Genomic DNA, 107,595 nt, shown 5'->3' on the forward strand with positions numbered 1-107,595 from the left:
AAAGTTTGTCTAACTTTATTGGGTCAGATCATATGTCAGCTGCTTTTTGTTAATTCTTCATTCGAGGGTCCAGTGCGTCTCTAAGACCATCCCCCATTAAGTTAAACCCTAGAACCGTCAACATGATCGCAAGTCCAGGGAAAATCATTGTCCATGGAGCTTGAATCAGGAAGGTTCTAGCATCCGCTAGCATTTTTCCCCATTCAGGGTTTGGTGCCTCTGCTCCAAGTCCTAGGAAACCTAATGCTGCTGCCTCAATTATAGCCGTCGCTATTGCTAATGTTCCTTGGACAATTATAGGAGCCATACTATTTGGCAACACATGATGAAATAATATTCGAGAGTCCTTCATTCCCACTGCTTTTGCTGCCATAATATATTCCTCCTGCTTAACCGTTAATACTCTTGAACGTATTAACCGACCAAAGTTTGGAATATTGATAATAGCAATGGCAATCAATGCATTGCGTAAAGAAGGACCAAGTACAGCAACGATGGCAATTGCTAGTAAAATACTTGGGAAAGCAAGCATAATATCAAATGTTCTTGAGATAATTGTATCGACCCATTTGCCATAATACCCCGCTATAATTCCCAGTAGACAGCCTACTACTATAGAGCCTAAAACCGCTAAAAAACCGACCCATAATGAAATTCTTGCCCCATATACGACTCTTGAAAATATATCGCGACCAAAGTCATCTGTTCCAAACCAATGATCACTAGATGGAGGTAACAGGCGGTTAGACAGCATTTGCTCCTTAAACGTATAAGGTGCAATTAGAGGTGCAAATATCGCAATAAAAATAAAAAATATAACAATTAACGCCCCAATAACGGCAAGCTTATTCTTTTTAAAGCTGTTCCATGCTTCTAGCCAGGGGGAGACAACCTTCTCGTCTGTCTCAATTATAGGCTGGTCATTTTTTTGTGTAGAAAGTTCCATTGGTATATCCCTCCCTTCAATTAATGGTACTTAATTCGAGGATCAATCGCTGCATATAATAAGTCAATGATTAAATTAATCATGACAAATATAAAAGCAATAACTAGCACTCCAGACTGCACAACTGGATAGTCACGATAACCAATCGCCTCGTATATATAGCGGCCAATACCCGGCCAACTAAATATCGTTTCAGTAAGGATCGCTCCACCTAATAATAAACCCGTTTGTAAACCTATAATGGTTAAGACTGGAATAATGGCATTCTTTAGCGAATGCTTGTACACAACCCAAAACATCTTTAATCCTTTTGCACGTGCTGTACGGATAAAGTCTGAACGCATGACCTCAAGCATGGTAGAACGAGTAATTCTTGCGATGATTGCCATCGGAATTGTTGCTAAAGCCAAACTAGGGAGTACAAGGTGTTTAATGACCTCAACAAGCTGGTCAGTTCTTCCTTGGATGATGGTATCGATGATATAAATATTAGTAATCGCTGTAACCGGATTCCTAACTTCCTCCCTGCCAGAGGTTGGTAGCCAATCAAGATTAATAGCAAACACCCATTGTTCCATTAGTCCAAGCCAAAAAATCGGCATCGAAACACCAATTAAAGCCAATACCATGGCAACATAATCAAACCATGAATTTTGGAACCATGCACTGATGATTCCAGCATTAACGCCAATCACTACTGCCACGAACATCGCGCAGAACGAGAGCTCGATGGTTGCCATTAAATAAGGGACCATTTCTTCTGAAATAGGCGCTTTTGTTCTAAGTGATTCACCAAGATCCCCTGTTAACAAATTTCCTACATAATGAAAATATTGAACGAACCATGGCTGATCGAGTCCTAACTGTTTTGTTAAGGCCTCAACAGCCTCTTTTGTTGCAAGCTGACCTAGAATTAACTGAGCAGGATCACCTGGGATTGCTCGAATCATAAAAAAGACCACTAATGATAACCCAAGTAGAACTGGAATTAAGGAAAATATCCGTTTAACTGTATAAGTAAGCATAGTCCACCTCGCTTCAATTTAGGGTGAGTAGAGTGAAAAAAGGGAGCGAAACTCCACTCCCTTTTCCTCATTCTTATTTGAATTCAACCGTTGAAAGGACATCAGAACCAGTTGGATGCGGAAGGAAGCCAGTAATATTCGCTTTTCCTGCTAAAGCTGGTTGTGAGTGTACAAGTGGAATCCATGGAGCATCTTCTTTAATTAATACTTGTGCTTCTTTATAAAGCTTTTCACGTTCGGCTTGGTCAGCAGTAGTTTGCGCTGCTACTAACAGGTCGTGAACCTCTTGGTTTTGGTAGTATGAGTAGTTATTGCTTCCAATGCTGTCTTGGTCAAGTAACACATATAAGAAGTTATCTGCATCACCATTATCACCTGTCCAGCCAAGTAGGAAGGTATCTGCTTCTCCAAGGCGTGCCTTGTCTAAGTAAGTACCCCACTCATAAGTTACGATTTTTGCCTTTACACCGATAGCTTCAAAGTTTGCTTGTAATGCTTCTGCAACTTTTTGACCATCTGGCATATATGGTCTTGCTACAGGCATTGCCCATAGTTCCATTTCAAAGCCGTTTTCATAGCCAGCTTCTTTTAAAAGTTCCTTCGCTTTTTCAGGATCATACTCATAATCAACTACATCATCATTGTATCCAGCAACAACTGGAGGCATTGGATTCTTCGCTGGCTCAGCAGCTCCAGCATAGAATGCATCGATAAGAGCTTCTTTGTCTACTGCATAGTTAAGCGCTTGACGAACTAATTTTTCCTTCAATGGACCACGTGTACTTGTAAGTCCAAGATAAGCAACGTTTAAAGAAGGACGGTAGAATGTTTGTAAATCTGCATTCGCTTCAACCGTTCCAACATCAGAGAAGTTTACACCATCAATAAGATCTACTTCACCTGAAGATAAAGCATTTAAACGTGCAGAGTTATCAGGAATCGCACGGAAAATAACTTGGTTAAGCTTTGGTAATCCTTCTTGCCAGTATTCTTCGTTCTTAACAATTGTAATTCTGTCGTTACGCTTCCATTCCTTGAATACGAATGGACCCGTACCCACTGGATTTTCTAAAAACTTGTCACCATGCTCTTCAATTGCAGCAGGGCTCGCAATTGCAAATGGGCTCATCGCTAAGTTTTTATAGAATGGTGCTAGTGGGGAATTTAGAACAAATTCAACCGTGTAGTCATCTACCACTTTCACTTCTTTAATTCGATCACCGAATTGAGAGTTATAGTAGTAGTATTGTTCTTTGTCACCACTTGCCCAGCGGTCGAAGTTAAACTTAACAGCTTCCGCGTTAAAGTCTGTTCCATCATGGAACTTAATACCTTCACGTAGCTTTAATGTATAAGTTAAGCCGTCTTCACTATTCGTCCACTCCGTTGCTAATCCTGGAGCAAGTTCTGTATCTTGTTCTCCAAATTCAATCAACGTTTCAAAAATGTTCTTTGTTACTTTAAATGATTCACCGTCAGTAGCAGTAGCTGGGTCTAGTGAGACCGAGTCTCCACCACGTCCAAAAACTAATGTATCAACCGAAGCTTCCTCGCTTCCAGAACCTTCTCCTTCTGAAGAAGACTCATTAGCTGTGTTCTTGCTACATCCGACCAATGCTAATGAAAGCATGAGGATAAAAGCAAGAAACATAAGACTAGTACGCTTTTTCAATGTTTTTCCCCCTCTTAATTTGAGAGTTTACTACTCTCTTTTTGTCATTTATCATCCATGCTCATGCCACTTAATAAAGGTGACATGCAGCAAAGTGACCAGGTTCGATTTCTTTCATTTCAGGTCTTGTTGTTTTACAAATATCCATGCAATCCCTACAGCGTGTATGAAACGCACATCCCAGAGGCGGATTAGATGGGCTTGGAAGATCTCCACTTAAGAGCTCTCGATCCTTTTTCACATCAGGGTCAGGAATGGGAATGGAATCAAGTAAAGCCTTCGTGTAAGGGTGGAGAGGGTTTTCGTAAAGCTTTTCTGATTCAGTAATCTCTACTAATCTACCTAAATACATAACTCCCACTCGATCACTAATATGCTTGACTACTCCAAGATCATGAGCAATAAAGATATATGTTAAACCAAATTCCTTTTGCAAGTCTTCCAGTAGGTTCAACACCTGCGACTGAATGGAAACATCAAGAGCTGAAACAGGTTCATCTGCTATAATAAGCTTTGGTTTAGTCATTAATGCTCGAGCAATCCCTATCCGTTGCCTTTGCCCACCGCTAAATTGGTGGGGATATCGCTTTGCATGATAGCTGCTCAAACCAACAACCTCTAGCATTTCTCTTACTCTTCTTTTTCGCTCCTCCTTATCGCCAATTCCATGGACAATAAGCGGCTCTTCTAGAATCTTTTCAACCGTATGTCGTGGATTTAAAGAAGCAAAAGGATCTTGAAAAACCATTTGAATTTCTTTTCTCATTTTTCTCATGGCATTTGAATTCAGACTAGTTAATTCCTGATCCTCAAAAACGACCTTTCCTTCTGTTGCCTCTAGCAAACGCATTAAAACACGGCCAGTCGTTGATTTTCCACAACCCGATTCACCAACAAGACCTAGCGTTTCTCCCTTTCGAACATAAAAACTAACATCATCGACTGCTTTAACATGGCCAACTGTTTTTCCAAACAAACCACCTGTGATAGGAAAATATTTTTTTAGATTATCAACTTTCAATAAAACTTCAGTCATGAGCAACATCTCCTTCATGGAGGAAGCATCTTACACTTTGACCATTTTCCAATTGATAGAGTTTCGGATCCTCTATATAACAACGATCAAGCACCTTATCACAGCGAGCAGAAAATCGACAGCCCTTTTGAATGGATCCAGGCTTCGGAACGTTTCCAGGAATTGAATAAAGCCGCTCCTTTTTCTCTCTAACATCTGGCACCGATTGTAAAAGTCCCACAGTGTATGGATGCTTTGGATTTTTAAAAATATCTCGTACTTCTGCTTCCTCAACAATTTTCCCCGCATACATAACGATGACTCGTTGACAAAGGTCTGCGACCACTCCAAGATCATGGGTAATCATAACGATTGCTGTATCTAGTTTTTCATTCAAGTCTTTCATTAACGCTAAAATTTGAGCCTGTATCGTTACATCTAATGCAGTTGTCGGCTCGTCGGCGATTAATAATCGTGGATGACAAGAAAGGGCCATCGCAATCATGACACGCTGTCTCATGCCACCCGATAGCTGATGAGGGTATTCATCGATTATTTGTTCTGCGCGAGGAAGTCCAACAAGCTTTAACATCTCGATCGCTTCAACTCGTGCTTCTCTTTTACTTATTTTCTTATGTATTCGAATTCCTTCTATCAATTGATTGCCTATTGTAAAAAGTGGATTAAGTGAAGTCATTGGTTCTTGGAAAATCATGGCGACTTCATTGCCTCTTATCTGACGCATTCTTTTTTCTGAAGCTTGAACTAGATTTTCACCATTTAACCAGATTTCACCATTTGTTATTTTTCCAGGTGGCTGGGGAATAAGCTTCATAATTGATAAGGATGTTACACTTTTTCCGCATCCTGATTCACCAACAATCCCAAGAATCTCTCCCTTATTTACAGAGAAGCTGATTTGGTCAACCGCAGGAATTTCTCCATCTCCTGAAAAAAAGGTCGTCTGAAGCTGTTTTACATCTAATACTGGAGTTTGACTCACAAAGTTACTCCTCTCTTACTGAATATTCAATTCATTCTTTTTTTTCATTTTATTCTATAAATACTGGTAAGTCTACAACTATTTCTCAACACTGTTAATTTTTAGAATAGTATAATAAGATAACTTTTATATACCCTATCTTCTTATCTTATGAGTTAGTCCTAACAGAAATGACAAAAAGCCCCCGAAGGTTTATTCCTCGGGGGTGTTGTTAATGCTCCAATTGTTGAATTTGAAATAATTTATAGTAATTTCCTTGTCTCTTCATAAGTTCTTCATGCTTCCCAATTTCAGAAATCTCACCATTCTCTATCAAGACTATTCGGTCTGCATGAGTAATAGTAGATAGTCGATGAGCAACGATAAAGGTCGTTCGATCCTTTGCTAGCTTTTCAAAGGCCTCTTGAATGAGTGCTTCACTCTCAAGATCAAGAGCGGAAGTGGCCTCATCCATCACTAGAATTGGTGGGTTTTTAATAAATACTCTTGCAATCGCGATCCGCTGCTTTTGTCCACCTGAAAGCTTGACGCCTCTTTCTCCAACCTTTGTTTCGTATCCTTCTGGTAGGTTCATGATAAATTCGTGAGCATTGGCTGCCTTAGCAGCTGCAATTACCTCTTCGTCTGAAGCTCCAGGTTTGGCTAGCAATATATTCTCTTTTACCGAATCACTAAATAAAATACTGTCTTGTAAAACCATTCCAATTTTATCTCTTAGTGATCGAACCTGGAACGAACGGATATCTTTTCCATCTAAATAAATGGCGCCGCCTGTGACATCATAAAACCTTGGAATTAAGCTAATTAACGAAGATTTTCCTCCACCACTCATACCAACAAGTGCAATGGTTTCTCCTTGGGTCACTTCAAGATTGACGTTTTTTAATATATCTTGTTCATCCTCATTATATCTAAAATACACATTCTGAAAATGAATGTTCCCAACGACATTTGTACATTCAACTGCATCAGAAGAATCGTCAATATCGTATTTTTCATCCACAAATTCAAACACGCGGTCCATGGAAGCAATAGATTGTGTCAATGTCGTAGAAGAATTAACCAATCTTCTAAGAGGATTATAAAGTCGATCAATATATGCGATAAAGGCAACCATTTCTCCGATTGATAGGTCCCCTTGAATTACTTGGTAACCCGAGAAGCCGATCACAATGAGCGGGGCGATGTCTGTAATCGTGTTGACAACCGCGAATGCTTTGGCATTCCATTTCGTATGGTCTAATGCTTTTGTTAGAAAATTTTTATTTTGCTTGTCAAAGCGTTCCTGCTCATAGTCTTCCACTGCAAAGCTCTTAATGACAGACATTCCTTGGACACGCTCAGTGAGAAAGCTTTGTACCTCAGCAAGAGCCTGAGACCTTCTTCTAGTTAGTCCACGTAAATTGCCGAAAAAATACTTTACTGAAAAGGCGTAAAAGGGAAACAACACGAGTGAAACAAGTGTTAACTTAACATCCATCGTCATCATCAAAATAATCGCTATTGCTATCGTAGCAACATCCAGCCATAAATTCATTAATCCCGTAATCACAAATGTTTTGGTTTGCTCCACGTCATTAATAACACGGGAGATTACTTCCCCTGCCTTTGTATTTGAATAATACTTAAAACTTAGCTTTTGAATATGAGTGTATAGCTCGTCTCTTATATCATACAATATTTTACTTGCAACCCATTGTGCATAGTATTGGCGATAGTACTCAATTGGTGGTCTAGCAACAACAAATATAACCATCATAATGGCCATAATCATAAATAGCTTGCTCGTTTTTTCTTCAACAGATAATGTATTATTACCAACGATATCATCTAGGACATATTTGATTAGTATCGGAATTAATAGTGGTATCACAAATTTAATAATTCCAATCACAATTGTCCCAATAATTTGTAGTCGATACGGTTTTACAAAGTGTAAATACCTTCGAATGCTACTCATCCTGCCTATCCTCCATTTCACTCTTACTCACATAAAGAAAAACCTGTTGCAACTAGTGACAACAGGCGTTTTTTTCCGTAAATTGATTACCGTCTGTATGTTAAATATCTTTCGTACCACGTATCAATGAAATCTGGTGCGAAAGGTCCTTTTCTTTGACGAATCCACCCAATAAGGTTGTCCACATTTGCACGAAGGATTTTATCAATGACCTCAGGGTAGTTCATCTCTATACGATGACGCTCGTACTCATCCTCGTCTAGTAAGTTAAATGTCATATCAGGAAACACTTTAATATCAAGGTCATAGTCAATGTATTTTAAAGCTTCCCCATCAAAAATAAAGGGTGAGCTTATGTTGCAATAATAATACACTCCATCTTCACGTATCATTCCGATTACATTAAACCAATATTGAGAGTGAAAATAACAAATGGCTGGCTCTCTAGTAATCCAGGTTCTTCCATCAGATTCTGTTACGATGGTACGGTCATTTCCACCAATGACTAATCCTTGCGTTCCCTTTAATACGGTAGTCTCTTCCCATACTCGATGGATGTGACCATTATGTTTGTAACTATGTATTTGGACCGGTTCACCTTCCATGGGTACGCCCATTTTTCTCCCTACTTTCATTATCCGAACGCTCCCGAAACCTAAAAATTTCTAAAATTATATATGTTTTCCTCAAAAGGTTACAAAGAACATTTCCTGTTTTCTACTATTATAACGGTAAAACATCGAATTTAAAACAAAGAGCCCTTGAAATTTCTCAAAGGCCTCTTAATTTACGTATAAAATTAGTTAAATTGTGATATTTTTTCCTCATCTATCTTCTTAATACTGTTTCTGCTTCCTGATAGGAGCGAATAAGCTCCTCCGTCTGCCTTTCGAAGATTTGATGAATCTCACGCAAATCCTGCTTCATTTGCTGGATTTCATCCTGAATGCTATCCAAATTTGCATGCTTTTGTAGCAGTCTCAGTTCTTCCTCAATTTCCTGACAGCGTTCAAGCTCTGTTTGTATGTATAGTAGCTTTTCCATTGTAGCCATTTGTTCACCAACTAATCGTGAAAAATCACTCACTTTGTCCACCGCCTTCTTTTTCGATATATATACTATTCGGTAATGGCGGAAACTTTCCTTTGACTAGTTATGTAGACGTATTAGAAGTTTTGTCGAATACGAGGTTTATCAAAGTTGGTCAAAATGCAACTTGTTTTAGCAGCAGTAGCCAAATGAGGACTTTTTCTCTTGCTGTTGAACATGTACTTTCTTCCCTAGGGACACTGTGGGCGTTCTCTCTTACCATTGTACCCGCGTTTACCCTCCAATGGGCACTGAGCGATGCTCTCTCTTACCATCGAACTTCCTTTTACTCTCCAACGGGCACTGACGGCCGTTCTCTCTTACCATTGTACCCGCGTTTACCCTCCAATGGGCACTGAGCTACGCTCTCTCTTACCAACGAACTTCCTTTTACTCTCCAGCGGGCACTGACGGCCGTTCTCTCTTACCATTGTACCCGCGTATACTCTCCAACGGGCACTGAGCTACGCTCTCTCTTACCATCGTACCCGTGTTTACTCTCCAACGGGCACTGAGCTACGCTCTCTCTTACCATCGAACTTCCTTTTACTCTCCAACGGGCACTGACGGCCATTCTCTCTTACCATTGTACCTCCGTTTACTCTCCAACGGGCACTGAGCTACGCTCTCTCTTACCATCGTACCTCTACTTTCTCTCCAACGGGCACTGACGGGTGTTCTCTCTTACCATTGTACCCGCGTTTACTCTCCAACGGGCACTGAGCGACGTTCTCTCTTACCTTCGTACCTCCGTTTACTTTACAACGGTCATTGAGACCTAAAAATAGTTGCAATGCACATAAAAAAATAAGGTGCTCTTTCCGAAGAAAAAGAGCACCTTATTGTGGTTATTATTAAGAGTTTTGGCCTTTACGAGACTCAGCTTGAGCGTTTTGTTGACGTACTTCTTGTACGTTTGTTTCACTAGCAAACTCAGTGCCGAATTGACCTTGTCCAGCTGATTGAGAACCTTGTCTAGCTGATTGTGCGTTTTGTTGACGTACTTCTTGTACGTTCGTTTCGCTTGCGAACTCAGTACCGAATTGACCTTGTCCAGCTGAAGCAGCGTTTTGTTGTCTCACTTCTTGAACGTTAGTTCCAGATTGAGTTCTGTTTGGTTGCTTTGCCATTGTAATCACCTCCACAGAAATTAATTTATCCAAGAGGTGACGAGTCTATCCTAAAGAATTTTTTTCCAATTTCATTAAACTAAGAGAGAAATTCCTCCGTCAACAATAATCGTTTGCCCGCGAATCATATCTGATCCATCGCTTAACAAGAACATGATCGTGTTAACCATATCATCGATTTCAACCATTCTCCCCGCAGGTGTTTTTTGTCTTGCTTCCTCCAGCATTTCCTCACGATTAGGAAAATGAAGGAGTGCCTCTGTATCAATCGCTCCACCTGAAACGGCATTTACTCGAATGTTTTTTGGTGCTAATTCTACAGCCAAATAACGTGTCAGTGCCTCCAAAGCTGCCTTTGATACACCAACGGTTGTGTAATTTTCCAAATAACGAATGGAACCTAGTGAACTAATGCTTACAATTTTCCCGCCACCATTCTTTTCCATCAGCTTTGCTGCTTCCTGTGCACAAAATAAAAGCGCCTTGCTATTGATATTCATCGTCCATTCCCAGTGAGATTCTTCTAACTCCATTGCGGGACGGAGAACACCAGAAGCAGCATTGCTTACAAATACATCAAGCCTTCCAAAATGCGCTTCAATTTCTTCAAACATGGTTCTAATTTTACTAACATCACCCACATTTGCTTTCACAACAAGTGCTTTTCTACCGAGAGCCTCAATTTCCCCCGCAGTGTCTAGCGCCGCTTTTTTGCTACGAGCGTAGTTAATGACAATATCGTATCCTTCTTTTGCTAATCGTAGGGCCGTTGCTTTTCCAATCCCTCTGCTACTTCCAGTTATTAGTGCTACTTTATTTGTCATATGTACATATCCCTTCACTTTCTGATAATTTAACTTTTATATGAATAGTTCACAAATAAGATTACCACAATACATCTATAAGAAAAATAGAGGATGTGTGAGACAATGTATGTAGGTCGAGATATGACTGAGCTCTCTATGATACCAAAAACGGAGTGGAAAAAAGAGGAGCTAGCTTTTTTCCATCACTCTCTTCAACAAATTATGCCTTATTTAAATTCAGAAGGTGTAACCATCCACCGAGAAATTATTAAGGAAATTGAAGAGCGTGGTGGGCTTCATCGAAACGAAGCAGATTGGACTCATGGGACAAGAGTTTCTTATGACTAATAGAAAAGCGGAAGAAGCTTGCTCAGGGGCGACAAGCATAAGGCGAAGTACGCAGGAAGGCCTGTCTTCTGGAGTACTTTGACTTATGACCAAGGAATAATGGCTCTAGATTATTCCATCGAGCCACTAGCTTCTGAAGCTGGACAAAGAAAAACGCCACAAACTTGTGGCGTTTACTCCTTTTTATAAAATTGACGCAGCATTTTCTGATGAGAAACTGGAAAGGCAAAGCTTTCTATTTCTTCTTTGGTTACAAGCTTTAAATGATCAGATGTTGTGATTGGTGCTAATAGAGTTCCTTCGTACACATTTACATTCCATACTAGATGAGAGAAGACATGTTCGATATGACCAACGAGCTCTCCGATACTACATTTGATCTCCAACTCTTTATCCAAATTCGATACTAACTGCTCTCTATCACCTAGAACGGGAAGATGGATTTCTACATTTGGAAACTGCCACAAATTTGCAAGCAATCCTGTTGATGGACGTTTTTGTATAACCGTTCGTCCATCCTCATCTTTCAGGATAACCGCTGCAAGTTGTACCTTCCGTTGTTTTTTCGCCTTCGTTTTAACGGGCAATTCATTTTGAGTCCCTTCCTCGAAGGCATGACAGTGGTCCCTAACCGGGCAAAGCAAACAGGATGGTGAAGTTGGTGTACATATCAATGCACCTAGCTCCATTAGGGCCTGGTTAAAATAAGATGGGTTATCGTGGGAAATAAAGGTACGAACAGCTTCTTCAAACACTTTTCTACTGGATGCTTTTGCAATATCTTCCCAAATAGATAGAATCCTTGAAAATACACGCATGACGTTCCCATCCACTGCTGGTTCAGGTACTCCATAGGCTATGGAAAGAATGGCTCCAGCCGTATAGGGACCAACACCTTTTAAGCTTGAGATTTCCTTTGGCGTATTAGGTACTTTTCCTCCATACTGCTCATGAACTTCCCGAACAGCTGATTGCAGATTACGAACCCGTGAGTAGTAACCTAACCCTTCCCAAGCCTTCAGTACTTTTTCTTCATCAGCATTAGATAGAGCCTCAATTGTCGGGAACTCTGTAATAAAACGGTTGAAATAGGGAATTACGGTTTCTACCCTAGTCTGTTGAAGCATAATTTCTGATACCCAGACTTTATAAGGATCTTGATCCTTCCGCCATGGCAAATCTCTCTGCTCTCTTTCAAACCAGCCTATCAAATCATTTTGAAATTCGTTTTTATTTATATTTGTTACATTTTTTAAAGAATTGGACATTTTTTTGCCTCCAAAAAGTTAAACAAGTACATACTAAGGGAATATAATGTTAGATAGCTTTTCCCATTAATTTTTTTCCCGAAATCTTTAAATTGGACAGTGAATACACTTAAATTATTACAACTACTTTAAAGTAACGATTTATCACTACTTTTACAAGATAATTATTGATAAAATTAAGATTAGAGTAGGATCAATTATTTCCTAAAAAGGAGGGAGATTCCTTTGGATACCGGTACACACGTAGTGATGGGATTAGCTTTAGGAGGACTTGCAACACTCGATCCCGTTGTAGCAGGCAGCTCCACAACAGCAACTAGTGTCATGATTGCTACTCTTGTTGGCTCACAAGCCCCTGATATTGACACAGTATTAAAGCTTAGAAACAATGCCGTTTATATTCGTAACCACCGTGGAATCACACACTCCATCCCAGCTGTATTGCTTTGGCCTTTAGCCATCACAGCTGTAATCTATCCGATTTTTCCAGATGCTAATTTACTCCATTTATGGCTTTGGACTTTTTTTGCTGTGTTCCTCCATGTATTCGTAGATATTTTCAATGCGTATGGAACACAAGCATTACGACCCTTTTCTTCTAAATGGGTGGCCCTAGGGGTTATCAATACATTTGATCCATTTATTTTTGCGATGCATATCGTCGGAATCCTTGCTTGGGCGTTTGGGGCACACCCTGGCTATACGTTTATTGGTGTATATGCCGTCTTAGTCGCCTACTATATTCTTCGATTTATTACACGACGCAAGGTTTACCATGAAGTAAAAAAGCTGGTCCCGGATGCAACAGACATCATTATCGCTCCAACAATGAAGTTTCATCAGTGGCGAATCGCTGTCATGAATAATAACCAATTCTTCGTTGGACGTGCCCATGATAACAAGGTGCGAATCCTGGACCAATTTAAACGAGTAGCTGTTCCTGAAACCCCGGTTCTTGAAGCAGCAAAGCTAGATAAAAACCTTTCAGCTTTCCTCTCCTTTTCACCTGTTTATCGATGGGAAGTGGATGAGTATGATACGTATTACGAAGTGCGCTTTATTGATTTGCGGTACCGAAGCAATGGTCATTATCCATTTGTGGCCGTTGTTCAGTTAGATCTTGATCTTAAAATCCTGTCCTCTTATACTGGTTGGATTTTTAGTGAGGAAAAGCTTCGTAAAAAGCTGGATATTATTCCTGGATAGCAAAAAGCGATGTCTCCCATGGACATCGCTTTTTTAATGTAAGTCATTCGGGTCTTGTTCTAGTAAATGCTTATATTTAGGGTTAGAAGCAACAAAGTCATGAAGCTTATCACCATAATAATCAATCCATTGCCGAACAATTCTTTCAGTCATTTCACTCCCACGGTAGGTGTAACCAGCCTTGGCTCTTGTCGTCTCAAAATCATCCCACAATAACTCGACCCAGGTTCGAGCCTGTCCAAATGAAAGTTTATCATTTTTCTCCAGCAATAATTCAATTAGTTTTTGTTGATAATGTTCCATTGATTTCACCTCTTTTCCAGTTATCGATACCATCCGATTAAAGCATACTAATAGTGCTTGATTATTTCATCACTCATTTTTGAGGAGGTAAAAGCGATGCGAAATAAAGCCAAGGATTTCCCTAACCAAAATGGAAATAAATTCCAAGGAGAACCACGGGCGAGACCTGAATTTGCTTCAAAAAGAGCGGATGGAACGATAAACACTCATCCACAAGAACGGATGAAAAATTCAAGTACTCGATGATAACAAATACTGGGAATCAGCCTGTCTGGTTCCCGCTATTCTTGAGCATCGAGATCGGTAATGCTTCTTCCTTTTGGCTCCCCGCTAATCGATACCCCCACGCAAACACTCCGTTTAAGTAATCAATTTTAAAATAGGCGCCTGGATCTCCTTCAATTTCATATATATCACCAGGCTTAAAATCAGTTGGATTTAATAAATAGGCTTTAGCCATTATCGCTTTTCTCTCTAATACAGCATATTCATTTACCATGCCTAACTGCTCTGCTTTCCTTGCCTTCTCATTAAGCTTAGTTATTTCTTGATGTAATTCAAACTCAGATAGTTCACTGTAACGTTTTTCTTTTTCCATCCCAACCACCTGCCTCTTAGGCTGTATTTTCGTATAGGTAATGGTACCATAATATTATTCCGGACGAAAGGAAGATACATATTGAAATCAGTTATTATTACGGGAGCAGGATCGGGTCTAGGTCGAGAGCTCGCCCTACAGTATGCAAATGAGGGTTACCACCTCATATTAGTTGGTAGAACAACAGAAACCTTAGAAGAAGTAAAAAAGTTGATTACGAATGCACATGTAATTGTTATGGATATCCGAAACAAACAGGAAGTTAACGAGAAAATGAAATCCATTTTCAAGGACTATGAAGTCATTGGACTTATTAACAATGCCGGGATTGGATACTTCGGTCCTTTTGAGCAAGTAAAGGAGTACGAGATAGAGGGGATGCTACATACGAATGTCCTCGGTACCATGTATATGACTCAAGCGGTTCTTCCAAGTATTTATGAATTAGAGGGAAGCTTTGTTATGAATATTATTTCGACCGCAGGGCTTCGCGGAAAAGTTCATGAGGCAGTCTATGTCGCAAGTAAGTTTGCCGTTCGGGGCTTGACCGAAAGCTTACAAAAGGAATACGAAGCAACACCCGTTCATATATCAGCAGTGTATATGGGTGGCATGAACACACCCTTTTGGAATCGTTCGCACCATGTGAAGGACCCCTCACGGTTCCGTTCGCCAAAAGAAGTGGCGAAGATTATTTTTTCACAAAGAGAAAAGGATTGTCTAGTAATCGAGTCCAAATAAGCTATTATTTGGACTCTAAATACCTGTTTATGGCTTCAATGGAAAAACCTTTCCGGTAAAGCGCCTGCTTCATTTTTTGCTGATATTCGTAGCCAGTAAACTTACTGTACTTTCGCTCTAACTTTTCTGCTTGATACCTTAATGACTCTAACTCCTCATCATCGCTAGTTGTTTCCATTTGTTCAAAAGCAATTTGGAAGACTTGTGAGCTAAAGCCTTTTCTAAAATGAAGCTGTTCCATCTTTTGTTTCATGATTTTCTGTGATTCTTGTTTGTTTTTCTTCATATATTTCTCACATAAAGCAATTGCCTTTTCAACCTGGAGTTCAAAGGGGAACTCTTCAATCGCCTCGGTAATATACTCTTCAGGAATTCCCTTTTCCTTAAGCTCACGTTTAATTAAGGATGGTCCTTTGTCAGTCGTATTCATTTGTGTTCTTACGTAAGCAAAAGCTAGCTGTTCATCATTTAAGAATTGGTATTCATTCAGCTTATGAATAACCTCCTGAATGATCACCTCATCCACTTCTTTTTCGGCTAAATGCTTTCTTACCTCAGTTTCCGTTCTCATCATTCGTGCTAAATAATTCACTGCTGTATTGTAAGCTTTTCGAATATCATCTGAAAACGATATTTCTGAAAAGAGTAGGTCATCAAGCACCATGCCTTTTTTTAGTCCGTGTTTAATTAATACATCTTCATCGACACTAAAACCATATTCTTCTCCTTTTCCGTTATCAAGGAAAATATTATAACGATCTGTCCGTTTTTTTTGAACGGTTATTTTTGTGATGGTTGGCATCTTTTATCACCTCTTTTAGTAATGTAGCACATTGTAAACGTAGGAATTGAAGGAAACCGTGTAGAATATACAATAAAGGATCCTTATAGGAGGAAAACTAATGCGAATTGCTATTTCAGGCGGAACTGGATTTGTCGGAAAAGCTCTTTGTGACTCGTTAAGAGCGGATGGACATGACCTTTTTATTTTAACGCGAAAGCCGCAAAATGGATATCAAAAGGGTGTAACTTATGTGGAGTGGCTTACGGAAGGTTCAGATGCTGCAAAAGAGCTTAAAGCAATTGATGTATTTATTAATCTTGCTGGTGAATCCATTAACAGTGGACGATGGACAGAAAGTAGAAAAGCCCGAATTTTAAATAGCCGAGTTACTGCAACTCACGAGGTTGTGGCCATTCTCAAGCGGTTAACTCAAAAACCAAAACTCCTTATCAACGCAAGCGCAATTGGGTTTTACGGTACCTCCACAAATGCAACCTTTACGGAAGCAAACGAGAAGGCTGGTGACGATTTTCTTGCCCAAACGGTGCAAAAATGGGAGGCTTCAACCTTAGAGGCTATCGAACTTGGTGTACGGACTGTGTTTGCGCGCTTCGGAGTGATTTTAGACAAAAATGAGGGTGCATTGCCAAGAATTGCTCTTCCCTATCGCTTCTTTGCTGGAGGTTCAGTCGGTTCCGGCGAACAATGGATTTCTTGGATACATATCACAGATGTCGTTAATGGAATTCGTCATGTCATTGATTCAACCGACCTGGTTGGCCCTGTAAATTTTTGTGCCCCAGAAGCAGTAAAGATGAGTACCTTTGGAAAGACACTTGGATCTGTATTAAAACGTCCGCATTGGATGCCAGCCCCTTCTTTTGCCCTTCGTCTATTGCTTGGTGAAATGAGCATGCTGTTGTTAGAAGGACAAAAGGTGGTACCAGAAAAGTTAGTAAAAAGTGGATTTAGGTTCACATATCCGACACTTAGAGACGCTCTTCATAATATTTACTCATAAAAGAAGTATGTAAATGGATCGTTAAGGTAAAAATTAGTAACGTGAAAATACCTTTGAGAGGATGTTTTTGAATGAGTGATAAGAAGAAAAAGGATAAGTCAAAAAGTACATTGTCAAGCATGCAAGAGGTTACTTACTCACGTGAATTCAAGCTTGCTGACCAAGCAGGAGGATTCTCAGGTAAAAAGTCGAGACATTAAACTTTTTCCATTCATAACAATGTCCGAGAAAGTAAAGGATAAAAGTACGGGAATTTGTTACATTTCCGTACTTTTTTCTATGAAAGGGGTAGATCGCATTGAGTAAAAAACAATCACTTCCACAAACACCGAAAAATATGAAATCAGACGGGTTAGATGTAGAATTTGACCGTGACCTTGCCGACCACGACGACTTAGAAGCAATGGCTCGTTCAAAAGCAGCTGATGAGCGTGCAAAAAGTGGAAAAAACCAAAAGGCATAATCATTAACAGTTGTGCACAACATTATCCACATTATTGTGGATAATGTTAATAACCATCCAGAGGTATGAATACAAAGAGGTTCCACTACCATTACTTATACACAACCATCCACAATACCTGTGCAAAACCGGGTGACAGACACCCTTCGTGGACAGATCCGGTTGTTTTGTCCACCGACGGTGTCTGTCACCGCTCGTGGACACTTTATGCATTTTTGTCCATTTCAGGTGGACACCCCTCTTTCCTCTCCGTTAAGAAAATCATACATGACACTCGATTTCCCCTATGATAATATGATTCTTGTAGTTGAATAAATTTAGTCACCCTAATTATTAGTCAAAAGGAGCTGAATTGCGCTTTGAAAATCGAGTTGATTGATCGTTTTATTTCTTACGTTGTTATTGATACGCAATCAAATGATGAAAGTAACACCTGTCCTTCCACACCCGGTCAGCTTACACTTGCTAAAAAGCTTGTAGATGAGTTAATGTCAATTGGCCTAGAAGAAGTAAGTATAGATGATAATGGTTATGTTATGGCAACCCTTCCTGCAAATACAGATAAAGAGGTTCCAACGATTGGCTTCTTAGCCCATCTTGATACTGCAACAGACTTTACCGGTAACGGAGTAAATCCATTACTTCACGAAAATTATGATGGCAACGATATTGTTCTCAACGAAGACCTACATATTGTTCTTTCACCAAACGACTTTCCTAATCTAAAAAATTACATCGGACATCATTTAATTACAACTGATGGAACTACCTTGCTTGGTGCTGATAACAAAGCTGGAATAGCTGAAATTATGACAGCTATGGCCTATTTAGTTCAACATCCAGAAATTAAGCATGGAAGAATTCGTGTGGCATTTACACCTGATGAAGAAATTGGACGTGGGCCACATAAATTTGATGTGGATAAATTTGCTGCCACGTATGCCTACACAGTTGATGGTGGTCCTATTGGAGAGCTTCAATACGAAAGCTTTAGTGCAGCTGCTGCAAAGATAACAATCAAAGGAAATAATATTCATCCAGGTACCGCTAAAGGAAAAATGGTTAATTCAGCTAAGATTGCAATGGAATTAAACAGCCTCCTTCCACATGAAGAAGCACCGGAATATACAGAGGGCTATGAAGGCTTCTACCATCTTATATCCTTCCACGGAGATGTTGAGAAGACGGTCCTAAGTTACATTATTCGTGATTTTGATCGCACAAGCTTTAATAATAGAAAATCTGCAGTAGAAAAAATTGTTGCTAACTTAAATGAGAAGTACGGTCAAGGAACGATTGAACTTGAGCTTCATGATCAATACTTTAACATGAGAGAAAAGATTGAACCTGTCAAAGAGATTGTCGATATTGCTCACGAGGCGATGACTAAGCTCGGCATTGAGCCAATTATTGAGCCCATTCGTGGAGGAACAGATGGTTCTCAACTCTCTTATATGGGTCTCCCAACGCCAAATATTTTCACCGGTGGAGAAAACTTCCACGGAAAATTTGAATTTATCTCCATTGATAATATGCTGAAAGCAACTAGTGTTATCGTAGAAATCGCTCGATTATTTGAAGAAAAAGCAAAGTAAAAGGTGACTGTCCTCCCCACGTGGACAAATCAACATGATTTGTCCACGAAGGGTGTCTGTCACCTTAATTTGTTTGCGAAGTGGGTTATCTTGGTTTCGTCGAGCTTAAACTGGCTTTCTTTTACTTTGTGAACCTTTTTAATGATGAATCTTTCTAGCATGTTCATTTTGGCGAAATCAAGTTCATACCCAAATACTTCTTTAGCAACTGCATGGTCTATTAAACGTTTGGGAAATGACTGATTAAACTCCTCCTCTATTATGGATTTGTCCGGGTGTCCTGCGCATAAGAATAATCCAACCTTTTTTGTAAGTAAGGTTTCTAGATGGATTTCCATATAGGATGTGAGTTCTTTTTGAGCTCTACCCATATATATGGATCCCCCCATAATCACTGTCGAATAGTCAGAAAGGCCTGGAACCTTTTCCTTTAAAAGGTTCACTGTTTCTACCTCTTTAAATCTTTCTCTTAACTGGTTCACCGACTTTTCCACCGTTCCATGCTTGGTTGTATAGATGATTAAAATACTCAAATTACCTCCTCCTTTCTCCCGTTTTGACTAAACCCTAACTGTTAGTTGAAATATTGACCACATGTAAATTCCTTCTCTTTTTTTATATTACCAACCCCATCCCTTAAATATATTTTCATAGTGCAATATTCACAAAAAATTCAGATATACATACAAGAATAATCAGTCACTTTTCCCTATAAACAAATTCGAATTATTCTGATATATTTGAATCAATCGTGTTCCTAAATAATTGATATTCTACATACTTTTTCAACTTAGGTAACATAGAACAATGGATGGAGGGAAAAATTTGAAAATCTCAAAAGTCATATCCTCAGCCGCCGCTTTAGCACTAAGTGTAGGGATGCTATCTACGACTCTACCAATTAGCTCAAAGCTTGCTGCAGAATCAACAAGTGATTCACACGCATCTCACTCACACGCAAGTGGTTCCCCATTTGACCTCGGAATTGCTAATGATGAGCGATTAATTAAAATGCTAAAGGCTTCAGGGAAAATCTCAAAGAACGCAAGCCCAGCAGAGGCAGAAAAAGCCCTAAACAAGTTCCTACAAAATAAAGCAGCATCAGCAGAAAAAGAAGCTGGTGAGCTCCACGAAAAAGTAGAAGATGTTCGTACTGCTCTCCAAAAGGAAATGCAAACTACTAGTTTAACAAACGGAAACGGAAACAAGCTTGGACAGACAAAGAAGCAAGCCGTTGACTCAGTCCAAGAAGAAGCTTGGGACGGCGGTATGCGAACGGATAAAGTTCTAGTTGTGTTGATGGAATACCCTGACCTCCCTCACAATACCCTTACTCCGGAAGAAACAGATATGTATTACGAAGGCGAAGAAGCATATTCCCAGGAACACTATCAAGACATGCTATTTGGAACAGGTGGCTGGAAAGGTCCAGATGGTAAAACCTATGTATCTATGAAGCAATATTACGAACAACAATCTGGTGGTAGCTACTCCGTAGAAGGTACGGTTGCTGGCTGGTATAAAGCAAGTCAACCTGCTGCTTATTACGGTGGAAATGTTCCAACTCCAGATGGTAGCGATGCACGACCTCGTACGTTAATAGCTGAAGCACTAAACGCCGCAGCGGCGGATCCATCTGTTAATCTAGAAGAATATGATGAGTGGGATCGCTACGACCTTGATGGTGATGGAGACTTCCTTGAGCCAGACGGACTTGTGGATCATTTAATGGTTATCCACTCTGGTGTTGGTGAAGAGGCTGGCGGTGGAAAAATCGGTGGAGACGCGATTTGGTCACATCGTTGGAACCTTGGTGGTGTTTATCCAATTGCCGGAACGGAAGCTACTGTCCCTTACTGGGGCGGAACAATGGCAGCTTACGACTACACAGTTGAACCTGAGGACGGTGCAGTTGGGGTAATGGCTCATGAATTTGGTCATGATTTAGGTCTTCCAGATGAGTATGACACTCAGTACACTGGTCAAGGTGAACCAGTTGGGTACTGGTCTATTATGTCAAGCGGGAGTTGGGCAGGTGCTCTTCCAGGTTCAATGCCAACAGGCTTTAGCCCATACATGAAAGAAATGCTACAAGCCTCTGCAGGTGGCAATTGGCTGTCCGGTTCTGAAATCAATATAACAGACGTACCTGAGGCAGGCCTAGAAGTTCTCCTCGATGAAGCTGCTACAAAAGGAACAAATAATGATGTATTAAAAGTTAAGCTTCCTGACAAAGAAACAGTGATCACCTCTCCATACAGTGGTGAATCAATGTACTTCTCAGGTAGTGCCAATGATTTAGATAACTCTTTATCAACTACTCTAGATTTAACAAATGCAACATCTGCTAAATTAACATTCAAGACATGGTATGACATTGAAGTTGATTGGGATTACGCTTCCGTTCAGGTTAACGGTGAGACAATTCCAGGAAATCTTACAACAACAACTAACCCACATGACCAAAACCCTGGGCATGGAATTACAGGCTCTTCAAATGGTGAATGGGTCGATGCCGAATTTGACCTATCAGGTTACGCTGGAGAAAAAGTAGAGCTATCTATTAACTACTGGACAGACGTAGCTGCTGTACATCCAGGATTTTATGTAGACGATGTTGCAGTAAGTGTTAACGGAGAACAAGTTGTATTTGATGATGCTGAGGGTGAAACATCTTTCGTATCTGACGGCTTCTCAAAATCAAATGGAGTTGTGACTTCCGAGCACTATTACTTGCTTGAATGGCGTAGCCACAACGGCGTTGACGAAGGATTAGCAAATATTCGTCGTGGAGCAAGCTTGATGAGCTATGATCAAGGATTAGTTGTTTGGTATGTTGATAAGCAATTTGATTCTAACTGGACTGGTATTCACCCTGGTGACGGTTTCGTTGGTGTTGTTGATGCGGACCAGCATACGAACTACTGGAGTGATGGTGCAGTAGGTTCTACTCGCTACCAAATTCACGATGCTGCCTTTAATGTAAACAAAACGGATAAAATGTTCTTAGATTACACTAGCACATTAGGTATTACATTGCAGGATAACCATACTAAACGTACTCCTCTATTTGATGACAGTGCGGATTATTCAAACAAAGGATTGGTGGATGCAGGACGTAATGTTCCAGAATACGGCTTGAAAGTTCGCGTTATTGGCCAAAGCTCTGATGGAACAGTTGGAAAAATCCTTCTATTTAAATAAGAACTAGGTGGACGATGGAGATTGCTCCATCGTCTTTTTTATAGTCCTTCCATTTTTTTCTGAAAATTTAAATCCTTTTTGTTATGATGAAAGTAGCGATTTAAATTATATAACGGAGGGCATCTATGGGACCTTTGACTGATCATTTAATTGTTATTTCCTTCGACTGCTTGTCAGGATTAGATTTTCCAACACTAGAAACACTTCCGAATTTTCGAAAACTATTAATAAATAGCTCGTACTGTAAAAATGTAAAGACGATTTATCCCTCTGTTACCTATCCCTGTCACGCTACGATCGTAACGGGAAAACTACCAAAAAATCATGGAATTATTAATAACACCTTGTTGCAGCCTGGCAAAGTCTCTCCAGATTGGTACTGGTATAGAAGAGATATTCAAGGAACGACCTTGTATGACGAAGCAAAGCAACAAGGGATGAGCACCGCTGCTCTCCTATGGCCTGTTACAGCAAAAGCAAATATTGATTACAATATGCCAGAGATCTTTGCCAATCGTCGGTGGCATCACCAAATCCCTGTATCTTTAGTGAATGGAAGCTCACTATACCAGCTTGAGATGAACAAGAAATTCGGTCATATCAGAAAGGGGCTTTCTCAGCCTGAGCTTGATGACTTTGTTCTTGAAGCCGCTGTTGAAACCATTCGTATGAAAAAGCCTAACTTATTACTCGTTCACTTTACTGATCTTGATACAAAGCGGCATGAAACTGGGTTTTCCTCACAGGAAGCAATTGCTGCAATAAAACGTCATGACAATCGACTTGGACGAATAATGGATGCCGTTAAGTTAGCAGGCATTGAACAAAAATCTACTATTATTGCAATAGGGGACCACAGTGCCATAGATGAGTCGAAGGTGTTAAAGCCTAACGTGCTTTTTCATGAACACGGCCTTCTTAACGTTGGAAAAAATAATAAAGTAATCGACTGGAAGGCATACTGCAAAAGCTGTGATGGTTCTGCATATATTTATATTAAGAATCATGATCCTAGGACGATAAAAATGGTTCGTCAATTACTTACTCGTTCTGAAATAGAAGCCATATGGTCTTCAGAAGAAGCTTCACGATTCGGAGCAGATCCGAATTGCAGTCTAATGATAGAAGCAGCAAGAGATTATTACTTCCATGAATCAGTTGAAGGTACTTTTATCGATGAAATTACTCAAAAAGATGTTGCATCGAAAAAGTATACTAAAGCTTGCCATGGGTATTCACCAGAAAAGAAAGACTACGATACGCTCTTCATTGCGAGTGGGAAAGGAATCCAATCAGGTCACGTCCTCCCGTCTATGCACCTAATTGATGAAGGTCCAACTCTTGCTCGTCTTCTCGGCCTCGACCTAGGGAAAGTTGATGGTAGAGTGGTAGAGGAAATATTAATTCTGTAAATTAACTGTTAAAAAAGAGATAAACCCAATCTACAAAGTGATTTATATGTAAAAATGAATGTACCATTATTAGGGGGGATCTTATGAAGCGCTTTAAGAAAGAAGAGAAAAGCTGGATCATGTATGATTGGGCAAGCTCTGCTTATTCAATCATTATTTCTACCGCTGTCTTTCCACTGTTTTATAAGGCAGCAGCGACCAACTCTGGAGTTGATGCAGCCGACTCGACTGCCTATTTAGGCTATACAATTGCAATTGCTACATCCATTCTTGCTCTACTAGCTCCCATATTAGGTACTATCGCTGATTATCAAGGCTTTAAGAAAAAGTTCTTTTCCTTCTTTGTTGCATTAGGGATTTCAATGACTGCAGCATTAGCCTTTGTGCCGAGTGATCAATGGCTATGGCTCTTAATCTTTTACACTATAGCCGTAATCGGTTCATCGGGATCCAATGTATTTTATGATGCCTTTTTAGTAGATGTTTCCACAGAGGACCGCATGAGTCGTGTGTCCGCACGTGGGTTTAGTCTCGGTTATATCGGAAGTACGATTCCTTTTATTATCAGTATTGCTGTTATCATGCTGGCACAATCAAAAATCATTCCCATCTCAACTACTTCCGCTAGTCAAATATCATTTATCATAACTGCACTTTGGTGGGGATTATTTTCTATACCAATTTTTAAAAATGTACATCAAATCTATTACATCCCACGGGACCCTAAGCCAGTCACAAGCAGCTTCAAAAGGCTAGCTGAAACCTTTAAGGAAATTAAAAAATATCGGGCATTATTTTTATTTTTACTAGCATATTTCTTTTACATTGATGGTGTAGGGACCATTATTACGATGTCAACAGCATATGGAACCGATCTAGGGATTGGTTCTACAACACTATTAATTGTATTATTTGTTACCCAAGTTGTCGCTGCTCCCTTTGCGATTTTGTACGGAAAGCTTGCTGAAAAATTCACGGAGAAAAAAATGCTCTACGTTGGAATTTTTGTTTATATTATTGTTTGTATTTATGCGTTCTTTCTTGAGACAGCCACTGATTTTTGGATTCTTGCCATGCTTGTTGCCTCGTCTCAAGGAGGTATCCAAGCCTTAAGTCGATCCTACTTTGCAAAGCTTGTACCAAAGGAACGCTCTAATGAATTCTTTGGATTTTACAATATCTTTGGTAAATTCGCATCCATTATGGGTCCTCTGCTTGTGGCGGCAACGGCTCAAGTAACAGGACATACTAGTAGCGGAGTATTCAGTCTCGTTATCCTATTTATTATCGGTCTCGTAATATTAACAAAAGTTCCGGAACCAAAGACTTCTTAAACCAACAAAACCCACCATATCGGTGGGTTTTGTCATATGATTAAATCTTGAAACCTGCAGTTAATTCACGTAGGTTTTTTGCCATTTTAGACAACTGTTCCGTTGTTCCTTCAATATTGGTCATCGTGGCAAGTTGTTCTGAGATACTTGTCCGAATTTGGTCTGTACCAGCCGCCGTTTCCCCTGCTGTCTGAGCCAAATTGCTCATTGCTACTTCCATTTCATTGGTTGATAACGCTTGTTTTTCGGCTGCCTCATCAATTTGGTTAATTTCACTTAATATCTCTTGAATATGAGAAATGATATGTTGGATGGCCTCCGATACTTCATTCGATTTCTCTACCCCAGCTGTTACCAACTCTTCTACTTCTAAAACAGACGTAACCGCAGATGAGGTTTTCACTTGATTTTCCTGGACTAAATCTGAGATTTGCAGGGCTGCACGATTGCTTTTATCGGCAAGCTTACGAATCTCATCAGCAACAACACTGAAACCTTTTCCCGCCTCTCCTGCACGCGCAGCTTCAATCGCAGCATTCAATGCCAGTAAATTAGTTTGAGCAGAAATCCCTGTAATAATTTGGATAAAATCACCAATCTTATTCGATGATGTATTCAACTCACTAATTACTCCAGTTACGTCCTTGGAGGATGCAGCGATATCCGAAATAGAAGCTACGACTTCCGTTATCTTTTTTGAGCCATTTAAAGCCGCCTCATGTACCAACTTAGTATTATCTGCAGTTTGTTTCGTAGCCTTTGAAGTGCGACTAGAGAAGTTTGCCATTTCAATCAAGGTACCCGTCGTTTCCTCCATTACTGCCGCACTTTGTGAAGTTCCAGATGCAATTTCTGAAACGGTAAAAGAGATTTGCTCAAATGACTTTGTCGTTTCACTTGTTGCATCAGTTAATTGATCACTTGATTCTGAAATAGTTTCAGCCGATCCAGCTACTTCTTTTATGATATTTTGAAGTTTTTCTACAAAGGTATCAAAACTGTTGCTTAACTCACCAATTTCATCTTTACTTTCGTAACCGATTCTTGCGGTAAGATCCCCATTACTTTCAGAAATTTCCTTGAGTTTAGATGTTACTCTTCTTGCAGGAATACTAATCGATCTAGCAATAAAAATAGAAAGCAACAAGGTTGTAGCAATCGCTATCACGATTACAGAAATCGTAATTACTAGGGTGGTCTTGTATACTGTCTCACTCTCGTTAAACGTACTTTCAGCTTGTTTTATTTGTATATCAATAATCTTATCAAGTGCACTGACTGCTTCCGCTTTTGTTGAATCTAGCAACAACATTTCCTGAGGAGGTCCCTCATTTATCTCCGTTTCCATCTGCAGGCTACCTACCCCATTACTCTCGAGGAAAGCTGTCATGGCCTCTATATACTCAGTGTAGCTAGATATAAATTCATTATATTTACTATTATTCTCATACTCCTTTATGTTTTCATTTGTACTGGAAATTTGTTCGGTGGCCTCATCTTGAATGGATTGTACCTCTTCCTCATCTTCTCCAGCATCCTTAAGTGAATTTGCTAGAGTTCGTATGTATTCAATATCCGATTTGATGGACTCAAGCTTGACGATGGGGACTAGATTTTCATTATTTAGCTTTTGAATATTCGAGTTCACTTCTGAGATTTGAACAAGGGATGTTACTCCACTTATAATAAGAAAAATAAAAAAGCTAACTGTAAGAACAGCAATTTTCCGTCCAAATTTCAGATTTTTCAATAGTTTCATTGGTCTTTCTTCCTTCCGCAACTTTTTTTCATATAGGTCATTCTAACTAAAGGATGTTTCCATATTAAAAAGGAAGTATGAAAAAAGTATGAACAAAAAGAAAAGCGGGGTATTTCTCCCCACTTTTTAGAAGACACTATTCAAATAGATATATTCTTGAATTTTTCCTTGCTACCCAGTGCTTATTGTCATTCTTAGAACATACTTAGCTCATAATTTTTTGATAACAATTCCAATAATTTAATTCCAGCAATGCTATTCCCTTTATCGTCTAGAGCCGGTCCAAAAATACCAATGCCGAATCGTTCTGGAACAGCCCCCATAATCCCACCAGAAACTCCACTTTTAGCAGGAATTCCTATCTTTATCGCAAATTCACCCGATGCATTATACATTCCACATGTCACCATAAAGGTCTTACAAATTCTTGCTACTTCTTTAGGCATGAGTTGTTGCCCGCTTGTGGGGTCTTTACCATCCATAGCAAACACTACTCCCATTCTGGCTAAATCCAAGGCATTCATTTCGATTGCGCATTGCTTTGTATACAAGTTCATTAATTGTTCCACATCTTCATTGATAATTCCATGCTGTTTTATAAAAAAGCTAAGTGCGCGGTTTAAATCAGCGGTCTTAAACTCTGAACTAGCTACGTCTTCACAATAGCTTACTTCCGTGTCATTAGTTAATTGTTGAACAAATGCTAGCAAACGACCAAATCGTTCATCAATGGAATCACCCTTAATCATATGGGTGACAACAAGGGCTCCTGCGTTAATCATTGGATTCAGTGGCTTTGCTACTGCCATCGTTTCTAGCTTTGCAATAGAATTAAAAGGGTCTCCCGTTGGCTCCATACCCACTCGTTCAAAAACATAATCAGACCCATGATCCATTAAAACAAGTGCTAGACTAATTACCTTTGAAATACTTTGTAGACTAATTTTCTTTTCAATATTTCCTGCCGATATACAGCTGCCATCTGGAAAATGAATGGCAACTGATAGATCATCACGATTGGCTTTGCCTAAAGCAGGAATATAATCCGCGACCTTCCCATAATGAGTACATTTTCTAGCTTCTTCGACCAATGCTTTTAGTTCTTCACTCGATTGACATAACACTTTTATCACCACTATTTTTAGATTATCCGCACTCTATTGTTTGTTATCAAGTAGCCGCTTATGTAAACTTTGGAATCACACGCAAAAAAAAGCTTGAAGATCCCGCTCCAAGCTTTAACATACTTATCATTTAAGCGACAACACTTCATCTAGCCTTTTCCCATCAATAAATACTGATACCCTTTTGACACTATCAAACTGAAGGGCCGTTTCTTCAATTTGTGCCTTTACCCGAGGGTTATCAAGTACCCCTCCAAGCTTGAGATCACCTGTCAGTTCAATAACCGCTTCACCATTGTCAATCACGACACTTTTAATTTCTAAATTTGATTGATAAAGAGAATGATAAAACCCTGATTGGCCGTACATTTGCTCATTTAAGGATAAAAGCTTTGTAAGTGCTGCCTTTAATGGTGCCTTTGTAGGTTCAATATCAACTAGTACAGGTATAGCACTGTCGTTTCCACCGATTTTTTTTCCGCTAGCTCCATTGTCGTCAATTCCAATCAGGAATATTTTCACCTTTGTCACACCTGAACTTCCTTGATCGGTGGTACCTGGATTGTCCTCTGGCTTCTCGTCATCCTGATCTTGGCCCGGATTCTCTGCTGGCTTTTCCCCAGAAGATTGATCGTTCCCATCATTGCTAGTTGGCTTCTCTCCCACTGATGGTTGTGACACAGGCTTTTCTTCAACATCGTTCTTCGTACATCCAATGAGTAGAACAAATGAAATGAGCAATAGTCCTAAAAGTTTCCTCACCCTTTCCCCCTCCAACTAATTGTCTTACTTTATTATATTACGGTAAAAAAGAAGGTTACCTATAGATGATAGAAATTTTCCCTTTTCATTATGCATATTTACAGGGAGGGTTTATATTCCAAAGGTTTATTAAATATTTCCAGAAGACAATCTTCCGTTTTAAAATAGCTGAATATGTTGTAGAGGATTATGCCCTGAGGAGGAGAACTAAATTGGAAGAGAGACAACAACCTAGGCATTTGGCCTGGCATGAAACTTTGGAGATTCACGAACTGGTCGCTTTTCAATCTATTGGACTTATGAAGTTAAAAAAAGCTTTCCCTGAAGTCACTGACCCTGCTCTAAAGAATTTGTATAATGAAGCAATAAAAGGATTGAGTAAAAATATTCAAGATCTACTTAAGTTTTATCCGATGGCACCAAAAGCAAATCGTGAGGACGAAGAGATTCGTGAGGATTTAATGCCTTTTTACGCGGGAGACTTACTAGCATTATTTAAGACCGGCGTAAGAAATTATTCGATTGCCATTACAGAAACCGCAACACCAGCACTTCGTAACGTTCTAAAACAGCATCTAAACGCTGCAATTGACACACATGCAAAAGTATATTCATTTATGTATAGCAAAGGATTATATCCTTCTTACCAATTTGATAAGCTTTTACAAAATGATGTGAATCTAGCCAATAAAGCCTTAAGAAAGTCTTTCTAATCATGGAAAGGCGAAGCCACCCTACTCAGGGTGGCTTTACTTTCTTTCATAGATTCATACACTTAGCTAAGCACTGAATTAATTTTTCGTAATACATTCTTTCGCGATTAACTTATAGGACTGCTCTCGATCCTCGTACGAAGGAGTAATTGTTACAATCATTATTTCATCTGCATGATACAGAGCCTGTAGTTTTTGAAGCTCCTCACTCACCTTAACTGGATTTCCAAGAATAATTTTCTTCTTCATATCATCAATCATTAACATTTCTTCTTCTGTGTATCGATAGCTTTTTGCCTCTTCTAGAGAGGGAACTCCTTCTTTTCCTTCCCCTTTTAAATGTTTTATTCTCCAAAGATATCCTGATAGAGCCAGGTCCTCAGCCATTTCAGTAGTATCTGCACAAATTACTGAGACAGCAACGATTGTTTCAGATGTTGGTTGTTTAACTGGCACAAAGCTTTCTAGATAAGACTTCATGATATCAGGGCCTGGTTTTTCACTCATAAAATGTCCAAATGCATAAGAAGTTCCCATTTCCGCTGCTAGCTTTGCACTCTTACCACTTGTGCCAAGTAACCAGGTCTGTGGAGGAACAATAGGTCGTGGTGAAGCAGTTACACCTGAATATAAGTGTTCCTGTGGGAAATCATGATGCAAAAAATGTAATAGCTCTTCAAAGCTTTCTGGCATTCTCCATACCTGTTGTAGAAATTGACCTGATAACGCCTCTGTTACTTCAGCCGATCCTCCTGGAGCTCTTCCAATTCCTAGGTCAATCCTACCTGGAAATAGAGTGGCTAATAAATTAAAACTTTCAGCAACTTTATAGGGTTTATAATAAGGAAGTAGAATCGCTCCCGCACCAATCCGAATTGTGGAGGTGTTTGCTCCAATATATGGGAGCATCACTTCTGGTGCAGGGCACGTAAGACCTGGAAAATCATGATGCTCTGCAATCCAATATCTTGTGTACCCTAGCTCTTCTCCCCATCTTGCTAACTGCATAGAAGCTTGTAATGCTTGCTGTGGAGATTTCCCCGAAATCAAAGGGGATTGATCCAATATACTTAATTTCACGACTTACACCCCTTTTCTGTACGAAAAAGAGCAGGGATGGCCCCTGCTCGAGTACGGTCCTACTAAATTTTATTAATTAACTAATAAAAAAACAAACCATATTACTTGATCGTCTGTGGTGGTTCTTCCAGCCACCCGTTCTGAATCATGATCTTTGCTCCCTCATGAGCATATTCAAATATATCTTTCATAAAAGCAGCTAACTTTGTAGGCAAATCGTTCCTTAGGCTAAAGGCGGTTCCAATTGAGTTCCCACCTAAGGAAAAGCTACAAAAAAGGCTGATACAGTACATCATCAGTTTATCCGAAAACGGTGGCACAGTTGAATCTGTAGTATTTCCTCCCGCTGTAGTAGGGACTTGTAAATTATTTTGGAGGAGAACCTCAGTAAAGTCCTTAATCATTGCTTTTGCTAATTCTCCCCCTTTATTAAAATACTTCCTCACCTCTTGCTCTTTTGCCACCTGAGCAAAGCCAAAAATCATTTTCATTCCTAACACATTGGTTTCAACACCACGATATAGATGAGCAATTTCCACTGTATTAAGTGGTCTTTTTTCACTAAAAAATTTCGCCCCATCGAGATAATTATTAGATTTAACAAATTCAATTGATTTTTCAATGGAAACGTACGGTGCTCTTGGTAAAAGTCCTTTATGTAATAAATACTTTGTACAATAGTCATAATACTTCTGTGTCATCTTCGTTAGCTCTCTAAAGAACAAAACGATATCTTCCCTATAGACCATGGTTAAGTTTATCGTGTGCATCCCAGAACTGATTTCCTTTACTAAACGGACAAACATGATATCAAAACCATTCTCATATAGCTTTGGTGCGTCTTTAGTTACATCTTGGGCAACAAACCCAATTGGGATTGGAATTCCCTCCGCATGAAACATTGATTTCATCTGTTCTACATTCAGTTGTATTTCTTCTTTTAAAGAGCTCATGATTTCTTTCGCTTCATGATCATCAGCTTTTTCGATAAAATACTCTAGCATTTGAAAAAGCATAGTCTTTTGTTGATATGTAATCCATAGTGCACCAATCTCAGAAGATGTCATAGCTGGTGTTTCAGGCATTTTCCTTTTCCTCCACACGTAATAATAATTTTTCTTCCATTATTTTGCACGTAGAAGAGAGGAAAATTCCTATTTATTTTAAAAATATATCCTTCTAATAATTATAATATCTCTTTGACTCTTCCAACTACCCCGTTTTCTAGCATTACCTTGATCCCATGTGGATGAGTAGGGCTATTTGTAAGTATTTTTGAAACTACACCCTCCGTTAACTTACCTGATCGCTGATCTGCTTTTTGTACCACCTTTACTAGACTTCCTATAGTAATGTTTACTCGTTTCTGTGAATTCATTTATTTCCGCTCCCTTCCAAGATATAAAATTAATTATCGTCTATTTTTACCACTTTTCCAAATCTAAAAAAGGATATAGACCAATGCAGTCTATATCCTCTCTACTATATATGAAAGATTTTTTGTTCGAGCGTCACTTGATTAATCTTCTTTAGATTTGGTTCAAACCCAATTCCAGGTTCGTCTGGTACTCGAATAAAGCCGCCACTCATTTCTACTTCCGGTGAAATAATATCTTCCTTCCAGTAATGCGAGGAAGGGGCTGTGTCACCTGGAAGCGTAAAGTTGGCTAGTGATGTAATTGCAATATTATGTGCTCTCCCAATTCCTGCTTCTAGCATTCCACCACACCACATGGGGATCTCATTTTTCACACATAAATCGTGTATTTTCCTTGACTCTGTGAGCCCGCCCACACGGCCAATTTTTAAATTAATAATTTTACAACTTCCAAGCTGAATCGCTTTTCTGGCATCTTCAGCGGAGTGGATACTTTCGTCTAAACAGATGGGAGTGGAAAGCTTCGCTTGTAGCGATGCGTGATCAATGATGTCGTCACAGGCAAGCGGCTGTTCGATCATCATTAAATTGAATTCATCTAATGCTTGAAGGTGATTGATATCCTTTAATGTATAGGCACAATTGGCATCAGCCATTAAAGGAATACTTGGAAATTCACGGCGAATAGATTTTAATATATGAATATCCCAAGCAGGCTTTATTTTTACTTTAATACGCTTATACCCTTCTTTTACGTACTCTTCAATTTGCTTAAGCATCGCCGCTTCTGACTTTTGTATCCCTACACTTACACCCACTTCAATCCGATCCTTCACTCCACCAAGCGCTTTTGATAAGGAAAGATTATTCTCTCTAGCGTATAAATCCCAGACGGCACACTCTAATGCTGCCTTCGCATTATTATTGCCACGGATAAATTGAAATCGCTCAGACACTTCATCTGGATGCGAAATGGGTTCTTTTAATAATAAGGGGATGAGAAAATCACTCATGATATGCCAATTGGTTTTTACCGTTTCTTCGTTATAGATCGGCTCAATAATTGAAACAGACTCTGCCCATCCTGATAAACCACTTTTCGACTGTACTTCCACGATAATGAAATCCTTATCCACTTCCGTACCAACACTCGTAGTAAACGGAGTCAACAGATTCATTTTTACATGCCTCAAAATGATGCTCTTTACTTCCATTTCACATTCCCCTTGCTATAGCTTTTGTAAGACGTAGTAGTAGTGATTTTCTTTTTCCTTCCGTAAATCAGTCGCAGTGTATCCTTTATTAAAATAGTGCATAAACGCCTTCCGAGTGGTCTCTCTCCACTTTTTAGCAAGTGCAAAGTCTTCTATTTTAATCGTCTGAAAATTCCCAGGTACGGATACATAAAGTACGTCCTGAGATAAGCTCAAGTTGCTTTCCATTGGAGCTAAGTTTCCATTGAATTGATCTGTTCTAATTACGTGCTGGGCGTCCCGGACGAATTCCGTTTTCACACTCTCGGACTTTAGTCGCCACTCTATTAGAAAACGGTCCGTTGCAAGGCCTGTGTTCAGCCCATCATTCATCTCCCCGTATACATCTTTCTTATACGTAGAACATACGCCACCAAGCTTATGTAAATTTAAATTCGCATTCACTGTTTCAAGGGGGTCATAGGTCCATGTGATTAAATCATAGCCTTTCAGAAGCGCCGTTTCCTTCTGAGCCCATTTCAATTTCTCCCCAACTCCGAATGTTCGATAATCAGGATGAATCCCTAGGCTGTGAGAGCATAGATACCCTTTCGCACCATCAAACCCTGGGAAGCTATACTGGAAACCAATTAGCTTCTCATCGAGAAAAGCACCAAGAACGAAGCCGCCATTTTTCACAGCGGCCACGGTTTGGTTTACCGGTATTGAATCTTCTAAGCTCCAAATAAGCGCCTCTAATTCACGTACCTTTTCTAGCTCTATGACACTTTGAAGATCTCGAATGTTCACTTCGTCTTTCAAATGTATTCTCCTCCTTCATCGGAGAGGTTACCAAGTCTGTTTATCTGCTTCCAATAAAAGCCTTGTTAATATTTTTGTGCCATATAATAATGCCGTATTGTCAAATTTCATCTTTGGATGATGTAAGCCTGGTTCCAAACCGCATCCTAATCCAATCATAGTCGCAACCATTTCGGGTTGTTTTAACGTGTAGAAGTGAAAGTCTTCTGCTCCAGGAGAGTCGCACATTGGTACGAGACATTCCTCTCCCAGAACAGATTTAATTGCTTCTTCCGCAAGCTTTACAGCAGATTCGTTCCTCACTGCAGCTGGAGAATAACTATCCTGCTGGAACTCAATCTTCGTATTTGTCCCTTCCTCAATAGATTGAATGGTTTGTTGTGCCTCTTCTATAAGCAACATCATGGCTTCATTCGACTTTGCGCGAAGATCAACGGTAAATCGGGCTGTTTCTGGGATGAGGTTCGATGCCTCACCACAATGAAGCTCAGTCATTTTAATCGAGTATGGTACGTCGGTTTCTAAACGAATCTTTTGAAAAGCTTGGACCAAAAGGGCCGCAGCCTCAATCGGATTATTGCCTTCCTCTGGTCTCGCAGCATGTGCAGGTGTCCCTTTAATCGTGCCTCTAATACAGCTTGATGCACCGTGCAGGATTACTGGAGCTGCCATGCCATTAGCAACCTCGAATGCAGGGCGTAAATGGATTCCACAAAGAAATTTCACATTGCTTAGAGCGCCCTCTTCAATCATTTTTAAAGCACCCTCTGCCTTTTCCTCTGCGGGCTGAAAGATAAAGCGAATGGTATGCCGATGCTTTATTTTAGCAAGTGCGAGTGCCGCATATAACACCATCGTACTATGGCCATCATGGCCGCATGAGTGATTTGCTTGTACGACACCATCAATCTCCTGTAAGAGCGCATCCATGTCAGCACGGATCGCAATTACCTCATTACTTTCTCCCTTAATTTCAGCAATCAACCCATAATGACCATGAAAAGTTTGGACATCAAATCCTGCTACTTCTAGCTTTCTCCTTACATACAGAGAGGTTTTTTCTTCCTTCCAGCTCGGCTCAGCAAGCTCGTGAAGGTCTTTATACGTATCTAAGATTTGTTTTCGCTCTGTATCTATATAGTTTTCTAAAAGAACCATTTGTTGTCAAAACCCTTCTTGTTAAAAAATAATATGTGCTGCAATGGCAACAATCGGTAAAGTAATGGACGTACGAATTAAGAAGATTAGTACTAAATCTTTAAAGCTAACAGGTAGCTTGGATCCTAGCAATAAACCGCCCATTTCAGATAGGTAAATTAACTGTGTAACGGAGACACATGCAATGACAAAACGTGTTAATTCACTTTCAATTCCACTTCCGATAATTGCTGGTAAAAACATATCTGCAAATCCAACAACCATCGTTTGAGCTGCCTGGTCAGCTTCTGGAATTTGCATTAAAGCTAAGATTGGCTCAAATGGTTTTCCTAAAATGGTGAATACCGGAGTGAATTCGGCGATTACTAAAGCGGTAACTCCAATAGCCATTACTATTGGTAGTACACCCATCCACATATCTAATACATTTTGAAGTCCCTCTTTAAATGTTGCTTTTACACTTGTATTTGTCTTCGCTTTACTTACCGCTTGTACTAATCCCCATTTAGCGTATGATGTCCCGGCTGGAATACTCGTTTCCTTCACTAACTTGGCATGCTCATAGCCTGTGTCTGATTTTCTAGACAGTGGAGGAATTCGCGGCATGATTATCGCTGCTGCTAAACCAGCAATAACGATCGTTGCGTAGTAATGAAGAAAGTATTTATCTAGATTTAAGTACTGAATCACAACAATTGTAAAAGTAATCGATACAACTGAGAAAGTTGTAGCTATAACCGCTGCTTCTCTTTTTGTATAATAGCCTTCTTCATATTGCTTTGTTGTTAGAAGGACGCCGATTGTCCCATCCCCTACCCATGATGCTAAGCAGTCAAGAGATGATCGTCCAGGTAGCTTGAAAATCGGACGCATAATCTTCATTGTCAATGCTCCAAAGAACTCTAGCAAACCAAAGTTTAAAAGAAGCGGCAATAAGAATCCTGCTAGTAAAAATGTGGTTAGTAGAATCGGAAGCAGGCTATATAGCAGCATTCCTCCTGTATTCTCAGAGAAAATAAATTCTGGTCCTACTTTCGTTAGTGCGATCACTGTAAAAATTGACCCTAAAACACGTGCAATTAACCATAATTTGCTTACATTTAATAATTTATTTAGAAATTCATTTTCGATAATAAATCGCGGCTTGGCAATTACAGCAATAAGTGAACCTAAGACAGATAGGATAATGACACCGGTTGCAAAAGCTGGGATTTGATCAACAAAAAGGTTATTTAATTGGCTGGCTAGGAATGCAACTGGAATCGTTATTCCTTCACCATTTGAAATAGGAATAATAAAGAGCAAAATACCAATCAGGGATGGTAAGATAAATTTCAAATAATCTTGAAGAGAGAAGGATTTCGGAGAAGCTTCCTCTCTTGCTGTTCTAACATTTGAAGCATTAGTCATAAAGGGTAAACCTCCTCTTAAATAATGATTTTTTCATTCTAAAAAAATATTTTGTTCGGAATATAACTGCTCTAATTTCTTCTGACGGTGACTAGTATTTTCTGTATTCTTCTTGTTCATTCCAGAGATAATCACCTCAAGCAAACCTATTACCGAAGCAATTGAATGATGACTCGATTCTAAATGCTCCTCTGTCGTTAATGTCAATTGTGCGAGCTGGCCAATAGGTGAAAGCTGCCGATCTGTAACTGCGACTAAGGTTGCTTTTTGATTGTTTGCATAGTTTGCTAGCTTAAGTGATTCTCTTCGGTAACGAGGATAAGAAAAAATAAGAACGGTCGACTGCTCATCAAGTTCACATATTTCTTCAGGCAAATAGCCACTTGGGCTAGAGAGAAACACATTTCCTCTCTGTTGCTTTAGTGCGTAATACAACCAGTAGGCAGCAGCATGTGAGCTACCAAATCCAGCGATAAAAATTCGCTTTGCTTGATGAAGCACATCCACCACACGCCATATTTGTTCTATTTCCAACTGGTTCAGTAATTGTTTAAGAACTTGGCTCTCCTTCTCAATGATTTGATGAAACATTTGATTTTCTTCTAATTCATCTGCACTTGAAGGCCTTCCTTCGCTTTTTCCTGGCTGAACATGTGTTAGCCATTCTCTCCGAATGGTTTCTTGCATCTCAGAATATCCACTAAATCCTAACGCATACGCTAGACGAATGACGGTTGTTTCACTAACGCCAACCTTTCGTCCAATTTGGAAAGCGGTAAGTAACGATCCTTCATCCAAGTGCTCTAACAAGAATTCGGCTACTTTCTTTTGACCTGAAGATAATGCTGAGAAGCTTCCTTTAATGATTTGTGTTACCGTCTTTTGTTCCATACTCGTCTCGTCACCTTCTTAGATTTGGTGAAGGAAAAACTTCCTTTTATAATTTTAAAGCAGAAAATACTTCATGTTCAAGTATAATTTTCCGAATTTTTAAAATAACACGAACTTTTGATGCATATTTCTTACTACCCACTGAATTATAATGCATAAATTGATTATTTTTCAAGATAAATTTGTGTATTTATTTATATATCCTAATAAATATTCAAACAAAAAGAAAAGGAATCCTCCGTTACCCTTAGAGCAACATCGAGAACCCCTTTCTTTGTATGCATATGATTCCTATTCAATAAGAAGAAACACGTCTTCTCCTTCAACTACCGTAGAATAAGTTTTAACGCAGCCTGTATCCGGAGCCTGAACCAAGCCATCCTCTAAGCATATCTTCCAATCATGCATTGGACAGAAGACTGAATCACCACTGACAATTCCTTCGCTTAATACGCCACCCTTATGAGGACAACGATTTTCTATTGCTCGAACCGTTCCGTTGGAAAGCTTAAATACTGCAACCTCCATGTTTCCTACGTGAAATGTTTTCCCTAAGCGCTCTGGCAGCTCTTGAAGGGAGCTAATTAATACCTTACTGATGTTTTTATTAACCATTGGGAAGATCTCCTCCTTTGATCGTTGTATTACGACGTGACCACTGTTTCAAACAATTCCTTTTTCAGCTTTTTGTTCTCGATAATGGCCTTCCAAGGATCCTCGATTACGGATAAGGCTTTATCCATGCGAGCACTTAGTTCCTTACGCTTTTCTTTATCATCTAATACCTCACGGACATGTTCTAAACCAACCCGTTCCACCCAAGCAGATGTTCTTTCTAAATAATTCGCTGTTTCTCGGTAATATTGAAGGTAAGCGGATGTAATTTCGATGACCTCTTCCTCTGTCTTTACCTTGTAAAGAAGATCTCCACCACGCACATGGGTGCCACCATTTCCTCCAATATAAAGTTCCCAGCCCCCGTCAATGCCGATGTATCCAATATCCTTAAACCCTGATTCAGCACAGCTTCTTGGGCAAGCAGAAACAGCCATTTTCACCTTATGTGGTGTTTGAAGACCTTCATATTTCTTTTCCAATTGAATTCCAAGCCCCATGGAATCTTGTGTACCGAAGCGACAGAATTGTTCTCCTACGCATGTTTTAACGGTACGAAGTGATTTTCCGTAAGCGAAGCCTGATGGCATATCAAGATCCTCCCACACCTTTGGAAGATCATCCTTCTTTACCCCGAATAAGTCGATTCGTTGTCCTCCTGTCACCTTTACTAGTGGGATCTCATACTTATCGACCACATCTGCAATCCGTCTTAAGTCATTCGCATTGGTCACTCCACCATACATTCTAGGAACGACCGAATACGTCCCATCCTTTTGAATGTTTGCATGCATCCGCTCATTAACGAACCTTGATTCCTTCTCATCCTCATAGCCGGTTGGGTTGACCATCCCTAGATAGTAGTTAAGAGCTGGACGACATTTCGAGCAACCCTCTTCGGTTTTCCAATCTAGAACAAACATGACTTCTTTCACATGAGTCAAACCTTTTGCTCTTATTTCTTCTACCACTTCATCACGAGAAAGAGTGGTACATCCGCAAATCGCTTCCTTTTGCTGCTTAGTATCAAAGGAGGAACCTAATGTAAGCTGAAGAACCTCTGCAACAAGTGGTTTACACCCACCACAAGAACGGGATGCACTCGTACAGGCTTTAATTTCATCAACAGATGAGCAGCCTTGTGTTTGTATGGCAGAGACGATGGCTCCTTTTGAGACTCCATTACATCCGCAAATGATCTCATCATCCGTCATTGTTGCTACAAGACTGGCACCTGCTTCTTGACCGGTTGGCTGCAGCAGGGAAACCTTCATTGTGTCTGATATGTCAGCCTGCTTTTGGATCATAGAAACTAATCGATTTCCATCACTGCTATCTCCGAATAGAACGGCACCAACAATTTGATTTCCACGTAGGACGAGCTTTTTATAATAGCTGTCTTGCTCGTCAAAAACCTTAACAGCCTTTTTATCGTCGCCTTCCATGAAATCGCCTGCAGAGAATACCTCCACCCCAGATACCTTCAACTGAGTATAAAGTACCGAACCTTTATATGGATCAGTCTTAGCTCCGCAAATCGTCTTTGCTAACACCTTCCCTTGCTCATATAGAGGAGCTACTAGTCCGTATGGAATTCCGTTATGTTCTGCACATTCCCCAACAGCATAGACGCTAGGAATATTTGTTTGCATATAATCGTTAACGACAATTCCTCGATTAACCTCTATCCCACTTTCCACAGCAAGTGAAATATTTGGTTTGATACCAACCGCCATAACAACAAGATCCGCTTCGATCTCGGTACCGTCACTAAAACGCAATCCTTCGACACGCTCTTCTCCATAAATCTCCTGCGTTTGTTTTTCTAATAAAAACGTCATTCCCTGCTTTTCTAATTCTGTTTGCAGCATTTTTCCTGCCATTGGATCGAGCTGACGCTCCATTAAATACGGAGCAAGATGGATAACACTAACCTCCATCCCTAAGTTTAGAAGCCCTCTTGCCGCTTCGAGTCCTAACAACCCTCCACCAATTACAGCCGCTTTTTTATATTTCTTGGAGGCCTTTAGCATGATTTCTGTGTCCTTAATATCTCGGAAGGCTGTAACTCCATCCTTGTCTGCACCTGGAATAGGAAGAATGAATGGAACAGAACCGGTGGCAACAATCACCTCATCGTAGGGTTCTACTCTCCCAGCATCTGTTACGACTACTTTTCGGTCGGAATCAACCTTAACTACTGTTTCATCTGTATAAAGCTGAATGTCATTGTCTTCATACCAGCTCCAATCATTGAGCGTAATATCAGCGACCTCTGTGTCTCCTTGTAAAACCTTTGAAAGTAGGATTCTATTATAATTCGGATGCGGCTCACTACCGAAAATCGTAATTTCAAATTGGTCCTTTGTAAGCTTTAAAATTTCTTCTATGGTTCTGACTCCTGCCATTCCGTTACCAACAAGAACGAGTTTTTTCTTTGCCAAATTAACGCGCCTCCCCAAGAAAGTTTCTTAAACTGTAACACATGACTCTTGTAAAATTGTTTAACATGTTAGATTACCTCACACGCTTTTTACTTCGTATACCGAATTTTCCGAATATTGAACAGTTATATTTCCTGTAATTTTCGTCATACAACATCCATGGCTGTGCTTATTTTTACTGCACTTAATTTAAATCCAGGCATTCGACACGTTGGATCCAATTCGCTTCCAACAAGGAAATTAACATTTTGTGAATTGGCCCAATGAAAAGGGACAAACAGAGTGTCTTGACGAATGCTTTCCGACCACTTACTCCTTACAACAATACTTCCTCTTCTAGACGAAATCTTAACGAGAGTTTCATCTTGGATTCCATATTTCAAAGCTGTGATAGGATGGATTTCTACATGCGATTCAACATTTCTTGCTGCTAATGCAGCACTTTTACGTGTTTGAACGCCCGTTAAATAATGAGACACCACCCGTCCTGTTGTTAAATATAGCGGAAACTCCTCACTTACCTTATCCTTTGAAACGAGTGGTACATTGGAAACAGAGACCATTTTCGCCCTTCCATCAGAATGAGCAAACGAATTTTCAAATAGCCGGACCGTTCCTTTATGTTCCAAAGTTGGGCATGGCCATAACAGTCCCTTTTCCGCTCTTAATCTCTCATAGGTCACGCCATAATAATCGGCAAGACCACCTTTACTAGCTACCCTTAGTTCGTTAAAAATGTCCTCAGCTGATTTAAATGGAAAATACTTTCCTTTCCCAAGTACATGTGCAATTTCACAAAGTATTTGCCAATCGTGCTTTACTTCTTCTGGACATGGATAACTAGCCTCCCTTAACGTTACTCTCCCCTCTACATTGGTCATTGTCCCTTCATCCTCTAAGTAAGAAGAAGCCGGTAGAATCACATCTGCTAATTGGGCAGTTTCCGATACAAATAAATCAACCACAACGAGAAAGGAAAGTTTTTTCAATGCCTCCTCAACAAACTTTGCATTTGGATTAGACACAATTGGGTTAGAACACATTAAAAGCATCCCTGATATATCACCGTCATGAATTTTTTCAAACATCTCATAAGCAGAAACACCTTTTCTCGGCAGCTCCTCTTTGTTCACTCCCCACACTTTCGCAATATAGGCTCGATGCTCTTCATTTTCAATTAAACGATATCCCGGAAGCTGATCGGCCTTTTGACCGTGCTCTCTTGCTCCTTGGCCATTGCCCTGCCCAGTAATCGCTCCATACCCACAGCCTACTTTTCCAATTTTCCCAACCGAGAGTATAATATTTAGGAAGTTCCTAACTGCTGCGGAGCCGTCTGTCTGCTGCTCTACTCCACGTGCCGTAAATATCATTCCAGTCTCTTCTTTCGCGAACCGGTGAGCAACCCTACGAATCTGTTCGATTGGGACACCTGTCATGGATTCAATTTCCTCAAAGCTCATTGAGGTCACATTCTCCTTCACTTCTTCAAATCCACTAACTCTTTCCGAAATAAAGCTTTCGTTATAAAGCTGCTCCTCGATAATGACCTTTAGTACTCCATTAGCAAAAGCAGCATCAGTTCCAGGCTTAATCTTAATATGCAAGTCTGCTAGTTTCGTTGTTGCCGTTTCTCGAGGGTCAATCGCAATAATATAAGCACCGTTTTCCTTTGCTTTTTCAAAATAAGGCATAATGGTCGGTTGGCATTCAGCAATGTTTGTTCCCGCAAGAATAATACAGCGAGAAGAAGGGATTTCCCCTATGCTATTTGTAAATCCTCGATCCATCCCAAAGGTTTGTGTAGCAGCCGATGCAGCTGATGACATGCAAAGCCTACCATTGTAATCGATGTACTTTGTCTCCAGCCCGACACGAGCAAACTTTCCAAGCAAATATGCTTCTTCGTTTGTAATGGACGCACTTCCATACACGGACATAGCGTTTTTCCCATTACGTTCTTGAATGGACTCAATATTTTCCTTAATGACTTTCAGTGCCTCTTCCCACGTTGCTCGAACAAATTCCCCGTTTACTTTTATCAATGGGTACTTTAATCGGTCTTTATGGAAGATGTGCTGATGGGCATTGATTCCCTTCACACATAATCGTCCCTGTGTAGTGGGATTATCTAATCCAATAGTTGTATATTTCTTTCGTGTAACAATGGATTGCTCTATTAACTGCATCTTGCATTGCATGCTGCAGAATGGACATTGTGAGTCATATGTTTTCTCCGACTCTACGTGATTTTGCTTCGTACGAAAATATTTTAATAGCATTTCTGTCACATCATCACCCTCAATCCTTTATACTCTTAGCTACATTACGTTGCTTTTTACGGTACTTACTTTAAAAAGGCAATATCCTTAGACCCCTTTATCACTAAAGAGTCCGTATCTAGCCGTTCTAATAACTGCTGACGAAGATCAAAATCAAAAAGCACTTCTCTCACATGCAAGAGGCTCACTCGATCCACCCATTCCCATGTTCTTTCCGAGTAGTTGGCAGTCTCTCGGTAGTACTGGACAAACCCTGAAATCAAGTGAATCGCCTCTTCTTCCGTTTCTGCTACCGTAAATAATTGACCTCCTCTTACACTTCTACCACTGCTTCCTCCCACATACATTTCCCAGCCACGCTTTGTACCAATCATTCCGATATCCTTTGTTGTCGAACCTGCGCCATTATGCAAGCAAGCAGAAACACCTATTTTCACTCGATACGGAGTGATGAGATACTCAAGTTTCTTTTCTAGAGCTGCCGATAGTTGAAGTGCCTTGTGTTTGTCGCATTGGCAAATATGCTCGCCAATACAGGTTTTTACATTTTGAACTCGATTTCCGTATGTGGCACTTAACGGCATATTTAAATCGTTCCATACCTTTGATAACTCTTCTTTTTTTAGGCCCATTAAATGAATTCTCTGCTCACTAGTAATTGCTAGGTTGGACACTCCATATTTGTCCGCCACGTCTGCAATTTTTCGTAACTCATGTGCATTCGTCATGCCCCCATACATTTGTGGAACGACAAAATACGAACCATCCTTCTGTAATGTGGCATTCATTCGCTCATTTACAAATAACGTTTCTTGGACATTCTCATACTCCGGATTAATCATACTTAAGTAATACGTCAAAGCTGGAACACACTTGGAACAACCCTCTTTATGTTTCCAGTTCAAAGCTAGCATCACTTCATTAACAGAGGATAAATTTAGCACCTGCATCTCATGCACAACCTCATCCTCTGTTAACGATGTACAATGACACATCGCAGGTTTCTCCATCTTCACTTCGTCAAATTCGTCATCATGAATATAAGATACTAGCTCTGCAACAAGCGGTTTACAACCTCCGCAAGACCCGGATGCCTTTGTACAAGCCTTCACTTCGTCTACAGTAGAACAACCATGGTTTTGAACAGCCTCAATAATTGCACCTTTGGAAACCCCATTACAATTACAAATGATTTCAGTTACTGCCATGGAGGAAACTGCTGTTTTCGAACCACTTGATTGAAAAATAGTAACTTTTTCAACATCAGATACGTCTTGCTTTTTCAGTATCATATTTTGTAATTTCAGCCGGTCACTTGTATCTCCAAATAAAACGGCCCCAATCATTTTCTCCTCTTGAAATACAAGCCTTTTATAAGTACCTTCCACTTCGTCGTGTATTTTAATTGACTTCTTTGTAGGATCCTCTTGAAAAGCACCAATTGAATACACATCAACACCCGATATTTTTAATTGAGTGGCTAACACCGTGCCCTCATACCCATGTCCCTCTACTCCACAAATATGTTTTGCTAAAACTTCAGCTTGCTCGTAAAGTGGTTTCACTAGGCCATAAACCATTCCTCGGTGTTCCACACATTCTCCTACTGCAAAAATATTAGGGATACTCGTCTCCATAAAGTCATTTACGACAATCGCACGATTGACTGTAATCCCACTTTCTTTCGCCAAACGAACATTGGGTCTTACACCAACAGCCATTACAAGAAGGTCGGCTTCAACCGATGTTCCATCCGAAAACCGGAGTCCCTCAATACGCCTGCCACCTATAATTTCTTCTGTTTGTTTTTCTAATAAAAACTTCATACCTTGCTTTTCAAGTTCAGCTTGTAGCATCTTTGCAGCCGTTTCATCAAGCTGTCTCTCCATTAAGAATCTACTAATATGAACAACATGCACCTCCATGCCAAGGTGTAAAAGCCCCCTTGCTGCTTCTAACCCTAACAATCCTCCCCCAATGACAACTGCCTTTTTATGATTTTTTGCTGTTTCCTGCATCTTTTGACAATCCTCAATTGTCCGAAAAGAAATGACACCTTCCTTCTCCACTCCGGGCAAGGGAAGTACAAAGGGAACAGAACCAGTTGCCAATATCAATCGATCGTAGGATAAGCTACGACCTTTATCTGTCCTAACTATTTGACTCATGTGATCAATTGAAATAACCGTTTCTCCCGTAAAAAGTTGAATCTGATACTGCTCATACCAATGAAAATGATTGATGGTTATCTCTTCAAGCTTTGTTGTTCCTTGCAGTACGGAAGAAAGAAGGATTCGGTTATAGTTTGGATGTGGTTCGCTCCCAACTACCGTAATCTCAAATCGGTCTGGATCATTTTTAAGGATTTCCTCTATGCAACGAACTCCTGCCATTCCATTCCCAACCATAACTAACTTTTGCTTTTTCATGTAATAACCCCCAACAAACAGTAGATGGATGTTTAATAAATTTCGTTTTATTATTTCATACATCTACTGAAATGGAATTTAACCTGTTACATTTTCTAACACGATATGTACTATTTGGGTGGTATTTACTATAAAAGCCGATTAAAAAAGGGGTATTTTTATGCACTCTTACGGTATACTCATTTTTCGAATAACGAAGTAAATTCGAAGATCATTCGCTTTTTTTGTTTCTTTTTGAATTCGCTTCCAAGAATAAAAATCCATTCGGTTTGAAAATTCTAATAAATTTCCGTGTTAGATTAGCTAACACCTTTTGAGACAAAGCAACAGTTTACATACTATCCTTTAACAAGACAAAGATGGTAAAAACTCTTACAAAACAGAAAAGCAAAAGCGCCTTGTTCAGCCCCGACAAGCATAAGACGAATCTCGCAGGAAGGCCTGCCTTCTGGAGAGATTTGGCTTATGACCTAGGAATAATGGCTTTAAATTATTCCCTCGAGGGGCTAGGCGCTGGAGCTGGACAAAAAAGGGAGGAATTCCAATGACAAATAAGTTAGGTTTTTTTTCGTTCTTCTATGTATTAGGTAAGATTTTATTTTCTCGCAAAAATTATATCGGCTGGTAACACATTTGAAATATCGAATCTATTAAAGGGAGAGATTACCTATGAAGTTAGCAAATTTAAGAAAAAGTGGACATGCACCATCACTATTTGCTTCATTTCTGTACTTTGATGTCAGTTTCATGATTTGGGTCATACTAGGGGCACTTGGGGTTTATATCACCAAAGACTTTGGACTTTCCCCTTCTCAAAAGGGCTTAATTGTAGCGATACCCATCCTCGGTGGTTCGTTCTTCCGTCTCGTTCTTGGTGTTTTAACCGATCGTATCGGTCCAAAGAAAACATCCATTATAGGTATGGTCGTTACGATGATCCCTCTTATATGGGGGTGGCTGTTTGGTACCACATTAACGGAACTTTATTTTATCGGAATACTATTAGGAGTAGCTGGTGCAAGCTTCGCAGCGGCTTTACCAATGGCAAGTCGTTGGTATCCACCTCATTTGCAAGGATTAGCAATGGGGATTGCTGGTGCTGGTAATAGTGGAACTTTATTTGCGACCTTATTTGGCCCTCGCCTTGCTGAACAAATCGGCTGGCATAATGTACTAGGGGTTGCCCTTATCCCTCTTGCCATTGTGTTTATCATCTTTGTTCTTATTGCAAAAGATGCTCCTTCACAGCCAGCACCAAAACCACTTAAAGAATACTTTAATGTTTTCAAACAAAAAGATGCTCTTTACTTCTGTTTATTGTATAGTGTTACCTTCGGTGGCTTTGTTGGACTTTCTAGCTTTTTAAGTATCTTTTTCGTTGATCAATACGATCTTTCAAGAGTAAGAGCTGGAGACTTTGTTACCCTTTGTGTAGCAGCAGGTAGCTTCTTTCGACCAGTAGGAGGATTTATTGCAGATAAGATTGGTGGCGTTCGTCTATTAACCTTCTTATTTATCGGTGTTGCTTTAACCATGCTAGGTGTTAGTCAACTTCCTTCCATCACGCTTGTTACCCTATTGTTATTTGTGGGCATGATGTGTCTAGGAATGGGGAATGGCGCAGTATTCCAACTTGTTCCTCAACGTTTCCAAGAGGAAATAGGAATGGTTACAGGAATTGTAGGAGCAGCTGGTGGTGTAGGCGGATTCTTTATCCCTAATATCCTAGGAACCTTAAGAGAAGTAACAGGCACATATGCATCAGGATTCCTCGTTTATGCTGGGATTGGTGTGGTTGCTTTACTCGTCTTGATCATTGCACAAATGTCTTGGAGAAAAACGTGGGCTCCAAAAGGTTCTTCTGTCAAAGTTTGATAATAACGATTATTTAAAAGCTCTTGCTGGCGATTTGCTGGCAAGAGCTTTTTTATTGCCAATAAAGCAGATCATTTAGAATTCACAATTCTCAGACTAAGTATATACTTCACACCCCTATTTGTAATATAATATTATATAACGATTTATACTTTGAGAGGAGTTTTCATGTGAAGTTAAATAGCTCTAGTTCACGTCCACTCTACGAACAATTATTTAACACGATAAAAGAAGCCATTGACCAGAACACGTATCGACCAGGTCAACAAATTCCCAATGAAGCAGAGCTTTGTGATATTTATGGTGTCAGCAGAATTACTGTAAGAAGAGCCATCCAGGATTTAGTTGACGAAGGATTATTGGAAAGAAAACAAGGAAAAGGTACCTTTGTTGCTAGGAAAAAGGTTGCTCGTGAATTAGTAACCATTGAGGGTTTTTCAGATTTCAGCAAACAGCTTGGAAAAAAGACAGGCAAGAAAGTTCTTCTTTGTGAAGAAATTAAAGCATCGAAGAAAATAGCAGAAGATCTTCAAATAGAGGTTGATGCACCAGTACTTAAACTTCTTAGATTAATGTATATTGATGAAGAGCCATTTACTCTGGACTTAACTCATTATCCAATTGAGCGGTTTCCAAAGATTCAAGAACATATATTTGACTATGAATCCACATACGATGTCCTGAGTAATATATATCATGTAGATATGAAGGACATTACAACAAAAAAAACAATCACTGGAATTCCCGCCTCTTCTATAGAAGCTGAGCATCTAAATTGTGACATTGGCGAGATTTTATTTAATATAGATAAAATCGTGTACGATAAGAACAAGGTCCCTATTCATTTATCTACGTTTAAAAATTTAACTACAGTTATCGCTTATACAATTACGACATAGAAAAGCGGAAGTGTCCGTTTAGCAACGTATGGACTGGAGGGCTTTGACTGAGATAAAGGAAACACGAAGAACGAAGTGATTCGATGTTGACTTATCGTAGGGAAAAGACCGAAGTACACTAGTTGCTGGACACTGAAGCTAGACATCCTGATAAAAAGGGACTTGGCCATCAGCCAGTCCCTTTTTACTATTTTACCAATTGCTTTCCATATCCGAATGCTCCGTTTACTTCACAAGTACGAGCGGCTCGAAGTGCTGCAAGCTGCAAAGACTGTTTGATCGTATGGTGATTTAAATAACTAGTTAAAAATCCAGCTATAAAGGAATCTCCAGCACCTAACGTATCAATTACCTCAGCTTCTTCTATCCCCTGCACATAGCTCCGTGTTCGATCAGACATGATAACTCCCTTTGAACCTCGTGTAACAATTACGTAATGCGTGCCTAATTCATGAACTTTCTTTATTAATTCCTCAATTTGCTTATCACCAAAATCACTACCCGATATGAAAGCAAAAGTGATATGAGGACAAACTGTTTGTAGCAATTCATCCGAAAAATGATTGGAGAAATCATATGAGATCGGTAAAAGCTGTTTGATAAGTGGGAGCTGGTCATCAAGACTACTATAAATACTTGTATGAAGAACATCAAAACCTTTGATATAATCATAATCTGATGGATTTAATTTTAATCGTAATTGTGATTGTATCCCACCTTTGTTGGATTTTACAAAAATCCTGTCACCAGTCGAATCAATATCAACATAGGCTTTTCCGCTTTCCCCATAAGCCCTTCTAATATGACTAATATTCACCTGCGTCTTTTGTAAAGAGTCGATAATGTGATCACCTTCCGCATCATTTCCAACAATGCCAATAAACCCCGTTTCGACTGCTCCGTATTGCTTAGCTAATACAGCAACATTTAATGTGTTACCACCTGGAAACATCTCGTTTCGATCCAAATAAACATCCACCACATTATCTCCAATTGCTAGTAACTTCATTATTATTACATTCCTTTCTATTGGTGACTTACCCTTTTAAACTTCCAGATGCAAGACCACGTACAAAATACTTTTGTAAAAATAAAAACAGTGTAATAATCGGGATAGCAGAGATCATTAACCCCGCTAATAGAACCCCCCAATTTGTTTGTAACGCATCACGGAATTGCATCAGACCAGCTGGAATGGTTTTTAAACTATCTGAGTCAATGAAGATGAGGGCAAACATGAATTCATTCCATGTAAAGTAAGCAGTAATAATGACCCCTGTAAACAAAATAGGTAGGTTCATTGGCAAAAATATTTTTGTAAACACTTTCCACGTTGAACATCCATCAAGAAAAGCAGACTCCTCTAGCTCTTTTGGAATCTCTAAAAAGGCTGCTCTTATTAATAGGACAGTAATCGGAATCCGATACGCAACATAAGGAAGAATAAGCGCTAAGTAAGTATCATGAATTCCCAGAGCCTGGATGAGCTTATACAGTGGAACTAAACTTACCTGAGGAGATAACATCATTCCACCCATACATAATATTAATAGTAGCTTCTTACCTGCGAACTGGAATCGGGTTAACCCATATGCTCCAAGCGCACTAAGAAAAACGGTTAATAAACAGGTGCTCAACGTAACAATTGTACTATTTAAAAAGTACTCAGAAATTCCCGTATTCCATGCATGAACATAATTTGAGACAAGCCAAGTAGTCGGCAATGCCCAACTGTTCGAGAAAATCTCTTCTGTTGTTTTAAAAGAATTAATGACCATCCAAAACAGCGGATAAGAAATGACTATAAAATAGAAGATTAATATTGTATACAGCGAAACCGATCCAGCAATCTTTTTCTTTTTAAACGAACGAACCCGAAACGATTGAATCGGAGAGTCTGTAGGTGTTACTTTTTCTGCCTCCATATTAATCCTCCTTCCCTGTTTTGAATAACTTCATTTGAATCATTGCAGCAACCAATGAGAGTATCAAAATAATTGTTGCAATTGCAGAGGCATACCCCATCTCATCCCTAAAGAAGGCCGATTTATAGAGAAGCGTTCCAAGCACTTCACTGGCATTTCCTGGTCCACCACTTGTCAAAATATACGGTTCATTAAATACCGTAAATGCACCTGTTAATGTAATCAACGTGGCAACAAAAAGCATTTCTTTTACCTGGGGAACAGTAATATGAAGGAACTTATAGAATTTATTTGCACCATCAATATCAGCTGCCTCATACAGCTCTTGCGGAATAGACTGGATCGCAACGATGAAAAGCATCATGATATATCCAATACTTTGCCACTGGGAGACAGCGATTACGGCGAAGATTGCCGTTTCTGATTCCCCGAGCCATGCCCTTGTCCATTCTTCAAGACCCAGCAATCGTAAAAAGCTGTTTAAAATCCCAATATCCGGGTTATAAACAAAGCTGAACAATAAAGCAATTACCGTTATGGATATGATTACGGGAAGGAAGAAGGTTGTTCTGAAAAAACCACTAAACAATCTAGTCAAAGGATCCTCTAGGATAGCTGCAAGCACCAATCCACCGAATACCTGACAGATAATAGAAATAACTGCGTACCAAATATTATTTTTTATAGCTATATAAAAAACCTCATCCTGAAATAGAGCAAGGAAATTTTCGAATCCAACAAACACCTTATCTGGGGAAAAAGCAGAAAACTCATAAAAAGCGAATCGGAAATTCTCTACAATGGGATAGTAGACAAACAATCCCATTAACAAAATACAAGGGGCAATATATAAATAGGGAGCCATTTTCCTAAGCGTCATCGTATTCACCTCTTTTTTTCTAGGTCCTTTCCGACCCTTTTCTTGTGTTTCCTTTATGAAAGAAAGGTAGCTTCGGTCCCCTACACTACCTTTCTAGTTAATCTGTTATTTCAGCTCTTTAGCTACTTTTTGAACGTCTTTCATCACGTCTTTAGCGGATTTTTTTCCATCTAACATCTGCTGAACACCATTTAAATACGCATCAACAATCTTGATATCTACAGCTGTATCAAACCATAAGTACGTCTTTTCAGCATTTACGATTAGATCAATTGCTTCTTGTTGAAGTGCTGAACCATTTTCGGAAGTGGTTGTTTCTTTTACAGCACTGTATTCACTTACTTCTTTTAATTGGTCGATCCCTTTTTCCTTTGAAGTTAGGAATTTAATAAACTCCATTGCTTCTTCAGGATGCTTTGTTTTAGAAGAAATCATAATTCCTTCAGGGGCAGCAGTAATGGAGCTTGGATTTCCTTCTCCACCTTCAACGAACGGAGTGTTGAATACACCTAAATCTTCTCCTAGGCTTGGCTCAATCAGACCTATCTCAGCTAGCTGAAAGTACCCAATCGCCGCTTTTCCTCCATTAAATAGTTCTCTTGCATATTGGTGGTCAACGGAGTTAACTCCTTGATTAAAAAATGGCTCTAATTCAATGAATTTTTCCAAGGCAGTTACGTATCCTGGATGAGTAAACTCTGCATCCGGATTACTTAGGCTATAGTCCTTTGCAATAACATCTTCCGGAACAATATACTCATTTAGTGATCCAATATAGTGAGAAATCGTCCATGGTGCCTTACTTCCGAATGCAATTGGAGTCACTCCTGAATCCTTAATTTTTTCGGATACTGTTAAAAGTTCTTCCCAAGTTGTTGGAATCTCAAGATTCAAATCGTTAAATACCTTTTTGTTATAAAAGAAGGCTTTTCCATCTGTCGACCAAGGAATTCCATAAACTTTCCCATCTAATGTAAAGGGACCGAATTGAGATTCAATGATTTGACCTGACCATTCTTTGTCTTTCTCCACATAGCTAGTTAAGTCAAGTGATTGACCTGCTCGTGCAAAATTATAGGCAAACTCTCCACTCCAAGAAAAGTAAACATCAGGAGGATTATTCGATCCTAAAACAACACGAATTTTCTCCTTGTACGAATCATTCAATACTGCTTCGGTTTTTATTTTGATATTCGGATGTAACTCTTCAAACTCTTTCACTGCATCTTCAAAGTACTGCTTTTTGGGTTCTGTTGGCCATCTGTGGAAAAAACGAAGTTCGACAGTATCACTGTCTTCTGAAGCTGTTTGACTAGATGAGGAACAAGCTGCAAGCATTGAGAGAATTAACACGGCGATGATACTAAATATTTTGAACTTTTTCATGAATTGGCCCCCTCAAGATTATCTTCTATTAATCTAGCAATTAGAGGAAAAGCGAAGTATCCCCCGCTTTTCCTATTTATTTTAATATTCTACTTTCCACATATATCTTCTTGTAGATAATGGATGATTGCGCTGTTCTGCCAAGTTATCTGCGTATCTTCTTAATACATGGTTTAAGACTAGCGGAGCAATATATCCTTGAACAGACTCTGAAATTCCAGAAAAGTCAAAATCCTTCGCATCTAAAACGATTAGCTTCTTTCCATACCGTTGTGAGAATTCAAGGGCACGCTCCTCTAAGTATCTTGTTTCATCTAGACCTAGAAGAATAATAAATGGTGTTTCTTCATCAATAATTTCAAATGGACCATGGAAGTATTCTCCTGCATGAATCGCATGGGAATGAACCCATTGCATCTCCATTAAAATACAAATCGCGAAGGAATAGGCCACACCATAATTTGATCCACTAGCCATCGTGTAGATAATTTTCTCATCCTTGTACTGTTTTCCAAATTCTACAGCAGCATCATGATATTGGGAAGCAGCTTTTTCAAAAACCGTTTGTAGGCTTTCTAAACTCTTCTCAAGAGAAGCAAATTTTTCATTGTTTTCTACAACCTTTAGTACTCCAAAGACTAATTGATACAGAACAGAGTAGTTTGTAGCAAATGCATTGGCAGTTGGGCCCCACTCATACTTAAGGACAACCTCTGAAGCTTGAGCCAATGGAGAAGTAGGCTCATTTGTTAGAGAAATGGTTAAGGCGCCTTTCGTACGAGCAAACCTAGCAGCTTCTACTGTTTCAGGAGTTGTACCAGAATGAGAGCATAGGATCACTAGAGATGTATCCCCCAGCTTTGCGTGATTACGATGGATGAATTCATTCGCACTATATAGATGTGCATCTATCTTTTTTGCTTCACGATCAACAACGTACTTACTTGGGTACATTAAAGCAGATGAACCCCCACAAGCTACAAAAAAGACATTATCGATTTGTTTCTTCTCTACTTCCTCAAGCGCATGTTTGATTTGATTTTTTACATCTACGATTAGTTCAGTACTCATATTTTATAAAGCCTCCTAAGTATTTTTTTAATATGGGGTACTGCCTATCCTCCCTTCATTCAACATACAACATTATAGGACGTTATATATTGTTATATTATAATCTACTATATCCTAGCCTATCTCCTTAGTCAACGGAATTTTCAGAAAATAATTTCGACTTTATTCGGCATTTTACTCATTTCCAATAGACTAAAGGGAAAAAGAAATGTGCAAAGTAAGTCTGTCTTTTACTTTCGACATTAGAACAAGATGTCTGAATGGATAGATTAAATGGTTCCTGATATATTTAATTACATTACATAAGAAAAGGAGTGGTAAGAAATGCAATCCATTAATGGAAAAACAGCGATTGTAACTGGTGCAGGCAGAGGAATTGGTCGTGCCACAGCGATTGCTCTTGCAAAAGAAGGAGTAAATGTTGGTTTAATAGGATTAACTCTTTCGAATCTTGAAAAAGTTGCTGAGGAACTACAAGGCTTCAATGTTAAAGTTTCTGTTGCAACAGCTGATGTGGCAGACCTTGACTCCATTACTACTGCAGTGGAGAAAGTAAAAGGAGAACTTGGTTCCATAGATATCTTAATTAATAATGCAGGAACAGCGAAATTTGGTGGGTTTTTAGATCTCTCGCCTGAAGAGTGGGAAAACATTATTAAAGTTAACCTTATGGGTGTGTACAATACCACTCGTGCGGTTTTACCGGAAATGGTTGAAAGAAAATCGGGAGACATTGTTAATATTTCTTCTAGCGCCGGACAGAAAGGTGCACCTGTCACAAGCGCGTACAGTGCATCCAAATTTGCGGTTCTTGGTTTAACAGAGTCCTTAGCTTTAGAAGTTCGTAAGCACAACATCCGTGTGGTCGGCCTTACACCTAGCACAGTCGTAACAGACCTTGCCGCGGAAGCAAACTTAATCTCTGGTAACCCTGAAAACGTCATGCACCCAGAAGACTTAGCAGACCTCATCGTATCCGGCCTAAAGCTCCACCCACGCGTATTCCTAAAATCAGCCGGCCTCTGGTCCACCAACCCATAGGGTGACAGACACCCTCCGTGGACAAATCACCCCAATCTGTCTTTTTGTGGTGTCTGTCACCCTTCGTGGACAGATTCGCTTGATTTGTACGCGTGAGGTGGACACTATTTTATAAGAAGCGAGAGTCTCAAGACTCTCGCTTTCTTACTTTCAAGACCTTATTCCCTCCCTAGTATTTTCACAGAATTTGTAATCTGAATTTTCTTTACTTTAAAAATTTAAGCAGTTACGATTAAAGTTGGAATGGAAAAACATTCCTACTACATACACAAGGAGGAGAGCACGATGATTCAAATAAGAAGAAAAGAAAAGCAAATTCAAAAGGAAGAATCTACTTAGTGAGAGGAGAAACTATATGCCATCTGTAAAAAATGGGATCCAAATTGTAAGTTATCACGAAGGATTAGCCGCAGGGGTAGCAAAAATGTGGAATTTAAGCCGTGACAGTTGGGGCGGCGACACCCGTGTCATGACAGAGGAACAAGTGAAAACAAAGGAAGCCAATTCTGAAAATATCGAGCTGTATCTGGCACTAGATGAAAATGAAGTCGTTGGCTATTGTGGATTATCTGAATATAAGGAGGATACTGGCTCTTTATACATCCCCTTACTCAACGTTCTTCCAAGTCACCATGGGAAAAAAATCGGGAAAATGCTTGTTATGAAAGCTCTTGAAAAAACACTCGAGCTCGGTTGGCCACGTCTTGACTTATACACCTGGCCAGGCAATACAAAAGCTGTTCCACTTTATAAAAAATGTGGTTTCTTTTGGGAGGATCGTGACGACACTACCCACCTGATGAACTTCATCCCCAAGGTGCTAAATACTCCACTTCTTCAACCACTATTTGAAAAAATGGACTGGTATGAAGCAAGTACAAGACAAATAGAAGTGAAGCCGGATGGAGAAAATAAAAATGGATTTTCCTTCTATGAATATAGCTGGAGTTCACCTGAAGCTAATGTACGTGTTCAATTCGAGCGGACGAGTCGGGGCATTACCCTGATTGAAACCGATGACTTCCTCGTTCAGCTTTCAATGGATAACCATGAAGTGATTGAGGAACTGGAGCATACCTATCAATTAACAATCGTAAACAAAACTGATAGTCCTATGTCCTTTCAGGCTACTGGTACTAAGAATGCACGAGTCGAATATCAACTCCATACGGGACAACTAACCGTAGAAAAAGAGGTTACACTCTCTAATACTTTTAAAGTACGAAAAGGCGAAGAGCCTAGTGTTTGGCGAACTCATCCAAGCATTCAAGTAACCGTAGAAATTAATGGTGTTCCATGCGATTTGAACATTGGGATATCCCCCATCCAACCTGCTAAGCTTGAAGCTTTCAATGAAGGAAATTTTTCCTTTTTAAATACAAAGTCTGAGTTTTACCTGGAGTTAAAAAATAATCTTTCTGTCGAAACAGAGTTTGTTCTAACCATTCCTGAAAATGACCTAGTCAGTCTTCAACATACATCATACGAGGTTACGGTTCCTGCTAAAGGAAGAATAACCCTACCCCTACCCATTATCGTTAGAAAGCATGGTTTTTACGATCCAATTATTCATGTTCAAACTAAGACCTCCAATCATATACTCACTTTTGAACAGCAAATTTCGGTAGCTTTTAAAGGGGCAGGAAAGAAATTTGGTGGAGAATCTAAGCTATACTGGCATGTATATAACGGTCAAAGCCAATTAAACATACGAAAGCTCGATCTTAATGTCCAATTAAAAAAAGATGCTAGAAGGAAACAGCCATCATTTGCATTTCTTGCCCCAAAACTTGGAAAACCTTACACCAATGAATTTAACAAAAAGAAACCAACATCAGTGACTTGGGATACAGATGATTCATCTATTATTATCAAATTTGTACTTCAATCAAGTGATTTCCCAGGAATCTACTTAACTGAGTGTCTTCAGCTATTTGGAGATGGAATCGTTCACCAGTGGGTTGAAATCGAAAATGCCCACCCCACCACTTACCAAAATATTGCTATCAGTCAGCCCATCTACCAAGAACTTGGCAACACATACTTTCCTCTAGACCAAAGAGTCGTTTTCTTTTCGGAGGACCGCCCGCTTGAATTCGGGGATCTAAATCCTGCTATGATAACGGGTCATTGGTATTTCTCTAAGACTGAAGGAGAAACAGTTGGAGTGACTTGGCCAAAGAATAGCAAGGCAGCTCCGGAAGGTTGGCAATTCGTCATTGAGCAAAAGGTTGGTGAGATGAAACCTGGGGCAAAGGCTTCAACTGAAAAAATCATCGTTGCTTTAGATTCGTTCCAGGAAGCAAACCATTTTCAGGCTTTTGCAGAGAAAAGCCATTTCGTTGATGCAATTGATATAACGAGTGAATTGGATCTCAAGGCAAATGAGATGATTATTACGCCAAGCTCATCTCCCTCCTTTACATTAAAGACATATAGAAACAGTTATCTGGATGGAACGCTTGAAATCACTTGCGACCAAACTCCTGTTGGCAAATGGAGTATCCAGGCAAAAGAAGAGAAAAATTCTATTACTTATGAACAACAGCTGTCAGTAGATACCCCTATTTCACATATATCAGCTTATTTTCAACAGCCAGGTATCCAGACGAAATTCGAGGGTCTACTTCTTTCTCCAAGTGGAGCTATTTCCTCTAAGACAGAGGCTGATGGCTCAATAGTTGTTGAGAATGGTTGTTTATTGATAAAAGCAAATGCTGATTTTTACCCCGGATTATATTCGTTGAAAGTAAACGGACTGGAGTGGTTAGATACAGAGTATCCAGAAAGAATCGCCAAAAGCTGGTGGAATCCATGGGCAGGAGGAATGAAGTGGTCTCCCGAAGGGATTACTACCTTCTCTCTTTTAAAAGAAAAAACAACTGTATCAACGGCTAATATACGTGATCGCAAAGGCAATACTTGGAGAGGAATAGCGATTCAGACAAATTTCGAAGAACATTTACAATGGAAAAATGTTGAGTATATTCACTACTATCTGATGCTACCTAACGTTCCTGTTTTAGCAACATTCTTACAGGTAATACATGATGGCGGGAAATGGCTGACTGGGGAAAGATGGTTGACTGACCTATTCCTCGGTGGAGAGGTTTTAACAAACCTATCTATTAAAGATGGCTGTACGGAATATCGGGTAGGCAAACAGGAATTACCAATGTATCTGCCACAAGACTCCTATATTGAATCAGCTACAAAAAAAGAGAGGCTTTATGTAATTTCAAGTCTGAACACGGAAGAGACCGAAGCCTATATAAATAAAGAGGCATTTCATCTAGTTGCAGCGCAACCAGGATTCGCAAATAAGAAAGACAAAGCAACTGCTCCCCTGTTCTTCCTGTTTGATGAGCGAAAACTACCAGCAGAAGCAGTACAAAAACTACTAAATATCCAATTTTAAAAGGAGTTATTATGAAAATCATCGATGCTCATATTCACCTATCGAACATACATTCATTTCATGAAACAGCTGAAAATATATCATTTGTGGATTATTCAGCCTCTGGCATTATCAAAGAATTCGAGGAAGCTGGAGTGGTGCTTGGTATAGGGATGGGACTTACGGAAACAGAAAGAATGGGGTTTCCTGATTACGAGACGCCAACACCGATGGGTCTCGATTTAGTCGATGAGCTTCCACCTTCTATCTTTACGTGTGCAGGAGTAAATCCGTACAATTTAGATGAGAAGGCGCTCACTCGTTTAGAAGGGATGTTATTACATCCTAAAACGGTTGGAATCAAGATTTATCTTGGTTATTATCCGTTTTATGCCTATGACCCTGTTTATAAGCCCGTTTATAGACTAGCGGCAAAATACAAACTTCCTGTCGTCTTTCATACAGGGGATACGTATTCAGAAAGGGGCTATTTAAAATACTCTCACCCTCTCACCATCGATGAGGTTGCGGTTGACAATAGAGATGTGAATTTTATGATGGCTCATTTCGGGGACCCGTGGACACTTACAGGTGCAGAAATCATTTATAAAAATCCAAATGTATTTGCAGATTTATCTGGACTAATTGTCGGGACAAAAAAGGACCTAGCAGCGAAAAGCGAAGGTCGTTTCCTTGATCATTTGCGACACGCCTTGGTATTTGCAGACTCTTATGACAAGCTTTTGTTTGGTACCGACTGGCCATTAGTACCGATTGCTCCGTACATTGAGTTTATCAAAAAATTAATCCCTGAAGAATACCATAGCCAAGTGTTCTACGAAACCGCATTAAAGGTTTTTCCAAAAATTCAACCGTTTATTAAATAACCAAAGGGGCTGCCTGTTTTTTCAAGGCAGCTCTTTCGTATTTATAGAGATTGCCGTTCTATTAAACTTCAACAAAAAATGGATGTGTTTCTTCATTCAGACAATACTCCATTCTCGTCTTAAAGTGTTTCCAAGTGACCATTTCAAGTGCTTTTTCTATACGAAAAAACCCCACTTCTAAACTCTCAGGTGAAGTAGCTAGTTGGCCACCAACTACTTTCCCGATGAACATAGTACTGCAAATAGAGTGCTTTACATTTTGAAAAATACCACAGAGCTTTACGATTTCAATATCTATCCCACTTTCTTCTTTTGTTTCTCGTATCACAGCTGCCTTAATCGACTCTCCTTCTTCAACCTGACCACCTGGCATTTCCCAACCTCTCCGTGGACTTTTTATTAAAAGAACTTCATTATTATCATTCAGTACGAAAGCCTTGGCAGAAACAATATGCTTCGGTGCTACCATTTTTTCATCTGCTCCCTTCTTAAACACTTTTATTTCCACAATATGTATGTCAGAGAATAATAAACCCTTTAAAAAAAATAAAATGCTGGTTATATCCCAGCATTTCTTACATCTCGGCGTTAGCCCCTTTATATTGAATGAATTTCTGGTGCTTATGTGCCAATAATTGTATCTGGTGCAGCTCCTCTATCAAGTCATGAATGGAAAGGAGCTCAAACAGTAGCGCAATATACGTTTGGGGACACTTATCCTCTTGTACACATTTTTTAAATATTGACCGAAGTTCCGCCGCCACCTGTAGATGTCCTTCATCCATCCGGTACTCCTTATCATTCAGTGCATATTTAAAGGACTTGAACATCAACTGGATGGACTCTTCCTTACATAATGGTGCATCAAGTGGAGGAATAGCCATAAGATTGGCTACATGAAAAAACATTTGGCGCATAGTACTTAACTTTTTATATTCATAATGAAACTCCCTGGTATACTTTCGGTCAATATGATGTAACTTCCATTCCTGCTTTTGATACTCACATAATGTCTCTACGGATTCGAAGTCCTTCCAAAGCCTTTCAAACTTTGCCTTAGTCTCTTGATGTAATGGCTGTTGAAATACAATTTCTTTTCCGCGTTCTTCAATAACTGTGCCTGTCTCAATGATATAATGGTGAAGCTTAGATTTAATCATCAATGAGTAATTCGGTTTTATAACAAGGAAATTAACGAGTGCGGATACCGTTAAGCCAATACCCGTTGTTCCCAGCCGAATAAAAAATGAGCTTAAAAAATGATCATGAACGGTTGATATCATCGCTACTCCTGTCAAAACAGCTACAAGTGTTCCATCGTGCAATCGAAGCTTATAACATACGATAATCGTCGTAACTGCTACGAGCATGTAAGTAAACGGACTATCTCCAAAGACAAAATTAAATAAAACAGAAAAAGCGGCTCCAATAGCTGATGCCGGAAACCGAACGAACGCCTTTTTAATAGAATGCGCTGCAGTAGGTTCAATCGTAACAATCGCTGTTATAACTGCAAACATCGGAGGCCAAGACAGTAGGTCACATATAAGCGCAGTAAGAAACACAGCAATCCCTGTCTTAACAATTCTTCCACCAAAAAATTTATATTTCTTTAGAAGTTCCATTAAAAACATTCCTTTTTTCAATGTCTTCTTTAATTATACAACAACTAAAATAATTCCCAAAACATGGTTAGGAAACAATAGTTGTATGTCATTATATGTTTACATTAAATATATAAAAAATCTCTCCTATTTATGGAGAGATTTTTTGACACTATTTTACTAAGCTAGGTAATAACGTTGATAGGAATGGAACATATGCTACTAGCAGGATGACAAACAAAATCATTCCGAAGAATGGCCAGAGATATTTAATCGATTCATTAATGTTTGCCTTAGCAATTCCATTTGTAATGAATAGAAGCACCCCAATTGGTGGTGTTATTCCTCCTATAATTAAACAAATAGCAACAACGGTAGCAAACTGTATAGGATCAAATCCAAAATCTACCGCTAAAACAGATAAGACAGGTACAAATATTATTGCTGCAGCGATAGTTTCTAAGAAACAACCAATTAATAGTAAAAAAGCAATAATTAGTAATATAACAATATGTTTACTTTCTGTAAAAACACTTAGCATATTTACAACTTTAATAGGAAACTGCTCATTTGCTAGTATCCATCCAAACGCAGAAGCGGTTGCAGCAATAAACATAACCATAACCGTTGTATTTAATGCTTTCGTGAATATCTCACCCAAATCACGTATCTTCATCTCTTTATAGACAAAGGTACTAATAAGAAAACAATAGAGGACTGCAATCACACCTGATTCTGTTGCTGTAAAAGTACCTGTAACAATTCCCCCAATAATAATAACTGGAGCCATAAGAGCCCAGAAAGCAGTAAGAAAACTCTTCCACACTTCTTTCAAAGAAGCCCTCTCTGATTTTTCAAGACCAAGTTTTTTGGCAGCCATATAATTAATTATCATTAATCCCATCCCAATTAATATCCCTGGGATTGCTCCGGCTAAGAAAAGCTTTCCAATTGATAAACCTGTCAATGATCCGTATATAATCATAATGATGCTTGGAGGGATGATTGGTCCAAGTGAGCCTGCACATGCAGTTAACGCAGCAGCATATCCTTTCGGGTATCCCTTTTTTATCATAGATGGAATTAATACAGAACCGACAGCTGATGTATCTGCAGACGCGGAGCCAGATATTCCAGCAAAAGCCATACTCGTGAGAACCGTAACATGTCCTAAACCACCACGAATATGGCCAATCAATGAGCTAGAAAACCTGATTAATCTTGCCGAGATTCCCCCACTTTCCATTATTACGCCAGCCAACATAAACAGTGGGATGGCTAAAAAAGTTGAACTATTTAATGTATTAAAAATTCTTGGGATGAGTAAGCTTAGCGGGATATCACTAAAGAAAAAAATTGAAAAAAGAGATGATAAGCCAATTGCAAACGCTATGGGTACTCTAATACATAGTAAAACGAGTAAACTTATAAACAACGCAACCAACATACTATCACCTCTTCCTTTCTTTTATAGTTTCAATAGCACTAAGAATAATATAGATGAGTAACAAACTTGCTCCAATCGGGATTGCTGCAAAAATATATGACATAGGAATACGGCTGATAGGGGCTAATTGGTTACCCATTACTTCTGTTACAAAATATCCTTGATATACAATTACAACAGTATAGACAATCATTAATAAATGATTAAATAAAGTTAGCCAAAACTGAATGGTCTCACTAAATCTACTTATAAAAAAATCCACTTCAATATGAACCTTATTACGCATTCCGTAAGCAATCCCTAAGAAAACCATCCAGACAAATAAAAATCTTACTGCCTCATCAGTCCCCTGTACTGGGCTTCCAATCAAACGTGAACTTACTTGGACTAGCGTCAAAATAACTATTAAAGCAAATAAAAATATTCCTATACCCCTTATCCCTTTATCTAGAAAGTTAATCATTTTTTCACCCCTTTGGTGACATCGAAAATATGATCAATAAGTTGGAATACCTATCTTTAAAAACTGATTCAAAGGTAAACCTTTGAATCAGTTTTTTACATCTATTTTATTTCTCGAATCTTATCTACTAAATCTACAGCATTTACTTCCTTTGCATAGTCATCTACAATAGACTCTGCTTTCTCAATGAATGGTGCTTTATCTACCTCTACTACTTCAAGGCCTTCTTCTACCAACTTATTAAAATATTCTTCGTCAAGATCCATTGCTAACTGACGACCATATTCGCCAGCTTCTAGAGCTGCCTCTGAAATTAGTTTTTGATCTTCCTCAGATAGACCTTTAAAGAACGTATCACTCATATTCAATGAAAGCGCTGTAAAAATATGTTCTGTTTTAACTAAGTATTTGGATACCTCATACATTTTAGCTGAATAAATACTTTCTGCAGAGCCCTCAAACCCATCAACGACACCTGTTTCCATTGCTGTATATAGTTCCCCCCAAGGAAGTGGTGTGGCTACAGCATCCCATGATTGTACCGTTTCAATAACGCTTGGGGCTTCCGGTGTACGAATTTTTATCCCTTTCAATTCGTCTATTGATTCTGTTTTCTTTGTTAAAAAGGTACTACGAAAAGCAGAGTCAAACCATGCTAACGAACGAATTCCCTTGTCTGCCATTTTTTCTTGAAGCGAGGAACCAACTTCTCCATCAAACACTTGATGGACATGGTCATAATCCTCAAACAAATATGGCATATCTAGAATTCCCACTTCTGGAACAAAGTTTGCTAATAAACCAGCATCATTGATAGCCATCTCAATTGTCCCTAGTTGTAAACCCTCTACTAGCTCTTTTTGATCTCCTAGTTCACCAGATGGATGGATAGTCACGTTAATTCTTCCATCTGACTTTTCGGCAACCAACTCCTTGAACTTTTCTGCCGTTTTTACAACTGAATGTTCTGGTGCAAGGTGTGATCCAATTCGAATCTTCACTTCTTCTTTTTTACCTGAATCTGATTCTGAGGCTGATCCGTTACTTTTATTACCCCCGCATGCCGACAAAATGACCATTAACATGATTACTAGTATTGCAATCCCCTTGTTCTTCATGTTTCTCCCCCTATTTTTATAGAATTTGTCCTGATTTAACTTCTACTAATCCAGCCTCACGGTTAAGCTCTACCCCAAAGCCAGGCTTGTCACTAACTTTTAACTTTCCGTTAACAGGAATAGGTTCATCTTTGAGTAATGGATAATATTGAGGAACAATTTCGGAAGCATCTGGACTCATCACTAAGTATTCAGTAAACGGGCTATTTGGTTTCGTAACTACATAGTGATGGCTGTAGACACCACTTCCATGTGGAACAACCATTTTACCGAAACTATCAGCAAGGTTTCCTATTTTTATCAGTTCCGTTAATCCCCCACACCAACCGACATCTGGTTGAATAATATCTAGATCACAATACTCTAGTAACATTCGGAAGCCGTATCGTGTTGCTTCATGCTCCCCACCTGTAACTAATATATTGTTTCCTGCCCTTTTTTTGAGATCCCGGTAATTCCAATATTCATCAGGGTTAAAACATTCTTCAATCCACTTAAAGCCAAGCTCCTCAGATTTTGCCATTAGTTTTTGTGCATATGGTAAGTCCAGTGACATCCAGCAATCCCACATCAGCCAGAAATCATCCCCCACTCGACTTCTCATCTCAGCAGCTGCCTCAATATTTTTGCGTAGTCCTTCCTCTCCATCGGCAGGGCCATACACTAGAGGCATCTTCCCACCAATAAAGCCATGCTCTTTTGCTAAGTCAGGTCGAGGTCCAGTTGCATAAAAAACAAGTTCTTCTCTCACCTTCCCACCAATCATTGAGTAGACCGGCTCTTCTCTGAGATGCCCCAATAAATCCCAAAGTGCTAGGTCAATCGCAGATATAGCATTCAGCACAATCCCTTTTCTTCCATAGTAAAGAGAGGCACGGTACATTTGATCCCACATGATTTCAATATTTTCAACCTGTTGGCCAACAACAAACCGTTCGAGGTGATTTTTAATGAGCCAGGCGGCAGGATATCCTCCAGTTGAAATGCCGAAGCCAACCGTTCCGTTATCAGCTTCGACCTCAACAACAATTGTTTTTAGTGCGTTTATTCCAAAGCTTGTTCGTGAAGCTTTGTACTCGGGATAGATGCTCATTGGCGTTGAAATTTGGCCAACAATCCAATGCTCCTGACCCTGATCATGATAATCCGCTCCCCCACCTTCAACCACATAACACCTTAGACTCTTAATTTTTTGTCCAAGTCCCCTCATTTGATTTCACTCCTTTTTAAAATTGAAGAAAGATCTTGCTTTTTACTACGTTTCCACTAACCAAATCGACAAATGATTGGTGACCATTTTCAATTGGACGAACTTCTGACCAGATTTTTTCACATATTTGTTCATTGATTAGTAATTGTAAAGCTTCGTGAAAATCTTGTTTGGTATAACAGAATGAACCAAGTTCAGTTATCTCACTTCGAATTGTTTGATTAATAGGGATTGGTGTTTCATCGACACCAAGACCAATATTCATAATTACTCCACCAGGGTTAATGATCTTGATTGCTTGCTGACGGGTAGGTACAAACCCCGCTGCATCAATAATGATGTCTAATCCCTTTTGCCCCGTGATTTCTTTCACTCGTTCTTCAACATTTTCTTTGTTGGATTGAATCACATGAGCAATTCCTGATTCCTGAATCGTATTTAACCTTTCTTGATTAAGGTCAAGGACAATTACGTTTTCGGCCCCTAATATTTTTGCAACAAAGGCGCTCAACAATCCAATTGTTCCTGCACCGTACACAACTACATTCGCGAACGGATGATTTGCCATTGCTCTTTTCGTTGCTCGTAAACTACAAGCGAGGGGTTCTGTTAACGAAGCAGCGAATGAGTTTAGATGGTCTGGAATTGGAATCACGGCTGAAGAAGGGACACTTACGTACTCCCCAAATGCTCCAGGACGATGAATACCTAAGATTAATCGATTGTCACAGAGATTCTCTAACCCTTTACGACAGCGGTTACATTTCCCACAACTGATAAGTGGATTAACAACAACACGTTTTCCCATCAAGTCAGGAGATCCATCTGTATTCTCAACCACCCCTGAGAATTCATGTCCCATGATTAAAGGAGGTACTCGCAAGCTGTTATGGCCTAAAAACCCTTCTATTTCAGAACCACAAATACCTACTACATCCACCTTTATTAAAACTTCGTCTTTTTGTAAAGCGGGAATGGAAACCTCTTGTATTTCCATTTTATTTGGCTCTGTCCACATTAAAGCTCTCATACTTACCTCCTATGATTCTAGTAGATTGTATTCTCTAACACTCCAACATTTTGAATTTCAATTTTACATACGTCTCCTCTTTTTAAGAAAATAGGTGGATTTCTAAAAACTCCTACACCATGAGGGGTTCCTGTTGCAATAACATCTCCTGGTTTAAACGTAAACCCTCTTGAGAGATAGGAGATGATGTAAGGGATTTTATGAATAAGGTGTTTTGTATTCGAGTCCTGTAGTGTTTCTCCATTAACGGTTAACTTAATATCTAAATTATGTGGATCTTTAATTTCGTCAGCTGTAACAATAGTTGGTCCAAGCGGGGCAAATGTATCATAGGATTTCCCTCTTACCCACTGAACATCTTTGAACTGTACATCCCGTGCACTCACATCGTTCATTACTGTGTATCCATAAATATAATCTAACGCTTGATCTTCAGAAATATCTTTTCCTTCTTTTCCAATGATGACAGCCAATTCAGCCTCATAATCTACTTGTTCAGAATCCTCTGGGAGAATAACCGTATCATTCGGACCAATAATACAGCTAGCCCATTTAGAAAAGATCATTGGTTGTTTTGGTGGTTCTACATTTTGTTCAATACAATGGTCCATGTAGTTATTGCCAACACACACCACTTTTCCTGGGTTAGATATAGGGGCTAATACTCTTATCAAGCTATTATCAATTTGTACTTCATTCTTATATGAATCATTTTCCTCCAACCAACTTAATAATGTTTCAATCTGATCAATGCCATGTTTTCCAAGACTGATTAAACCTAGCATATCGTTAGGTAACCTTAAGTCATTTCCATTTTTCTTTGCAGCCAAATCTGAAAGCGTATTCAATTTTATCGTTACTTGATCTTGTATAACTCCAATTTGAATCTTTTCTTCTTCACTAAAAGTAATTAGTTTCATAGACTTACTCCTACCCCTCTAATTATTTTTTATTTCCAGCCAAAAAAGAAAGTCTCTTGGCTAAATTTACAATTTCAACTTTTGCTACTTCTTTTTTGTTTTCCCAAGTGTTTTCCAACATCGTAAAACTGACAGCTGCAATGTACTTATTCTCATGATCTAGAATTGGAGCTGCTACACAACAGAAGCCAAGAGCACCTTCTTGTTGCTCGATTGCATATCCACGCTGTTTTGATTCTATTAACTCTGACCATAGATTATCTATTTTGGTTACTGTAAATTCAGTCTTAGCGGGGAGCGGCTCATTTGGAAGTATATTAACTAATTCATCCCTGCTATATTGCATTAATTGTGCCTTTCCAATTGCTGAAGCATAGGCTGGAAAACGCATTCCCGGGTCTGTTGCCAATCGTAAAGGTGACGTACCTTCCTTTTTTGCTAAGTAAAGGACTTCTCCTCCTTCTAAAATTCCTAATTGGATATTTTCACCTATCTTCTCCACAGACTTCTCGGATTCTATAAAGAAAGATTCCAGAATATTAAATTGTCTAAAGTAAGAAGCTCCTATAGAACCTAAAGTTGGTCCTAAAGCGTAGGTATCCCCCTTTTCTTTTACTATCCACCCTAAAAGTTCCATTGTATTTAAGAGTGAGAATAAAGAACTCTTATTTATACCAGATTTCGTTGATAAATCAATTAAGCGAAGCTGGCTGGGTGACTGTGAAATAAAATTTAATATGATGTTCGCCTTTTCTAAAGCTGGCACCCAATATTTCTTTTCCATTTTGTTCACCTTTTCTTCCGCTGGTTTAGTATACAAAACCAATTTTAATATACAAAACAACCTTAAATGCATTGTAACACGGTAAATGTTTTATTGTAAATAATTTTTAAAATATTTAAATTATTTACTTAGTTTCATAATGGTTCTTTCTATTCTTTTCAAATTCTACATAAATACCCGTAAATAAAAAAAATGCTACATTAAGTAGCATTTAATTAAAAATAGTGCAAACCTACTCACATCACCAACATCAACATAACCGGAACCGACACAATACTCAACAAGGTCGTAACTAACGTGCTATAAGAAACAAGATCTGGCTCTGTTCCAAACTCAAGCGAAAGCATCATGGTATTCGCTGCTGAAGGCATTGCTGATAGAACAATAAGAACTTGGGCAAGCATTCCTTCAATGGGTAATACCCAGATTAATAGTAAAGCAAGGACTGGAGAAATCAGCATTCGCTGTACCATAATAGTAGAAACATCTCCGATACTTACATTCTTCTTTTTAATTGCCCCCAGTTGCATTCCTAGAACAAGCATAATGGTTGGAATAGTTGCATCGGCAATGAGATTGATTGGTTTCATGATCATATCTGGCATTGGAACCGATAGTAGTTGAATAGCGATTCCTAAGACAGATCCATATATCATTGGCATTTTTAAAATATTTAAGAGTGATTGTTTGATAGAATATTCTCTCACGCTTCCCTTGCCAGCATAATATACCCCGATGGTATTCATAAGGAAAGATTGTATGACCATCATGATTACAGCATAGTCAACACCCACGTTCCCAAAAGCAAGTAAAATAATAGGAACACCATAGTTTCCACTGTTCATGAACACCCCTGAGAGCACCATCGCTGATTGCCTTGAACGAGGTGACTTTTTTATTGTTGCTGTAATATGAACAATAAAAATCATCCCTATACAAAGGAGCACACAAAACAGTAAAATATACAAATAATCTATGGTAATTTCATTCGTGTAAAAGGTACGAAATGCCAAAAAGGGCTGCATTAAATATAACGCCATGGCCGAAATCGCCTTCCGATCAAACCCTATCGTTCTTTGACCAAGATATCCTACACCGATTACCGATAAAGCTGATAATACAACGAATAATAGTTCCATAAGCCTGCCCCATTTGTCAGTTTTTTGAATATTTCTATTATACATTATGAAAACGCACTCATTATTAACGAAAATAAAATTTTACCAAAACAAAAATAGTCCCTAGCCAAAGACTAGGGACATTGTTTTAAATTAACTCGTTGTTCTTGGTTTCGTTGGATCACAATTAGGATCCTTCACCTCTGTTGTCTCGGCAAGTTTCATTAAATAATAACATTCCTCCCGAGCCATATGATCAGCCATAAGAGGCGTTAATACTCCGAGCGTCTCTTTATTTAACTCCATTTCCTCTAATTCTCTTAAAAAGCTTTTGAAAATCTCCATTTCTAACTCAATCTCTCTGTGAAAACGACTTAAAGCAGGAAAGGAATACACATTCGCACGCAAATAACCTGCCATTTCAACGGCCTTTAGGTAAAAATCCTCCCAATCCTTTGTGAACTCTCGCCCTTTTTCTTTGAGTTTTTTTTCCACACGATCCAAATTGGCATCGATTGCTCCCGCATGTCCTGCGGCGTCTAATAGCCACAATAAATCATGGTGTAAAGGATGAACGGTTGGAGGTATTTCTCCTTTAAGAAAAAACGAGAATACTCTTAATGCCTCTTCTAACTCATTGACCATATGACTAAGAAAAGATGGTGGTAAAGTAATTTTCACTTCCCCGACCAAATGCTCTCGAATAAGCGTGAGTTTCAGTTCTCTAATTTCTGTACCCGCTTGATTCGCCCTATGTAGCAGCTGCATTAGTTCCTCTCCAGTAGGCTGTCTACGTGATAGGGTCAATAGTTCATCAAATACAGAAATGAACTTCTTCGCCTGACTGATGTATTCAGTTTCAGTAGGTGCTAACGAATCGTGGATAAATCTCGCGTGGTCTCCAAGTACCTGTAACCAGAAATTCAACTCAAATAGTGCTTCTTGACGAAAGTTCTTTGCCAAAGCATTCACCTCTCTTTTTTTCCAATATATGAGACTGTTACTTGACCAATAACTAACATCAACAAAGCTCTATTACCAATGTAATAGAGCCCCATGTTTAATCAGCAGTTTTGTTTGAAAAATCTGTATAGTGATCTTGATAATGAATAAATTCGTGCTCCTGATAAGCAGCCAGCACACCATGGTAACTAATATCTAGTCCCATTTCTTCTTCCTCTTCTGTGGAACGAACAGGTATCCAGAGTCGGATGAGTGATAAACCTAGCCAGGTCATTCCGAATCCCCATACACATAGAACGATTAAACCTAACACTTGGACTCCCAGTAGATCCCAGCCCCCACCGTAAAAAAGTCCACCTTCTGTCGCGAACAACCCAAGAGCGATGGTTCCCCACACACCTGAAACAGCATGGACTGGGAATGCTCCAACTGGGTCATCTATTCTTCTTGACTCTAACCAATTGGTCGCAAACAACATCAATAAACCAGAAATTGCTCCTATTAAAATTGCTGCTTGATCACTAACAAATGCGCACCCCGCTGTTATTCCAACAAGTCCTGCCAATGAACCGTTAATGACTGCCGGTGCATCCGAACGCTTATAACGGAAAAGCGTGTAAATAAGCGTTGCTGCGCCTCCTGAAGCAGCTGATAACATGGTCACAATTGCAATATGTCCAATTCTTGCATCTGTACCACTCAATGTGCTTCCTGCGTTAAAACCGAACCATCCAAACCAAAGAAGAAACGCTCCTACTGAAGCCAAAGGAATATTACTCGGTAGAGCGATTGTGCTTGTTCCCAAAGGAGTGAATTTCCCTTTACGTGGACCAATAAACATCGCTGCTGCCAATGCCGAAAAACCACCGAGCGCATGTATAACAGCACTTCCTGCAAAATCAAGCATTCCAAGCTGACTTATCCAGCCTCCACCCCATACCCAATGTCCAGCAATCGGATAAATAACTGCTGTCATGATCATCGCATAAAGAATATACGCACGAAAATTGATTCTCTCTGCCACTGCACCTGAAACAATTGAAATAACGGCAATAACAAAGGCCGCTTGGAATAGCCAGAACGTATCGAGAGAAATGGATAGCTGGATATGAGACAGGTCACCTAATAAAGCAAAGCCACTCGTACCGATTATTCCCCATGCGTCTTTTCCATACATGAAAGCAAAGCCAATTAGATAAAAGCATAGTGCTCCTATTGTAATATCGACAAACACCTTCATTATAATATTTACATTATTTTTATGACGAACAAAGCCCGCCTCCAAAAGAGCAAAGCCACCCTCCATGAGGATAATCATTGCAGCAGTTAGTACAACCCATATCGTATCTAATCCTGAGTTCAATGTTTCAATAGTCATCACTACTACTCCTCGTCTTTCTTCTGCTTAATGATGTCTTCCGTTATAACACTTGATAGTTCAAGTTCATCACCACTTGTTATTTCTTCACATTGACGAATGGCCATGTTAATTTCATAGATTCGTTGTTTCAGAGAGTCAATTTGCTTCAAGCGATCTTTCACATGAACAATATATTCGACCGCTTGGTGATGACTTGGAGGACGACTAGCAAAAAACTTTCTTACAGGAGACAAGGATTGATAAAACGCATCCTCTGCTCGTCTTTTTTCTTCGTACTTTGTAATTTTATTTTTCAACTCATTAATTTCTTGTTCCTTTGTAAATAAAATTCGTTGAAGTATGCTCGTAATCTCAGAGGAAGAAAAATAGAAGTACCGATTCAATTCATCTCGAACAATCACGTAAATTCTCCTGACATGTAAATGTTATATTTCCTTACATGATATCAATATTAAGAGAATTTGTATACAGTAATTAATTGAAAATTTTGTTCAATTTGTTTTTCACTGAAAAACACCCTATGACGTCATAGGGTGCCTCATTTAACTATCTATTTAATGATAATTTCTCTAGCTTCCTCAGCAATATCTCTAGCAGTCAATTTATAGAATTCCATTAAATAGTCCATTTTTCCAACCTGGCCAAATTGTTCTTTTACCCCAATTCGCCTCATTCTTGTTGGACATTGCTCACCTAACACCTCAGCGACAGCACTACCTAACCCTCCAATTACATTATGATTTTCTGCTGTAACGACTGCTTTCGTTTTCGTTGCATATTTTACAATTAACTCTTTATCGATAGGTTTTATAGAGAACATATCAATCACCGTGGCTTCCACTCCCTGCTCTTTAAGAAGATCTGCTGCCTTCAGTGATTCTGCGACCATGATACCACAAGCAATAATCGTGACATCTCCTCCCTCTCTTAATACTTTCCCTTTCCCGGTCTCAAAAACTTCTCTTTCATCATAAAGCTTCACACTGTTTTTTCGAATAGTCCGGATATAGTGAATTCCATATTCCTTCTCACTCTTCCGAAGCAAGTAACCTAACATGGTAGAATCACTCACCTCATACACTTTCGCATTAGGAATAAGACGAACTAGTCCTAAATCCTCAAATGCCATATGCGTTCCACCATTATGCTCCGCAGATACACCCGCGTCAGATCCTAGAATTTTAATATTAGTTTTTGCATAAGCACCGGATATAAATAACTGATCAAAGGCTCGACGAGTAGCAAACTGTCCAAACGTATGGACGAAAGGAATTTTCCCAGTGAGAGATAAACCCGAAGCGACACCAATCATATTGGCTTCCATTATGCCACAGTTTATTAATTGGTCTGGAATCTCTTTCATAATTTTATTTGTTGAAATGGCACTCATTAAATCTGCTTCCAATGCAACAACATTGGGATTCGCCTTAGCAAGTTCTAGAAGTGTGTTTGCATACATTTGACGCATTTCTATATTTTCTAACTTGTAAGTAGATGTATGAATCATCTGGCCACACCCTTTCCAGATCTGTGTTCCAAGTCATCAATCGCTTGTAAAATAGCTTCTTCATCTGCTTGGCTAGGACGGATATGATGGTTATCAACCTTTTGTTCTAAGTATGGTACGCCTTGACCTTTAGTCGTGTCTAAAATAATGGCCACTGGACGTTCTGTTTGCTCTTTTCCTTTTTTAATAGCATCATAAATTTGTCCTAATGAACTACCGTCTACTTTCAGTGAATAGAAGCCAAACGCCTTGAACTTCTTTTCAAAGTCAAATGGATTAATAATATCCTTAGTTAAACCATCGAGTTGCTTCTTATTATCGTCAATGAAGACAAAAAGTCGATTTAACTTATGATGGGCTGCAAATTGAAACGCCTCCCAGCATTGTCCTTCATTTAATTCACCATCTCCCACAATACAAAAAGTATAGTTATCTTTCTTTGAAAGCTTATGTGAGAGAGCCACTCCAACAGCCGCAGAAATCCCTTGTCCCAATGATCCAGTTGTCATATCAACACCTGGTGTTAAATTCCGGTCCGGATGGGAAGGAAGTGTTGTTCCATTGTTATTGAGAGTATATAGTACCTCCTCTGGAAAATACCCTTTTACCGCTAATGTTGCATAAAGACCTGGTCCCCCATGTCCTTTCGATAAAATGAAATAGTCTCGCTTTTCCCAATCCGGATTTTTCGGATCTATCTTCATAACTCCTCCATACAACACCGCCAAGGTTTCAATGATTGATAAACTTCCCCCATAATGACCAAAACCCAGATGATAGAGCTCTTTTAATGTCTTTAATCGGATCTCATCCCGAAACTGTTCCACCTTCTCTAACTCAATACTCATGTAGCATTCTCCTTTTCTCCTAATCTTTTAAAATAAGAAACCCTTCCAGGGAAAGTTCTCATAAAGCGAACGGCCCTGTGAAGGGTTTCATTAATTAGGCCTGGATTTGTTGTGTTTTATTCTTGTCTTTTTTAAAGAATCCGTACACTACTGCTAGTAATACGAGTCCTACTACAGTAACCGTCACACCAGTGGCTCCAAATGAGTTTGCAACATTACCAAGAATAATTCCAGATGCTGCAAAGTCTGCATCAGAGAATGTCGTACTAGCAAAACCTAGATCTCCTAATACCGGCATTAAGAAAACAGGTAAGAAAGTAATTAACAAACCATTAGCAAAAGATCCTATAGTGGCACCCCGAACTCCACCAGTCGCATTTCCAAACACTCCAGCTGTCGCACCAGTAAAGAAATGTGGAACCACACCAGGCAAGATAATAACTGCTCCAGCCATGCCAAGGAACATCATTCCAACAATTCCACCTAGGAAACTACAAAAGAAACCTATTAATACAGCATTCGGTGCGTATGGAAATACAATCGGACAATCGAGCGCCGGTTTTGAATCTGGTACAATTTTTGTAGAAATCCCTTTAAAAGCGGGCACAATTTCAGCTAAAACAAGGCGAACACCTGATAGAATTACAAATACCCCAGCTGCAAAAGTAACTGCTTGAATAAGAGAGAAAACGAGATAATGAGTACCACCGCTCAGCTCACCTTCTACATAAGCTGGACCTGCAAATAGCGCTATAACGACATAAAGAATGGTCATCGTTAACGCAATTGTTACTGAACTATCACGCAAAAACCCAAGGCCTTTTGGAAATTTGATTTCCTCTGTTGAACGAGAACCCTTCCCTACAACTTTTCCGACAAGACCTGATAGAACATAACCTAAGCTTGAAAAATGGCCAAATCCTACACTATCATTCCCAATAATCTTTCTCATGAACGGCTGACAAATCGCAGGAAAGGCTGCCATAGTTAACCCTAATGCTAGCGACCCAACAATAATAAGAGGAATTCCTTCTAATCCTGATACAACAAGGATTACTGCAAGCATACATGCCATATACAACGTATGATGCCCAGTTAAAAAAATGTATTTTAACCTAGTGAATCGGGCAATTAAGATGTTAGCCAACATTCCAAAGAACATGATAAATGCAGTTACACCACCGTATTCCGTTAATGCCATGGCAACGATCGCCTCATTATTCGGAACCACACCATTTACATTAAATGCTTCCTGAAACATCTTTCCAAAAGGATCAAGGGAGCCAACGATTACACCAGCACCTGCAGAAATGACAATGAAACCAAGGAAGGTCTTGACAGTGCCTTTAATAATATCACTAGCAGGCTTTTTTAAGATTAATAATCCAACGAGCGATATTAACGCAACTAACACAGCAGGCGTACTCAAAATATCCATCACTAACTTTAGTAATCTCTCACCCATGTTATAGGCCTCCTTTTAATCTCATTCATTTATTTCAATAGATTAGAGTATTCCTTTTTGTTCAAGTACTTCTTTTAGCTTTGTCCGAAGTCCATCTAGATCGATAATACTCTCTATGACGATAACCTCTCCTAAGTGTCCCATTCCTTCGGCAATATCTTTTGCTGCGATGAATAAATCTGCTGCATCAGGTGTAGCAGAACTTAAATCAGAATGTTCCACTTCAATTCCACTTACCCCAAGCTCTGATAAGATTTGTTGAACATTCATTTCTAACATAAAACTGCTACCTAACCCTGAACCACAGACCGCTAAAATCTTCATATTAACCCTCCTAAATTTTGATATGACCCTATATATAAAAAAATTATTGCTCACGAAATGATAGAATACTGTTTAAACATCTCCAGAATGCTTTCCATCGAATCGACCTCTTTTAATAAATCTATATTTTTACTATTACTAAGAAGCTTTGTTAACTGCGAAAGCGCCTTTAAATGGGTAGTATTATCAATTGCTGCTATACAAAACAACAGCCTTACGGGATAATCTTCATTATCTAGAAAGTAGACAGGCGTTTTTAACTTTAAAAAGCTCATTCCCACTTTATTAACGCCAGAATCAGGTCTTGCATGAGGAATAGCTACCTCAGGGCCAATGACTACATATGGTCCAAGTGTTTTTATATTATCAATCATTGAATCAATATAGGTTGTTTCAATTACCCCATTCATGACTAATGGTTTAGCTGCTACTGTAACAGCCTCTTCCCAACTAGAAAGCTGATCCATTATTTGGATGGTTTCTTCCTTTAATAAATCACTTAACACAGGTTTTTCCTCCCTCTTTACTTCCACTCTTTTATGAAAAGTCAATTGACTTAATGCTTTTTTCAGTCCTGTTTCATCATATACATTTGCATATTGACCTATTGTTTGGAATAATTCTTTAATAGAAATGTCCTTATATTGAATCCCTAATAAGCATTGGTATACTTCATTCACTAGATTGTTTTTTTCATTAGGAGTCATAATCGGCTTTACATAGAAACAAGGAATCTTTGAGTCTATCTCTACTGTGGAAAATAACAAATCGTACTGCTCGGTATTTTCAGCATAGAAATCCTGTAAAGACAAAGTTTTTTCGACTGAGATTTCGGAGAATAATGACTCTAACAGGTGTTTGACCATAAGGGAGGAACTTATTCCACTTGGACAAACTACGATTGCCCGTTTCTTTTTAGGGATAGTTTTCTTGGGACTTTGTAATAGAGCTCCAAAGTGGATGGTAATAAATCCAATCTCCTCCTCCGGAATCGTGATGCTAAGCAGAGATTCAATAGGCAGTAGCAACTCACTTACAATCGAATACAATTCTTTATGTTCGCTTTTGATTTGCTCTAGAAGGGGATTGGTTATTGGAATTCGATACTTCATTCGGAAATATGCAGGTTTTAAATGCTGATACAAGGTTTGTATTGCTTCGTTTTTCTTCTCAAATACAATTGCTGTTTTCGATTCAAAGTCATACACGAGCTGGTCACAAAGTTTAAACAGTAAGTCTCTATCACTTTCTAAACTTTGTTGATTTCCTAATGATAACCCAAGAAATTGGATCGTCATAAAACAGACTTCTGTTTCCAATTCCTCAATTTGAAGATATTTAAATAACGATTGAGCTACATCCCACAATGAATCCTTTTTTAACAACTCTATTTCATCTTGATGATAACGGACGAACTTCATTTCTTTTAAGCGATAAAAATATAAAACTAAGAAATAAGCAAATTGATTCAAGCGATCCTCTACAAACTGAAGGTGGAATTGCTTCTGAATTTCATTAAGAGTACCCTTAATAAAATTAATATGAATCTGTTCTTTATTCCCTAGTAATAAAAAAATAAGCTTATGAAAATAGGGTAAATCGGTTAGCCGAGACAAATGATGTTGAACCAAAACTCTTTTATCTAATTCAGTTCCATAAAGATGATACCCAACTTGTCTTGAATAACGGATTTCTACAAGAAACGGCGCATTCGCTCCATTTGCTTTTTTCACGTCAGAGATGACTGTATTTTTACTAACTTGTAAAAGCTGTGTTAAATGTACCGATGATATTGGCTCTTCCCTAATAAAAAGGTACAAATATATAAAACTCAAACGCTCGTTCTCTGAAAATATAAAATCCTGGTCAGAAACATCTAAACGATGGTTATAAAAATACTCCACCACTGTTTCCGGAATGGCGATGTATTTTGTTCCCTTATAAGGAATAGAAGGAAGTTCTCTCTTTTTTAACCAATGATTAATTTTTTCCAAATCATACGATACTTGCCTTCTAGTTAAATTGGTTTTATCTATTACCTGCTTTAATGTAGTTTTTTTCACCTGGAGAAGGTGCTTCATTAAAAGTGCTGGACGTTTCTCAATCATCATCTATGCCTCCTGTAATAAATATATATTAAAGCGCTTACATTTTGTGTTGTGATTGGGAACAAATGATGTCATTGTAACATTACAAAATTACGCTCAACTTCTCTTTAGTGTACTTTTTGTAATATATATCGTTAATGGACCAAGAAATGTCTTTTTTAATGTAAAGACCATAGACTTTGTTGGATGTATTTGTTAATAACACGAATAAAGCGACTGTTCAATAAACAGCCGCTCCCCTTCATTAATAATACGGATAACCACCATAAGGATTATAAGCTTGATAAGGCGTGGCTGTTGGATATCCATATCCATAACCCGTTCCTTGAGTTAAAGTACCTGCCACAAGTCCACCAAGTAGACCACCAGCTAACGGAGCAGCTCCATATCCTCCACCATAGTAGCCTCCGTGATGGTGTCCTCCATGGTGATGCCCACCGTGGTGATGACCTCCATGGTGATGGCCTCCGTGGTGATGACCTCCGTGATGGTGTCCGTGGTGATGGCCTCCGTGATGGTGTCCGTGGTGATGACCACCGTGAGAATGGCCTCCGCCGTATACATTTCGTTCATTAGTCATATCTTATTACCTCTTTCATTACATATTTGTCCTACTCCTTTACTGTATGTATCTAATTGGACATATGTATGGGCAAATGGAGCGATATGGTTCCTTTTTGTAAACAACACTGATACAATCATATGAAAGACAAAAAATGAAACGAAGGTGACAACTGTGATTGAGATAAGAACTTCTACACTCAGTGATGGAGAGCTCAATAGAGGCGTATTTGCAACAAGAGATATTAAAAAAGGTGAACTAATCCATGAGGCACCTGTTATTCCTTATCCAAATGACCAGCATGAACATATCGAAAAAACACTTCTTGCGGATTATGCATTTGAATATGGTATTAATCATTCCGCACTCCTGCTTGGCTACGGTATGTTGTTCAACCATTCCTATGAGCCAAATGCAACGTATGAGATCAACTTTCCAAATCATACCTTTGACTTTTATGCTTACAAAGATATAAAAGCTGGAGAAGAAGTACTAATAAACTATAATGGTGAAGAAGATAATCAAGATCCACTTTGGTTTAATGAAGAAAAATAACAACGAAAAGTCTCAGTTCACTCTGAGGCTTTTTTTAATTTTGTTAATTATTTCGACAAAAGATCTAGGAGAATAGTATTGAATTTTCCAATTATGAGCCGATAATAGTAAATGAAGATAGATAATTCATCGAATAACATTAAACTACAAAGGAGCAACCATCGATGAAATGGATTAAAAACTTAAAGATTGTACAAAAAATGCTTTTACTAACATCAATCACTTTTGTGAGTCTACTTACAGTAGGTGGTATCGGATTTTTCCAGCTTACAAGTATGGGAGATAAACTTTCCTTTATGTATGAAAGAAATCTCCAACCAATACAAACAGTTAGTACATTGCAGTCAAATGCTCAATATGTTCAAACCTACTTAATGGAAATAATGACGACTAGAGACACTAGTAAAAAAAATGAGCTCATAGACGAGATGGATGCAAAACTCCAAATGAATCAAAAAATTAGAGAAAGCTATAATACAAACAATCAAGAAGAGATTAAAATTATTTCACAAGTAAATGACCTAGCACAAAACCTTCAAACATCTAAAGATAAGATCGTAGCTCTATCTTTAAAGAATCAGAATTTTGAAGCATATGAAATTTTCATTGAAGAAACGGAAGCAATCTTAAAAGAAATTGACGGACTATATTTACAGCTAATTGAAATTAACAGTAGTGAAGCTAAAATCGTAAATTCAGACAATAAAGACTTTATTAAAACATCTTCTTTGATTATGTTATCGATCATTGTGATCGCTTTGCTTGTTTCGTTAGCCGTTAGTTGGACGATTTCAAAATTGATTTACGGACCAGCAAAGCAAATGGAATATTTAATGCAAAAAGCAAAAAATGGGGACTTAACCGTTCATAGTGACTATGAATCAAAGGATGAAATAGGTTCCCTGTCAAATTCATTTAATGAAATGATCTCTCAAATTAAATCTCTAATTATGATGGTCCGTGAATCTTCAGACCAAGTGGCCGCCTCATCTGAGCAACTAATGGCCAGTGCGGAAGAAACCAATAAAGCAGCCGAGCAGATTGCAGAAGCGAGTTCCATTATGGCAGCAAACGGCGAAGAATCTGTAAAGGGGACAGAAGTTGTATCCATTTCCACACAACAGATGGCCATTGGTATTACACATATCGCAGATTCTATTACTCTAGTTTCAGACCATTCAAATGTAACAACAGAAGAATCTGAAAAAGGAAATATCGCTCTTAAGAAAACCATTGATCAAATGGGATCTATTAATGAAACCGTACAAACATCATCTAGCATTATCAAGGACTTAGGTGACCGATCTTCCGAGATTGAAAAAATCCTTGCAGTTATCTCTGGTATATCAGAACAAACAAACCTACTCGCTTTAAACGCAGCGATTGAGGCTGCAAGAGCTGGTGAACATGGAAAAGGCTTTGCAGTTGTTGCTGATGAAGTTAGAAAGTTAGCAGAAGAGTCAAGACGTTCTGCTGAACAAATTACACACTTGATTCATGATATTCAAAGCAGTACAGCTAACGCGGTTGTATCAATGGATAAATGTACAACAGAAGTACAAACTGGCCTTGTATTAATTAATGATACCGGAAGATCATTTGAGAAAATTCTTCATTCTGCTACAGATGTATCAAGACAATCGGTTGAAGTATCTGCTGCAGTTAAGCAGTTATCTTCAAGCGTTGAGCAGGTTGCCATGGGCATATTTGATATCTCGATGAAAACGGAAGAATCCTCATCAAGTTCTCAAACTGTAGCTGCTGGAGCCGAGGAACAACTTGCATCTATGGAAGAGATCTCCGCTTCCGCACATTCACTAGCAAAAATGGCTGAAGATCTTCAAACCATGGTTAATACGTTCAAAGTTCATGAATAATAACAAAAATGGTGCTCGAACTTTAAGATTCGAGCACCATTCCCTTATTTTTTGAGACAAAAAAAACAGATGGCCATTCGTCCATCTGTTCTAATGTATTTAAATTACGCCTTTTTTACGTTTGTAGCTTGAAGTCCACGTTGACCTTGCTCAGTATCAAAAGTAACCTTTTGACCTTCGTCTAAAGATTTGAAACCTTCACCTTGGATTGCTGAAAAGTGAACAAATACATCTTCTCCACCTTGAATTTCAATAAAACCGAAGCCTTTTTCTGCATTAAACCATTTTACTGTACCTTGTTGCATGTTGTTTCCTCCTGCGTGGATCACTCCACTATTTGATACTATCATTGCTCAATGAGAAATAAAAGGCGAAAAAGCTTTCACAATTCTTTCCTTACGACCGAACAAAAATAATTCTCTTTAAGCATAACAGCATATCTAAAATAAAACAATGATAAGTATGAATTTCTTTAATTATCCAGCTGCATTGTAAAAAATTATAAAAAAATCTTCGTTACTTTAGTCATCACTTTTTTGTCATTCACCGATACCTTTTTCGGCTTACTCGGTGTCGCAAGCTTTAGATTCCTTTTAATTTCCGAGGTAGTAATTTGAAGATAAAAGGCATTCGAATCTTCATCCCCACCCAAGTACCCTTTTAAAATCTTCATTTTTTCAAGTGTGCCAGTGATTTTCTTAGTATAATCCCACTTGATTTGATTTTTGTACCTAGAATCCAACTTTTCCTTTAAAGAAAAAGCCTCTTCTACTGCTTCCTCAGGAGTTTTAAAAAAGGAATTTATTCTTTTGATTCCTTTTTTTCTAACTCCATCTGCAACTTGAGCTTGGTAACCGATAACAGTCATTTTTGGTCATCCTTCCTAAGGGTCTCTTGCCTTCTACAAATGAGAACTAGAAGACCAAATGGATGTCCCCTTCTTACTAGTATATCCTTATATACCCATTAAATACCACAAATATGTCTATACTTCTATCCAAGTAAAAGGAATTCAGTTACATTAGATATTTTGCAATAGTAAAAGGAAGTCTTCTGAACCGAAGGACTTCCCATCTCGAAATATATGAATCTGATGCTATATTTTCTTTACAAATTCAGATTTTAATTGCATAGGACCAAACCCATCAATTTTACAGTCAATATCATGATCGCCTTCTACAAGACGAATATTTTTTACCTTTGTCCCGATCTTGATTACTGATGACGACCCCTTAACTTTTAAGTCCTTAATAACTGAAACTGTATCACCATCGTTTAATACATTACCGTTTGAATCCTTCACTACCTTTTGCTCTTCGCTTGTTTCAGTCTCATCTGTCCATTCAAAAGCACACTCTGGGCAAATATATAATGCACCATCTTCGTAAGTGTATTCCGATTGGCACTTTGGACAATTTGGCATATTAGCCATTTATATTCCTCCGTTCTAACTAGTTATTCCTTACTTATACTGCCAAATTGTCTTCGTAAAGACAAGACTTCTTTTAATACCTAAAGACTAACGACCATTTTATCCACATACTCTATATAAAACAACCGTCAGATTAGGAGGATATAGATGAATAACCAATACCACCCTAGTGGAAAACCACACTTGATTACCAGAAGCCTTCGCCCAGAGAATCAAGAGTCCCCTATTTTGTTTCTAGATAACGAGACCACTTCCTCTCGCCTATTCTATAGACGAAATCACTTTCCCTATCCCGCTCTTTCTCACTCAAACTATTGGCTCCCCGTTAATGGCCATGTAAAACAGCCATTGATTTTATCATTGCAACAAATAGCCGAACTACCTTCGAAAAAGTTAAAAGTAGTTCTTGAATGTTCAGGCAATAAACGAAGCTTGTTCGAGCCGAAAGTGTTTGGTGAGCAGTGGGAAAAAGGGGCGATTAGCCAAGGCGTTTGGAAAGGTGTACCGTTAAGTAGTGTACTAGAACTTGCTGGTCTCAGAAAAGGAGCCTTAGAAGTAATCATTGAAGGGTATGATTATGGGGAACGGAAAGATACCGATCAATTAGTCTCTTACACTCGAAGCCTTCCAATAGAAAAGGCATTTCACCCAGATACAATTATTGCCTATGAGTTTAATGGTCAACCTATCTCTTTTAAGCACGGTTTTCCTTTGAGATTAATTGTCCCACAGTGGTACGCTATGGCCTCGGTTAAATGGATTAAGCAAATAATCGTTACTAAATCTCCTTTTACAGGTCCCTTTCAAACGATTGATTATGTATATTACTCGCATAAAGAAAGTGACAAAGAAGCTGTTCCAGTGACCACGAATCATGTAAATTCAACGATTCAAAAGCCTTTGGATAGAGATATTTTACAAACAGGCACACATACTATTAAAGGGATCGCTTGGACAGGACTAGGACATATAACAAAGGTGGAAATTAGTACAGACAATGGTGTATCTTGGCAAACGGTCCGTTTCGAAACCCTCGACCATACAGGTTATAGTTGGACTACTTGGTATTATCGCTGGAAAGTGGAACAAAAAGGTGAATACAGTATTTTATCTAGAGCTACCGACTCATATAATCGTATTCAACCCATAAAGCCTGTTTGGAATAGAAAAGGTTATGGCTACCATGCAATAGATAGGATAAAGGTTAAAGTGGAATAATGGATTGAAGGGAGCATTAAGCATCCCTTTTCTTTATTTTTATAGTATCAATAAAATCAATCAGCTCGTTTAAGTCCTTGATTACAAAATCTGCATCAACCTTTTCCCAATCATCATCCTCTTTCCAAACTCCAATCATACCAATATCCATGCTTCCCTTCATATCATTTACAGGATGATCACCAACATAAATAGTCTCTTCTGCATCTACCCTAAGCTGTGTTAGTGCGTTACGAAAAATGTCCGGATGAGGCTTCTTCACTCCCTCCCATTCAGATATTAAAATCGTATCAAAATATTGTTCAATTTCTAATGCCTTAATATTTTGCATTTGAAAGGTTCCATAACCATTCGTGATTATCCCTATTTGTAATGAACGATCTTTTAATGCTTGTAAGGTTTCAATTAAATTAGGATACGCAACACAATGGTGTTTAAAATGACTCATATAATCTTGCAAGAGCTCTTCCCACGTAAACGTTTCAATTTTAAATTCTTCTATCAGCTGTTTATAAACTACGTCTTTCCATACATAACCTCGTTTATCCAATTCTAGAAATCTAGAACAATAGCTTTCTTTCGGTATATTCCCCAGCCACTTATTCAGCCTTATATATTGATTATCGATGAACCGATGAACAGACTTATCTCTGTCAAGCAACGTTCCATCTAAGTCGAATACTACCGCCTTAATCACAAAACTCCCCCTTTCCTTATAAAAATTATCTTAGTGCAGCGAGAGCCGTTTTTCCATTTTATTATATAACGACCAATTTATAGGAATAAAAAAATCAAATGACTAGTGGTTATGTGTTAATTCTCCAAGACTTACGGCCTAGGTGATTTTAACCCTTTTTTATGAAACCACTCGGTTAAAATGGAGCTCATTCTTGTCTCTAATGGATTTGCAAACTTTTTCCTATGAATTAAGGAAAAAGGCTATCTTTTTATGAAAGCGCTTATATTTTATGATTAGCCTTGTATTTTACTATATTAATAGGAGGAAGATTTCATGAAAAGATTAGTAATGAAAGGTATCTGTTCACTACTTTTAGTAGTCCTTGTACTGCAAGCATTTACACCTATAGGGGAAGCCAAGCATCTAAATTCTAACGGTCTAATTGCTTCACCTGAAGCCTCCATCGAATCAGGTACATATTACAAAGCACAATTAGTTGAGCTACAATCCTCAACATCAGGTGTAAATATTTATTATACAACGGATGGAACTACTCCTTCCAAAGATAGCACCTTATACTCTACGCCTATTACAGTAAACGAAGATACTATTGTTAAAGCCATTGCCATTAGAGGCAATGTAAATAGCAAAGCATTAGAAGTTAGTAATGGAAAAACAAAAAGTACCATATCCACTTTCACTTATTCATTCACAACAAAACAAGAAATTGCTTCAAAGTTTTTAAGTTTCACCTATAATGATATGCCCTATCGCCTTTATGTACCAGAAAATTATGATCCAACTCAATCATACCCACTGGTCCTATTTCTACATGGTGGTGGCGAACGCGGAACTGACAACGAAAAGCAAATCTTAGCCAATGATGGTGCTGTCATCTGGGCAGCTCCTGAAAATCAAGCAAAGCATCCAGCCTTTGTCCTCGCTCCTCAAGCACGTAATGTACATGATGGTGGATTTGGAATCACTAGAGACACAAATAACATAATTAGTTTAAATAGAGTGTTTGAATTTTCTCAAGACCTAGGTACTGCATATGACATCCTTCAAAAGGTTAGAAGTGAATACAATATTGATAGTAACCGACTGTACTCCACCGGATTATCACAAGGAGGATTTGGTACTTTCAATCTCAATATAAAATATCCTGACCTATTTGCTGCCATGGTACCAATTGCTGGTGGTGGAGATCCAGCTCTAGCCTCTGCGCTGGTAAATAAACCAATTTGGGCATTCCATGCCGTAGATGATATTATTATTCCGGTATCTTACTCACAAAACATCATAGTAGCGATTCAGAATGCTGGAGGTAATCCTATTTATACTGAATATCCAGCTGATCTTGGATATAACCATGGATCATGGGTACCTGCGTACGAGAACAAAGAAATGATTGAATGGGTATTTAAACAAGTAAAAAAGTAAATCAAAAAAGGTGTCAGAGTCTATGTCTGACACCTTTTCATATGCTAGTGTGATAAAAGCGAAAAATCCTTATGTAGCATGGAATATTTCAAACATAATTTCCCAAACTAATACTATGATGAAACTATTTAAACACTCACTTCTCATATTAGCGATACTACTTTGGTGCTTATTATTTTTTTATTATCTTCAATTAGAGGGTATTTTTAACTTACTTAACTATTAACGTTTCCTACCGATTAGCCATCCATTGTCTAATAAGGCTTCTCGAACCGATTTCATAATTGCTGGTGCATTTGTTGTATCACTATGCACACAAATTGTTTCAACGGAGTTTTCCTCAATCCATTGCAAAGATCTTTTCGCCATTTCGTTTGGTTGGCCGATTTCCTCTAACGTCCAGCCGAACATTTTCACATAATTATTTACATACGGACGATCAGCAAAATATTCACTTACTACATTTAACTTCGCTTCCTTTGCTGCATAATAAAGCTCTGAATTAGGCAATGTATAAATCTCAATTCCAGGATTGAAATCCAGAACGGCTTCCACTGTTACTTCCGCTAATTCTCTTTTCTCAGCTGTCATCATATAAAGAGCACCATGCGGTTTAATATGAGATAAGGATGTATTACTCTTTTGCAAAAAGCTAGCAAGAGCTCCAAGCTGGTAAAGAGTATAATCATATATCTCCTGTGGTTTTACTTGCATTTCACGTCGCCCAAATCCAAGTCTATCTGGTAATCCTACATGTGCTCCAACCCTAACACCATATTCAGTTGCCAACTCTACAGATTCCCGCATGACATGTGGGTCCCCCGCATGAAAACCGCACGCAATATTGGCGGAACTTATTAGAGGCATCATTTCCGTATCAGCTCCGTACTTATAAAGGCCGAAACTTTCTCCCATATCACAGTTCAAATCAATTATTTTCTCCAAAAACCTGTCCTCCCTTAGTCACTCTTCCCAAATGTATACTTTAATGGGAGTTGGATTATAGTCATTACATGGGTTATTTAGCTGTGAGCAGTTACTGAGTAAAACCATTGTGCTACACTTAGCCTTAAGCTCAACATAGCTCCCCGGAGCAGAAATTCCATCAATAAACTCTATGGCACCATCCTGAGTAAATGGAACAATACAAAAAAAGTTAACACTTGGTGGTAAGTCCCTTTTCGTGTATGCTTCATTATGTTGTTCTAATAAAAGCAAAAAAGTATCTCGGCAATTATGCATATCAATCTTATCGTGACCGTAACGTACCGTATTACTTTGTGCCGAACAAAAACTGAACCAAGCATCATGGCAACCAACCGTATCAGCGACGATGGTCATAAGTCCTTTTCCAGATTCTGCAAGGAGGGTAGAGCCTGACTTAAGGTACATATTTTCTTGTTCAGCGATGGTCAACACTGTACTATAGTGGTCATCTGGGTTCTCAGCATCGAAAAACAACGCATCCACCGACTGATTTCCTTTTAGGTCCACAATTCTTATGACCTGACCAGGTAGGAGCTTATGCATAAATCCATTACCAGCCAATACCGTTTTACTATATATCGCATCCTCCACCTTCCGAGGACTTTCTACTTTCGTTAAAACAGGCATGGTTTCATCTCCTTTAATTTTCTAGTAAAGAAAAGTAAGCCCAAGTATTTTCAAAAGCACGCTGATTTTCAGGACGATGATTCACACAAACATCATCCACTTCGATTGGTTTTGAAGGGAGGACCTCCATTTTGACAGGAACCGACGGAAAGTTTGGCTTTGGGTCTAGAGGATTTGGTGTATTGGAAAGAACAACTAACACGTCCATCTCCGTCCTTAGCGTTACAGTGTCACCTTTTAAGCAATGATCTTTCTGGAACGTTAATCTTCCATCTTGTTCCGTCGTAATTTTAGAGAACAAATTCACAACTGGGACTAGATCACGTGCACCTAAACCATTTCTGGCAAGTTCGACAACCAGGTTTTCACGGCCACTTCGAAGCCATTCATTTCGCTCGCTTTGGTATGTGGTTATACCATATTTAGTGTCTGTTTTTTCACGTGTTGTACAACCAGCTATCGGATCATGCCAGCCAACACTATCCTCTATAAAACTGGCCAAAACTCGGCCATTGTCACTTAATAACACATGCCCTGTAGTTAAATGACTGGTAAACTGAGCCTTTAGTGTATCGGACATGACGTAGCGTTCGGTTAAATCCCTCGCATTATAAAAAAGAATAGACACATTAGCCCCATCTTCTAATGCAGTAAAACGAATTAATTTCCCTCGTTTCATGTATCCTGACCATTTCCCACCAGGAGAAAGAGTTGTGGACCATCCCTTTGTCATAATTGATTCCCTCCTTTAGTACTCCGCAGGGACATGCCCCCTTAATGCTTTAGTAGTTTGATAATATGTTTCTTCAGTTTCATAAATCGCTCAACTTCCACTAGCTCACCGTTCCTAAAAAGGTTGAGATCCGCATTAATTTCTTCCTTTATCTTCCCTGGTCGTGCATCCATGACATAAATTCTTTGGGAAAGGAAGATGGATTCATCAATATCATGGGTGATGAAAACAATGGTTGTTTTTTCTTTTTTCCATATATCTAATAACAACTGTTGCATCGACTGCTTTGTTTGTGCGTCTAGTGCCCCAAAAGGTTCATCCATTAACAATACTTCTGGGTTATTAGCTAATGAACGAGCAATTCCGACACGTTGCTTCATCCCACCGGATAATTCTTTACCATAAGAATTAGAAAATCTCTCTAAACCGACAAGTTCTAAATATTTATCAGAGATATTCTTCCTTTCCTTTGGTGATATCCCTTTTAACTTTAACCCAAACTCTATATTTTCACGTACGGTTAGCCATGGAAATAGGGTGTAAGACTGGAAGACCATTCCTCGTTTGACACTGGGACCGTGTACCTCTTCACCTGAAACCTTCACACTTCCAGACGTTGCCTCCTCTAGCCCAGCTAAAATGCGAAGAATCGTTGATTTCCCGCATCCAGATGGTCCAAGAATGGATACGAATTCCTCATTCTTAACATATAGCGACACATCCTCTAAAGCTTGAAATGTACTATTTTTCGTATGATAAATTTTGGATAACCCACTGATATCAATCTCTATATCTACTGGATCTAGGACTATTTTCGGCTGCACAATATTCACCATTTAATTTCCACCTTCCACCCAAGGAAATAATTTTTTATTGGCAATCGCAAAGGCTCTATCAATAATTAATCCTAGAAGACCAATAACGATAATTCCTACAAAAATTGACTCTGTATCTAGGAATCTCTGTGCCTTCATAATGAAATAACCAAGGCCATTATTTGCGGCTACTAACTCAGCTACGACTAAATATGTCCAAGCCCAGCCCATAATGAGTCTTAGAGTAGTCATTAGTTTGGGAAGTAACGCCGGGATGATCACTTTAAAAATGACCTGCATCCGGTTAGCACCCAGTGTATAAGAGGCGTATAGAAGGTCTTTACTTACCCGATTCGTGTCATCTGCTACCATTAAGATTAGCTGAAAAAAACAGCCGATAAAAATAACTAAAATCTTTGCTGTCTCACCAATTCCAGCCCAAACCATAATTAGTGGGATAAATGCTGCCGCGGGCATATAACGGATAAATTCTGACATTGGTAAAATAAAGGATTCAGCAAACTTAAAAGTTCCTGCCATGATTCCAAGTGGAATTCCAATCACACAAGCAAGTAAAAACCCCATAAACACACGATATACACTAATCCCGATATGCCCCCAAAATTCGGGGTTTCCAAAGGAGTCTGCTAACGAAAGGACCACTGCATTTGGCGTTGGGAGAAAGACCTCATCAACTATGTGAATAAAACTAAAGCCACCCCAGATAAGGAAAAATAATAGAAAGGTAATGATTACTCCGAATAAATACCATTTTTTTGGAACCTCTTCACGTATTGACGTTAAGTTCCTCATTATTTTATTTTTTTGTAGCTTCATTTCTCTCATCCTTTCTATTCAACTTATTTGGATACATTTTCCACAAAGGATGAATCAACAAAGTCAGTAAAGTCAGGTATTCCATCTACATAACCCTGCCTCTTTAAAAACTCTGCATTTTTTTCTGCCGTGTAATAGAATGAATCGTAACTATCTCCCTCTTTAAAGGATGAAAGATTCTCTTCAGGGGAAAACATTTTAAACCCTTTAAACCCTTCTGTTAGTTCTTCGACGGTAATACCCGCCTCTTTTGCAATTATGCCAATTGATTCTTCTGGATTCTGTTCGAAGTAGGCAACCGCATCAAACCAAGCATTTACAACCTTTTGCAACTCTTCTTGCTTCTCTTTTGTTACATCTTCTCGTACAACAAACACATCAGATACTAACCCAGGATAATCGGCAGAAGTAACAAGCTTATGTGTTCCCTCTTTAGCAATCGCTTTGCTTAAGAATGGTTCCCAAAGTCCAGCTGCATCAATATTCCCTGAAAGGAAAGCATTCCCTGCATCAGGAACGGTTAGGTTGGTAAATTTCACATCAGACTCTTGCATACCGGCATCTTCTAGAGCTGTAAGCAAAAAGAAATGTTCAATAGTTCCAAGTTCAGTTCCTACAGATCTACCTTTTAAGTCTTCAACCGACTGAATATCGTTAGTAGCAACAATGCCATCGCCACCTATTGAGTTATCCGTAATAAAAATCGTTTTTAAATCAATCCCTTTATCTAAAGGAGGGATTGCATCTAATAAAGCTTGCGTATTCCCATCAATTTTCCCAGTATTTAAGGCTGATAACGAGTCAGCATAGACAGGAAACCATACTAGTTCAACATCAACATCATACTTATCAAAAAATCCCTTTTGATCAACTAGATGCCATAAGTACCAGCTAGGGAGAGCACTAAAACCAATTTTAATAGTTTTTGATTCACTACCAGAGCTTTCCTTCGACGAACTACCACAAGCACTTAAAAACATGGTTCCAGCCAATACGACCGCTAAAAATAAAAACTTCATTCTTCTCATCCTCTTCACCTCATTGTTAGATTTTGGTTTAAATAAAATAAAAAAGGATAAAAGAATGAGAGAATGAATCTCCCAGGCTTTTATCCTTCCGTGTATATAGAAAAATTTCTATACGCTCTCTCTTGGACCAGACTTGATCATACATCCTATCAACGGAACCCTAGACAGCTTTTTGCTCTCACCGTTCTTCTTAGAGAGCCTTTATATAGTTTTTAATATCTAAGTTAAATCAAGTATATATGGAATCAGAACCTACCCCAATACACGTGTTACATTTTCTAACATGGTTTTTATTTATTATTCACGTTTACCAGCAAAAGAAGCCTTACTCTCATTGAAGTAAAGCTTTTTGTCTTCGTTCTCTCCTTCCAATAGTTACCCGATTTGAGCCAAACCATTTTTGACAGAGAAGATAGATCATTAGACTATCAATTATATCTCCCCCATAATACATAATCATCCCACCCAGTTGACCTTGTTTAACAGGTACTCCGATAGGAGGGTGTGCGTAAATATGTTTCGCGAGAATCCCATGACCTGCTAAAGCAAAAATCAATACTATGGCTCGATATAGAAAAGAAAACCGGTGTGGCAATGGATCAATGGGAATAATGGATAACGTAAATATATAACCTGCCATAAAAATATGAAAATGTACGAGAAAATGAATCAAGGAATGTTCATGCATGTGAGCATAGAAATTTGTAGTGTACAATAACCAAAGACCACCTATATTTAAAACACCTGCAACGATCGGGTGAGTTAAAAAACGGAGTGGAAAACTCCTTAGGACCATGGAGATTTTGCGGGCAAAAAACACCGGTAGCGTTCGAAGAATAAGGGTCATTGGAGCAGTTAATACCAAGAGTAACGGGGCTACCATTCCCAATAATAAATGGTTTATCATATGTGCCTTAAAATCAACTTGGGAACGAATGGCTAGCGGTCCTATAGAAGAAATACCTACACATAAAAAACATAAGCTAAAAAACAAGCAACGGTAAAGGGGCCACTTCTTTCCTTGCTTTAGTGCAGCTATTACATAAATAATCAAAAGCACCGTAAAAGGAAGGAGTAAAAACTTAGAACCATTAACCATATTCTCCGTACCACATATTGCTTGAATATAACTATTGCCCCCCATTAACAATACCTTCCCAATTCTCCCTTTTTGGTTTATTCACCGATAGGAGAATACCTACTACTACCAAAACAACCGCTATCATATTCCAAACCAAGTCATAAAATAAGACATCTTCTACATATCGAATCTGATGAAGACGCAGCAGTTTATGCTGAATCGTTCCATCATACAATTGGAAGAGACCAGCACCAAGAAAAATGCCACCTACCCATGTAGGGATCTGCAAAGCCTTTTGTCTCCGGAGATGGGAGAATAGAAATAATCCTGCTATGGTTGCAAACCAGCTAAATGCATGAAAGAACCCGTCTGAAATTAATCCCATTTCAGTTGTGAGTTTGTCATAAAAATGATGCCAATGTAATAATTGGTGAAAAACAGCCTCATCAATAAACGCTACTAGTCCTATCCCAAATAGAAAACCGGACCAAAAATTACTTTTTGTATACACTTCATTGCTATTGGTCATAGTTCTTCTCCTTATTACCTGAAGTTCCTTTACAAAACATATCATGTCACCAGATAAAAAAAATAACCGTACTTCGTGTTCGAAGTCGGTTATCTTAAGATTTATTTATTACAATTATTCAGGCATACCTATCTTTGGATAAATCTGTAGCTTCACTTCTCCTATTAACGAAGAAATGGGAATAGGACCAAAAAAACGACTATCCTTACTGTGAAGTCGGTTATCTCCCATAACAAATAAAGTCCCTTCAGGTACCACTGCTTCCCCTGTTAATTCCTCGAGTGTAAAATCTCCTGTCAGTTTATCAAATAAAAGGTCTTTTTTTATATCCTCTAAATACGGTTCTTCGATCTGTTTACCATTGATATAAAGTGTATCATCTTTTACTTCTACTATATCTCCAGGTAATCCAATAACTCTTTTTATATATCTCTCATCTGAATCTGGAGCGTTAAATACGACAAGGTCGAATCGTTGAATCTCAGATACTTTACTTAGCAACAGCCGATCATGCTCTTGAAAGGTGGGTAACATCGATTCCCCGTAAACGATAGCAGGTGAGAATAGAAAGTTACGACAAATAATAGCAACAATAAGAGCAAAAACGATGGATTTAACCCAAGAATATACTTCCTTTTTGGTAGCCTCACTCACACTAATTTTCCTCCTTAATCAAATCATTCCATTAGTACTGTAGTAGATTAATTTACTTTCCCCTTTTTTTACCCACTTAACTTATACCATAACACAATTAAGTTGGAAAATTTTTCTCAAACGCTTAAATGTGTTAAAATTTTGATAATTTAAAATAAAGGAGATGTTGGTTATGGGGACCATTTCAAATCAAACAGATCAATGGAATGCGAATTTATACGATAACAATCACTCATTTGTCTCAAACTATGGGGAAAGTCTCATTGATATGTTAGCACCAAGCAAGGGAGAGCGAATTCTTGATTTAGGGTGTGGAACCGGTGATTTGGCGAAAAGATTATTTGATCAAGGTGTTCAAGTGATTGGGGTAGACAAATCAAATAATATGATTACACAAGCAGTAGAAAAATATCCTGAAATACCATTTTTCGTCCAGGATGCAACAGAACTACTTTTTAAAAGTGAATTTGACGCTGTATTTTCTAACGCCACTCTTCATTGGGTAAAACCACCTAAACAAGCTTTACAATGTATCTATAATAGTCTAAAAACAGGTGGAAGATTCGTAGCGGAATTTGGTGGAAAGGGGAATGTGCAAACGATCAGCGATGCAATTTACAATCAACTAGGTAGCGATACCAACAAAACGGATTTCCCTTGGTATTATCCTAGTATTGGTGAGTATTCATCATTACTCGAGGAGATCGGTTTTAAAGTTACCTTTGCCCATCACTATGATAGACCCACACCGCTTGAAGGGCCAAACGGTCTGAGTAACTGGATAAAGATGTTCGCATTAAGTTTTTTCAATGGATTAGATGAAAGAAAGCTAGAACAGGTCATAACTAAGATTGAAAATCAATTAAAACCTAGTATATACAACGGTAGTAAATGGATAGCGGATTACAAAAGGATTTGTGTCATTGCTATCAAGGAATAATAAAAAGGCACCAAGATTTCATCATCTTGGTGCCTTTCATGTGGTTTACTGTTTAACTTCTTCCCAATAATACTGTATAGCTTCTTTTCGAACGACTTCCGGGCAGTCAACCTCATCGTCCCAATGGTCGTAGTTATTCTCACCATTCACATGTTGAATATCAACACTGTAGTATTTGTTTTCATATTTAAAAATGATAACTACCATTTCAGAGTAACCAGCATCATCATTTCCAAGCTCTTGAACAAATTCTAACCCATAGCCTTCATGATTTTTTCTTTCTGCAACAGAATCTAGTATTACATTTTTAGGAAACTTCATCTTTCTCTTCTCTTCCCTTCCATTTTATAAGCGTATTTTACTACGGTTATAAGGAAAAAGAAACATAATTTCACATAAGGTTATTGTTTAATTTATGACATTTTTTTGTATATTTCGGATATAGAAATTCTCCCCCCATTTTTCTATGGTACGATTCTTTTGTTAACCTAAAAAATATTTAGTTGACAAAAAAGGTTCTGAAATTTTATTCTTTATTTATACAAAAAAAACAAGGGGGATTTTTTTATGAAGTTAAAAACGATTGATCTGACATTGTCAGCCATGTTTGTTGCTTTAATGGCTATAGGAGCAAATATTACATCATTTGCACCATTCTTAGTAGTTGGTGGAGTACCGATTACATTACAAACTTTTTTTGCTATCTTAGCAGGTTTGATTCTAGGTAGCCGTTTAGGAACAATCTCCATGTGTGTATATGCGCTAGTTGGTTTAGTAGGTGTTCCTGTTTTTGCAAAGTTCGGTGCTGGATTCTCAACTTTGTTAAGTCCCACATTTGGCTTTATTGTCTCTTATATCATTGCCGTTTATTTTGTAGGGAAAATCGTTGAAAAGAAACGTTCTCTACCTGCCTTTATTACCGCTGCTATGGTTGGACTTGTTATAAATTACGCATTTGGAACAAACTGGATGTATTTTGCGTACAAACTTTGGGCTGCAGCTCCTGAAGGTTTTACTTACCAAATGGCATGGTCTTGGATGGTTGTCCCAATGCCAAAAGATATTATTCTAACTGTTGTTGCTGCAACTCTTGCTTATAGACTGGAAAGAACTGTTCTATCAAAAGGAAGCTTTAAGCATTTAAAAAGAACTGCGTAAAGGCGGAAAGAGAGGAGATAAGGGTGAATAACTGGAAAGCACTTGCTCTTAATGTATTAAAAGGGCAACAGCTCACGAACGATGAGGCGTTACGTATCTTACATTGCCCTGACAATGAGCTGCTTGAAATTCTTCAGGCAGCTTATACAATTCGAAGTCATTATTACGGTAACAAAGTAAAGCTGAACATGATCATTAATACCAAATCTGGACTTTGTCCAGAAAACTGTGGTTACTGTGCCCAGTCCAGCATCTCAAGCGCACCTATCCAAAAATACCGGATGATGGATAAGGAAACGATTCTCCAAGGTGCCGAACAGGCTTATCATCTAAATGCCGGCACGTACTGTATTGTCGCAAGCGGGAGAGGTCCAAGCGACAAAGAAGTTGAAATTGTCACCTCGGCAGTAGAAGAGATCAAAGAAAAATATGGTCTGAAAGTTTGTGCTTGCCTAGGTCTACTCAACCCAACTCAAGCAAAGCGTCTAAAGGAATCGGGAGTCGACAGATACAATCATAATATAAACACGTCAGAGAATCACCATGAATCAATTACAACCTCCCATACATATGAAGACCGAGTGAACACTGTCGAGCTAGTAAAGAATGCAGGCATCTCTCCATGCTCCGGTGTCATTATTGGAATGAAGGAAACGAAACAAGATGTTATTGACATGGCAAGAAGCCTAAAAGTATTGGATGCGGATTCCATTCCTGTTAATTTCCTTCATGCCATTGATGGTACACCACTTCAAGGAGTAAACGAACTAAATCCACGTTATTGCTTAAAAGTACTGTGCTTAATGCGTTTTATTAATCCATCAAAAGAAATTCGGATTTCTGGTGGCAGAGAAGTTAATCTTCGAAGTCTTCAGCCTCTCGGATTATACCCTGCTAATTCTATTTTTGTCGGCGACTATTTAACCACAGCTGGGCAAGAAACCACAGCAGATCACAAAATGTTAGAAGATCTAGGATTTGAAATAGAATTTGCTAAGGAAGAATCCACGGCATAAAAGATGAATTCTGGATATTAGTGAAATACATGAAGTAAGTTGATCTTTAGGACATGTATTTTCGAGAAACTAGTGGGATAAGTGAGCTAAGTTGTTTAGGACATGCGTTTTCCAGGAATTAGTGGAATTGGTGAACTAAGTTAGCCTTTAGAACATGCTATTTCCAGAAACTAGTAGAATCTATGAACTTAGTTGAATTTTAGGACATATGTTTTCCAGGAATTAGTGGAATTGGTGAACTAAGCTCGCCTTTAAGACATGGTATTTCCAGAAACTAGTGGAATAGGTGAACTAAGTTGGCCTTTAGGACATGCTATTCCCAGAAACTAGTGGAATTGGTGAACTAAGTTGGCCTTTAGAACATGCTATCCCCAGAAATTAGTGGAATATGTAAACTAATTTAGTCTTTAGGCAAGCCGATGTGCTTGCCTTTTTAACACTTATATAAAGTTATATATTTATAGAATAAATGAAAGTTTCTCGATTCTTTATCATTGTTTCTTTTTCATATGACATTCCTATTCTCTCTGCTACTCGAATAGAAGGCGTGTTTGGTTTATAAATCATCGAGATTAGCTTTTGTAAATGTAACTGATGAAACCCAAACTCTTTAGCCGCATTAGCTGCCTCAGTAGCTAGACCCTGCCCCCAAAAGTTTCGAGAAAATAAATAACCAATTTCCATTTCAACCTTATCGTCCACCACTTGTGGGACAATCCCGCATTGACCAACAAACCTACCACTGTCCTTTAATTCACAAATCCAGAGACCTGCCCCTATGGAGTTATAATTAGTAAGATTCCACCTAACCCAATTTTCCGCTTCTTCCTCTGTTTTGGTAGATACATAGTATTTCATCGCTATAGGATCGGAGAATATCTCATTAAATGAGGTACATCCGAAAAATTCATCTCACGCAATCGTAATCGGTCTGTCTCTAGTACATACATTATTTCTTCTCCCTCTGTTTTGAATGAATATCCTTTATCTTCAAAAGGCACAAACATTCAATAAAACGAACAATTTTAATAAAAAATTTAAATTAACTTCAAGAACACCCTTATATTAAGTCTTTGTAAGTATTACGTTATCGGTCTCCAGACCGTTCTTAGTCATGAACAAAATGTGTTAAGATACATCTTGTGATTATTATTAGTTTTTACCATGAGAGGGGAAATTTTACAATGTCTATTTTTACAAGATGGGCCTTTCGTAACAAAGCGGCTGTATCCATTCTTACGATCTTGGTCCTCGGCTTAGGGATCCTAAGCTACACAACATTACCTATGGAATTCTTTCCTGCAGCTGACCAGCCACAGGTTTCGGTTGTTGTACTAGGTCAAGGGTCAGACTCTGACACGATGGAAAAGCAAGTGACGAATCCAATGGAAACGGTACTCGAAGGAGTAAAAGGAAAAACAAATATCTTTTCTACTACAGGAGACGGATATTCAAAGCTTGATATCTTTTACGACTCCAAAACCAATATGAAGGATGCGAAGCTAGAGGTACAAGATGCACTGAGCACGCTTACCCTTCCACCAAACGTGTCAAAACCAAATATTATTCAACTAAATACGAATATGATTCCAATCTCACAGATTTCAATCACGTTCGAAGATGGATTAACGGCAGAAAATGTGGAGTTTGCTAAAAAAGAAATTGTTCCCGTTTTAAAAGATATTGATGGTATTGCTAATATACAAACCATGGGTGAAGCGACTTCCTATGTATCTGTGAAAATAGATAATGCAAAGCTGGCACAAACTCAGGTTCCATTTCAAACCATCATGACCGTGTTACAGGGACAGAATTCATCGATGGCTGTAGGCGAGCAAACGATTGATGGTAAATCAAGTAATATTAAAGTGATTGGCAGTATCGATAGTCTGGATGAATTAAAAAACCTACAAGTATCTCCAGGGGTAAGTTTAAAAGATATCGCAACTGTTGATAAACAAGAACCCAATGATACGTTGAATCACATTAATGGGGAAGATGGTCTTTTCCTAATAGTGACAAAGGATAGTGCATCCAATGCCGTATCCATCAGTAAAGAGCTCGATAAATCAATTAAGGAGCTGAACGAGAAGTTTAGCCAATCAGAGACAACAGTGGTTTTAGACTTAACCGATATGGTTGAAAACTCTGTACACACAATGATGAAGGAAGTGTTACTTGGAGCATTGTTTGCAACGATTGTGATTATGCTTTTTCTAAGAAACATTCGTTCGACCTTTATTACAATTGTGTCTATCCCATTGTCCCTAGCTTTTACATTATTCCTCCTGTCACGCTCAGGAATTACACTTAATGTTCTAACTTTAGGGGGAGTGGCAGTAGCAGTTGGTCGTTTAGTAGACGATAGTATCGTAGTGATCGAAAATATATTCCGTAAAATGCAAAAAGAAAAATTCTCAGTACCTTTAGTAATAGAGGCAACAAAAGAAGTAGGAACAGCCATCACATCTTCAACCTTAACAACCGTGGCAGTATTTCTACCTATCGGTCTTGTAAGTGGGTCACTTCAGGATATCATGCTTCCATTTGCCTTAACGATTACCTATTCCCTGCTCGCTTCATTAGTCGTAGCCTTAACGGTTGTTCCACTTATGAGCGCAGGCCTGCTGAAAAATACAAAGCTGCCAGAACATAAGCCATCGGTAAAATTCATTAAGCTAGTAACTTGGTCACTCAATCATAAATGGGCAGTCCTCCTCCTAGCACTATTTGTTTTTGCTGGATCGATTGTAACCTATGTAACGCTGCCGAAAGGTGCCATGGATAACTCAAGCTCCGATTTCATCGTGGCCAATCTAACGTACCCGAATAATACCCCTATTGACGAGGTAAAGGAAGGCTCTCTCAAACTAGAGAAATTTATTCTTAAACAAGAAGAGGTTGAACATAACTTTACTCAAATGGGGAATTCTGCGGAAGCTGCTCAATACGGGGATGTAAAATCACCTACAGCAACCAGCTTTTCTATTATTCTTAAAGATAAAAATGATACAGATCGCATGATCAAACTGATTGAAGGTGAAAAAGAGAATTATAGTGATGCCCAGCTTACGGTTTCAGCTAGTTCGATGATGTCTGGCTCTTCTTCCCAAGTCACGATCGATGTGATGGGTAATTCCTTAACAAATCTAGAAGAAACAGCTTTAAAAGTGAAGGATGAGATTTCGGGAATTGATGGTGTTGAAAAAGTTTCTACCAATTTTGAAGAAAAGAAAACAGTCTTTTCACTTGAAGTGGACTCCAGTAAAGTAAACTCTGAACAAACCGCTCAAAGTTTGGCTGCCATGCTGAATGCTATGCCAATTGGTATGATACAACTAGAAGAACAAGACACGCCTGTATTATTGGAACCAATATTATCTCCATCTACAGCTGATGAGATTAATGATATCCCTGTTATGACTCAAACGGGTTTAGTCCCTGTTTCTGAGGTTGCTTCGATTACGAAACGCGAAGAATCAACGAGTGTTTTTCATAAAGATGGAGACCAATATGTTCGAGTAACTGCAAATATTGATTCTGCACGCATTTCTGAAATCTCAAAAGAAATGAATGAAGCTATATTTGGTGTTCAGGGAAATGGTGGAATCAAACTATCTGATGATGTAGAAATTTTTGTTGGAGGTGCTAGTGTTCAACAAGCGGATGACTTCTCTGATTTATTTATGACCATGATTGTTTCCATCGGAGCAGTTTTCTTAATCATGGTGATTACTTTCAAAACAGTAAGAGCTCCTATCGCTATTTTATTCTCCCTTCCACTTGCAGCGATTGGTGCTGTGCTTGGACTAGTGATTAGCCGAATTCCTGTGGATGTAACGGCTCTCTTGGGTGCCCTTATGTTGATTGGTATCGTTGTCACGAATGCGATTGTATTGTTAGACCGTATTAAACAAAACGAACAAACCATGATCATTCGGGAAGCGATTGTAGAAGCTACTGCAACGAGAATGCGCCCGATTTTAATGACAGCTGTTGCAACCATTTGTGCCATGCTCCCTCTTCTGTTTAAAAAGGCAGAGACAGGTGCCCTTGTGTCCCAAAGCTTAGCTGTAGTTGTTATTGGGGGATTAGCAGCAGCAACCCTACTTACTCTTGTGGTTATACCGGTGATTTATGAGCTTTTACATTTTAAAAAGTCTAAGAAACAACGAACTCAATTAGCAAACGAACAAAGTATAGAAGTATAGAAGCATAAAACAAAGCCAGTCACTGAAATTTGTGTGACTGGCTTACTTTATCCCTATTGCCCTTTTTGCAAAGACGAATCTTTTTCAAACAAAACAAGCAGTGCTGGTAATAAAATCCCTCTTATTAAGAAGGTGTCTAATAAAATTCCTACCGCCACAATAAATCCAAAGACGAATAATAGTTGAATCGGTTGAGTCATTAACACGGCAAAGGTGGCAGCAAGAATGATTCCCGCGGAAGAAATCACACCGCCAGTATTGGCAACAGCAATTTCAACTGCTTTCTTGACTGGGTGAGTTTTCCTTTCTTCCATAAACCTTGAAATAAGAATGATATTATAATCAATTCCTAACGCCACTAAGAAGACGAAGGAGTAAAGCGGGACACGGTTACTAACCGTATCAATATCAAAAAATAGGTTTGTTAGGAACATCCCTAACCCAACAGCAGCCAGGAACGATAATAAAATGGTCCCCATCATATATAAAGGTAGCTTGAACGACTTTGTCATTACAATGAGCATAGCAAAGATGAGAATGGACTCTAACAGAACAATGACGACGAGGTCTCTGTTATTCGTTGCACGATCGTCAATTCGATTGGCTGTTTCGCCAGCGAAATAAAGCTCACCCTCAAGACCTGCATCCCTTACTATTTTCTGGGAATTGTCTCTTGTTTTATCCAACGCATCCATCGTTTCACTATCATATGGACTTTCTGTATAGGTAAGCGTAAATTGAACCACTTTTTGGTCTTCTGCTACACCACTTGGACGAACACTACTAACAAGTGGTTGTTTCTGCAGTTCTTTCATGATTGCGTCCTGCTGCTCTATCGTGACTTGCTCCGAAGCTTCTAACAAGACCGTTGTTGGAGCTAAATCTCCCTTTTCAAACTTTTCTTCTAATATCTCATACCCTATCCTAGATGGCATATCCTCTGGAAAGGACTTCATCGTATCAAACTCGTACTTTAGATTGAACATATTTAATGCCGATACCATCAAGATAATCCCAATTGCTACCGTTGAAACAACTGGCTTCTTCACTACACTACGGCCAATTTTACTCCAGAAAGAATTTCCTTTAACTGATTCCTCCCCAACTCTAGGAATCTTAGGCCAGAACGATTTTCTTCCGAATAGGGTAAAAAGGGCAGGAACTAGTGTGACCGAAGCTATCATAATAATAAGCATTGCCGTTGCAAAAATAGGTGCAAAATTTCGGTAATCCCCAAATTCTGCGAAGAATAATACCAACATCGCAGCAAGGACTGTACCACCAGAGAAGAAAACTGGTAATCCCGTCTCCCTCATTGCTTCTCTCATGGCTTCATGCTTACTATCGTACGTTTTCAATTCCTCTCGATAGCGAGAAAAGACAAATAATGAATAATCAATGACGGCTGCAAATAATAAAATCGTCATGATTGAAAATGTTTGGCTGTTAATAAGTAAACCCGCTTTCCCCATTAAACCAAGCACTTGATTCACCACTTCATATACAAATGCAGCAGCAAGAAGTGGGATGAAAGCTAGTAGTGGTGAACGGTAGATCACTATTAACAATATAAGGATAAGGCCAACAGTTGACAAAAGGAGTACAACATCTGCTCGCGAGAACAAATCAAGAGCGTCGACCGCAATACCAGCAGGTCCAGTTATCGTTAACGTTAAATCCGTAGATTCCTCAACAATATCCAACATCTCTTCTTGAGAGGCCCGCATCTCTTTCGCTTCAAAGCCAGCCTCAAAAGTGACTGGCAGGATAACAGTGCTTTTATCTTCTGAAAAGAAGCTTGCTGTGGCTTGTGGTGGCAAAGTAGTTATTGGAACAATGTCCTTAACCCCCTCTACCTTTTCAACCTGCATGATAAATGACCCTAATTCAGATACATTCACTTCTTTATCATCACTTGATTGAAATACGAGGATCGCCGGTATTCCGTCATTGTCTTTAAAATATTGATCAAGTTTATTCTGAGCAATAACTGACTTTGCATCACTAGGTAATGAAGTAATATTGGATGATTCATAATCCTTTGCACTTGGTGCAAGTATGGCAAGAAGGACTGTTACTATGACCCAAAGACCTAATGTAACCCAAGTTCCTTTTCTGGTGGAAACTCGATCAGTAATTCTCTTGAGTATTGATTTCATGGTTTTCTCCCCTTAATTTAAATTTAAGTGACACAAGTGTAACTTAAACTAAAAATAAAAACACAATTGCCACCCTTATTATCAAGCGTAAGTGACAGTTGTGTCAATTATGAATGTGCAAACATTCCTTTACTAATGATTTCCTTTATGGATTCTACCCAAACGGACTTCGGAATACCAAAATGATTAGGAATAGCGATAGACTGAAATATTAATCCAAGCATGACACTATCCGGAATATGCTCCTTAAGCTTCCTCTCTTTTTTTCCAAGTGAAATAAAACTTTGTAAATAGTGATACATTTCTAACGGTAGCTTTTCCAACCGTTCTTTACTCACTTTCGCTTTGTCATTTGAACTAGATCCCATTTGCTGGACGACCGAAATGAGTTGATGAACCTCTGCTTTATCAAAAATAAGCTTCATAAGGAAATCAAACTGGGCTTCAAAGTCTCCTTGATTTTCTATCTGAGCTAAATCCCCAATAAATAACTGCATTTCAAACAACATAAAATCTGTTATTAACTCATCTTTGTTCTCGTAATATTTATATAAAGCTCCTCTAGATATATCAAGTTGTTCCGCTAGAAGACCGAAATGAAACCCTTCATATCCATGTTGAAGAAGCATTTTCTTTACTAACCGAAACAGTTCTTCATTGGAAAATTTCCGTTCACGTGCCATAAGCTTTCACCTCTTCACTAATTATAATGAAACCTTATGGAGGAAAAAAGGATTACTTTTCTTTGTGTACAGTTGTGGTGCTCAAAAACGACTATTTAAAACTTATTTATCTCAATGTCCTTTTCATCATTTTTAAAAATCTCTTTGTTTTCATTTTCATCAGAAAATGGAGCAAATCCTGGTGGTGTGTCCGGAAATCCCCCATCCTTTTCCTGGCCACCTGACTGAATGAAAGGCAAAAGGTCTTGAATCAAGTTTGAGCCTTGAGCGATAAATTGCTTCCCTTTATTCATCACATCATCAGGGGAATGTCCAAGAAAAACGACCATGACTAGTCCAATGACAACAAATGGAAGTATCACTCGAAATACAGAGCGAACAATTGTAACGATTATAAAAATAAACACTATACCTATTATTAAAGTCACTAATTGATTATTGGAATGGAAAAGCTCTTGCAAAAGCTCGTTCATAAAGACACCTCTTTAGGGAATAGTCTACTACCTTTATGAACGAATCCAATTACTTTTAAACCTAGGTTGTTTGACTTGTTAATATGGAGATATGAACCTTTCAAAGTCAATTCTTTAGTATAAAACACATAATACTGTTATCAGCATGAAAGTTCCAATCTACAAAAATATCTGCAACCGGCCGGCTAAAAATTTCTTCAAAATGTCCATTATGATGAAGGTATGATTTTTCTAATTCATCTTTAGTTACCATTAGAGTTTCCTCATATCCTTTAGCAATTAAGGACTTTTCAATCTCAATCAAAATACCTTCTCTTTTGACTAAATATACTTTGGGAGAAATGGAAAATGCATCGGTCATTTCCGGTTTCTTCTGCACGATAATGCTTATTCGATCTACCTCATTAATTAAGTTTTTCAAGATTGAGGTGTCTTCATTATTTACAAATGCCCCAGCTATATTTCTATCAAATTCAATGGCGATCATCCCTGTATTTTGATTATAATTCCAATCGTGGTACGCTGATTTCACATCAATCTCAAACTCGATTTCGAGCATTCCCTTTAGGTGATTTAAGACTTTATTCATAACTATTGTACGGGACATATCTATATTGTCTAAGTTCCCACTTTCAAGCAATACAGATTCCATGGGTGAAAGAAACCCACGTATGTAGAGTACAAGAAATGGACCGTTAACAAATCCGAAACAAGAATCTGGACCACGCCCAAAATTCTTCCGTAACATTTTGCTGGTAAGGCTGCTTAGCTTCATAAGCTTTTCTTGAAGTGGTTCTGTAGACATACTAGTTACCCTCTCTTTCAAATTTAAATATCCCAAAATCTTACTATGTCTCTTAAGGTTGCCCATTGCTTATGATTTTTATCTTTTCACCAAAACAAAAAAAGAAGTGGAGCTTTCGTCCACTTCTCTCATTTTTCAATCAATTTATTCTCCCAAAAATGAAAATTATGTAATTTTTATTCTCCACATAGTCCCACATCATAAAAATATCTTCAATGGAACGGTTCAATGCTTCCTCAATAATCACTTTGTGCACCCAATACCCATTTTTTATGTTTCGTACTTGGGTAAGTAACAGATCCGTTTCTCCTCTTTCATAAAGTAAGTTTTCAATTGGGAGCAATACACCTTTTAATTCAATCGTATAGGAATTGGTAGGAGAAGGTACAGTTCGTAATGCAACCGGTAATTTGTGAAATCGAGCACCGACCGTTCGAATTACCTTGTTTATTCCTTCACTACCCATTTTCTCTGTCTTTGTATCCACATTGACCGAATTTGAAACAAAAAGTAACAAACCTGAATTTGTATCATAATTCCAATCTTGATAAAAGGATTCAAATTGTACACCTAAAAGCTTAGACGATTCTTTTAAGAACTCTTCGGAGAGTGTACGAATAACGGAGGTTCGAAACTTTGCAATTAAATTGTATTGGTGATTACCATATAGAATTTCTTCAGCAGGTGTCATAAAACTACGTATGTAAACGTAAAGCTTGTTTCCTTTTAATACGGCATAACACGTCTGAGGTCCTTTCCCGAATCCTCTCTTAAGCAGCTTGCTAAATGAACTACTGAGAGCATGCAAATCATCTTGCGTAGCTAGCATTCATATCCCCCTTACATAAATAAAAAGGCCTAACTTCTCAGGAAAGAAGTTAGGCCACGGTTAAGACGACTATATAATAGTTTCTACCATTTACCAATCAACAGAGTAAAATAAATAAAATTGTTATTTATAAAAAAATAATCGCTTAAAAACTAATGACAGCAAGACATTAGACAAAGAGTATCATAACATTTCTCTCATCAGTTAACAAGATGAAATTTAAAATTCTAACTAGTTCATTCTAGGCATAAATCGTACCTTAATACATGTACCTCCTGAATTACTCTTAATTAGAATGGTACCTTTATGCTCCTTTATAATCTGTTGACTAACAAGCATCCCTAAGCCTGTTCCGTTTTCTTTTGTAGTAAAAAAAAGCTCCCCTACCCGATCAAGAACTTCCTTTTGCATTCCACTTCCTTCATCTATAATAGTTACCTCTATACTCAAATCAGTCAATACTCTGCCTTCAATATGAATATTTCCACCAGCAGGCATTGCTTCTATGGCATTTTTTATATAGTTAATAAACACTTGTTTTAATTGATTATTATCTCCCATAAGTAGAGCGTTATCAAGATGATAATTTTTCAGTAGCTGAATATTGTTTAATAGTGCATGTGACTCCATAAGGGTTACTACCTGATCAAGTAATAGCTGAATATTTACCTTTTCATACTTTTGTTTATTTGGCTTAGCTAGCACCATCAACTCTTTAAGGATGAGTTCTATCCTCTCAATCTCCGAATCAATCACTCCGTAATAAATTTCATTACCTTCATATTCATCTTTTAATAACCTTAGGAACCCTTTTATGGCTGTAATTGGATTACGGATCTCATGAGCGATTCCAGCTGCTAAGTGACCGGCAGTGGCGCGCTTTTCAGACAACTGAGCTAACTGATCAATCACCTCATTATTATCTTTTTTGATGATAGATGGTTCAAGAATAATATAGGAACCGATTAATTGGTCTTTCAAGTAAATCGGTAAGCTCGTAACTATCACATCGATAGTCTTGCGAGATTTCTCCATTATTCTCGATTCAAAGGTCATTCGTTTCCCTTGTGAAAACCCTTCAAAAAAGGAATGCTCTTCATTTAGTACTGCTGTATCGAATAGGTCTTTCAATCCTAGCCGCTGCAAATGATTGGTTAAATAGCCAAAAAGGTCTTCACTAGGCTGGCTGGCATATTTAATATTTCCTTGCGAGCAGATAACCAAAAAGGTATCCTTGCTCTTTGAGAGGATAGAAAAGTCTTTTTTTATGCTAGTATCAATGAATTCCTTTAATAAATTACTGTTATTCACATCACCAATATTAGCCATCAGGCAGGATACACTCCTTTCTCTATTTTTGATAAACCCATATAAAAAGCCACCATAAGCAATAGGAAAAAATCCTAATGCTTATGGTGGCTATAAAATCTAGCTTCTATATCTAGAGTCCGTTAACCTACATTTTTCTCATCCATATGATTGTTCAATAGATTAAGGCGATAAACCCTGCATCCAAAGTAAATACTATACTATTCTCTTCCATTTTTCAATTCGTTTTCAGTATTTTCGTAAAGTTTTTTGTACTAAAAAATCACCTTCTCCACAATCATCTTTTGCAAGATTTTCATGAATTTCTCAATTTCCATATTTACCGAACCCTTAGATCCGTATTGTCTCACACTAACCGACTGATTCTCCAGTTCACGGTCACCTACGACTAAAATATAAGGAATCTTTTTCATTTGTGCTTCTCTTATTTTATATCCAAGCTTCTCGTCACGGAGATCGACCTCCACACGAACTTCTTCCTTTTTTAGTTGTTGTTTTATATTCTTCACATACTCTCGGTGAACCTCATTTGACACTGGTATGATCTTAACTTGAACTGGAGCAAGCCAAACAGGAAAGGCACCTCCAAAATGTTCGATTAAGATACCTAAGAAACGATCAAGGGAGCCAAATACAGCTCGGTGAATTACAACAGGTCGGACCTTTTTGTTTTGTTCATCAATATAGGAAAGATCAAACTTCTCAGGCATTTGAAAATCGAGTTGAACCGTAGCGCACTGATGACTCCTTTTTAAAGAATCCTTTATGTGGATATCGATCTTAGGCCCATAAAATGCACCGTCCCCTTCATTAACTTGAAAAGGTAGACCCAGTTGATTCAAAACATTCATTAGAGATCCTTCGGCACGATCCCATAATTCCTCTTCTCCCATATAATCTTCCGGTCTTGTCGATAGCTCGATACTATAATCAAACCCAAATACTTTATATACATAGTCAATTAGCTGCAGAGCAGAAGAAATTTCGGCTTCTATTTGCTCTGGTGTTACAAAGATATGTGCATCATCCTGGCAAAAGCTTCTTACCCGTAACAACCCATTTAGTGCACCACTAAATTCGTGCCGGTGCACTTGACCAAACTCTGCCATACGAATCGGAAGGTCACGATAAGAACGCAGCTTATCCTTAAATATCAGCATATGTCCAGGACAATTCATGGGCTTTAAAGCAAAGCTTTGTTCGTCCACCTCAGAAAAATACATATTTTCTTTATAGTGATCCCAATGACCCGATTGCTCCCATAACCTCTGATTCATCATAAATGGAGTACGAACCTCTTTATAGTCAAAAGAATTTTGAATCTTTCTTAAAAATGTCTCCAGTTCATTTCGAATCAATTGTCCGTTTGTTAAATAAAATGGCATTCCAGGTGCTTCTTCTGAAAACATAAACAGCTCAAGCTCACTTCCTAGCTTCCGATGATTACGCCTAGCCGCCTGCTCTAAAAAGTGGAAATATTCCTCGAGTTCTTCCTTTGAAGTAAAAGCAACTCCGTAGACACGTTGTAACATTTTATTATTGCTATCCCCTCGCCAATAAGCTCCCGATACATGAGTTAATTTAAACTCTCTTACATATCCAGTGGACGGTATATGTGGACCTCTACATAAATCATAGAACTCACCTTGGCGGTACACCGTTATTTTTTCTTCAGAAGGGATGGCCTCAAGTAATTCAAGCTTGTAAGGTTCATGTGCATAAACCTTCTTTGCTTCTTCCCTAGACCATTCTTCCCTTTTAATATCTAGATTTTCAGCAATAATTTTTTCCATCTCTTTTTCGATTTTCCCTAAATCATTGACTGTGATGCTTTCCGGTAAATCAACATCATAGTAGAATCCATTATCAATCACCGGACCGATAGATAGATGAACATTTTTATACAAGCGTGTAATCGCTTGAGCTAACACATGCGCAGTTGAGTGTCTCATAATCCGAACACCCTCTTCAGAATTTCGATCAATTAATTCAACTCTTGCATCCTGATGAATCTCTCGTTTAAGATCAACAATCTTTCCGTTCACTATTCCAGCGATTGATTTCTTCCGAAGACTTGGGCTTATACCCTGAGCTATTTCTTCTAAAGTTATACCTTTCTTAAACCTCTTTCCTCTTCCATCAGGAAATTGAATAATTACTTCCATTAAAAATTCCTCCTTTATAAAAATAAAAAACACACCTATCCCTAAAACAAGGGACGAGTGTGTTTGTCTCGTGGTTCCACCCAACTTCCCACCTTTCAAAATTAAAAGGTGGCTTCGTTTTGCTGTATCGTAGCAG

At 38.6% G+C, this 107,595-nt stretch carries 101 protein-coding genes and 1 riboswitch; of the genes, 25 read left to right on the top strand and 76 right to left on the bottom strand.

Features of this window, described 5'->3' with window-relative positions; translation table 11 throughout:
• Positions 1-49: 49 nt before the first annotated feature.
• The 10 genes from BKO01S_RS16170 to fabL all read right to left on the bottom strand — a co-directional run bounded on the left by BKO01S_RS16170 (position 50) and on the right by fabL (position 10,664).
• The gene (locus BKO01S_RS16170; RefSeq protein WP_066056363.1) at positions 50-946 is read right to left on the bottom strand and encodes an ABC transporter permease; all 897 of its coding nucleotides are present in this window, start codon (positions 944-946) and stop codon (positions 50-52) included.
• Between the two features lie 20 nt (positions 947-966).
• Positions 967-1,971, bottom strand: a complete 1,005-nt coding sequence (locus BKO01S_RS16175; protein ID WP_066056365.1) for an ABC transporter permease — start codon at positions 1,969-1,971, stop codon at positions 967-969.
• A gap of 73 nt (positions 1,972-2,044) precedes the next feature.
• Positions 2,045-3,643: an ABC transporter substrate-binding protein gene (locus tag BKO01S_RS16180; RefSeq protein ID WP_066056369.1), complete on the bottom strand. Its 1,599-nt coding sequence runs from the start codon at positions 3,641-3,643 to the stop codon at positions 2,045-2,047.
• A 70-nt stretch (positions 3,644-3,713) separates the two neighbouring features.
• Positions 3,714-4,679, bottom strand: a complete 966-nt coding sequence (locus tag BKO01S_RS16185) for an ABC transporter ATP-binding protein (protein WP_066056373.1) — start codon at positions 4,677-4,679, stop codon at positions 3,714-3,716.
• Positions 4,672-5,661 carry an ABC transporter ATP-binding protein gene (locus BKO01S_RS16190; protein ID WP_066056376.1) on the bottom strand — a complete coding sequence of 330 codons (990 nt, stop codon included), beginning with the start codon at positions 5,659-5,661 and terminating at the stop codon, positions 4,672-4,674. The genes BKO01S_RS16185 and BKO01S_RS16190 overlap by 8 nt, the downstream gene beginning before the upstream one ends.
• Positions 5,662-5,872: 211 nt before the next feature.
• Positions 5,873-7,621, bottom strand: a complete 1,749-nt coding sequence (locus BKO01S_RS16195; protein ID WP_066056378.1) for an ABC transporter ATP-binding protein — start codon at positions 7,619-7,621, stop codon at positions 5,873-5,875.
• Positions 7,622-7,707: 86 nt separating this feature from the next.
• Positions 7,708-8,238, bottom strand: a complete 531-nt coding sequence (gene ntdP / locus BKO01S_RS16200) for a nucleoside tri-diphosphate phosphatase (RefSeq protein WP_066056636.1) — start codon at positions 8,236-8,238, stop codon at positions 7,708-7,710.
• A 211-nt stretch (positions 8,239-8,449) separates the two neighbouring features.
• Complete coding sequence (locus BKO01S_RS16205; protein ID WP_066056382.1) at positions 8,450-8,707, bottom strand: YgaB family protein; 258 nt, start codon at positions 8,705-8,707, stop codon at positions 8,450-8,452.
• A gap of 857 nt (positions 8,708-9,564) precedes the next feature.
• Entirely contained in the window at positions 9,565-9,840 is a 276-nt protein-coding gene (locus tag BKO01S_RS16210; RefSeq protein WP_066056385.1) for a gamma-type small acid-soluble spore protein, read from the bottom strand.
• Between the two features lie 74 nt (positions 9,841-9,914).
• On the bottom strand, positions 9,915-10,664 hold the full coding sequence (fabL, locus tag BKO01S_RS16215; protein ID WP_066056388.1) for an enoyl-[acyl-carrier-protein] reductase FabL: 750 nt from the start codon (positions 10,662-10,664) through the stop codon (positions 9,915-9,917).
• A 105-nt stretch (positions 10,665-10,769) separates the two neighbouring features.
• On the opposite strand from fabL, the gene yfhS reads away from it, so the two are divergent.
• Positions 10,770-10,994, top strand: a complete 225-nt coding sequence (gene yfhS, locus BKO01S_RS16220) for a mother cell protein YfhS (protein ID WP_066056389.1) — start codon at positions 10,770-10,772, stop codon at positions 10,992-10,994.
• A gap of 173 nt (positions 10,995-11,167) precedes the next feature.
• Here the strand turns inward: yfhS and mutY are convergent, their stop codons facing one another.
• A complete protein-coding gene (gene mutY, locus BKO01S_RS16225; protein ID WP_066056392.1) occupies positions 11,168-12,262 on the bottom strand; it encodes an A/G-specific adenine glycosylase in 1,095 nt (364 codons plus the stop codon).
• Positions 12,263-12,487: 225 nt separating this feature from the next.
• Here mutY and BKO01S_RS16230 point away from each other — a divergent pair, with 225 nt between their 5' ends.
• On the top strand, positions 12,488-13,468 hold the full coding sequence (locus tag BKO01S_RS16230; RefSeq protein ID WP_066056395.1) for a metal-dependent hydrolase: 981 nt from the start codon (positions 12,488-12,490) through the stop codon (positions 13,466-13,468).
• 33 nt (positions 13,469-13,501) lie between these two features.
• Here BKO01S_RS16230 and BKO01S_RS16235 read toward each other — a convergent pair whose 3' ends face one another.
• On the bottom strand, positions 13,502-13,771 hold the full coding sequence (locus BKO01S_RS16235) for a YfhJ family protein (RefSeq protein WP_066056399.1): 270 nt from the start codon (positions 13,769-13,771) through the stop codon (positions 13,502-13,504).
• 96 nt (positions 13,772-13,867) lie between these two features.
• Between BKO01S_RS16235 and BKO01S_RS16240 the strand changes: the two genes are divergently transcribed.
• On the top strand, positions 13,868-14,017 hold the full coding sequence (locus tag BKO01S_RS16240; RefSeq protein WP_066056402.1) for a small, acid-soluble spore protein K: 150 nt from the start codon (positions 13,868-13,870) through the stop codon (positions 14,015-14,017).
• Positions 14,018-14,033: 16 nt separating this feature from the next.
• Here the strand turns inward: BKO01S_RS16240 and BKO01S_RS16245 are convergent, their stop codons facing one another.
• A complete protein-coding gene (locus tag BKO01S_RS16245; RefSeq protein ID WP_066056405.1) occupies positions 14,034-14,369 on the bottom strand; it encodes a YfhH family protein in 336 nt (111 codons plus the stop codon).
• An 81-nt stretch (positions 14,370-14,450) separates the two neighbouring features.
• On the opposite strand from BKO01S_RS16245, the gene BKO01S_RS16250 reads away from it, so the two are divergent.
• The gene (locus BKO01S_RS16250; protein ID WP_066056407.1) at positions 14,451-15,110 is read left to right on the top strand and encodes an SDR family NAD(P)-dependent oxidoreductase; all 660 of its coding nucleotides are present in this window, start codon (positions 14,451-14,453) and stop codon (positions 15,108-15,110) included.
• Positions 15,111-15,114: 4 nt separating this feature from the next.
• Here the strand turns inward: BKO01S_RS16250 and recX are convergent, their stop codons facing one another.
• The gene (gene recX, locus BKO01S_RS16255) at positions 15,115-15,912 is read right to left on the bottom strand and encodes a recombination regulator RecX (protein WP_066056410.1); all 798 of its coding nucleotides are present in this window, start codon (positions 15,910-15,912) and stop codon (positions 15,115-15,117) included.
• A 100-nt stretch (positions 15,913-16,012) separates the two neighbouring features.
• Here recX and BKO01S_RS16260 point away from each other — a divergent pair, with 100 nt between their 5' ends.
• From BKO01S_RS16260 to pepT, 4 genes are all read left to right on the top strand, one after another.
• The gene (locus tag BKO01S_RS16260; RefSeq protein WP_066056413.1) at positions 16,013-16,915 is read left to right on the top strand and encodes a TIGR01777 family oxidoreductase; all 903 of its coding nucleotides are present in this window, start codon (positions 16,013-16,015) and stop codon (positions 16,913-16,915) included.
• Positions 16,916-16,986: 71 nt separating this feature from the next.
• Positions 16,987-17,115, top strand: coding sequence for a YfhE family protein (locus tag BKO01S_RS24020; RefSeq protein ID WP_084362114.1), 129 nt, complete (start codon positions 16,987-16,989; stop codon positions 17,113-17,115).
• A gap of 98 nt (positions 17,116-17,213) precedes the next feature.
• Positions 17,214-17,378, top strand: a complete 165-nt coding sequence (locus BKO01S_RS24025; RefSeq protein ID WP_269748540.1) for a YfhD family protein — start codon at positions 17,214-17,216, stop codon at positions 17,376-17,378.
• Between the two features lie 359 nt (positions 17,379-17,737).
• On the top strand, positions 17,738-18,973 hold the full coding sequence (pepT, locus tag BKO01S_RS16265; RefSeq protein WP_066056417.1) for a peptidase T: 1,236 nt from the start codon (positions 17,738-17,740) through the stop codon (positions 18,971-18,973).
• Between the two features lie 59 nt (positions 18,974-19,032).
• Here the strand turns inward: pepT and BKO01S_RS16270 are convergent, their stop codons facing one another.
• Entirely contained in the window at positions 19,033-19,506 is a 474-nt protein-coding gene (locus BKO01S_RS16270; RefSeq protein WP_066056419.1) for a flavodoxin domain-containing protein, read from the bottom strand.
• A 274-nt stretch (positions 19,507-19,780) separates the two neighbouring features.
• Between BKO01S_RS16270 and BKO01S_RS16275 the strand changes: the two genes are divergently transcribed.
• The 3 genes from BKO01S_RS16275 to BKO01S_RS16285 all read left to right on the top strand — a co-directional run bounded on the left by BKO01S_RS16275 (position 19,781) and on the right by BKO01S_RS16285 (position 24,923).
• Positions 19,781-22,177 carry an immune inhibitor A domain-containing protein gene (locus tag BKO01S_RS16275; RefSeq protein WP_084362115.1) on the top strand — a complete coding sequence of 799 codons (2,397 nt, stop codon included), beginning with the start codon at positions 19,781-19,783 and terminating at the stop codon, positions 22,175-22,177.
• 125 nt (positions 22,178-22,302) lie between these two features.
• Complete coding sequence (locus BKO01S_RS16280) at positions 22,303-23,589, top strand: alkaline phosphatase family protein (protein ID WP_066056422.1); 1,287 nt, start codon at positions 22,303-22,305, stop codon at positions 23,587-23,589.
• An 83-nt stretch (positions 23,590-23,672) separates the two neighbouring features.
• Positions 23,673-24,923: an MFS transporter gene (locus BKO01S_RS16285; RefSeq protein WP_066056425.1), complete on the top strand. Its 1,251-nt coding sequence runs from the start codon at positions 23,673-23,675 to the stop codon at positions 24,921-24,923.
• A 40-nt stretch (positions 24,924-24,963) separates the two neighbouring features.
• On the opposite strand, the gene BKO01S_RS16290 is transcribed toward BKO01S_RS16285, so the two are convergent.
• The 3 genes from BKO01S_RS16290 to BKO01S_RS16300 form a co-directional block, all read right to left on the bottom strand.
• Positions 24,964-26,682: a methyl-accepting chemotaxis protein gene (locus BKO01S_RS16290; protein WP_066056428.1), complete on the bottom strand. Its 1,719-nt coding sequence runs from the start codon at positions 26,680-26,682 to the stop codon at positions 24,964-24,966.
• Positions 26,683-26,876: 194 nt separating this feature from the next.
• Positions 26,877-27,806: a glutaminase A gene (gene glsA / locus BKO01S_RS16295; protein ID WP_066056431.1), complete on the bottom strand. Its 930-nt coding sequence runs from the start codon at positions 27,804-27,806 to the stop codon at positions 26,877-26,879.
• Positions 27,807-27,932: 126 nt separating this feature from the next.
• A complete protein-coding gene (locus BKO01S_RS16300; protein WP_066056433.1) occupies positions 27,933-28,568 on the bottom strand; it encodes a GerMN domain-containing protein in 636 nt (211 codons plus the stop codon).
• Positions 28,569-28,780: 212 nt separating this feature from the next.
• Here BKO01S_RS16300 and BKO01S_RS16305 point away from each other — a divergent pair, with 212 nt between their 5' ends.
• On the top strand, positions 28,781-29,281 hold the full coding sequence (locus BKO01S_RS16305; protein ID WP_066056642.1) for a spore coat protein: 501 nt from the start codon (positions 28,781-28,783) through the stop codon (positions 29,279-29,281).
• A gap of 78 nt (positions 29,282-29,359) precedes the next feature.
• Here the strand turns inward: BKO01S_RS16305 and BKO01S_RS16310 are convergent, their stop codons facing one another.
• The 12 genes from BKO01S_RS16310 to nirB (BKO01S_RS16365) all read right to left on the bottom strand — a co-directional run bounded on the left by BKO01S_RS16310 (position 29,360) and on the right by nirB (BKO01S_RS16365) (position 44,983).
• Positions 29,360-30,361, bottom strand: a complete 1,002-nt coding sequence (locus tag BKO01S_RS16310) for an LLM class flavin-dependent oxidoreductase (RefSeq protein ID WP_066056436.1) — start codon at positions 30,359-30,361, stop codon at positions 29,360-29,362.
• A gap of 101 nt (positions 30,362-30,462) precedes the next feature.
• On the bottom strand, positions 30,463-31,446 hold the full coding sequence (locus tag BKO01S_RS16315) for a DUF3231 family protein (RefSeq protein WP_066056439.1): 984 nt from the start codon (positions 31,444-31,446) through the stop codon (positions 30,463-30,465).
• Positions 31,447-31,547: 101 nt separating this feature from the next.
• Entirely contained in the window at positions 31,548-31,739 is a 192-nt protein-coding gene (locus tag BKO01S_RS16320; RefSeq protein ID WP_066056442.1) for a YwbE family protein, read from the bottom strand.
• A 104-nt stretch (positions 31,740-31,843) separates the two neighbouring features.
• Complete coding sequence (gene menC / locus BKO01S_RS16325; RefSeq protein ID WP_066056445.1) at positions 31,844-32,953, bottom strand: o-succinylbenzoate synthase; 1,110 nt, start codon at positions 32,951-32,953, stop codon at positions 31,844-31,846.
• Between the two features lie 15 nt (positions 32,954-32,968).
• Positions 32,969-33,754, bottom strand: a complete 786-nt coding sequence (locus BKO01S_RS16330) for a GNAT family N-acetyltransferase (RefSeq protein WP_066056448.1) — start codon at positions 33,752-33,754, stop codon at positions 32,969-32,971.
• 27 nt (positions 33,755-33,781) lie between these two features.
• Complete coding sequence (locus BKO01S_RS16335) at positions 33,782-34,912, bottom strand: amidohydrolase (protein WP_066056451.1); 1,131 nt, start codon at positions 34,910-34,912, stop codon at positions 33,782-33,784.
• A 21-nt stretch (positions 34,913-34,933) separates the two neighbouring features.
• Positions 34,934-36,322 (bottom strand): YjiH family protein, encoded by a 1,389-nt coding sequence (locus BKO01S_RS16340; RefSeq protein WP_066056453.1) that lies wholly within the window; start codon positions 36,320-36,322, stop codon positions 34,934-34,936.
• Between the two features lie 33 nt (positions 36,323-36,355).
• On the bottom strand, positions 36,356-37,213 hold the full coding sequence (locus tag BKO01S_RS16345; RefSeq protein ID WP_066056457.1) for a MurR/RpiR family transcriptional regulator: 858 nt from the start codon (positions 37,211-37,213) through the stop codon (positions 36,356-36,358).
• Between the two features lie 291 nt (positions 37,214-37,504).
• The gene (nirD, locus tag BKO01S_RS16350; RefSeq protein WP_066056460.1) at positions 37,505-37,828 is read right to left on the bottom strand and encodes a nitrite reductase small subunit NirD; all 324 of its coding nucleotides are present in this window, start codon (positions 37,826-37,828) and stop codon (positions 37,505-37,507) included.
• Positions 37,829-37,857: 29 nt separating this feature from the next.
• Positions 37,858-40,272, bottom strand: coding sequence for a nitrite reductase large subunit NirB (gene nirB, locus BKO01S_RS16355; RefSeq protein ID WP_066056463.1), 2,415 nt, complete (start codon positions 40,270-40,272; stop codon positions 37,858-37,860).
• A gap of 146 nt (positions 40,273-40,418) precedes the next feature.
• Positions 40,419-42,563, bottom strand: a complete 2,145-nt coding sequence (nasC, locus tag BKO01S_RS16360) for an assimilatory nitrate reductase catalytic subunit NasC (protein WP_066056466.1) — start codon at positions 42,561-42,563, stop codon at positions 40,419-40,421.
• A gap of 56 nt (positions 42,564-42,619) precedes the next feature.
• The gene (nirB, locus tag BKO01S_RS16365; protein ID WP_066056470.1) at positions 42,620-44,983 is read right to left on the bottom strand and encodes a nitrite reductase large subunit NirB; all 2,364 of its coding nucleotides are present in this window, start codon (positions 44,981-44,983) and stop codon (positions 42,620-42,622) included.
• Positions 44,984-45,652: 669 nt separating this feature from the next.
• Between nirB (BKO01S_RS16365) and BKO01S_RS16375 the strand changes: the two genes are divergently transcribed.
• Complete coding sequence (locus tag BKO01S_RS16375; protein ID WP_066056481.1) at positions 45,653-46,858, top strand: nitrate/nitrite transporter; 1,206 nt, start codon at positions 45,653-45,655, stop codon at positions 46,856-46,858.
• Positions 46,859-47,028: 170 nt separating this feature from the next.
• Positions 47,029-47,757 (top strand): UTRA domain-containing protein, encoded by a 729-nt coding sequence (locus tag BKO01S_RS16380; protein WP_066056484.1) that lies wholly within the window; start codon positions 47,029-47,031, stop codon positions 47,755-47,757.
• A gap of 187 nt (positions 47,758-47,944) precedes the next feature.
• Here BKO01S_RS16380 and BKO01S_RS16385 read toward each other — a convergent pair whose 3' ends face one another.
• From BKO01S_RS16385 to BKO01S_RS16405, 5 genes are all read right to left on the bottom strand, one after another.
• Entirely contained in the window at positions 47,945-48,766 is an 822-nt protein-coding gene (locus BKO01S_RS16385; protein ID WP_066056487.1) for a PfkB family carbohydrate kinase, read from the bottom strand.
• A gap of 28 nt (positions 48,767-48,794) precedes the next feature.
• A complete protein-coding gene (locus tag BKO01S_RS16390) occupies positions 48,795-49,682 on the bottom strand; it encodes a carbohydrate ABC transporter permease (RefSeq protein ID WP_066056490.1) in 888 nt (295 codons plus the stop codon).
• Position 49,683: 1 nt separating this feature from the next.
• On the bottom strand, positions 49,684-50,562 hold the full coding sequence (locus BKO01S_RS16395) for a carbohydrate ABC transporter permease (protein WP_066056493.1): 879 nt from the start codon (positions 50,560-50,562) through the stop codon (positions 49,684-49,686).
• Between the two features lie 105 nt (positions 50,563-50,667).
• The gene (locus BKO01S_RS16400; RefSeq protein WP_066056496.1) at positions 50,668-51,948 is read right to left on the bottom strand and encodes an ABC transporter substrate-binding protein; all 1,281 of its coding nucleotides are present in this window, start codon (positions 51,946-51,948) and stop codon (positions 50,668-50,670) included.
• Positions 51,949-52,029: 81 nt separating this feature from the next.
• Entirely contained in the window at positions 52,030-53,019 is a 990-nt protein-coding gene (locus tag BKO01S_RS16405; protein WP_066056499.1) for an SIS domain-containing protein, read from the bottom strand.
• A gap of 324 nt (positions 53,020-53,343) precedes the next feature.
• On the opposite strand from BKO01S_RS16405, the gene BKO01S_RS16410 reads away from it, so the two are divergent.
• The 3 genes from BKO01S_RS16410 to BKO01S_RS16420 all read left to right on the top strand — a co-directional run bounded on the left by BKO01S_RS16410 (position 53,344) and on the right by BKO01S_RS16420 (position 58,344).
• Positions 53,344-54,060, top strand: a complete 717-nt coding sequence (locus BKO01S_RS16410) for a 3-ketoacyl-ACP reductase (protein ID WP_066056502.1) — start codon at positions 53,344-53,346, stop codon at positions 54,058-54,060.
• Between the two features lie 355 nt (positions 54,061-54,415).
• Complete coding sequence (locus BKO01S_RS16415; protein ID WP_066056505.1) at positions 54,416-57,478, top strand: GNAT family N-acetyltransferase; 3,063 nt, start codon at positions 54,416-54,418, stop codon at positions 57,476-57,478.
• Positions 57,479-57,489: 11 nt separating this feature from the next.
• On the top strand, positions 57,490-58,344 hold the full coding sequence (locus tag BKO01S_RS16420; protein ID WP_066056506.1) for an amidohydrolase family protein: 855 nt from the start codon (positions 57,490-57,492) through the stop codon (positions 58,342-58,344).
• Positions 58,345-58,405: 61 nt separating this feature from the next.
• Here BKO01S_RS16420 and BKO01S_RS16425 read toward each other — a convergent pair whose 3' ends face one another.
• From BKO01S_RS16425 to BKO01S_RS16515, 19 genes are all read right to left on the bottom strand, one after another.
• A complete protein-coding gene (locus BKO01S_RS16425; protein WP_066056643.1) occupies positions 58,406-58,813 on the bottom strand; it encodes an NUDIX hydrolase in 408 nt (135 codons plus the stop codon).
• A 106-nt stretch (positions 58,814-58,919) separates the two neighbouring features.
• Entirely contained in the window at positions 58,920-59,969 is a 1,050-nt protein-coding gene (locus BKO01S_RS16430; RefSeq protein ID WP_066056509.1) for an aromatic acid exporter family protein, read from the bottom strand.
• Positions 59,970-60,120: 151 nt separating this feature from the next.
• Complete coding sequence (locus tag BKO01S_RS16435; protein WP_066056512.1) at positions 60,121-61,395, bottom strand: TRAP transporter large permease; 1,275 nt, start codon at positions 61,393-61,395, stop codon at positions 60,121-60,123.
• Between the two features lie 4 nt (positions 61,396-61,399).
• A complete protein-coding gene (locus tag BKO01S_RS16440) occupies positions 61,400-61,858 on the bottom strand; it encodes a TRAP transporter small permease (RefSeq protein WP_066056515.1) in 459 nt (152 codons plus the stop codon).
• Between the two features lie 101 nt (positions 61,859-61,959).
• Positions 61,960-62,976, bottom strand: coding sequence for a TRAP transporter substrate-binding protein (locus BKO01S_RS16445; protein ID WP_066056519.1), 1,017 nt, complete (start codon positions 62,974-62,976; stop codon positions 61,960-61,962).
• 16 nt (positions 62,977-62,992) lie between these two features.
• The gene (rhmD, locus tag BKO01S_RS16450; protein ID WP_066056523.1) at positions 62,993-64,186 is read right to left on the bottom strand and encodes an L-rhamnonate dehydratase; all 1,194 of its coding nucleotides are present in this window, start codon (positions 64,184-64,186) and stop codon (positions 62,993-62,995) included.
• A gap of 16 nt (positions 64,187-64,202) precedes the next feature.
• Positions 64,203-65,216 (bottom strand): galactitol-1-phosphate 5-dehydrogenase, encoded by a 1,014-nt coding sequence (locus tag BKO01S_RS16455; RefSeq protein ID WP_066056526.1) that lies wholly within the window; start codon positions 65,214-65,216, stop codon positions 64,203-64,205.
• Positions 65,217-65,233: 17 nt separating this feature from the next.
• The gene (locus tag BKO01S_RS16460; RefSeq protein ID WP_066056529.1) at positions 65,234-66,136 is read right to left on the bottom strand and encodes a fumarylacetoacetate hydrolase family protein; all 903 of its coding nucleotides are present in this window, start codon (positions 66,134-66,136) and stop codon (positions 65,234-65,236) included.
• A 22-nt stretch (positions 66,137-66,158) separates the two neighbouring features.
• Positions 66,159-66,920 carry an IclR family transcriptional regulator gene (locus BKO01S_RS16465; RefSeq protein WP_066056532.1) on the bottom strand — a complete coding sequence of 254 codons (762 nt, stop codon included), beginning with the start codon at positions 66,918-66,920 and terminating at the stop codon, positions 66,159-66,161.
• Positions 66,921-67,156: 236 nt separating this feature from the next.
• The gene (locus BKO01S_RS16470; protein WP_066056535.1) at positions 67,157-68,059 is read right to left on the bottom strand and encodes an AEC family transporter; all 903 of its coding nucleotides are present in this window, start codon (positions 68,057-68,059) and stop codon (positions 67,157-67,159) included.
• 132 nt (positions 68,060-68,191) lie between these two features.
• A complete protein-coding gene (locus BKO01S_RS16475) occupies positions 68,192-69,001 on the bottom strand; it encodes a DUF2935 domain-containing protein (RefSeq protein ID WP_066056537.1) in 810 nt (269 codons plus the stop codon).
• 97 nt (positions 69,002-69,098) lie between these two features.
• Positions 69,099-70,379 carry an ammonium transporter gene (locus BKO01S_RS16480; RefSeq protein WP_066056541.1) on the bottom strand — a complete coding sequence of 427 codons (1,281 nt, stop codon included), beginning with the start codon at positions 70,377-70,379 and terminating at the stop codon, positions 69,099-69,101.
• Positions 70,380-70,384: 5 nt separating this feature from the next.
• On the bottom strand, positions 70,385-70,783 hold the full coding sequence (locus BKO01S_RS16485) for a hypothetical protein (protein ID WP_066056546.1): 399 nt from the start codon (positions 70,781-70,783) through the stop codon (positions 70,385-70,387).
• A gap of 149 nt (positions 70,784-70,932) precedes the next feature.
• Positions 70,933-71,889: a transketolase family protein gene (locus tag BKO01S_RS16490; RefSeq protein WP_066056548.1), complete on the bottom strand. Its 957-nt coding sequence runs from the start codon at positions 71,887-71,889 to the stop codon at positions 70,933-70,935.
• A complete protein-coding gene (locus BKO01S_RS16495; RefSeq protein ID WP_066056550.1) occupies positions 71,886-72,737 on the bottom strand; it encodes a transketolase in 852 nt (283 codons plus the stop codon). The genes BKO01S_RS16490 and BKO01S_RS16495 overlap by 4 nt, the downstream gene beginning before the upstream one ends.
• Positions 72,738-72,831: 94 nt before the next feature.
• Positions 72,832-74,202 (bottom strand): PTS ascorbate transporter subunit IIC, encoded by a 1,371-nt coding sequence (gene ulaA, locus BKO01S_RS16500; protein ID WP_066056553.1) that lies wholly within the window; start codon positions 74,200-74,202, stop codon positions 72,832-72,834.
• Positions 74,203-74,244: 42 nt separating this feature from the next.
• Positions 74,245-74,526 (bottom strand): PTS sugar transporter subunit IIB, encoded by a 282-nt coding sequence (locus tag BKO01S_RS16505; RefSeq protein WP_066056557.1) that lies wholly within the window; start codon positions 74,524-74,526, stop codon positions 74,245-74,247.
• 50 nt (positions 74,527-74,576) lie between these two features.
• Entirely contained in the window at positions 74,577-76,634 is a 2,058-nt protein-coding gene (locus BKO01S_RS16510) for a BglG family transcription antiterminator (RefSeq protein WP_232311262.1), read from the bottom strand.
• 244 nt (positions 76,635-76,878) lie between these two features.
• Positions 76,879-77,214 (bottom strand): hypothetical protein, encoded by a 336-nt coding sequence (locus tag BKO01S_RS16515; protein WP_084362117.1) that lies wholly within the window; start codon positions 77,212-77,214, stop codon positions 76,879-76,881.
• A 156-nt stretch (positions 77,215-77,370) separates the two neighbouring features.
• Between BKO01S_RS16515 and BKO01S_RS16520 the strand changes: the two genes are divergently transcribed.
• Positions 77,371-77,751, top strand: a complete 381-nt coding sequence (locus BKO01S_RS16520; protein ID WP_066056563.1) for an SET domain-containing protein — start codon at positions 77,371-77,373, stop codon at positions 77,749-77,751.
• 164 nt (positions 77,752-77,915) lie between these two features.
• Entirely contained in the window at positions 77,916-79,628 is a 1,713-nt protein-coding gene (locus BKO01S_RS16525) for a methyl-accepting chemotaxis protein (RefSeq protein WP_066056565.1), read from the top strand.
• A 104-nt stretch (positions 79,629-79,732) separates the two neighbouring features.
• Here BKO01S_RS16525 and BKO01S_RS16530 read toward each other — a convergent pair whose 3' ends face one another.
• The 3 genes from BKO01S_RS16530 to BKO01S_RS16540 all read right to left on the bottom strand — a co-directional run bounded on the left by BKO01S_RS16530 (position 79,733) and on the right by BKO01S_RS16540 (position 81,060).
• On the bottom strand, positions 79,733-79,933 hold the full coding sequence (locus tag BKO01S_RS16530) for a cold-shock protein (protein ID WP_066056568.1): 201 nt from the start codon (positions 79,931-79,933) through the stop codon (positions 79,733-79,735).
• Between the two features lie 194 nt (positions 79,934-80,127).
• Entirely contained in the window at positions 80,128-80,496 is a 369-nt protein-coding gene (locus tag BKO01S_RS16535) for a hypothetical protein (RefSeq protein ID WP_066056571.1), read from the bottom strand.
• Between the two features lie 228 nt (positions 80,497-80,724).
• On the bottom strand, positions 80,725-81,060 hold the full coding sequence (locus BKO01S_RS16540) for a zinc ribbon domain-containing protein YjdM (protein ID WP_066056573.1): 336 nt from the start codon (positions 81,058-81,060) through the stop codon (positions 80,725-80,727).
• A gap of 147 nt (positions 81,061-81,207) precedes the next feature.
• Here BKO01S_RS16540 and BKO01S_RS16545 point away from each other — a divergent pair, with 147 nt between their 5' ends.
• Positions 81,208-82,278, top strand: a complete 1,071-nt coding sequence (locus BKO01S_RS16545; protein ID WP_066056575.1) for a sulfite oxidase — start codon at positions 81,208-81,210, stop codon at positions 82,276-82,278.
• A gap of 16 nt (positions 82,279-82,294) precedes the next feature.
• Here BKO01S_RS16545 and BKO01S_RS16550 read toward each other — a convergent pair whose 3' ends face one another.
• On the bottom strand, positions 82,295-82,975 hold the full coding sequence (locus tag BKO01S_RS16550; RefSeq protein ID WP_066056578.1) for an HAD family hydrolase: 681 nt from the start codon (positions 82,973-82,975) through the stop codon (positions 82,295-82,297).
• A gap of 315 nt (positions 82,976-83,290) precedes the next feature.
• Between BKO01S_RS16550 and BKO01S_RS16555 the strand changes: the two genes are divergently transcribed.
• On the top strand, positions 83,291-84,400 hold the full coding sequence (locus BKO01S_RS16555) for a chitobiase/beta-hexosaminidase C-terminal domain-containing protein (protein WP_066056581.1): 1,110 nt from the start codon (positions 83,291-83,293) through the stop codon (positions 84,398-84,400).
• A 222-nt stretch (positions 84,401-84,622) separates the two neighbouring features.
• On the opposite strand, the gene BKO01S_RS16565 is transcribed toward BKO01S_RS16555, so the two are convergent.
• The 9 genes from BKO01S_RS16565 to lepB form a co-directional block, all read right to left on the bottom strand.
• Positions 84,623-85,345 carry a 5-oxoprolinase subunit PxpA gene (locus tag BKO01S_RS16565; protein ID WP_157077401.1) on the bottom strand — a complete coding sequence of 241 codons (723 nt, stop codon included), beginning with the start codon at positions 85,343-85,345 and terminating at the stop codon, positions 84,623-84,625.
• 18 nt (positions 85,346-85,363) lie between these two features.
• The gene (locus BKO01S_RS16570) at positions 85,364-86,014 is read right to left on the bottom strand and encodes a DUF1989 domain-containing protein (RefSeq protein WP_066056587.1); all 651 of its coding nucleotides are present in this window, start codon (positions 86,012-86,014) and stop codon (positions 85,364-85,366) included.
• A 13-nt stretch (positions 86,015-86,027) separates the two neighbouring features.
• Positions 86,028-86,747 carry an urea amidolyase associated protein UAAP1 gene (locus BKO01S_RS16575; RefSeq protein ID WP_066056590.1) on the bottom strand — a complete coding sequence of 240 codons (720 nt, stop codon included), beginning with the start codon at positions 86,745-86,747 and terminating at the stop codon, positions 86,028-86,030.
• A 41-nt stretch (positions 86,748-86,788) separates the two neighbouring features.
• Entirely contained in the window at positions 86,789-87,583 is a 795-nt protein-coding gene (locus tag BKO01S_RS16580; protein ID WP_066056593.1) for an ABC transporter ATP-binding protein, read from the bottom strand.
• Positions 87,584-88,399 carry an ABC transporter permease gene (locus BKO01S_RS16585; protein ID WP_232311263.1) on the bottom strand — a complete coding sequence of 272 codons (816 nt, stop codon included), beginning with the start codon at positions 88,397-88,399 and terminating at the stop codon, positions 87,584-87,586.
• 23 nt (positions 88,400-88,422) lie between these two features.
• Positions 88,423-89,418, bottom strand: coding sequence for an ABC transporter substrate-binding protein (locus BKO01S_RS16590; protein ID WP_198158833.1), 996 nt, complete (start codon positions 89,416-89,418; stop codon positions 88,423-88,425).
• A gap of 76 nt (positions 89,419-89,494) precedes the next feature.
• Positions 89,495-89,602: riboswitch (guanidine-I (ykkC/yxkD leader) on the bottom strand.
• Between the two features lie 156 nt (positions 89,603-89,758).
• Positions 89,759-90,571 carry a cytochrome c oxidase assembly protein gene (locus BKO01S_RS16595; RefSeq protein ID WP_232311264.1) on the bottom strand — a complete coding sequence of 271 codons (813 nt, stop codon included), beginning with the start codon at positions 90,569-90,571 and terminating at the stop codon, positions 89,759-89,761.
• On the bottom strand, positions 90,558-91,037 hold the full coding sequence (locus BKO01S_RS16600; RefSeq protein WP_066056599.1) for a DUF2243 domain-containing protein: 480 nt from the start codon (positions 91,035-91,037) through the stop codon (positions 90,558-90,560). The genes BKO01S_RS16595 and BKO01S_RS16600 overlap by 14 nt, the downstream gene beginning before the upstream one ends.
• 114 nt (positions 91,038-91,151) lie before the next feature.
• Complete coding sequence (gene lepB / locus BKO01S_RS16605) at positions 91,152-91,691, bottom strand: signal peptidase I (protein ID WP_066056601.1); 540 nt, start codon at positions 91,689-91,691, stop codon at positions 91,152-91,154.
• 172 nt (positions 91,692-91,863) lie between these two features.
• Between lepB and BKO01S_RS16610 the strand changes: the two genes are divergently transcribed.
• Complete coding sequence (locus BKO01S_RS16610) at positions 91,864-92,631, top strand: class I SAM-dependent methyltransferase (RefSeq protein WP_066056604.1); 768 nt, start codon at positions 91,864-91,866, stop codon at positions 92,629-92,631.
• Between the two features lie 45 nt (positions 92,632-92,676).
• On the opposite strand, the gene BKO01S_RS16615 is transcribed toward BKO01S_RS16610, so the two are convergent.
• Complete coding sequence (locus tag BKO01S_RS16615) at positions 92,677-92,952, bottom strand: hypothetical protein (RefSeq protein ID WP_066056607.1); 276 nt, start codon at positions 92,950-92,952, stop codon at positions 92,677-92,679.
• Positions 92,953-93,198: 246 nt separating this feature from the next.
• On the opposite strand from BKO01S_RS16615, the gene BKO01S_RS16620 reads away from it, so the two are divergent.
• Complete coding sequence (locus BKO01S_RS16620) at positions 93,199-93,789, top strand: biotin transporter BioY (RefSeq protein ID WP_066056610.1); 591 nt, start codon at positions 93,199-93,201, stop codon at positions 93,787-93,789.
• Positions 93,790-93,812: 23 nt separating this feature from the next.
• Positions 93,813-94,805, top strand: a complete 993-nt coding sequence (bioB, locus tag BKO01S_RS16625; RefSeq protein ID WP_066056613.1) for a biotin synthase BioB — start codon at positions 93,813-93,815, stop codon at positions 94,803-94,805.
• A gap of 450 nt (positions 94,806-95,255) precedes the next feature.
• On the opposite strand, the gene BKO01S_RS16630 is transcribed toward bioB, so the two are convergent.
• Complete coding sequence (locus BKO01S_RS16630) at positions 95,256-95,663, bottom strand: GNAT family N-acetyltransferase (protein WP_369691001.1); 408 nt, start codon at positions 95,661-95,663, stop codon at positions 95,256-95,258.
• Positions 95,664-95,989: 326 nt separating this feature from the next.
• Here BKO01S_RS16630 and BKO01S_RS16635 point away from each other — a divergent pair, with 326 nt between their 5' ends.
• Positions 95,990-99,016, top strand: a complete 3,027-nt coding sequence (locus BKO01S_RS16635; protein ID WP_066056616.1) for an efflux RND transporter permease subunit — start codon at positions 95,990-95,992, stop codon at positions 99,014-99,016.
• 53 nt (positions 99,017-99,069) lie between these two features.
• Here BKO01S_RS16635 and BKO01S_RS16640 read toward each other — a convergent pair whose 3' ends face one another.
• The 7 genes from BKO01S_RS16640 to thrS form a co-directional block, all read right to left on the bottom strand.
• A complete protein-coding gene (locus BKO01S_RS16640; RefSeq protein ID WP_066056619.1) occupies positions 99,070-101,175 on the bottom strand; it encodes an MMPL family transporter in 2,106 nt (701 codons plus the stop codon).
• A 107-nt stretch (positions 101,176-101,282) separates the two neighbouring features.
• A complete protein-coding gene (locus BKO01S_RS16645) occupies positions 101,283-101,858 on the bottom strand; it encodes a TetR/AcrR family transcriptional regulator (RefSeq protein ID WP_066056622.1) in 576 nt (191 codons plus the stop codon).
• A 95-nt stretch (positions 101,859-101,953) separates the two neighbouring features.
• Entirely contained in the window at positions 101,954-102,331 is a 378-nt protein-coding gene (locus tag BKO01S_RS16650) for a hypothetical protein (RefSeq protein WP_066056625.1), read from the bottom strand.
• Positions 102,332-102,437: 106 nt separating this feature from the next.
• The gene (locus BKO01S_RS16655) at positions 102,438-103,136 is read right to left on the bottom strand and encodes a Na-translocating system protein MpsC family protein (protein ID WP_066056627.1); all 699 of its coding nucleotides are present in this window, start codon (positions 103,134-103,136) and stop codon (positions 102,438-102,440) included.
• A gap of 139 nt (positions 103,137-103,275) precedes the next feature.
• The gene (locus BKO01S_RS16660) at positions 103,276-103,965 is read right to left on the bottom strand and encodes a Na-translocating system protein MpsC family protein (RefSeq protein ID WP_066056630.1); all 690 of its coding nucleotides are present in this window, start codon (positions 103,963-103,965) and stop codon (positions 103,276-103,278) included.
• A gap of 231 nt (positions 103,966-104,196) precedes the next feature.
• Positions 104,197-105,294 (bottom strand): ATP-binding protein, encoded by a 1,098-nt coding sequence (locus BKO01S_RS16665; RefSeq protein ID WP_066056633.1) that lies wholly within the window; start codon positions 105,292-105,294, stop codon positions 104,197-104,199.
• A 254-nt stretch (positions 105,295-105,548) separates the two neighbouring features.
• The gene (gene thrS / locus BKO01S_RS16670; protein WP_066056655.1) at positions 105,549-107,477 is read right to left on the bottom strand and encodes a threonine--tRNA ligase; all 1,929 of its coding nucleotides are present in this window, start codon (positions 107,475-107,477) and stop codon (positions 105,549-105,551) included.
• Positions 107,478-107,595 lie beyond the last annotated feature (118 nt).

Origin of the sequence: Robertmurraya korlensis NBRC 107688 (genome assembly GCF_001591645.1) — a bacterium.
Classification (GTDB): domain Bacteria; phylum Bacillota; class Bacilli; order Bacillales; family Cytobacillaceae; genus Robertmurraya_A.

Excerpts from the sequence above, each read along its gene's own strand:
- BKO01S_RS16170 (WP_066056363.1), bottom strand. The coding sequence starts at position 946 with ATGGAACTTTCTACACAAAAAAATGACCAGCCTATAATTGAGACAGAC.
- BKO01S_RS16175 (WP_066056365.1), bottom strand. The coding sequence starts at position 1,971 with ATGCTTACTTATACAGTTAAACGGATATTTTCCTTAATTCCAGTTCTA.
- BKO01S_RS16185 (WP_066056373.1), bottom strand. The coding sequence starts at position 4,679 with ATGACTGAAGTTTTATTGAAAGTTGATAATCTAAAAAAATATTTTCCT.
- BKO01S_RS16195 (WP_066056378.1), bottom strand. The coding sequence starts at position 7,621 with ATGAGTAGCATTCGAAGGTATTTACACTTTGTAAAACCGTATCGACTA.
- ntdP (WP_066056636.1), bottom strand. The coding sequence starts at position 8,238 with ATGGGCGTACCCATGGAAGGTGAACCGGTCCAAATACATAGTTACAAA.
- BKO01S_RS16210 (WP_066056385.1), bottom strand. The coding sequence starts at position 9,840 with ATGGCAAAGCAACCAAACAGAACTCAATCTGGAACTAACGTTCAAGAA.
- fabL (WP_066056388.1), bottom strand. The coding sequence starts at position 10,664 with ATGACAAATAAAGTAGCACTAATAACTGGAAGTAGCAGAGGGATTGGA.
- yfhS (WP_066056389.1), top strand. The coding sequence starts at position 10,770 with ATGTATGTAGGTCGAGATATGACTGAGCTCTCTATGATACCAAAAACG.
- mutY (WP_066056392.1), bottom strand. The coding sequence starts at position 12,262 with ATGTCCAATTCTTTAAAAAATGTAACAAATATAAATAAAAACGAATTT.
- BKO01S_RS16235 (WP_066056399.1), bottom strand. The coding sequence starts at position 13,771 with ATGGAACATTATCAACAAAAACTAATTGAATTATTGCTGGAGAAAAAT.
- BKO01S_RS16240 (WP_066056402.1), top strand. The coding sequence starts at position 13,868 with ATGCGAAATAAAGCCAAGGATTTCCCTAACCAAAATGGAAATAAATTC.
- BKO01S_RS16245 (WP_066056405.1), bottom strand. The coding sequence starts at position 14,369 with ATGGAAAAAGAAAAACGTTACAGTGAACTATCTGAGTTTGAATTACAT.
- recX (WP_066056410.1), bottom strand. The coding sequence starts at position 15,912 with ATGCCAACCATCACAAAAATAACCGTTCAAAAAAAACGGACAGATCGT.
- BKO01S_RS16260 (WP_066056413.1), top strand. The coding sequence starts at position 16,013 with ATGCGAATTGCTATTTCAGGCGGAACTGGATTTGTCGGAAAAGCTCTT.
- BKO01S_RS24020 (WP_084362114.1), top strand. The coding sequence starts at position 16,987 with ATGAGTGATAAGAAGAAAAAGGATAAGTCAAAAAGTACATTGTCAAGC.
- BKO01S_RS16275 (WP_084362115.1), top strand. The coding sequence starts at position 19,781 with ATGGATGGAGGGAAAAATTTGAAAATCTCAAAAGTCATATCCTCAGCC.
- BKO01S_RS16280 (WP_066056422.1), top strand. The coding sequence starts at position 22,303 with ATGGGACCTTTGACTGATCATTTAATTGTTATTTCCTTCGACTGCTTG.
- BKO01S_RS16285 (WP_066056425.1), top strand. The coding sequence starts at position 23,673 with ATGAAGCGCTTTAAGAAAGAAGAGAAAAGCTGGATCATGTATGATTGG.
- BKO01S_RS16290 (WP_066056428.1), bottom strand. The coding sequence starts at position 26,682 with ATGAAACTATTGAAAAATCTGAAATTTGGACGGAAAATTGCTGTTCTT.
- BKO01S_RS16315 (WP_066056439.1), bottom strand. The coding sequence starts at position 31,446 with ATGCCTGAAACACCAGCTATGACATCTTCTGAGATTGGTGCACTATGG.
- BKO01S_RS16320 (WP_066056442.1), bottom strand. The coding sequence starts at position 31,739 with ATGAATTCACAGAAACGAGTAAACATTACTATAGGAAGTCTAGTAAAG.
- menC (WP_066056445.1), bottom strand. The coding sequence starts at position 32,953 with ATGGAAGTAAAGAGCATCATTTTGAGGCATGTAAAAATGAATCTGTTG.
- BKO01S_RS16335 (WP_066056451.1), bottom strand. The coding sequence starts at position 34,912 with ATGGTTCTTTTAGAAAACTATATAGATACAGAGCGAAAACAAATCTTA.
- BKO01S_RS16340 (WP_066056453.1), bottom strand. The coding sequence starts at position 36,322 with ATGACTAATGCTTCAAATGTTAGAACAGCAAGAGAGGAAGCTTCTCCG.
- BKO01S_RS16345 (WP_066056457.1), bottom strand. The coding sequence starts at position 37,213 with ATGGAACAAAAGACGGTAACACAAATCATTAAAGGAAGCTTCTCAGCA.
- nirD (WP_066056460.1), bottom strand. The coding sequence starts at position 37,828 with ATGGTTAATAAAAACATCAGTAAGGTATTAATTAGCTCCCTTCAAGAG.
- nirB (WP_066056470.1), bottom strand. The coding sequence starts at position 44,983 with ATGAAAAAGCAAAAGTTAGTTATGGTTGGGAATGGAATGGCAGGAGTT.
- BKO01S_RS16375 (WP_066056481.1), top strand. The coding sequence starts at position 45,653 with ATGAAGTTAGCAAATTTAAGAAAAAGTGGACATGCACCATCACTATTT.
- BKO01S_RS16385 (WP_066056487.1), bottom strand. The coding sequence starts at position 48,766 with ATGAAGTTACTAGCAATTGGAGATAATGTGGTGGATGTTTATTTGGAT.
- BKO01S_RS16390 (WP_066056490.1), bottom strand. The coding sequence starts at position 49,682 with ATGGAGGCAGAAAAAGTAACACCTACAGACTCTCCGATTCAATCGTTT.
- BKO01S_RS16395 (WP_066056493.1), bottom strand. The coding sequence starts at position 50,562 with ATGACGCTTAGGAAAATGGCTCCCTATTTATATATTGCCCCTTGTATT.
- BKO01S_RS16400 (WP_066056496.1), bottom strand. The coding sequence starts at position 51,948 with ATGAAAAAGTTCAAAATATTTAGTATCATCGCCGTGTTAATTCTCTCA.
- BKO01S_RS16405 (WP_066056499.1), bottom strand. The coding sequence starts at position 53,019 with ATGAGTACTGAACTAATCGTAGATGTAAAAAATCAAATCAAACATGCG.
- BKO01S_RS16410 (WP_066056502.1), top strand. The coding sequence starts at position 53,344 with ATGCAATCCATTAATGGAAAAACAGCGATTGTAACTGGTGCAGGCAGA.
- BKO01S_RS16415 (WP_066056505.1), top strand. The coding sequence starts at position 54,416 with ATGCCATCTGTAAAAAATGGGATCCAAATTGTAAGTTATCACGAAGGA.
- BKO01S_RS16420 (WP_066056506.1), top strand. The coding sequence starts at position 57,490 with ATGAAAATCATCGATGCTCATATTCACCTATCGAACATACATTCATTT.
- BKO01S_RS16425 (WP_066056643.1), bottom strand. The coding sequence starts at position 58,813 with ATGGTAGCACCGAAGCATATTGTTTCTGCCAAGGCTTTCGTACTGAAT.
- BKO01S_RS16430 (WP_066056509.1), bottom strand. The coding sequence starts at position 59,969 with ATGGAACTTCTAAAGAAATATAAATTTTTTGGTGGAAGAATTGTTAAG.
- BKO01S_RS16435 (WP_066056512.1), bottom strand. The coding sequence starts at position 61,395 with ATGTTGGTTGCGTTGTTTATAAGTTTACTCGTTTTACTATGTATTAGA.
- BKO01S_RS16440 (WP_066056515.1), bottom strand. The coding sequence starts at position 61,858 with ATGATTAACTTTCTAGATAAAGGGATAAGGGGTATAGGAATATTTTTA.
- BKO01S_RS16445 (WP_066056519.1), bottom strand. The coding sequence starts at position 62,976 with ATGAAGAACAAGGGGATTGCAATACTAGTAATCATGTTAATGGTCATT.
- rhmD (WP_066056523.1), bottom strand. The coding sequence starts at position 64,186 with ATGAGGGGACTTGGACAAAAAATTAAGAGTCTAAGGTGTTATGTGGTT.
- BKO01S_RS16455 (WP_066056526.1), bottom strand. The coding sequence starts at position 65,216 with ATGAGAGCTTTAATGTGGACAGAGCCAAATAAAATGGAAATACAAGAG.
- BKO01S_RS16460 (WP_066056529.1), bottom strand. The coding sequence starts at position 66,136 with ATGAAACTAATTACTTTTAGTGAAGAAGAAAAGATTCAAATTGGAGTT.
- BKO01S_RS16465 (WP_066056532.1), bottom strand. The coding sequence starts at position 66,920 with ATGGAAAAGAAATATTGGGTGCCAGCTTTAGAAAAGGCGAACATCATA.
- BKO01S_RS16470 (WP_066056535.1), bottom strand. The coding sequence starts at position 68,059 with ATGGAACTATTATTCGTTGTATTATCAGCTTTATCGGTAATCGGTGTA.
- BKO01S_RS16480 (WP_066056541.1), bottom strand. The coding sequence starts at position 70,379 with ATGACTATTGAAACATTGAACTCAGGATTAGATACGATATGGGTTGTA.
- BKO01S_RS16490 (WP_066056548.1), bottom strand. The coding sequence starts at position 71,889 with ATGATTCATACATCTACTTACAAGTTAGAAAATATAGAAATGCGTCAA.
- BKO01S_RS16495 (WP_066056550.1), bottom strand. The coding sequence starts at position 72,737 with ATGAGTATTGAGTTAGAGAAGGTGGAACAGTTTCGGGATGAGATCCGA.
- ulaA (WP_066056553.1), bottom strand. The coding sequence starts at position 74,202 with ATGGGTGAGAGATTACTAAAGTTAGTGATGGATATTTTGAGTACGCCT.
- BKO01S_RS16505 (WP_066056557.1), bottom strand. The coding sequence starts at position 74,526 with ATGAAGATTTTAGCGGTCTGTGGTTCAGGGTTAGGTAGCAGTTTTATG.
- BKO01S_RS16510 (WP_232311262.1), bottom strand. The coding sequence starts at position 76,634 with ATGATTGAGAAACGTCCAGCACTTTTAATGAAGCACCTTCTCCAGGTG.
- BKO01S_RS16515 (WP_084362117.1), bottom strand. The coding sequence starts at position 77,214 with ATGACTAATGAACGAAATGTATACGGCGGAGGCCATTCTCACGGTGGT.
- BKO01S_RS16525 (WP_066056565.1), top strand. The coding sequence starts at position 77,916 with ATGAAATGGATTAAAAACTTAAAGATTGTACAAAAAATGCTTTTACTA.
- BKO01S_RS16530 (WP_066056568.1), bottom strand. The coding sequence starts at position 79,933 with ATGCAACAAGGTACAGTAAAATGGTTTAATGCAGAAAAAGGCTTCGGT.
- BKO01S_RS16535 (WP_066056571.1), bottom strand. The coding sequence starts at position 80,496 with ATGACTGTTATCGGTTACCAAGCTCAAGTTGCAGATGGAGTTAGAAAA.
- BKO01S_RS16540 (WP_066056573.1), bottom strand. The coding sequence starts at position 81,060 with ATGGCTAATATGCCAAATTGTCCAAAGTGCCAATCGGAATACACTTAC.
- BKO01S_RS16545 (WP_066056575.1), top strand. The coding sequence starts at position 81,208 with ATGAATAACCAATACCACCCTAGTGGAAAACCACACTTGATTACCAGA.
- BKO01S_RS16555 (WP_066056581.1), top strand. The coding sequence starts at position 83,291 with ATGAAAAGATTAGTAATGAAAGGTATCTGTTCACTACTTTTAGTAGTC.
- BKO01S_RS16570 (WP_066056587.1), bottom strand. The coding sequence starts at position 86,014 with ATGCCTGTTTTAACGAAAGTAGAAAGTCCTCGGAAGGTGGAGGATGCG.
- BKO01S_RS16575 (WP_066056590.1), bottom strand. The coding sequence starts at position 86,747 with ATGACAAAGGGATGGTCCACAACTCTTTCTCCTGGTGGGAAATGGTCA.
- BKO01S_RS16580 (WP_066056593.1), bottom strand. The coding sequence starts at position 87,583 with ATGGTGAATATTGTGCAGCCGAAAATAGTCCTAGATCCAGTAGATATA.
- BKO01S_RS16585 (WP_232311263.1), bottom strand. The coding sequence starts at position 88,399 with ATGAAGCTACAAAAAAATAAAATAATGAGGAACTTAACGTCAATACGT.
- BKO01S_RS16590 (WP_198158833.1), bottom strand. The coding sequence starts at position 89,418 with ATGAAGTTTTTATTTTTAGCGGTCGTATTGGCTGGAACCATGTTTTTA.
- BKO01S_RS16595 (WP_232311264.1), bottom strand. The coding sequence starts at position 90,571 with ATGGGGGGCAATAGTTATATTCAAGCAATATGTGGTACGGAGAATATG.
- BKO01S_RS16600 (WP_066056599.1), bottom strand. The coding sequence starts at position 91,037 with ATGACCAATAGCAATGAAGTGTATACAAAAAGTAATTTTTGGTCCGGT.
- BKO01S_RS16610 (WP_066056604.1), top strand. The coding sequence starts at position 91,864 with ATGGGGACCATTTCAAATCAAACAGATCAATGGAATGCGAATTTATAC.
- BKO01S_RS16615 (WP_066056607.1), bottom strand. The coding sequence starts at position 92,952 with ATGAAGTTTCCTAAAAATGTAATACTAGATTCTGTTGCAGAAAGAAAA.
- BKO01S_RS16620 (WP_066056610.1), top strand. The coding sequence starts at position 93,199 with ATGAAGTTAAAAACGATTGATCTGACATTGTCAGCCATGTTTGTTGCT.
- BKO01S_RS16630 (WP_369691001.1), bottom strand. The coding sequence starts at position 95,663 with ATGAAATACTATGTATCTACCAAAACAGAGGAAGAAGCGGAAAATTGG.
- BKO01S_RS16635 (WP_066056616.1), top strand. The coding sequence starts at position 95,990 with ATGTCTATTTTTACAAGATGGGCCTTTCGTAACAAAGCGGCTGTATCC.
- BKO01S_RS16640 (WP_066056619.1), bottom strand. The coding sequence starts at position 101,175 with ATGAAATCAATACTCAAGAGAATTACTGATCGAGTTTCCACCAGAAAA.
- BKO01S_RS16645 (WP_066056622.1), bottom strand. The coding sequence starts at position 101,858 with ATGGCACGTGAACGGAAATTTTCCAATGAAGAACTGTTTCGGTTAGTA.
- BKO01S_RS16650 (WP_066056625.1), bottom strand. The coding sequence starts at position 102,331 with ATGAACGAGCTTTTGCAAGAGCTTTTCCATTCCAATAATCAATTAGTG.
- BKO01S_RS16655 (WP_066056627.1), bottom strand. The coding sequence starts at position 103,136 with ATGTCTACAGAACCACTTCAAGAAAAGCTTATGAAGCTAAGCAGCCTT.
- BKO01S_RS16660 (WP_066056630.1), bottom strand. The coding sequence starts at position 103,965 with ATGCTAGCTACGCAAGATGATTTGCATGCTCTCAGTAGTTCATTTAGC.
- BKO01S_RS16665 (WP_066056633.1), bottom strand. The coding sequence starts at position 105,294 with ATGGCTAATATTGGTGATGTGAATAACAGTAATTTATTAAAGGAATTC.